At 51.2% G+C, this 115343-nt stretch carries 109 protein-coding genes and 2 tRNA genes (2 of these 111 cut by a window edge); 60 read left to right on the forward strand and 51 right to left on the reverse strand.

The genetic code is table 11. The annotated features are described in order from the left end of the window. From M975_RS08640 to M975_RS08670, 7 genes are all read right to left on the reverse strand, one after another. Positions 1-279 carry the beginning of a LuxR C-terminal-related transcriptional regulator gene (locus tag M975_RS08640; protein ID WP_064558817.1) on the reverse strand. Its footprint begins 348 nt before the window's first position, so 279 of the gene's 627 nt are visible here — the first part of the coding sequence; it begins with the start codon at positions 277-279; its stop codon lies beyond the left edge, outside the window. A 45-nt stretch (positions 280-324) separates the two neighbouring features. Then, positions 325-831 carry a fimbrial protein gene (locus M975_RS08645; RefSeq protein WP_064558818.1) on the reverse strand — a complete coding sequence of 169 codons (507 nt, stop codon included), beginning with the start codon at positions 829-831 and terminating at the stop codon, positions 325-327. Positions 832-869: 38 nt separating this feature from the next. Continuing rightward, positions 870-1400 carry a fimbrial protein gene (locus tag M975_RS08650; RefSeq protein WP_064558819.1) on the reverse strand — a complete coding sequence of 177 codons (531 nt, stop codon included), beginning with the start codon at positions 1398-1400 and terminating at the stop codon, positions 870-872. Positions 1401-1451: 51 nt separating this feature from the next. Next, on the reverse strand, positions 1452-2375 hold the full coding sequence (locus M975_RS08655; RefSeq protein ID WP_064558820.1) for a fimbrial protein: 924 nt from the start codon (positions 2373-2375) through the stop codon (positions 1452-1454). A gap of 12 nt (positions 2376-2387) precedes the next feature. Further along, positions 2388-4925 carry a fimbria/pilus outer membrane usher protein gene (locus tag M975_RS08660; protein ID WP_157093357.1) on the reverse strand — a complete coding sequence of 846 codons (2538 nt, stop codon included), beginning with the start codon at positions 4923-4925 and terminating at the stop codon, positions 2388-2390. Between the two features lie 80 nt (positions 4926-5005). Further along, positions 5006-5686: a fimbrial biogenesis chaperone gene (locus M975_RS08665; protein WP_064558821.1), complete on the reverse strand. Its 681-nt coding sequence runs from the start codon at positions 5684-5686 to the stop codon at positions 5006-5008. A 72-nt stretch (positions 5687-5758) separates the two neighbouring features. Next, entirely contained in the window at positions 5759-6280 is a 522-nt protein-coding gene (locus tag M975_RS08670; RefSeq protein ID WP_064558822.1) for a fimbrial protein, read from the reverse strand. Between the two features lie 409 nt (positions 6281-6689). On the opposite strand from M975_RS08670, the gene M975_RS08675 reads away from it, so the two are divergent. Further along, entirely contained in the window at positions 6690-7355 is a 666-nt protein-coding gene (locus tag M975_RS08675) for a winged helix-turn-helix transcriptional regulator (RefSeq protein WP_064558823.1), read from the forward strand. Positions 7356-7633: 278 nt separating this feature from the next. Beyond that, positions 7634-8134, forward strand: a complete 501-nt coding sequence (locus tag M975_RS08680; RefSeq protein WP_167350533.1) for a winged helix-turn-helix transcriptional regulator — start codon at positions 7634-7636, stop codon at positions 8132-8134. A 31-nt stretch (positions 8135-8165) separates the two neighbouring features. Here M975_RS08680 and dcp read toward each other — a convergent pair whose 3' ends face one another. Genes dcp through guaD form a run of 5 tightly spaced genes read right to left on the reverse strand, consistent with a single transcriptional unit; the run spans position 8166 to position 16137 of the window. Then, positions 8166-10211 carry a peptidyl-dipeptidase Dcp gene (gene dcp / locus M975_RS08685; RefSeq protein WP_064558824.1) on the reverse strand — a complete coding sequence of 682 codons (2046 nt, stop codon included), beginning with the start codon at positions 10209-10211 and terminating at the stop codon, positions 8166-8168. 38 nt (positions 10212-10249) lie between these two features. Then, a complete protein-coding gene (gene xdhC / locus M975_RS08690; RefSeq protein ID WP_064558825.1) occupies positions 10250-11020 on the reverse strand; it encodes a xanthine dehydrogenase accessory protein XdhC in 771 nt (256 codons plus the stop codon). Beyond that, a complete protein-coding gene (gene xdhB / locus M975_RS08695; RefSeq protein WP_064558826.1) occupies positions 11017-13362 on the reverse strand; it encodes a xanthine dehydrogenase molybdopterin binding subunit in 2346 nt (781 codons plus the stop codon). Before xdhB ends, xdhC begins: the two co-directional genes overlap by 4 nt. Then, positions 13352-14809: a xanthine dehydrogenase small subunit gene (gene xdhA / locus M975_RS08700; protein WP_064558827.1), complete on the reverse strand. Its 1458-nt coding sequence runs from the start codon at positions 14807-14809 to the stop codon at positions 13352-13354. Before xdhA ends, xdhB begins: the two co-directional genes overlap by 11 nt. Continuing rightward, on the reverse strand, positions 14806-16137 hold the full coding sequence (gene guaD / locus M975_RS08705; protein ID WP_064558828.1) for a guanine deaminase: 1332 nt from the start codon (positions 16135-16137) through the stop codon (positions 14806-14808). The genes xdhA and guaD overlap by 4 nt, the downstream gene beginning before the upstream one ends. A gap of 357 nt (positions 16138-16494) precedes the next feature. Between guaD and ydfG the strand changes: the two genes are divergently transcribed. Both ydfG and M975_RS08715 read left to right on the forward strand, forming a co-directional pair. Further along, positions 16495-17244, forward strand: a complete 750-nt coding sequence (gene ydfG / locus M975_RS08710) for a bifunctional NADP-dependent 3-hydroxy acid dehydrogenase/3-hydroxypropionate dehydrogenase YdfG (RefSeq protein ID WP_064558829.1) — start codon at positions 16495-16497, stop codon at positions 17242-17244. A 93-nt stretch (positions 17245-17337) separates the two neighbouring features. Next, positions 17338-18024 carry a GntR family transcriptional regulator gene (locus M975_RS08715; RefSeq protein ID WP_064558830.1) on the forward strand — a complete coding sequence of 229 codons (687 nt, stop codon included), beginning with the start codon at positions 17338-17340 and terminating at the stop codon, positions 18022-18024. A 38-nt stretch (positions 18025-18062) separates the two neighbouring features. Here the strand turns inward: M975_RS08715 and M975_RS08720 are convergent, their stop codons facing one another. The 5 genes from M975_RS08720 to M975_RS08740 form a co-directional block, all read right to left on the reverse strand. Further along, entirely contained in the window at positions 18063-19514 is a 1452-nt protein-coding gene (locus tag M975_RS08720; RefSeq protein WP_064558831.1) for a mannitol dehydrogenase family protein, read from the reverse strand. 157 nt (positions 19515-19671) lie between these two features. Then, positions 19672-21225 carry an MFS transporter gene (locus tag M975_RS08725; protein ID WP_064558832.1) on the reverse strand — a complete coding sequence of 518 codons (1554 nt, stop codon included), beginning with the start codon at positions 21223-21225 and terminating at the stop codon, positions 19672-19674. Positions 21226-21250: 25 nt separating this feature from the next. Beyond that, entirely contained in the window at positions 21251-22657 is a 1407-nt protein-coding gene (gene uxaC / locus M975_RS08730; RefSeq protein WP_064558833.1) for a glucuronate isomerase, read from the reverse strand. A gap of 57 nt (positions 22658-22714) precedes the next feature. Further along, positions 22715-23929: a starvation-sensing protein RspA gene (rspA, locus tag M975_RS08735; RefSeq protein ID WP_064558834.1), complete on the reverse strand. Its 1215-nt coding sequence runs from the start codon at positions 23927-23929 to the stop codon at positions 22715-22717. Positions 23930-24110: 181 nt separating this feature from the next. After that, entirely contained in the window at positions 24111-24437 is a 327-nt protein-coding gene (locus M975_RS08740; protein ID WP_064558835.1) for a YnfA family protein, read from the reverse strand. A gap of 111 nt (positions 24438-24548) precedes the next feature. On the opposite strand from M975_RS08740, the gene M975_RS08745 reads away from it, so the two are divergent. Then, the gene (locus tag M975_RS08745; protein WP_064558836.1) at positions 24549-24899 is read left to right on the forward strand and encodes a DUF1283 family protein; all 351 of its coding nucleotides are present in this window, start codon (positions 24549-24551) and stop codon (positions 24897-24899) included. A gap of 59 nt (positions 24900-24958) precedes the next feature. Next, positions 24959-25516, forward strand: coding sequence for a spermidine N1-acetyltransferase (speG, locus tag M975_RS08750; protein ID WP_064558837.1), 558 nt, complete (start codon positions 24959-24961; stop codon positions 25514-25516). Between the two features lie 47 nt (positions 25517-25563). On the opposite strand, the gene M975_RS08755 is transcribed toward speG, so the two are convergent. Beyond that, complete coding sequence (locus M975_RS08755) at positions 25564-26604, reverse strand: oxidoreductase (protein WP_064558838.1); 1041 nt, start codon at positions 26602-26604, stop codon at positions 25564-25566. Between the two features lie 280 nt (positions 26605-26884). Here M975_RS08755 and ydgT point away from each other — a divergent pair, with 280 nt between their 5' ends. From ydgT to gstA, 11 genes are all read left to right on the forward strand, one after another. After that, entirely contained in the window at positions 26885-27100 is a 216-nt protein-coding gene (gene ydgT / locus M975_RS08760; RefSeq protein WP_064558839.1) for a transcription modulator YdgT, read from the forward strand. Between the two features lie 92 nt (positions 27101-27192). Beyond that, the gene (locus tag M975_RS08765; RefSeq protein ID WP_064558840.1) at positions 27193-27645 is read left to right on the forward strand and encodes a DUF2569 domain-containing protein; all 453 of its coding nucleotides are present in this window, start codon (positions 27193-27195) and stop codon (positions 27643-27645) included. Positions 27646-27723: 78 nt separating this feature from the next. Continuing rightward, positions 27724-28305: an electron transport complex subunit RsxA gene (rsxA, locus tag M975_RS08770; RefSeq protein WP_034455395.1), complete on the forward strand. Its 582-nt coding sequence runs from the start codon at positions 27724-27726 to the stop codon at positions 28303-28305. After that, positions 28305-28883, forward strand: a complete 579-nt coding sequence (gene rsxB / locus M975_RS08775; RefSeq protein ID WP_064558841.1) for an electron transport complex subunit RsxB — start codon at positions 28305-28307, stop codon at positions 28881-28883. Before rsxA ends, rsxB begins: the two co-directional genes overlap by 1 nt. After that, on the forward strand, positions 28876-30945 hold the full coding sequence (gene rsxC / locus M975_RS08780) for an electron transport complex subunit RsxC (RefSeq protein ID WP_064558842.1): 2070 nt from the start codon (positions 28876-28878) through the stop codon (positions 30943-30945). Before rsxB ends, rsxC begins: the two co-directional genes overlap by 8 nt. Then, positions 30946-31995 (forward strand): electron transport complex subunit RsxD, encoded by a 1050-nt coding sequence (rsxD, locus tag M975_RS08785; protein WP_064558843.1) that lies wholly within the window; start codon positions 30946-30948, stop codon positions 31993-31995. It begins immediately after the preceding gene. A gap of 9 nt (positions 31996-32004) precedes the next feature. Further along, positions 32005-32631, forward strand: a complete 627-nt coding sequence (gene rsxG, locus M975_RS08790) for an electron transport complex subunit RsxG (RefSeq protein WP_064558844.1) — start codon at positions 32005-32007, stop codon at positions 32629-32631. Beyond that, positions 32628-33314, forward strand: coding sequence for an electron transport complex subunit E (locus M975_RS08795; protein WP_064558845.1), 687 nt, complete (start codon positions 32628-32630; stop codon positions 33312-33314). Before rsxG ends, M975_RS08795 begins: the two co-directional genes overlap by 4 nt. After that, positions 33314-33949, forward strand: coding sequence for an endonuclease III (nth, locus tag M975_RS08800; RefSeq protein ID WP_064558846.1), 636 nt, complete (start codon positions 33314-33316; stop codon positions 33947-33949). The genes M975_RS08795 and nth overlap by 1 nt, the downstream gene beginning before the upstream one ends. Before the next feature lie 618 nt (positions 33950-34567). Next, the gene (dtpA, locus tag M975_RS08805) at positions 34568-36076 is read left to right on the forward strand and encodes a dipeptide/tripeptide permease DtpA (RefSeq protein ID WP_064559186.1); all 1509 of its coding nucleotides are present in this window, start codon (positions 34568-34570) and stop codon (positions 36074-36076) included. 109 nt (positions 36077-36185) lie between these two features. Beyond that, entirely contained in the window at positions 36186-36788 is a 603-nt protein-coding gene (gene gstA / locus M975_RS08810; protein ID WP_064558847.1) for a glutathione transferase GstA, read from the forward strand. A gap of 46 nt (positions 36789-36834) precedes the next feature. On the opposite strand, the gene pdxY is transcribed toward gstA, so the two are convergent. From pdxY to anmK, 5 genes are all read right to left on the reverse strand, one after another. Then, positions 36835-37695: a pyridoxal kinase PdxY gene (gene pdxY / locus M975_RS08815; RefSeq protein ID WP_064558848.1), complete on the reverse strand. Its 861-nt coding sequence runs from the start codon at positions 37693-37695 to the stop codon at positions 36835-36837. A 97-nt stretch (positions 37696-37792) separates the two neighbouring features. After that, a complete protein-coding gene (gene tyrS, locus M975_RS08820; RefSeq protein WP_064558849.1) occupies positions 37793-39067 on the reverse strand; it encodes a tyrosine--tRNA ligase in 1275 nt (424 codons plus the stop codon). A gap of 267 nt (positions 39068-39334) precedes the next feature. Continuing rightward, a complete protein-coding gene (pdxH, locus tag M975_RS08825; protein WP_064558850.1) occupies positions 39335-39991 on the reverse strand; it encodes a pyridoxamine 5'-phosphate oxidase in 657 nt (218 codons plus the stop codon). 116 nt (positions 39992-40107) lie between these two features. Next, the gene (gene mliC / locus M975_RS08830) at positions 40108-40431 is read right to left on the reverse strand and encodes a C-type lysozyme inhibitor (RefSeq protein ID WP_064558851.1); all 324 of its coding nucleotides are present in this window, start codon (positions 40429-40431) and stop codon (positions 40108-40110) included. A 168-nt stretch (positions 40432-40599) separates the two neighbouring features. Continuing rightward, positions 40600-41721 (reverse strand): anhydro-N-acetylmuramic acid kinase, encoded by a 1122-nt coding sequence (gene anmK / locus M975_RS08835; RefSeq protein ID WP_064558852.1) that lies wholly within the window; start codon positions 41719-41721, stop codon positions 40600-40602. 286 nt (positions 41722-42007) lie between these two features. Between anmK and slyB the strand changes: the two genes are divergently transcribed. Next, entirely contained in the window at positions 42008-42475 is a 468-nt protein-coding gene (gene slyB / locus M975_RS08840) for an outer membrane lipoprotein SlyB (RefSeq protein ID WP_064558853.1), read from the forward strand. Between the two features lie 100 nt (positions 42476-42575). On the opposite strand, the gene slyA is transcribed toward slyB, so the two are convergent. Continuing rightward, positions 42576-43016: a transcriptional regulator SlyA gene (slyA, locus tag M975_RS08845; RefSeq protein ID WP_064558854.1), complete on the reverse strand. Its 441-nt coding sequence runs from the start codon at positions 43014-43016 to the stop codon at positions 42576-42578. Between the two features lie 175 nt (positions 43017-43191). Between slyA and M975_RS08850 the strand changes: the two genes are divergently transcribed. From M975_RS08850 to M975_RS08860, 3 genes are read left to right on the forward strand one after another with little or no spacing between them, the layout of a single operon-like run. Then, positions 43192-43428, forward strand: a complete 237-nt coding sequence (locus tag M975_RS08850; RefSeq protein WP_064558855.1) for a DUF1656 domain-containing protein — start codon at positions 43192-43194, stop codon at positions 43426-43428. A gap of 3 nt (positions 43429-43431) precedes the next feature. Further along, entirely contained in the window at positions 43432-44289 is an 858-nt protein-coding gene (locus M975_RS08855; RefSeq protein ID WP_064558856.1) for an efflux RND transporter periplasmic adaptor subunit, read from the forward strand. 8 nt (positions 44290-44297) lie between these two features. Then, entirely contained in the window at positions 44298-46319 is a 2022-nt protein-coding gene (locus M975_RS08860) for an FUSC family protein (RefSeq protein WP_064558857.1), read from the forward strand. A gap of 2 nt (positions 46320-46321) precedes the next feature. Here the strand turns inward: M975_RS08860 and sodC are convergent, their stop codons facing one another. The 3 genes from sodC to M975_RS08875 all read right to left on the reverse strand — a co-directional run bounded on the left by sodC (position 46322) and on the right by M975_RS08875 (position 48118). Then, the gene (sodC, locus tag M975_RS08865; protein WP_064558858.1) at positions 46322-46843 is read right to left on the reverse strand and encodes a superoxide dismutase [Cu-Zn] SodC; all 522 of its coding nucleotides are present in this window, start codon (positions 46841-46843) and stop codon (positions 46322-46324) included. A gap of 81 nt (positions 46844-46924) precedes the next feature. Then, positions 46925-47821, reverse strand: coding sequence for an aldo/keto reductase (locus M975_RS08870; protein WP_064558859.1), 897 nt, complete (start codon positions 47819-47821; stop codon positions 46925-46927). Between the two features lie 57 nt (positions 47822-47878). Next, positions 47879-48118 carry a DUF1289 domain-containing protein gene (locus M975_RS08875; protein ID WP_064558860.1) on the reverse strand — a complete coding sequence of 80 codons (240 nt, stop codon included), beginning with the start codon at positions 48116-48118 and terminating at the stop codon, positions 47879-47881. A 165-nt stretch (positions 48119-48283) separates the two neighbouring features. On the opposite strand from M975_RS08875, the gene M975_RS08880 reads away from it, so the two are divergent. The 5 genes from M975_RS08880 to rnt all read left to right on the forward strand — a co-directional run bounded on the left by M975_RS08880 (position 48284) and on the right by rnt (position 51967). Further along, entirely contained in the window at positions 48284-48895 is a 612-nt protein-coding gene (locus tag M975_RS08880) for a phosphoethanolamine transferase domain-containing protein (RefSeq protein WP_064558861.1), read from the forward strand. Next, on the forward strand, positions 48892-49491 hold the full coding sequence (locus tag M975_RS08885; RefSeq protein WP_064558862.1) for a TetR/AcrR family transcriptional regulator: 600 nt from the start codon (positions 48892-48894) through the stop codon (positions 49489-49491). Before M975_RS08880 ends, M975_RS08885 begins: the two co-directional genes overlap by 4 nt. 53 nt (positions 49492-49544) lie before the next feature. Beyond that, positions 49545-50642: an alkene reductase gene (gene nemA / locus M975_RS08890; RefSeq protein WP_064558863.1), complete on the forward strand. Its 1098-nt coding sequence runs from the start codon at positions 49545-49547 to the stop codon at positions 50640-50642. Between the two features lie 162 nt (positions 50643-50804). Continuing rightward, positions 50805-51212 (forward strand): lactoylglutathione lyase, encoded by a 408-nt coding sequence (gene gloA, locus M975_RS08895; protein WP_064558864.1) that lies wholly within the window; start codon positions 50805-50807, stop codon positions 51210-51212. Positions 51213-51307: 95 nt separating this feature from the next. Further along, complete coding sequence (gene rnt, locus M975_RS08900; protein WP_064558865.1) at positions 51308-51967, forward strand: ribonuclease T; 660 nt, start codon at positions 51308-51310, stop codon at positions 51965-51967. A gap of 59 nt (positions 51968-52026) precedes the next feature. On the opposite strand, the gene M975_RS08905 is transcribed toward rnt, so the two are convergent. Continuing rightward, a complete protein-coding gene (locus M975_RS08905; RefSeq protein WP_064511765.1) occupies positions 52027-52371 on the reverse strand; it encodes a Grx4 family monothiol glutaredoxin in 345 nt (114 codons plus the stop codon). A 362-nt stretch (positions 52372-52733) separates the two neighbouring features. On the opposite strand from M975_RS08905, the gene M975_RS08910 reads away from it, so the two are divergent. Then, entirely contained in the window at positions 52734-53582 is an 849-nt protein-coding gene (locus M975_RS08910; RefSeq protein WP_064558866.1) for a C40 family peptidase, read from the forward strand. A gap of 192 nt (positions 53583-53774) precedes the next feature. Continuing rightward, positions 53775-54356 (forward strand): superoxide dismutase [Fe], encoded by a 582-nt coding sequence (sodB, locus tag M975_RS08915; protein ID WP_064558867.1) that lies wholly within the window; start codon positions 53775-53777, stop codon positions 54354-54356. A 74-nt stretch (positions 54357-54430) separates the two neighbouring features. Here the strand turns inward: sodB and cydH are convergent, their stop codons facing one another. After that, positions 54431-54520 (reverse strand): cytochrome bd-I oxidase subunit CydH, encoded by a 90-nt coding sequence (gene cydH, locus M975_RS22915; protein ID WP_034495793.1) that lies wholly within the window; start codon positions 54518-54520, stop codon positions 54431-54433. 295 nt (positions 54521-54815) lie between these two features. Between cydH and purR the strand changes: the two genes are divergently transcribed. Further along, positions 54816-55841, forward strand: a complete 1026-nt coding sequence (gene purR / locus M975_RS08920) for an HTH-type transcriptional repressor PurR (RefSeq protein WP_064558868.1) — start codon at positions 54816-54818, stop codon at positions 55839-55841. A 20-nt stretch (positions 55842-55861) separates the two neighbouring features. On the opposite strand, the gene punR is transcribed toward purR, so the two are convergent. Continuing rightward, on the reverse strand, positions 55862-56773 hold the full coding sequence (gene punR, locus M975_RS08925; protein WP_064558869.1) for a DNA-binding transcriptional activator PunR: 912 nt from the start codon (positions 56771-56773) through the stop codon (positions 55862-55864). A 115-nt stretch (positions 56774-56888) separates the two neighbouring features. Here punR and punC point away from each other — a divergent pair, with 115 nt between their 5' ends. The 5 genes from punC (at position 56889) to M975_RS08950 (ending at position 63471) form a co-directional block, all read left to right on the forward strand. Further along, on the forward strand, positions 56889-58082 hold the full coding sequence (gene punC / locus M975_RS08930) for a purine nucleoside transporter PunC (protein WP_064558870.1): 1194 nt from the start codon (positions 56889-56891) through the stop codon (positions 58080-58082). A gap of 295 nt (positions 58083-58377) precedes the next feature. Continuing rightward, positions 58378-59526, forward strand: coding sequence for a cyclopropane fatty acyl phospholipid synthase (cfa, locus tag M975_RS08935; RefSeq protein WP_064558871.1), 1149 nt, complete (start codon positions 58378-58380; stop codon positions 59524-59526). A gap of 205 nt (positions 59527-59731) precedes the next feature. After that, positions 59732-61051, forward strand: coding sequence for a PTS sugar transporter subunit IIC (locus M975_RS08940; RefSeq protein WP_064558872.1), 1320 nt, complete (start codon positions 59732-59734; stop codon positions 61049-61051). Between the two features lie 51 nt (positions 61052-61102). Continuing rightward, complete coding sequence (locus M975_RS08945; RefSeq protein WP_064558873.1) at positions 61103-62494, forward strand: glycoside hydrolase family 1 protein; 1392 nt, start codon at positions 61103-61105, stop codon at positions 62492-62494. Positions 62495-62547: 53 nt separating this feature from the next. Continuing rightward, positions 62548-63471: a LacI family DNA-binding transcriptional regulator gene (locus M975_RS08950; protein ID WP_064558874.1), complete on the forward strand. Its 924-nt coding sequence runs from the start codon at positions 62548-62550 to the stop codon at positions 63469-63471. Positions 63472-63524: 53 nt separating this feature from the next. Here M975_RS08950 and M975_RS08955 read toward each other — a convergent pair whose 3' ends face one another. Beyond that, positions 63525-64166, reverse strand: coding sequence for a riboflavin synthase (locus tag M975_RS08955; protein ID WP_064558875.1), 642 nt, complete (start codon positions 64164-64166; stop codon positions 63525-63527). Between the two features lie 351 nt (positions 64167-64517). On the opposite strand from M975_RS08955, the gene mdtK reads away from it, so the two are divergent. The 3 genes from mdtK to M975_RS08970 all read left to right on the forward strand — a co-directional run bounded on the left by mdtK (position 64518) and on the right by M975_RS08970 (position 66240). Then, the gene (mdtK, locus tag M975_RS08960) at positions 64518-65891 is read left to right on the forward strand and encodes an MdtK family multidrug efflux MATE transporter (RefSeq protein ID WP_064558876.1); all 1374 of its coding nucleotides are present in this window, start codon (positions 64518-64520) and stop codon (positions 65889-65891) included. Between the two features lie 153 nt (positions 65892-66044). Next, a tRNA-Val gene (locus M975_RS08965) sits at positions 66045-66121 on the forward strand. A 42-nt stretch (positions 66122-66163) separates the two neighbouring features. Beyond that, a tRNA-Val gene (locus tag M975_RS08970) sits at positions 66164-66240 on the forward strand. 166 nt (positions 66241-66406) lie between these two features. Here M975_RS08970 and M975_RS08975 read toward each other — a convergent pair. From M975_RS08975 to M975_RS08995, 5 genes are all read right to left on the reverse strand, one after another. Then, positions 66407-68371, reverse strand: a complete 1965-nt coding sequence (locus M975_RS08975; protein ID WP_064558877.1) for a PhoX family protein — start codon at positions 68369-68371, stop codon at positions 66407-66409. A gap of 175 nt (positions 68372-68546) precedes the next feature. Then, positions 68547-69533, reverse strand: a complete 987-nt coding sequence (locus M975_RS08980) for an aminoimidazole riboside kinase (RefSeq protein WP_064558878.1) — start codon at positions 69531-69533, stop codon at positions 68547-68549. Positions 69534-69562: 29 nt separating this feature from the next. Continuing rightward, on the reverse strand, positions 69563-70900 hold the full coding sequence (locus tag M975_RS08985) for a carbohydrate porin (RefSeq protein ID WP_064558879.1): 1338 nt from the start codon (positions 70898-70900) through the stop codon (positions 69563-69565). Between the two features lie 85 nt (positions 70901-70985). Next, positions 70986-72413, reverse strand: coding sequence for a glycoside hydrolase family 32 protein (locus M975_RS08990; protein ID WP_064558880.1), 1428 nt, complete (start codon positions 72411-72413; stop codon positions 70986-70988). Positions 72414-72434: 21 nt separating this feature from the next. After that, on the reverse strand, positions 72435-73676 hold the full coding sequence (locus M975_RS08995; RefSeq protein WP_064558881.1) for an MFS transporter: 1242 nt from the start codon (positions 73674-73676) through the stop codon (positions 72435-72437). A 272-nt stretch (positions 73677-73948) separates the two neighbouring features. Here M975_RS08995 and M975_RS09000 point away from each other — a divergent pair, with 272 nt between their 5' ends. Beyond that, positions 73949-74944 (forward strand): LacI family DNA-binding transcriptional regulator, encoded by a 996-nt coding sequence (locus M975_RS09000; RefSeq protein WP_064558882.1) that lies wholly within the window; start codon positions 73949-73951, stop codon positions 74942-74944. Positions 74945-75055: 111 nt separating this feature from the next. On the opposite strand, the gene melB is transcribed toward M975_RS09000, so the two are convergent. Beyond that, positions 75056-76483 carry a melibiose:sodium transporter MelB gene (gene melB / locus M975_RS09005; RefSeq protein ID WP_064558883.1) on the reverse strand — a complete coding sequence of 476 codons (1428 nt, stop codon included), beginning with the start codon at positions 76481-76483 and terminating at the stop codon, positions 75056-75058. A gap of 84 nt (positions 76484-76567) precedes the next feature. After that, on the reverse strand, positions 76568-77923 hold the full coding sequence (gene melA, locus M975_RS09010) for an alpha-glucosidase/alpha-galactosidase (protein ID WP_064558884.1): 1356 nt from the start codon (positions 77921-77923) through the stop codon (positions 76568-76570). Between the two features lie 272 nt (positions 77924-78195). Between melA and melR the strand changes: the two genes are divergently transcribed. The 4 genes from melR (at position 78196) to paoC (ending at position 83227) form a co-directional block, all read left to right on the forward strand. Beyond that, positions 78196-79125: a transcriptional regulator MelR gene (gene melR / locus M975_RS09015; RefSeq protein ID WP_245164380.1), complete on the forward strand. Its 930-nt coding sequence runs from the start codon at positions 78196-78198 to the stop codon at positions 79123-79125. Between the two features lie 304 nt (positions 79126-79429). Further along, entirely contained in the window at positions 79430-80053 is a 624-nt protein-coding gene (gene paoA, locus M975_RS09020; protein ID WP_425339002.1) for an aldehyde dehydrogenase iron-sulfur subunit PaoA, read from the forward strand. Further along, positions 80050-81000: an FAD binding domain-containing protein gene (locus tag M975_RS09025; RefSeq protein ID WP_064558886.1), complete on the forward strand. Its 951-nt coding sequence runs from the start codon at positions 80050-80052 to the stop codon at positions 80998-81000. Before paoA ends, M975_RS09025 begins: the two co-directional genes overlap by 4 nt. Before the next feature lie 4 nt (positions 81001-81004). Then, the gene (gene paoC / locus M975_RS09030; protein ID WP_064558887.1) at positions 81005-83227 is read left to right on the forward strand and encodes an aldehyde oxidoreductase molybdenum-binding subunit PaoC; all 2223 of its coding nucleotides are present in this window, start codon (positions 81005-81007) and stop codon (positions 83225-83227) included. On the opposite strand, the gene M975_RS09035 is transcribed toward paoC, so the two are convergent. Next, positions 83224-83904, reverse strand: coding sequence for a hypothetical protein (locus tag M975_RS09035; RefSeq protein WP_064558888.1), 681 nt, complete (start codon positions 83902-83904; stop codon positions 83224-83226). The two genes, paoC and M975_RS09035, sit on opposite strands and share 4 nt — an antisense overlap. A gap of 126 nt (positions 83905-84030) precedes the next feature. On the opposite strand from M975_RS09035, the gene M975_RS09040 reads away from it, so the two are divergent. Continuing rightward, positions 84031-84279 carry a CsbD family protein gene (locus tag M975_RS09040; RefSeq protein ID WP_064558889.1) on the forward strand — a complete coding sequence of 83 codons (249 nt, stop codon included), beginning with the start codon at positions 84031-84033 and terminating at the stop codon, positions 84277-84279. 86 nt (positions 84280-84365) lie between these two features. On the opposite strand, the gene nlpA is transcribed toward M975_RS09040, so the two are convergent. The 8 genes from nlpA to arnB all read right to left on the reverse strand — a co-directional run bounded on the left by nlpA (position 84366) and on the right by arnB (position 92713). Further along, on the reverse strand, positions 84366-85181 hold the full coding sequence (nlpA, locus tag M975_RS09045; RefSeq protein ID WP_064558890.1) for a lipoprotein NlpA: 816 nt from the start codon (positions 85179-85181) through the stop codon (positions 84366-84368). A 168-nt stretch (positions 85182-85349) separates the two neighbouring features. Beyond that, complete coding sequence (gene arnF, locus M975_RS09050; RefSeq protein ID WP_064559188.1) at positions 85350-85733, reverse strand: 4-amino-4-deoxy-L-arabinose-phosphoundecaprenol flippase subunit ArnF; 384 nt, start codon at positions 85731-85733, stop codon at positions 85350-85352. After that, positions 85730-86053, reverse strand: coding sequence for a 4-amino-4-deoxy-L-arabinose-phosphoundecaprenol flippase subunit ArnE (arnE, locus tag M975_RS09055; protein WP_064558891.1), 324 nt, complete (start codon positions 86051-86053; stop codon positions 85730-85732). Before arnE ends, arnF begins: the two co-directional genes overlap by 4 nt. Then, entirely contained in the window at positions 86050-87711 is a 1662-nt protein-coding gene (gene arnT / locus M975_RS09060; RefSeq protein ID WP_064558892.1) for a lipid IV(A) 4-amino-4-deoxy-L-arabinosyltransferase, read from the reverse strand. Before arnT ends, arnE begins: the two co-directional genes overlap by 4 nt. Positions 87712-87722: 11 nt before the next feature. Further along, complete coding sequence (gene arnD / locus M975_RS09065) at positions 87723-88613, reverse strand: 4-deoxy-4-formamido-L-arabinose-phosphoundecaprenol deformylase (RefSeq protein ID WP_064558893.1); 891 nt, start codon at positions 88611-88613, stop codon at positions 87723-87725. Then, positions 88610-90592: a bifunctional UDP-4-amino-4-deoxy-L-arabinose formyltransferase/UDP-glucuronic acid oxidase ArnA gene (arnA, locus tag M975_RS09070; protein WP_064558894.1), complete on the reverse strand. Its 1983-nt coding sequence runs from the start codon at positions 90590-90592 to the stop codon at positions 88610-88612. Before arnA ends, arnD begins: the two co-directional genes overlap by 4 nt. Beyond that, on the reverse strand, positions 90589-91572 hold the full coding sequence (arnC, locus tag M975_RS09075; protein WP_064558895.1) for an undecaprenyl-phosphate 4-deoxy-4-formamido-L-arabinose transferase: 984 nt from the start codon (positions 91570-91572) through the stop codon (positions 90589-90591). The genes arnA and arnC overlap by 4 nt, the downstream gene beginning before the upstream one ends. A 1-nt stretch (position 91573) precedes the next feature. Then, positions 91574-92713 (reverse strand): UDP-4-amino-4-deoxy-L-arabinose aminotransferase, encoded by a 1140-nt coding sequence (gene arnB / locus M975_RS09080; RefSeq protein WP_064558896.1) that lies wholly within the window; start codon positions 92711-92713, stop codon positions 91574-91576. Positions 92714-93123: 410 nt separating this feature from the next. On the opposite strand from arnB, the gene M975_RS09085 reads away from it, so the two are divergent. Continuing rightward, entirely contained in the window at positions 93124-94743 is a 1620-nt protein-coding gene (locus M975_RS09085; RefSeq protein WP_064558897.1) for a phosphoethanolamine transferase, read from the forward strand. A gap of 81 nt (positions 94744-94824) precedes the next feature. Next, entirely contained in the window at positions 94825-95301 is a 477-nt protein-coding gene (locus M975_RS09090; RefSeq protein WP_064558898.1) for a WbuC family cupin fold metalloprotein, read from the forward strand. Here M975_RS09090 and M975_RS09095 read toward each other — a convergent pair. Then, positions 95291-96238 carry a helix-turn-helix transcriptional regulator gene (locus M975_RS09095; RefSeq protein ID WP_064558899.1) on the reverse strand — a complete coding sequence of 316 codons (948 nt, stop codon included), beginning with the start codon at positions 96236-96238 and terminating at the stop codon, positions 95291-95293. The two genes, M975_RS09090 and M975_RS09095, sit on opposite strands and share 11 nt — an antisense overlap. 341 nt (positions 96239-96579) lie before the next feature. On the opposite strand from M975_RS09095, the gene M975_RS09100 reads away from it, so the two are divergent. The 15 genes from M975_RS09100 to M975_RS09170 are packed head-to-tail and all read left to right on the forward strand — an operon-like array spanning position 96580 to position 112619. Continuing rightward, the gene (locus tag M975_RS09100) at positions 96580-99030 is read left to right on the forward strand and encodes a beta-glucosidase (RefSeq protein WP_064558900.1); all 2451 of its coding nucleotides are present in this window, start codon (positions 96580-96582) and stop codon (positions 99028-99030) included. A 53-nt stretch (positions 99031-99083) separates the two neighbouring features. Beyond that, positions 99084-99869 (forward strand): type II secretion system protein GspC, encoded by a 786-nt coding sequence (gspC, locus tag M975_RS09105; protein ID WP_064558901.1) that lies wholly within the window; start codon positions 99084-99086, stop codon positions 99867-99869. Positions 99870-99922: 53 nt separating this feature from the next. Then, positions 99923-101839, forward strand: a complete 1917-nt coding sequence (gene gspD, locus M975_RS09110; protein WP_280643800.1) for a type II secretion system secretin GspD — start codon at positions 99923-99925, stop codon at positions 101837-101839. Further along, positions 101832-103310 (forward strand): type II secretion system ATPase GspE, encoded by a 1479-nt coding sequence (gene gspE, locus M975_RS09115; RefSeq protein ID WP_064558903.1) that lies wholly within the window; start codon positions 101832-101834, stop codon positions 103308-103310. Before gspD ends, gspE begins: the two co-directional genes overlap by 8 nt. Positions 103311-103312: 2 nt before the next feature. Continuing rightward, positions 103313-104533, forward strand: coding sequence for a type II secretion system inner membrane protein GspF (gspF, locus tag M975_RS09120; protein WP_064558904.1), 1221 nt, complete (start codon positions 103313-103315; stop codon positions 104531-104533). Positions 104534-104545: 12 nt separating this feature from the next. Further along, on the forward strand, positions 104546-104983 hold the full coding sequence (gspG, locus tag M975_RS09125; RefSeq protein ID WP_064558905.1) for a type II secretion system major pseudopilin GspG: 438 nt from the start codon (positions 104546-104548) through the stop codon (positions 104981-104983). Between the two features lie 2 nt (positions 104984-104985). Further along, the gene (gene gspH / locus M975_RS09130; RefSeq protein ID WP_064558906.1) at positions 104986-105492 is read left to right on the forward strand and encodes a type II secretion system minor pseudopilin GspH; all 507 of its coding nucleotides are present in this window, start codon (positions 104986-104988) and stop codon (positions 105490-105492) included. After that, positions 105489-105851, forward strand: a complete 363-nt coding sequence (gene gspI / locus M975_RS09135; RefSeq protein ID WP_064558907.1) for a type II secretion system minor pseudopilin GspI — start codon at positions 105489-105491, stop codon at positions 105849-105851. The genes gspH and gspI overlap by 4 nt, the downstream gene beginning before the upstream one ends. Continuing rightward, positions 105848-106459, forward strand: coding sequence for a type II secretion system minor pseudopilin GspJ (gene gspJ, locus M975_RS09140; protein ID WP_064558908.1), 612 nt, complete (start codon positions 105848-105850; stop codon positions 106457-106459). Before gspI ends, gspJ begins: the two co-directional genes overlap by 4 nt. After that, positions 106456-107433: a type II secretion system minor pseudopilin GspK gene (gspK, locus tag M975_RS09145; RefSeq protein WP_083967871.1), complete on the forward strand. Its 978-nt coding sequence runs from the start codon at positions 106456-106458 to the stop codon at positions 107431-107433. Before gspJ ends, gspK begins: the two co-directional genes overlap by 4 nt. Further along, positions 107430-108866: a type II secretion system protein GspL gene (gene gspL / locus M975_RS09150; protein ID WP_064558909.1), complete on the forward strand. Its 1437-nt coding sequence runs from the start codon at positions 107430-107432 to the stop codon at positions 108864-108866. The genes gspK and gspL overlap by 4 nt, the downstream gene beginning before the upstream one ends. Further along, entirely contained in the window at positions 108863-109603 is a 741-nt protein-coding gene (locus tag M975_RS09155; protein WP_064558910.1) for a type II secretion system protein N, read from the forward strand. Before gspL ends, M975_RS09155 begins: the two co-directional genes overlap by 4 nt. 24 nt (positions 109604-109627) lie before the next feature. Next, positions 109628-111205 carry an ExeA family protein gene (locus M975_RS09160; RefSeq protein WP_064558911.1) on the forward strand — a complete coding sequence of 526 codons (1578 nt, stop codon included), beginning with the start codon at positions 109628-109630 and terminating at the stop codon, positions 111203-111205. Further along, positions 111202-111783 (forward strand): general secretion pathway protein GspB, encoded by a 582-nt coding sequence (locus M975_RS09165; protein WP_064558912.1) that lies wholly within the window; start codon positions 111202-111204, stop codon positions 111781-111783. The genes M975_RS09160 and M975_RS09165 overlap by 4 nt, the downstream gene beginning before the upstream one ends. A gap of 5 nt (positions 111784-111788) precedes the next feature. After that, positions 111789-112619 (forward strand): prepilin peptidase, encoded by an 831-nt coding sequence (locus M975_RS09170; protein ID WP_064558913.1) that lies wholly within the window; start codon positions 111789-111791, stop codon positions 112617-112619. 24 nt (positions 112620-112643) lie between these two features. Here M975_RS09170 and M975_RS09175 read toward each other — a convergent pair whose 3' ends face one another. The 3 genes from M975_RS09175 to M975_RS09185 form a co-directional block, all read right to left on the reverse strand. Further along, positions 112644-113528 carry a transporter substrate-binding domain-containing protein gene (locus tag M975_RS09175; RefSeq protein WP_064558914.1) on the reverse strand — a complete coding sequence of 295 codons (885 nt, stop codon included), beginning with the start codon at positions 113526-113528 and terminating at the stop codon, positions 112644-112646. Positions 113529-113794: 266 nt separating this feature from the next. Beyond that, the gene (locus M975_RS09180; protein ID WP_064558915.1) at positions 113795-114979 is read right to left on the reverse strand and encodes a cytochrome c; all 1185 of its coding nucleotides are present in this window, start codon (positions 114977-114979) and stop codon (positions 113795-113797) included. A 6-nt stretch (positions 114980-114985) separates the two neighbouring features. Then, positions 114986-115343, reverse strand: the 3' end of a protein-coding gene (locus M975_RS09185; protein ID WP_064558916.1) for an NAD(P)-binding protein. It continues 1535 nt past the right edge of the window; the window shows 358 of its 1893 coding nt (coding positions 1536-1893); its start codon lies off the right edge, out of view — the gene reads right to left on this strand; it ends in the stop codon at positions 114986-114988.

Below are 115343 nucleotides of genomic sequence, written 5' to 3' on the forward strand. Positions count from 1 at the left end.
GATACAGAGCGGCAGTTCTGTATGCCACGGTGATTTGTTACCCTCATATAAGCCGATAAGCAACCCAGGTTTGACACGAAACTTCAGCATTGGGTGACAGATAAATGCTTCACCTGCAACAAAGTTTTTTACAATAACATCTGCCTTGGTTGCATTTGCCATCGATAACGCTTCAAAGATAACAGGTTCGTCATTCCCCAGAGAAAAGACATGTTCGAGGAGTTTTTCCAATCCATAACGATAGAAAGTGTTTGAATCATCGATGGCAATATTCAGCATTGAAAACCTTCAAAAATCATTAAATTACAGGTCAAGGAAAATCATTTACTGATAAGTAAAGCTAACATTCACTACGGCTCTGAATGTTCCGGCCCCAGCTATCTGTAATGGACTAATAATCCGGGCAGACATTGGAAACACCGCTTTATGAGTGACTCCATCAACAGGCACGGTCATTTGACTTTCATTCTGGTAAATAACCGAATGATCGGTATTGGTCAGACGTAACGCAACATTTATCGCATTACCTCGATTTTTAAATGCCGTTGGATCAATAATGTCAGGAGTTCCACTCAATGTTGCCGTTGCCTGTTGCAGATAAGCTGCACAATTTAATAGCACCAGTTCAAAGTTATTCCAGCGGCTTCCTTGATTTGGTGGAGAAAGTGTCGAATTAGCCACCCTTCCAAAATTAATCAGCTTATCTTGCGTATCGACATCCACAGAACAAGGCGTGCTGACAATACGCCCTTCTATGCTGATATCTTCTGCATTTGACGGCCCAACCAGCAACACTAACGGCAGAATAAACAGACTCCCGTATTCCCGCATAAATCCTCCTGATGGGCACGTCATTAATAATTTATCGCTTACTGATAAATAAACGAGGCAAGTACAGTCGTGCTGATATCGCCCGGTGTAACGGCACCCAGTTTGGTATAGGCAGCCGTTTTTAATTTAAACGTTGCTTTGTTAGAAGAAACAGGCGCGGTTAACGTACTACCATTGCTTATCATCACATTCGTGGCTTTATCTTTAAGCTCAACGGAAGTATTAGCCGCTTTGGTCGTCGCCATGTTTAACCAGCGCGTGTTATCAGCGGTATCTGGGGTTCCGGTAAACGTCGCTTTTACGTTGATCGTACCTGCCGGGCAGTTAGTCAGATCGATATTAAATTCAACCCAATCTGAGTTGGCACCGGCATTTTGCATAGTCCCGGCACCAATATTGTCACCTAGTGGTACGGTTAATGGGCTAATACCGTTATTTACCGTGGTGCAAGGTGATGCAATAATACGCCCTGAAATCTGAATCGGTATGTTATCTGCCGCGGCATAAATATTCCCTGCGAACAGTGTTGCCAATACCAATGCTGGTAATACTTTCTTTGCACTATTCATATCCTTATTTCCTTATGTTTTCCGCTATCATGTTTATAAATTTATTGCTAACTACTGGTAGGTCAGCGTAAGCGTTGCGGAGCTATTGGCATCACCCGTTGTGACCGTTGATTTGGTCTGATAATAACGGGCTATAAGTGGCAATGATGTTGCCGCGATGGTGGCTTTCTTCAAAAAAATGGTTGAATTTAAAGTTAATGGAGTCGAGCCATAAACTAATTGCACACCAATTCCCGTTGCCACACCGGCACTTCCCTGATTAGTTAATTTCAGCACACTGGTATTTGTGGTGTCTGGGTTTTGTGTCCCACTCATCGTGACATTAACATTCGCGTTAACATCACAAGTTAATCCCAGGTTTTGAGTGTTTTGTTTCGGATTAATAAAACCGACCGTACTGCTAAAAGTATTTACATTCACTTCACCGATCGGGAATGTCAGCGATGTGGTGTTTATTGAGCAAGCTACCGTAGTAATACTGCCGCCAGTTAACTGAACGTTCATACCCGTCATGGTTGTCGGGCTAACGACCCTCGCCTGTTGAACATAACCCGTCGTTAATGGCCCACTTCCGGTCGCATCATATTTAATGAAATATAAAGTCCGTCCGGTGGGCCAATAGCCATAATGGTTAGCCGTCATCGCGACCGGGCTTTGCTGACCAAATGAAACACCTACACCGGCAATATTAGTTTTCCAGACCGGTTCACTGTTAGAAATCGGGGCTGCCACGTTGAATATCATCGGAAACCACTTATAACTCCATGCTGTAGTACAACCAAAACCTGAGGAAGTTCCGGCACTGACAATCGTCGCAAATGTTGTTCCCACTGGTAAATCACGTTGAATAACGATACTTCCCGCATTCATCGTTAATGTCACCAGCGAAGTGCCACCAAAATCACAAACTGCAAAGGCTTTACCTCCAGCGAATAATAACGGCAACATCAATAAGGCTTTTAATTGGGACTTCATGTCATTATTTCCTTACAAACAGTTTGCCGACATTTGTATTACTGACTCGTCTGCTTTAGGCGCAGGCAAATCAGTTTTTACGCGACACAAATCTTCGGGAGTTTCACCCCACTTGACCAACATATCGATGCGCTCAGTTAAGCCTGTCAGATAAACCTGACCGACATCACCCACAATAAACCCTTGTTCTTTAACATCGGTATTTACCGGCGTGGCAATGGCACCGAACGGCACCATTTTGCCATTAGCGCGATTAAGCGTGAGTAATACCCGCAAACCGACGCTGGCAATATATTCTGCCCTCACCACCGCACCCCGAGTTGGCACCACCGTTTTACTGGTCAGTTCCATTTCTACGTCATCCGGCATCGCTTCAGGATCAAGCGTGATGTCATTTTTACGATATGGCGACAGGTTGCTCACCACGGTATAACCCCGGAAATCGGTTTTTACTCCATCCTGGTTTGAGACACCTACGCCTTTAGCTCCTGGTGCTTTAACCAAACCCAGTGTTTCACCAAATGGTTGTGCCAGAGTGATGCCATCGGCATGAGCCAAAATACCGCCCGAAACGCCGTAACTCAGGCGGTCACTGTTTTTGTCATAACCGTATCCGGCCTGCACTTCGCCGTAAGTACCGCGATAGTCACCGTTCAGGTTGCCGGTGTAGCCCACGCCGTCGGTGCCGTAACCTTGTTGCACGCTCCAGTTCAGCGCATTGCCTTGCAGGGCGTTACCGCTCATGCCCACGCTATGAGTAGTGTTGCCATTTTTACTGCTATTTAAACTGTAATTAGCCCAGGTAGTACTCAGGAAACGCTCAAGCGGCACACTTACCGATAATGAAAATTGTTGATCGTTATCGTAAAGTTTCCCGCCATTACTCCCATCCGCAGTCGAGTTTTTATTCCATGAATAGCCCAGGTTGAAACTCACACCATTCCACGAGTTGTTATAGCTGGCACCGTAAGACTCCATGGTCTTATTGATGCTCCAGTAATCCTCGCGGATTGCCGTAAACGTTAATGCACCAAAATATTGCCCCAGCGTCTGGCTTAAGGTGGTTTCAGCGCGGTTGCGGCGTCTGTCAGGGTTCACCGACTGATCGCTATAAGAGTCGAGAATTTCCTGCATGCTGTAAAAACCGGATGTCGAGTAGCGATATCCGGCAATCGCAAAGTTGGTGCCGGTGTCAGCAAAGTTTTTGCTGTAACGAATACGCCAAGATTCGCCATTGCTCTTTTCACCTTCTTTCGGTCTTGACCAACCCTGCGTCACATCCACCGAAATCGCGCCAATATCGCCAAGGTTTTTTCCCAGACCGACGGCCAGCGATTGATATTTGCTGGACTCCTGCACGCCGCCATAAAGAGTAAATCCGCGCGGCAAGCCATAAATCGCGGTGCCCTGTGCCAGCGGAGTATTTTCAACGCTGCTGCTGTAGGAGCGATATTGCCCCCCCGTCAGGCTGTATTTTAAGCGTCCTTCACGTTGCAAAACGGGCAACGAAGCAAAAGGGATCACCAGATATTGTTCACTGCCATCGGCTTCTTTAATGGTGACGTACAAATCACCTGATCCACCCGTTGGATACATATCGGTAATTTCAAATGCCCCAGGGGCTACGTAATTTTCATAAATGACATAGCCGTTCTGGCGAATAATAATTCGTGCATTAGTGCGAGCAATTCCGCGAACTACCGGCGCATAGCCTTTCATGCTGTCCGGGATCATCTCTTCATCAGACGCAATCTGGCCGCCACGGAATGGGATGCTGTCGAACACGTCTGAGGGCGTTGAACTGTCACCCAATGTCATCTGGCTTTTCAGCGCAATGATGTCGCGCTGCACGTAGGTATAAACAGAATCCCACTGACTGCGCCCGTTATTGTCCCGGTTCCAGGTCGAATAATTACGTAAACGCCACGGTCCGAGGTTGGCACCTGGGCGCAGGTTGATATATTGGCTGTTATCATTTTTCGCTGAATTATTACGCGCCTGCGTGTTGCTGCCGGTGGCGCTATAATTGAGTAATAAAGCGCTAATACCTTCATCCCATAATTCCGGGGCAACATAACCGCGAGCCTGCGCAGTCATTGCCGCTTGTGGAATACTGAGTAATAACTTCTGCGTTGTGAATAAAAACTCAGCCGATGCTTGCGGTATTGCGGCAAGATTAACGCATTCATCTTCATTTTTTATTTCAGGAAATAGCGATGTTTTAATTCCATAGCTTTGTAATACACTGACCGACAAGCAAGGTTGGAGATTTGCTTCCTGACTCCCCTCTTTAACCTGCCTGAAGGTGATATCGCGGGTGTCAACCATTTGACCGTTAACAATAACATCAACACGATATACACCTGCTGCCTGTTCACCATTTTCAAATGCTGAAAGATCGACACCTTGTGATGATGGATTGTCAATTTCCAGTAACGCCGGATTAAAAAAATCCCGCGCCTGCACTATTTCACTCATTCCTGAACAGGCCAGAGCAACCCACCAGGCAAGATAAGCCTGACGTGACGGGAAACATTTCATTGTTATCATTGTCAGCTTCCTGCTAGTTTTTAGAGACTCTACTCTCATATTCCGTATTTCCCTTTAGCAAGGGAAGTGATAATTATAAATCACAAAGTGGTAGTGTGGATTTCTCCAATGCCGCCGTAGTCACTAATAATTTTAAATGTCAGCGTTCCCGAAGAAATACCGGAAGGCAAATTAAAACGTGCTGTACCACCAGGCGCAACAAATGAGACGTCGGGTAACGCCCGGCCATTTAGTGATATCTGGTTAAAGTTCATATAAACCCTGGTAGGATTACTGACTTCAACCTGCGAGCCAACAGTATGCCAGGTTAACTGTCCAGCCAGATCTTCTGGAACAATTTTTTTCAATGCTGCCGGGCGATATATTAATTTAATCCGCGTTTTCACCGCCACCTGTAGAGTATTTTCTTTCTTAGGTGCAGACGGAATAGATTTAATGTTCAGCCAGAACAACGATTCTTTATCTTCTGGCAACTTGTTGCCCGCCAGCACGATACGCATTAAGTTTTGCTGCCCCTGATCTAAACGGTATAGAGGCGGCGTGATAATAAAGGGAGCTTTCTCAACGCCACCCGCCTGGGTATCAATCCACGACTGAATTAAGTACGGCACAGTATCAGGATTATTGACGCTCAGTGAAACTTCCTTTTTACTTCCATCATAAATAACCCGAGTACCACCAATGATCACACCAGCATTGACCGTAGCAGAATACGCAATCGCTAAAGCACCTAATAAAATGGCTTTATGGAATAATTTCATATATGCCCCATGTAACGTAAACACGGGCCGAGTAATATCGGCCCGAAAATTCTTTTATTAGAAAGAATCGAATCAGTTGTAGTTCACAGTGAACGTAGCAACAGAGTTTGCAGGACCAGCAGTTACATCACTCGCCATTTGAATATAACGTGCATAGAATGGCAGTTCGTTAACGCCAGGCACCAGGGTGTAAGATGTAGATGCTGTATAGAGCGGCAATTTTGCGGCAATATCAGACAGTTCAATTGCAACACCTGTAGCGACCTGTGAGCCTTCGGACAATTTCAATACTGAATCATCACCATTGTAAGCCGCACCATCAAATTTAAAACGCGCAGTGACCATTTGAATTGGGCAATCTTTCAGGCGCAAAATAAATTTGGTTGCAGTCGCTCGGGAACCAACCCCTTTAAATGAAGTGATACCTACTTTACCCAGATCAACCGTCATTGTGTCGTTTGCTCCGATATCAACCACACACGGGTTTGGAATAATTTCCCCTGTAAAGTTAACAGTACCATCTTCAGCAAATACAGATGCAGCAGACAAAATAGAGGTAGCGGCGATAGCCATAGCGATCAAATTACGTTTCATTGCGTTTTCCTTTATATAATTATATGACGGCGAGAATTTGGATAAAATCCCCTCTACTCATTACCTAGTATAATGAGTAAATAAACCTGTCAAGTTATCCATGCATTATCATTTTATAATAGCAGTGAAATAGTTGCAGTTCACATGAAATTGACTACCGCATTAATATAAGCAATTGCTTAGTGAGTATTTACTGGGCAAAATCATGCCTATATTAATTATCAATCCTTGAACAACCCCATCATTCCCTGTTCGAATCAATTCTCACTAATTCACGCTTTCAACTCAAGGTCTTTTTCGGTGTAATTTTACACCGTAACATTTATTCACATAACAATTCTTCTTAACCATAATGCAGCCATAAAATAACCATCCAGGATTATTCCTGGTGCTGATTCAGAGACTATAAATGACTGTATTTCAACAACAAAATAATTTCTTCACTGATGATGCCAACATCATAAACAAGAAACCGATTGCTGGAATTGAGACACTGATTACACATTTGAGTCCTGCCTCTAACAAATTAAAAACAAAATCCAGACAAAACATTAACTACATTGATAACCAGCAAAGAAGATGCTTTTTATTGCACAAAGGCAGTGTCTCGCTTTATCGGAGCATTGATGGAATGGTGATTAATACAGAATCAGCCCCTTATGTGTTCGGCATGAGCACACAATTAACTGAACCAGACTACCTGTATATTCGTACTCATGATGCATCAGAAGTCAGTGCATTACCGCTGAACATTGCTAATGAAATCATTTCCGAGAATGATTTATGGCAAGAATTATCACAATTGTTAATTTATACTGTCACGCGGGTTTATGATCACTGCACGAAAATATCCTCACTTTCTTCTTATGATATTATTCGCTATCAATTATATGAATTAATGAGTGAGAGCGATGCTATTCGCAGCAGTGTGACTATCGCAAATTACATCCAAAGCAGAACTTTTCTTTCCCGGAGTAGTATTATGAAAATCCTCGCGCAGTTAAAAACGGGGGGGTACATTGTGACGGAAAGAGGTTTATTGCAGGCGATTAATAATATCCCACTGAAATACTGAGCGATAACAGCGACCATTTGGCAAAATCTTACTCGCTATAAATCAATTGAAACAAATAGTTAAGCAGAGTACTAATTTAGGGGAATTATGCTAAATTTAACTCAATAATGGCCACTCTGATATGCATGATTATGAAGCCCCAAAATGAAACAGACAAAAATGCTCTGATTTATCTACACCAATCCACGATTGATTTAGTCGAATTACTTAGGCCATTGGTCACGTTCGAAATAATACCTGCCCATAAGCGCCTGTACTTTTACGACAATGGCGAGAACATGTGCTACATCATCCACTCTGGCCTACTTCAGGCACGACGAGATACCGATGAAGTGGTCATCAGCAGGCTTGGTGTTCCCAACATCATGGGTATCACCAATTTACTGCCAAAATCGGACACCGGGCTTTTCCTGGAAACACTGAGCGAATGTGAGATTGCCATTACCACGGCTGAGCAGGCACAAAAATGGATTGGTGAGCTTAATGCATGGGAGTTGCTCGCCAACCATATATCCCGACTCGCGACTAACCTTTTTATCAACAACGTGATGCTCACGGCCCCTACTGCTTATGAAGTGATGCGTTTTCAATTGATTTCACTGATGCGTGAACCAGAACATGTCAGAGCAAAAATTTCGGCGGTGAAATACATTCAGGAAAGAACCCGCCTGTCGCGCAGCACGATCATGAAAATCCTCGCGCAGCTCAGACAGGGCGGTTATATCGAATTAGATGATGGGGTTTTAAAGGCGTTGAACCATTTGCCTGCGAAATATTAACCCGCGAGAACCGCGGGTTAATATGGGTTTGTTAACTTTCTAAACCCCGGTATTCCAGCATCGGCTCGCTGTATGGCGCATGTCCGCGCCATTCGTTATACAACGCTTTCAGTTCCTGACTATTCCCACGCGACAAAATCGCCTCGCGGAAACGCTGACCATTTTGTGGCGTTAGCCCGCCCTGCTCAACAAACCACTGATAGCCGTCATCGGCCAGCATTTGCGTCCAGATATAAGCGTAATAACCCGCAGCGTAACCACCACCGAAGATATGCGCGAAATAGCTGCTGCGATAACGCGGGGGGACTTCCGCCAGATTGATTCGTTCTTTTTCGAGCGCGTTCGCTTCAAACTGCGCCACATCATCAACCACACTACCCGCCGGTAAACTGTGCCAGTTCATATCCAGCAATGCCGCAGAAAGCAGTTCCGTCATGTCGTAGCCTTTATTAAAACGCGCGGCACGGAATAGCTTCTCTTTCAGCGCCTCCGGCATAGGTTCGCCGGTTTGATAATGGCGGGCATAGTTGGCGAACACTTGTGGCTCACGCGCCCAGTGTTCATTGATTTGCGACGGGAATTCGACAAAATCTCGTGGGGTATTGGTGCCAGAAAGTGTCGCGTAGCGCTGGGTAGCAAACAGCCCGTGTAACGTGTGCCCAAATTCATGGAACAGCGTCACGACATCGTCCCAGGAAATGAGTGCCGCTTCGCCAACTGCTGGCTTGCTGTAGTTGCAGACGTTGTAAATTACCGGCGCGTCTTCCAGTAACGTAGATTGTTCAACAAAGTTGCCCATCCACGCCCCGCCGCCTTTGCTGTCGCGGGCAAAGAAGTCGCCATAGAACAGCGCCATTCCACGACCGTCTTTATCGAATATTTCCCACACGCGGACATCATCGTGGTAGACCGGAATATCGAAACGTTCAACAAATTTTAGCCCGAAGAGCTGGCTGGCCGCCCAAAAGACACCATCGGTTAGTACTCGATTTAATTCAAAGTACGGTTTGATTTGCGCTTCATCGAGGTCGTATTTCGCCAGACGCACTTGCTCGGCATAAAACGCCCAATCCCAGGCCTCGGCTTTAAACCCGCCCTGTTGCTCGTCAATCACTTGCTGGATATCAGCCATCTCGCGTTTGGCACGTGCGGTGGCGGCAGGCACGATATCACGCATAAATTGCAACGCGGCCTGCGGCGTTTCTGCCATTTGATCGGCAATTTTCCAGGCGGCATAGTTCTCAAACCCAAGCAGTTGCGCTTGTTCCGCACGCAGTGTTGCAAGGCGCGCCACTATCGTTCGGGTATCGTTGCTGTCGTTGTGTTGAGTGCGTTCCCAGCCAGCTTTGAACAGTTTTTCACGCGTCTGGCGGTTCTGTAGCGATTGCAACGCGGGCTGCTGGGTGAAGTTAAGCAGTGGAATGACATATTTCCCGTCCTGCCCTTTGCTATTTGCCTGTTGCGCCGTGGCTGCAATTTCACCCGGCGTTAATCCAGCCAGGTGAGTAATGTCGTCAACCACCAACGCGGCGGCTTTATCGGCGGCATGCAGACGATTGTTAAACTGGCTGTTAAGCTGTGCAGCTTCTTTGTTCAGCACTTTCAGGCGCGTTTTTTTATCTTCGCTTAATGTTGCCCCTGCAAGCGTAAAACTTTTCCAGATGACTTCAACTAAACGCCGCGATTCGTCATCAAGACTCAGCGTGTGGCGGCGTTGATAGACGCTATCTAAACGGGCAAACAGCACCGCATTAAGGCGCATTTCATCGGCAAGCTCGGCCAGTTCAGTGGCAAATTCCTCATCGAGCTGTTGCAAGTAGTCATTGGTGTGCGCCGAGGTCATAGCGAAAAAGACGTTGGTGACACGGCCTAACATTTGCCCGGATTTTTCCAGCGCCAGGCAGGTGTTTTCAAACGTTGGGGCCGCAGCTTCGTTAGCAATTGCCGCGATCTCTTCGCGCTTAATACGTTTGGCTTCGTCAAAAGCCGGGCGATAGTGGCTGTCGCGAATATCGTCAAAATGGGGTGCCTGATACGGCAATAAACTGATGTGGTAGAACGGATTTTCTATCTGCATTCTGTTAATTCCTGCTGACCGCAAAGCTAATTTATAGCTCAACTCGCCGCCTGATACACAGCAATTATCTCTGCCGCAATCGCTACAGCAATTTCGGCGGGCAGTTTACCTTTCACATCCGGTAACCCTACCGGGCAGCGCAAGGTGTTGAGTTGTTCAGCGCTAATGCCTTTACCTGCCAGGCGATATTCAAAGCGCTGGCGTTTGGTTTGCGAACCAATCAGCCCCAGGTAACGGTAATCACCACGTTTCAGTATCGCCTCGGTTAATTCCAGGTCGCGCGGGTGATGATGCGTCATCACAATAAAGTAGCTTTGCGCGGGCGCTGATTTAACCGCATCCAGCGGGTCTTCTGGCTGCCAGGTTTTCACCGCTGGCGGTGCGCCAGCGAACATATCAGGCCGTTCGTCCACCCAGGTTATGTGACAGGGTAACGTCGACAATAAAGCCACCAGCGCTTGCCCGACGTGGCCTGCCCCAAAAACTACGATTTGCGGCTGCGGCTGAATCAAAGGCTCAAACAATACCGTCGTCATTCCCCCACAGCACTGCCCAAGCCGTGCGCCCAGATTAAAATGCTCGGTATGCGGGGATGTGGTTTGCACCGCCAGCATCTCCCGCGCCATCGCGATGCACTGATATTCAAGGTGGCCGCCGCCAATCGTCAGGTAAGTTTGCTCACGCCCGACAACCATTTTGGTGCCGCAGTTTCTCGGCACCGAACCTTTGTCTGCCAGCAACGTCAACAACACGCAGGGTTCGCGCCTTTCACGTAATTGCATCAGTACACTAATCCAGTCTTCGTTCATGGCGCCTCCTGGCAGCCCCAGAACACACGCTCAGGTGTCGCCGGGGCATCAAGCAGCGGATGTTTCTGGTAATTCGTGACGCTTGCCACCGCATCCTGCAAGGCGCACCACACTGAAATGCCCAGCATAAATGGCGGTTCGCCCACCGCTTTGGAGCGGTAAACGGTGTGCTGCGGGTTGGCGTGGTTTTCCAGCAGGCTAACGCGCAGATCGGCGGGTGCGTCGCTGATGGCCGGGATTTTGTAACTCATCGGGCTGTCGGTCAGCAGCCGCCCTTTGTCATCCCACACCAGCTCTTCACAGGTCAGCCAGCCCGCGCCCTGTACAAATCCGCCTTCGATTTGCCCGATATCCAGTGCCGGGTTTAGCGAATTACCCACATCATGCAAAATGTCGGTGCGCAACTGGCGATACTCCCCGGTTAGCGTGTCGATAACTACTTCCGAACATGCCGCACCATATGAGAAGTAATAGAACGGCTGCCCGCGCCCGGCCACGCGATCGTAGTGAATGCCCGGTACTTTGTAGAACCCGGTGGCCGAAAGTGGGACCTGGTTTAACCAGGCGAGATTAGCGATTTCATTAAAACTAAAGTGCCTGCCGGGGACTTTCACCACGCCGTTACTAAACTCAACCTGGTGAGCCTCGCAGTGGTGCAGCCGACAAAGCATCTCCACCAGCCGTTCTTTAATGGTGAGCGCAGCAATTTCGGCAGCTTTACCATTGAGATCGGCACCCGACGAAGCCGCCGTGGGCGAAGTGTTCGGGACTTTCCCGGTATGGGTCGCGGTGACCTGAATTTGCTCGACGGGTATTTGCAGCACTTCGGCTACGACCTGCGCCACTTTGGTGTTCAGGCCTTGCCCCATCTCCGTACCGCCATGGTTTAGCTGCACGGTGCCATCGGTATAAATCAGGATCAGTGCCCCGGCCTGGTTGAGAAAGCTGGAAGTAAATGAGATACCAAATTTAACCGGCGTTAGCGCCAGCCCCCGTTTAAGTACCGGGCTGTGGCGATTGAACTCGCTGATTTCAGCACGCCGCCTGTGGTAATCAGCACTCGCCTCAAGCTGGCTGGTGATTTCCGGCATGGTATTGTGTTCAACAGTCTGGTGGTAATGGGTAATGTTGCGCTCGGTGTCGCCATAGTAATTGCGCTTGCGCACCTCGAGTGGGTCGAGTCCGAGTTCACGCGCAATGTGGTCCATAATCTGTTCAATGGCGACCATGCCCTGCGGCCCGCCAAACCCACGGTATGCCGTGTTGGAGGCCAGATTAGTACGGCAGCGGTAACCCGTAATGCAGGCATCACCAAGGTAGTAAGCGTTATCGGCATGGAACATCGCGCGATCGCAGATCGATCCCGAGAGATCCAGCGAGTAACCGCAGTTAGCGGCAAGATCGATCACCACGCCGTTTAGCATCCCTTCGTCAGTGAAACCGACGTCGTAACGAACAAAAAACGGGTGGCGTTTGCCTGTGATGCGCATGTCGTCACGTCGAGAGAGGCGCATTTTCGCGGGTCGCCCGGTCAGTGCAGCGACCAGTGCGGCATGGCAGGCAATCCCCGCAGCCTGCGTTTCTTTACCGCCAAAGCCACCACCCATGCGCCGCATATCAACAGTGACTTTATTCATCGTCACGCCTAATACCGAGGCCACCAGCTTTTGGACTTCGGTTGGGTGTTGGGTTGACGACCAGACCGTCACGTTGCCGTCTTCCCCCGGCTGCACCACGGCAATTTGCCCTTCGAGGTAAAAGTGTTCCTGCCCGCCAATGTGAAATTGCCCCTGAACGCGATGTGGCGCAGTGGCAAGCGCGCTTTGCGCATCGCCGCGCTGGTGAACATGCGGCTCCTGAACATACAACTCGCGCCGTAAAGCCTCTTCAACGTCAAGCACCGGCTCGAGTATCTCATATTCGATAACCGCCTTCAGTGCCGCCGCCCGCGCCGCTTCGGGTGTTTGTGCGGCAACCGTCAGCACAACCTGGCCGTGATATTCCACGATATCGCGGGCAAACAACGGGTCGCCGGGCGCAAGCGGGCCAATATCCAGTTCACCGGGAACGTCACGCCAGCTGAACACGCGCTCCACGCCAGGAACCCTGTAGCACGGGGTTGTGTCGATATTTATGATTCGCGCATGCGCATGCTGGCTCAGCACCGGGCAGAGATACAACATGCCCGGCAACGTCAGTTTGTCGTCGATGTATTCCGCTTTGCCGCTCACGTGTTTATCGGCACTTTCGTGTTTACGGCTCTGACCCGCGCCACCTTTCATCTGCTGCGCAAACTGTTCAATCAATGCCTGTTCAGACAGTCGCACCGGGTTAGTTGACATGGGGTTGTTCCTCCATTGAATAGTTCTGCACCTCCAGCGCATGAGGTTGTTCGGTAAGTTGTAACGCTAATCGGCGCAATAAATTCTGTGCGACTTTCAGACGGTAGCGGCCAGAACCCCGGAAATCGGTTAACGGCTGGAAGTCAGCTGCCAGCGCCTCGCAGGCCCGCAACACGGTTTGATGTGTTAATGGTGAACCCATCAACGCTTGCTCGGCGCTTTTTGCCCGCACAGGGGTCGCCGCCATGCCTCCGAATGCCAGTCGGGCGCCGGTTACCACATCGCCGTTAAATTCGAGGTTAAACGCGCCAAATACCGTCGAAATATCATCATCCATGCGTTTGGATATTTTCCATGCGCAGAACGTCGGGGAGATATCATTTCTGTTGATGATCACCGCGCTAATAAACTCACCCCGCTGCAACGCAGTTTTACGGTAGCTCAGGAAGAATTCATCAAGCGGCAAGCGGCGGAGCGCATCGCCACGCCGCAATTCAAGTTCGGCACCGAGCGCCAGTAGCATGGGGGCACCATCACCAATCGGCGAGGCATTTGCCAGGTTTCCGGCAAGCGTCGCGTGGTGGCGAATTTGCGGTGATGCAAAGCGGTCAAGAACCCGGGCAAAGGCAGGGATAACCGGCAGCAGAGTCTCATGGCACGCCTGTAACGCTGCCATTGCGCCAATCCGAATCTGGCTTTCAGAAACGGTAATGGTCTTTAACTCATCTATCTGATTCATGCCAATTATCAGCGGCAGCGTCTGGTATTGCTGAGTGATGGTTAATGCCAGGTCGGTTCCACCCGCCAGTAAACGCGCCTGCGGATTTTCCAGGTAAAGCACCGCCAGTTGGGAAACGCTTTTCGGCAACAGGCAACGGTTGGACTTTTTCAGCTCTGAAGTGTCCGGGCGTTGCAGGGCCTGTAAACGCGATACCGTTTCAGGCTCGGCGTGGCTAAATTTATCTGTCGCCGGAACGCAGCTTTTCTGCATCGCATCAATAATTGGGTGATAGCCGGTGCAACGACACAGATTACCTGCGAGGCCCTTTTCAATTTCATGGCGATCCCTGCCGCTGTTGGCTTTTTGCAATGCAAAACCTGACATCACAAAACCCGGCGTGCAAAAACCACATTGTGAAGCGTGGCAATCTGCCATTGCCTGCTGCACCGGATGCAATTCTTCCCCTGCGGATAAATCTTCGACGGTGAGTAGCTGTTTACCGTCAAGCTGGCTGATAAGCGTGATGCAACTGTTGGCGGTGTCATAACGCATTTTTTCGCCGTCAACCTGGCCCAGCACTATGGTACATGCGCCGCAATCGCCTGATGCGCACCCTTCTTTGCTGCCACAGCGATGCTCACTGCCGCGCAGCCAGTTCAGCACGGTGGTATTTGGGTCAACGTCATCAAGCGTTTTTAAGTTTTGATTGAGTAAAAATTGAATCATGCCGCGACCTCCAGCGTGTCACGTTGCCATACGCATTGACCATTGACCCACGTGTGCCAGATGTTGCGGTCATCACCGAGGGTCATTAGCACGAACAGTTTTTCGTAAATATCCCGACTATTGGCGTAGCGCAGTTTCTGAAGCGGCGTTACGGCTAAATCCAGCACCACAAAATCAGCCTCTTTGCCGGGCAAGAAATTGCCAATTTTGTCATCAAGATCCAGGGCATGAGCCCCGCCGAGTGTGGCGTGATAAAACGCTTCGCTGGCGCATAAGCGGTAGCCTTGCAACTGGGCAACTTTGTATGCTTCCGCCAGCGTTTGCAGCATATTGAAGGTGGTACCTGCTCCCACATCGGTGCCAATACCCATACGGATCCCTCGTTCGTGGCACTGCTTTAAGTTAAACAGGCCGCTGCCGAGAAACAGGTTTGATGTCGGGCAAAAGGCAATGGAAGATTGGGTGTGCTGCAGGCAATCCCATTCGCATTCCTGCAAATGGATGGCATGGGCAAAGACGCTACGTTTGCCGGTCAGTTGATACTGATGGTAGACGCCAAGATAGCTTTCCGAAGCCGGCCACAGGCTTTTCACCCATGCCACTTCGTCACTGTTTTCACTTAAATGGGTATGAACCCAGGTATCAGGAAACTCCTCGCGCAGTGTTTGTACCGCAGCCAGTAACTCCGGTGATGAAGTCGGTGCAAAACGTGGCGTCAGAGCATAGTTCAGGCGGCCTTTTTTGTGCCAGCGTTGAATAAGTTCGCGGGTTTGCAGGTAACTTTGCTCAGGCGTTTCGGTCAGGTAATCTGGCGCGTTGCGGTCCATCATCACTTTACCCGCGATAAGCCGCATAGAAAGGTGTTCGGCCGCGCTGAACAGGGCATCAACTGATTGCGGATGAACGGTGCCAAACACCAGGGCCGTGGTGGTGCCATTGCTCAACAGTTGGCTAAGGAAGAACGCCGACATTTTCGCCGCGTGTGAGCTGTCCTGATACTGACTCTCCACCGGGAAGGTATAAGTCTGTAGCCATTCGAGAAGTTGCTCACCGTAAGCGCCGATCATTTCTGTTTGCGGATAATGCAAATGGGTATCAACAAAGCCAGGTACGATCAGTTTTCCGCGATAGTCGACATAATCAGTTTCGGTGTGCAAATACGTGCGCCCTTCATCCCAGGGTAACAGCGCAACAATCGTGCCCTCGTCAATAAACAACAGTGCATCTTCGTGATGACGAGCATTCGCCCGCAGCTCATCATGGCTGGTACCCGTTTGGGTGATATCGAAAAACTGGCCGCGTAGCGCTTGCGTGTAATTAACTGTCATCGCCGTACCTGTAATGGGTTTGTGAAGAATGAGTTAACTGTTGCAATGTTGATGCCATGTTGGGATTTAGATTTAAACGCATTGATAACAGCAGCTTAGATTACATTTTTCACCGCTGCGCAACATTTGCGCAACTTTTCAGTTAGCAAACGGTTGCTACGCATCGCAATCGGTTGCTTTTTGGTATCATTGGCCGGGAGATGAAAAAACGAAGGGAAAGATGCACCACGATATTGCATCGCAACAATCCGCCTGCACCAGTAATGCGCAGGGTGCTGCCATACTAAACTTCAATTATCGCAAACAGCCTTAGCGTGCTAAGGTATTACGACACAAAAAGCGTTGAGGAACAGTGAGATGATTATTCTGGTAACCGGCGCCACTGCCGGATTTGGTGAGAGTATTACGCGTCGATTCGTCCAACAGGGCCATAAAGTGATTGCCACTGGCCGTCGTCAGGAACGCCTGCAAGAGCTTAAAGATGAGCTGGGTGATAGCGTTATAACGCTGCAACTTGATGTGCGTAACCGCGCGGCGATTGAACAAGCGATGGAACAGCTCCCTCCTGAGTGGCGCAATATTGACATTCTGGTCAATAACGCAGGTCTCGCGCTGGGCATGGAACCGGCGCACAAAGCTGACCCGGATGACTGGGAAACGATGATCGATACCAACAACAAAGGCCTGGTATATATGACCCGTGCCGTGTTGCCGGGTATGGTCGAGCGTAACCGCGGCCATATTATCAACATCGGTTCTACCGCAGGAAGCTGGCCATATGCGGGCGGTAACGTGTACGGTGCAACTAAAGCGTTCGTGCGCCAGTTCAGCCTGAACCTTCGTGCAGACCTGCACAAAACGGCTATCCGTGTGACGGATATTGAGCCAGGTTTAGTGGGCGGCACTGAGTTTTCAAATGTGCGTTTCAAAGGCGATGACGGTAAAGTCGAAAAAACCTACGAAAATGCCAATGCATTGACCGCTGAAGATGTGACTGAAGCCGTCTGGTGGGTTGCGACCTTACCAAAACACGTCAATATCAACACCCTCGAAATGATGCCGGTTAGCCAGTCGTTTGCGGGGCTTAGCGTCCACCGCGAAGGTTAATCGCCTTGCCCATATCTGGAGGGTTTCAGGTATGGGCGGCCGGGCAAATAAATGTTAAATTTGCCCGGTTCTTTCACGATAAGAAAAAAATGAATGCTACCGTCAACTTTGCTTAATCCTACCCAGCCTGTTAACCAACAAATCTATCGCATTTTGCGCCGTGATATTGTTCGTTGCCTCATTCCGCCTGGTACCCCGCTTTCTGAAAAAGAAGTCTCGTTACGTTTTGAAGTTTCGCGCCAGCCTGTGCGTGAAGCCTTTATTAAACTGGCGGAAACCGGGCTGGTGCAGATTCGCCCCCAGCGTGGCACTTACGTTAATAAGATTTCTGTAAGCCAAGTGAAGAATGGCTGTTTTGTTCGTGAAGCAATCGAGCGCGCAGTAGCAAAACGGGCCGCCAGTATGGCAACAGATGAACATCTGTATGCGCTTGAGCAGTTACTCAACCAACAACGCATGGCGATGGACCGTAACCAGCTGGATGATTTCTTCCAGTTAGACGATGAGTTTCACCAACAGCTGGCGCTGGTTGCCGATTGCAGTCTTGCGTGGGATACCGTTGAGAATATTAAAGCGACGATGGATCGGGTGCGTTATATGAGCCTTGATCATGTCTCGCCGCCTGAGATGTTGTTGGCTCAGCATTACGATATTTTTGAAGCGCTAAAACGCCATGATGAAGACGGTGTTGATGAGGCGATGCATCGCCATCTGCATGAGATAAGCCAGTCAATATTATTGATTCGTAAAGAGAAGCGCGACTGGTTTAGTGAAGAGTAATGACTCGCCCGTTACCGGGCGAGTATTCAGCTAAGAATTCAGAACTTCGCAACTGTGGCTTTCGCGCCATTTTCACGCAATGCCAGGTAAGACTCGGTCACTTGCTTAACGAATTTTTCGTTAGCTGGCAGGTCTGTACCAAAGATAGTGCTCAGCCCAAGCAGTGCTTTAACGCGAGCTTCACCTTCCTGGCTGGCTGCTACCGCTTGTTGGATCTCAGCCAGTAACGGGTCGCTCACTTCGATTGCTTCGCCCTGCTCATCCACGCCACCGACGTAACGCATCCAGCCTGCAACGCCCAGCGCCAACAGAGTAAACTGGCTACCGTTTGCCAGGTGCCAGCGAATGGAGTCTAACCAACGCTGTGGCAGTTTCTGGCTACCATCCATAGCGATTTGCCAGGTGCGGTGGCGCAGTGCCGGGTTGGTGTAACGCGCAATCAGTGAATCAGCATATTTTGCCAGATCAACGCCCTGCACTTTCAGGGTTGGCGCTTGTTCCTGCAGCATTAAGGCGTGTGCGGTACGACGATAGTTCTCATCCTGCATGCATTCGGAAATGTGCTGATAACCCGCCAGATAGCCAAGGTAGGCCAGGAATGAGTGGCTGCCGTTAAGCATGCGCAGTTTCATCTCTTCATACGGCAGAACATCGTTAACCAGTTCCGCACCCGCTTTTTCCCACTCAGGGCGACCCGCAACGAAGTTATCTTCGATAACCCACTGACGGAACGGTTCACATGCGATAGCCACTGGGTCAACGACACCGGTCGCTTTTGCAACTTGCTCAAGGGTTTCTGCGGTCGCAGCCGGAACGATACGGTCAACCATGGTGGATGGGAACGTAACGTGAGTTTCAATCCATGCAGCCAGTTCTGAGTCAATCGCCTGTGCGTAAGCGGTGATAACGTTACGGGTTACATGGCCGTTTTCTGGCATGTTGTCGCAAGACATGACGCTAAATGCTGGCAGACCTGCCGCTTTGCGGCGAGCCAGTGCTTCAACAATCACACCTGGCGCTGATTTAGGCTGCTGCGGGTTGGCGAGATCGTGCGCAATTAACGGGTGATCCAGCAAAATAGTGCCGGTTGCCGGAGCATGACAGTAACCTTTTTCAGTCACTGTTAAAGAAACAATGGCAACTTCAGGCTGAGTCATGGCGGTGAATACCGCTTCCAGGCCATCAACCTGCGCGTGAATGGCATTTTTTACCACACCCACAACGCGGCAATGCCATGCGTCAGCAGACATTTCTGCCACGCTATAAAGGTTGTCTTGCTGTTTCAAATCAGCAATTTGCTGCTCTCCGCCAATCAAGTTGACTTCGCAGTAACCCCAGTCGCTACCCTGTTCGTTGGCCAGGATATCGGTGAATACCGCCTGATGTGCACGGTGGAACGCGCCGAAACCAAGGTGAACGATGCGTGATACCAGTTTGTTACGGTCATATGTTGGGAGAATAGCTTTTGCAGATAAGAGCTTGTTTTCCATTTTGAAACTCGCTGTGTAGTGACTTGGGGACAGCTACAGACTACCTGACATGGTAGTCTGCATATTGATTTGCATTAAACTTTTGTACGTTTGGTATGACACGAAAAACAAAGTTGTATAACAACTCACATAATTTACCTATCACGCCAACTTATGCTTACCCCTTACGGTTGGCATAAGGCACTGCACCCAGAATTGCCTCTTTATGAGTGTCTTTATCACGCCATAAGTTTTCGTAACGATACCCGGTTAAATCCTCAACAATTGCGCGAGTTTCTGGCGATACATCTTTCTTCGCCCCATGGTTCTTCAGGCGCTCAACTTCGTCGACAAAAATCCGATGAGTACGTTTATTCAGGCGGAAAGTCAGTGCCTGCCATAAAGCCAGCACCAGTAACCCAGCCGTGCCCGCAAACAACATGATCGCAATGGTATTTACTGCGCTATCGGGTTGAACCAGACTGCCTTTAACAAAGCCACCGACCTGCAACAACACGCCGACACAAAAAGTGGCAATTGCGACGGTTGTTTTGCGAGAGAACGTCATCACTGCTGCAAACAAACCTTCACGACGCTGGCGAGTGATCATTTCATCAATGTCCGGAATAAACGGGAACACATTCCACGGCGTAAACTCCAGCACACAACGTCCAACCTGATAGACCGCCGCAAGGACGACTAACAGTGCAATTTTGTACTCCGAAGGGAACTGATAAACTACAAATAGTCCGGCAAGGCACAACAGCATCACACTATAAGCAAAGACATAAAGCCGTGAAGGACCATACTTAATGATTGCCAATCCGGCGATGAGAGTCACAGGTAAACCAACAATACTCATTGAAAGTAATGTGCCCGCTAAAGAGGAAGACACATTCAAGCAATAGACACAAAAGAAGACAAATACCGTGTTATAGATATCCTTGGCCGTGAACGAGAGTAGATATATTGCAAGGTGCTTTCTAAAGGCCCTGACTTTAAATGTTGAGGCGTATTCTTTAAATAATTTAATAATCGCACTAATTTTGGCCGTGAATGTTGTTGCCCCCGTGGGACGCTCAAGTTCAGCTAACATTTCTGGCGTGAGTTCTCGTTCCCAGGTCACCTTCCATGAAATAGAAACACAAACGGTGAACAGTACAGCAAAGACCACGCCATTTATTAAGTAAGCATTGGCGTTACCCTCACCAAAGTGACTAATCAGTAGCCCCGGAATAAAGGTTGCGAGAAACGTTCCTGATGCAGAAAAAAACATCCGACAGGTTGATAATTTTGTGCGCGAGTTAAAATCCTTCGTCATTTCTGACGGTAATGTTTCCCATGGTATCAAAACCATTGCAGCAATAACTTCAAAGGCAAGATACACCGCCAGATAGAACCAGTATCCCATGCCATCTACCCACAGCAAAGAATACACGAGCATCAATGGAGCACCAATAAGCAGAAAGAAACGACGGCGACCGAACTTCTTGCCCAAATAATGCTTGTAGAAGTGATCGGTAAAGCTGCCCATAAATAAACTAACAATAGCATCAATAATTCTTGCAAATGCAACTATCGATGCTGCCTCAACGGGAGATAAGCCGACAAAAGTCGTGTAGAAAAATAATAACCAAGCGCCAATAACAGTAAAGGCACCTCCACCCATAATATCTGTTATGCCGTAGCCGATACTGACAGGGATGGTAATTTTTTTATTGGTACGAGACATGTTCTATCCTCACAGTTAATGGATATTAAAATCCAAAATACTTGCTGGCATTTTCATGGCAAATGTTAGTTATTATTGTGGAAAGTAATTCTTTGTTATCTGGTATATCCCCATCCGCAACCCACTTTCCAATAATATTGCAAAGTATGCGCCGGAAATAATCATGCCGCGTGTAGGAAATGAAACTGCGGGAGTCCGTTAACATGCCGATAAAATTGGCCAACAGCCCTTGTTCTGCAAGACAAATTAATTGATTCTCCATCCCCCTTCGGGTGTCGTTAAACCACCAACCAGAACCGAACTGTATCGGTGATTTGACTCCTGCTTCGCCCGACTGGAAATTAGCAATTGTCGTGGCAACAATGTCGTTGTAGCTGGCATTGAGGTTATAAACGATTGTTTTTGGTAACGCGCCAATTTTTGCCATGGCATCCAGTAACCCATTAAGGCCCGAGGCTAAATTGCACTGGTCACTAATAGAATCAAAACCGACATTAATACCCAGTTTGCTTTTCATTACTGAATTATTATTACGAATCGCACCAAAATGAAGTTGCATAGCCCAGTTGCGTGCTTTGTAATGGCGCGCAAGCATGAGAAAAATTGCACTATTCAATATATTTTGCTCAGCCTTGCTGGTTTGCTCCCCATTTAGATTTTTAATAAATATCACTTCTAATTCTTGTTCCGTTGCCGCCTGATACGTTATTTCAATGGGTCCGTGATCTGATATCCTGCACCCTACTTCATGGAAAAAATCAATTCGCTTGCCAATTGCGAGATTAAAATCAAAAAGGCTTTTAACCTCAACGCTGGTCAATTCAGAGAGTTTATCTATAAAAGCCGTGAAAGATTGAGCGTCTTCATCAAAGATTTCATCAGGCCGGAATGTAGGTAACACTTTCGTAGTAAAATTAGAATCTTGTTGTAATAATTGGTGATACTCTAATGAGTCGAGTGGAGAATCTGTCGTGCATATCACTTCCACATTTGAGCGAGAGATTAGTGATCGGGGCGTAAACTCTTTCTGCAACAATGACTCATTGCAGATATTCATTACTTTCCGCCAGTTATGGGAACCAAGAACTTCTTCAATCCCAAAATAATACTGTAATTCAAGATGAGTCCAATGATAAAGTGGATTCCCAATGCTTAATTCAACTGTTTCTGCCCACGCATGAAATTTTTCTTCATGCGTGGCACTCCCCGTAATTTTCTCTTCACTTATACCATTGGCGCGCATTGCCCTCCATTTATAATGATCGCCAGATAACCAGAGGTGATTGATATTTTCAAAAGACTTGTTTTCATAAATTTCTTTCGCGTTAAGATGGCAATGGTAGTCAATAATCGGTAACGATTTTGCCACTTCACAATATAACTTGCGGCCCTGTTCATTATTAATCATAAAATGATCATTAATAAAGGTCATGATGCATCTCCATCATTATTATTAAATGTATGACTGATGAAATTGTTTTTTAATGTATTACCAGTTCCACAAGGTGCCGTCTTCGAGGCGAGCTACCGGCAAATAAGCAGGCTCATAGGGATATTTCGCGGCCAGTTTTTCATCGAACTCAATGCCAATTCCGGGCTTATCGCCTGGGTGCATATATCCGTTATCAAACGTCCAGTTGTGCGGGAAGACCTCGAGCATTTGCTCGGAATAACCCATGTATTCCTGCACACCAAAATTCGGCACCCATAAATCAAAGTGCAGTGCGGCGGCCATGCAGACAGGTGAAAGGTCAGATGGCCCGTGTGAACCGGTACGCACCTGGTAGAGCGAGGCGAAATCAGCAATTCGGCGCATACCAGTAATGCCACCGGCATGGGTAATCGTGGTGCGGATATAATCGATGAGCTGCTCTTCGATAAGCTGTTTGCAGTCCCAGATACTGTTGAACACTTCACCCACCGCAATCGGCGTAACCGTATGCTGGCGAATCAGACGGAAGCACTCCTGGTTTTCAGCTGGAGTCGGGTCTTCCATCCAGAACAGTCGGTAATCTTCAATGCTTTTACCAAAGCGCGCAGCCTCGATGGGCGTCAGGCGGTGGTGCATGTCATGCAGCAAGTGCTCGTCAAAACCAAATTTGTTACGCACGGCTTCAAACAACTTTGGCGTGAAATCAAGGTACTTTTCGGTGGACCACAACTGCTCTTCTGGCCAGTCGCCTTTAGTCGCAGGTTCGTATGCCTGGCCTTTTCCCTTTGCCATGCCGTAGGTGGTTTTCATACCCGGAACGCCACACTGCACGCGTATTGCTTTGAAGCCCATTTCTTTATGGCGGGCGTAATCTTCCAGCACATCATCAATGGAATGCCCGGTGGTGTGGCAATAGACCATGACGCCTTCACGCGATGCCCCACCGAGCAACTGATATAACGGCATGCCTGCGGCTTTGGCTTTGATATCCCACAGCGCCACGTCGACTGCTGAAATGGCAGACATGGTTACCGGCCCACGACGCCAGTAAGCCCCTTTGTAGAAAAACTGCCAGATATCTTCAATGCGATGTGCATCACGGCCAATTAACTGCGGGCAAACGTGATCTTTTAGATACGATGCGACGGAGAGTTCACGGCCATTTAAAGTGGCATCCCCAAGGCCCGTGAGCCCGTCATCAGTGGTGATTTTTAGCGTTACAAAGTTGCGCCCTGGACAGGTGACAAATACTTCTGCTTTTACAATCTTCATTCGGACTCCCTGACAGCAAATTAGCCATGCGGCTTTCTATAGGGGCCGAAATTACATGTGATACAACTACCATACAAGTATGTTTATTGTATTTTGACGGCAGGAGTCACAATTATTTTGTGAATTTTGCAATGTGTTGCACGCGGGATTTGATAAAACGCGTAATGAAATGATGAATGAATCAGGCTCTGCCCCAGCCTGCCACGATAATTAGCATGCCGCAGAAAGCAACGGCTGCGCCAACCCAGTCATATGCACTTAATTTTACGCCGTCGACGAACCGTAGCCACAACAACGCAGTGACGACATAGACGCCGCCGTAAGCGGCATAGACCCGCCCGCTTGCTGCCGGGTGCAGCGTGAGCAACCAGACAAACAATGCCAGGGAAAATGCGGCTGGAACCAGCAACAGCGGCGAACCGTCGCGCTTTAGCCAAAGCCAGGGCAAGAAGCAGCCGATGATTTCAGCAAGGGCGGTAGCAAAAAAAAGTAAGGTTGTTTTGATCATATTGAACGTTGTCTGGGATAATGGGGTCAATCAAGGGGCCGTCTTAAGGACGTCCCTCATCATGGTATAGTTATTTTAACAAATGGTGCTCCACCCTAAAAGGAAACTGCAATGAACACAATCCTTCGCAAACGTCTGTCTATGGCGACACTGCCATTGGCGCTGTTGCTGAGTGCTTTTGCGTTTGTTCAACCAGCGAATGCGCAAACAAACAAACTGATTGTTGAATCGGGTGATAATGCGCAGACTCGCCAGGATGCGGCGATGGACAAAGAGCAATGGAACGACACCCGCTCTTTACGCCAGAAAGTGAACAAACGAACTGAAAAAGAGTGGGACAAAGCCGATACTGCTTTTGATGCCCGCGATAACTGCCAGCAAAGTGCCAACGTTAATGCCTATTGGGAACCCAATACTTTACGCTGCCTTGACCGTCGGACTGGCCGGACTGTCGCACCGTAAACTGCGTAGTTACTGATAAGGCTTCTTCGGAAGTCTTATTCACTTTGAAAGGAACTCACATGACTCACCCTCTACAAATCAAACTTCGCCCGCTAGAACGCGAAGATCTCCGCTTCGTCCATCAACTGGACAACAACGCAAGCGTGATGCGCTACTGGTTTGAAGAACCCTATGAGGCGTTTGTCGAGCTTTCAGATCTGTATGACAAACATATTCATGATCAAAGTGAGCGCCGTTTTGTTATCGAGTGTAATGGCGAGAAAGCCGGACTGGTCGAACTGGTCGAAATTAACCATGTCCACCGTCGCGCTGAATTTCAGATAATTATCTCACCGGATTATCAGGGCAAAGGGCTGGCGACTCGCGCCGCTAAACTCGCCATGGATTACGGTTTTATGGTGTTGAACCTGTACAAGCTGTATTTGATTGTTGATAAAGAAAATGAAAAAGCCGTGCATATCTATAAGAAGCTGGGCTTTATGGTGGAAGGTGAATTAATCCATGAATTCTTTATTAATGGCGAGTACCGCAACACTATTCGAATGTGTATTTTCCAGCATCAGTATCTGGCCGAACACAAAAGTAGTGGCACTATTTTAAAACCGACTGCGCAGTAATCAATGTGGTGGATGTCGCTTACGCTAATCCACCCTACAAATCCCTGTTACGCCAGATTCAACGTTGCACGGTGTTTTGCAGATTCCATACCCAATTCAATCATTTCCATGACTTGAATCGCCTGCGCCGCCGGAACAGGGTTTTCGCCATGTCCGGTCAAAGCGTCACGAATCGCCGCATAATACGCCGGATAGTTCCCCGGAACCGTCAGCAGTGTTTGCTCAGCCATGATATCGCCCTGCGCCAGGGTCAATACGCCATCACGCATATCGTAGCCCCAGTCTTCCTGCGGTAAACGCTCACCCGCTTTCAGGCGGTCTTCCTGCGGATCAAGGCCATATTTGATGTAGCTACCCCGCGCACCATGCACGATATAGCGTGCGGTTTCTGCCGCTGCCAGCAACGTGCCGTGCAAAACGACGCGACGTTGCGGATATGCCAGTACCGCGTGGAAATAGTCGGTGGCTTGTGCGCCAGGGCGCAGCTGGCCTAAATCAACGGTCAGGCTAACGGGCAAGCCAAACAAATTCAGCGCCTGATCGATAAGATGTGGGCCTAAATCGAACCAAATGCCACTGCCAACTCCAGCCTGTTCACGCCAGCGGTTGCGAACCTGCGGGCGGTAACGGTCAAAATGCGATTCGAAATAGGCCACTTCGCCGAGCGTGCCGTCTGCCAGCAATGCTTTGAGCGTTAAGAAATCACTGTCCCAACGGCGGTTGTGGAACACCGAAAGCAGCAGACCGCAGCTTTTCGCCAGTGCATCCAGTTCACGCGCCTGTGACAGTGTCACGGTAAAAGGTTTATCGACAACCACGTGTTTACCCGCTTCCAGTGCGGCTTTAGCCAGCGGGAAGTGAGTATCATTGGGGGTTGGGATAACAATCAGATCGATATTGGGGTCATTGAATAGATGATGAGGATCAGAGACCACTGGCATATTTGGCCAGTCAGCATGAACTTTCGTGGCATCACTGCTGGAAACGCCAGCCAGCACCATTCCCGGCGTACCCACGATTAAAGGAGCATGAAAGGTCTTGCTGGCATAACCGTAACCGATTAGCCCGACACGAATGTTATCACTCATTTGTTTTCCTCATAATTTTGGACAACCTATTGGATACTATCCTGCCGATCGTAACAACAGGTAATTATATTGTTGCGAGTTAGTTGCATACTCGCCAGGCGACCGTCTGTCTTGCCGCTGACGAAAACCGGCATTAATGATGATTAATTGATGAAAATTCCTAAAAACTCATTTCAGCCAGGTTTGTTAATAAATAAAGGCAAAATTCCGTTTATTATTTATCCAGAAAATAACGCGTGATTCGCAAAAAAACCTTTAACTGCATGGATAACTACCTCTCATGACGGCTCTCGATTATTTAATGAAGTTTCGTAAAATCAGCTCATCTGACAGCCTTGAAAAACTGTTTGATCACCTTAATTACACCCTGACCGATAATAACGATCTGATGAATATGTATCGGGCAGCCGATCACCGCCGTGCGGAGTTAGTCTCGGGTGGGCGTCTTTTTGATTTAGGTTGCGTGCCTAAATCCGTCTGGCGCTATGTGGTATAGTGTCGCAGCGGTAGCAAAGCGCTGAAAAAACCTTATAATCCTCCCGCCTTATGATTCGCATAAGGAATGTCTTATTCTTCCCGGGAGGTAACATGACGACGACGCAAGTATCCGCGCGAGCTCCACGCATTGCAGGCTGGCTTCTTGCCCCTCTCGCATGGCTGCTGATGACGTTACTCAGCAGCAGTATCGCTCTTGCCATTTATCTTATGATGCTCATCTCCCCAGAAAGCCATCGACTTATGAGCGCTCAAGGCCCCAAAATGGTGCTGCTTTGGTACACCTCAATCGCATGTGCCATTGCCATGTGGGGTTATACCGTGTGGTTGACTATCGCCTTCTTCAAACGCCGTAAGAATGTGGTACGTCATTATATTCTATGGTTATTGTTATCAGTGTTGCTTGCGGTTAAAACCTTCGCGTTTTCCCCGGTCAGTGACGACCTGGCGTTGCGTCAACTGATGTTTCCTTTGTTGGCAACCGCCTTGTTGGTCCCTTATCTGAAGCGCTCAAAGCGTGTGAAGCACACTTTTATTCAGCCGTAATAACCCTATGATCACTCCGTTGTCGTTATCGGCTTATTAGCCGATAATAGGTGGCTTTTTTTGTTTCAGGTCTTATTCATGACAGATTATTTACTGCTCTTTGTTGGTACGGTGCTGGTCAATAACTTCGTATTAGTGAAGTTTCTTGGCCTGTGTCCGTTTATGGGAGTTTCCAAAAAACTGGAAACTGCCATCGGCATGGGGCTTGCCACCACTTTTGTACTGACTCTGGCATCTATTTGCGCGTGGCTGGTCAATGAGCTGATCCTTATTCCGCTCGACCTGGTCTATTTACGCACGCTGGCGTTTATCCTGGTGATTGCCGTTGTGGTGCAATTTACCGAAATGGTGGTACGCAAAACCAGCCCGGCACTCTATCGCCTGCTGGGTATTTTTTTACCGCTCATTACCACTAACTGCGCGGTGCTTGGTGTTGCCTTGCTGAACATCAACTTAGGTCATAACTTCCTGCAATCAGCACTTTATGGTTTTTCAGCCGCCGTAGGTTTTTCCTTGGTGATGGTGCTATTTGCCGCAATCCGCGAGCGTCTGGCTGTAGCCGATGTACCGGCACCCTTTCGCGGCAATGCTATCGCACTTATCACCGCAGGTTTGATGTCCCTGGCATTTATGGGCTTTAGCGGTCTGGTGAAGTTCTGATGAGTACGATTTGGATTGCAGTGATTTCGCTGGGCTTGTTAGGTCTGGTATTCGGGTTGATCCTCGGTTATGCCTCACGACGCTTTCGCGTCGAAGAAGACCCGATTGTCGATAAACTCGATGAGCTGCTGCCGCAAAGCCAGTGCGGGCAATGCGGCTACCCTGGCTGTCGCCCATATGCAGAAGCAGTTGGGAACCAGGGGGCGAAAATCAATCTGTGTGCCCCAGGCGGCGAAGCTGTCATGCATAAAATTGCCACCTTACTTAACGTCGACCCGCAGCCTATTGAAGGCGATGAGCACGCGCAGGAACCTGTGCGCATGCTGGCGGTGATTGATGAAGCCAACTGTATTGGCTGCACGAAATGTATTCAGGCATGCCCGGTAGACGCCATCGTTGGTGCAACCCGTGCGATGCATACTGTCATTAGTGATCTTTGCACCGGATGCAATTTATGTGTCGACCCGTGCCCTACGCGCTGTATTGATTTGCGCCCGGTCGAAACCACCACAGAAAGCTGGAAGTGGGACCTACAAACCATCCCGGTTCGTATCATTCCGGTGGAGCAACATGCTTAAGTTCTTTACCCGTTTCAATAAAGATAAAATTTGGGATTTCGACGGTGGCATTCACCCACCGGAAATGAAAACTCAGTCAAATGGCACGCCTTTACGCCAGGTTCCATTGCCAAAACAACTGGTTATTCCGTTGAAGCAGCACATCGGTGCTGAAGGCGAGCTGTGCGTTAAACCCGGCGATTATGTGCTGCGCGGTCAGCCCTTGACCCGTGGGCGTGGTCGCATGCTGCCCGTTCATGCGCCAACTTCCGGCACCGTGACCGCCATTGCCCCCCACTCCACGGCCCACCCTTCTGCACTGGCAGAATTGAGCGTGATTATTGACGCCGATGGCGAAGATAAGTGGATTGAACGCGATGGCTGGCAGGACTATACCTCCCGTAGCCGCGATGAATTGATTACCCGTATTCACCAGTTCGGTGTTGCAGGTCTGGGTGGCGCAGGCTTCCCGACAGGGAATAAGTTACAAGGCGGTGGCGATAAAATCGACACGCTGATTATCAATGCGGCCGAGTGTGAACCCTATATCACTGCCGATGACCGTCTGATGCAGGACTGCGCCGCGCAAATCATCGATGGCGTGCGGATCCTTGCGCATATTCTGCAACCGAAGCGCGTCTTAATCGGTATCGAAGATAATAAGCCGCAGGCGATTTCAATGCTGCGGGCAGTACTTTGCAATACACAGGGTATTGAACTGCGGGTGATCCCGACCAAATACCCGTCCGGTGGTGCCAAGCAGTTGACGCAAATTCTGACTGGCAAGCAGGTTCCGCAAGGCGGGCGTTCTTCCGATATCGGCGTATTAATGCAAAACGTCGGAACGGCGTTTGCAGTGAAACGCGCCATTATGGACGGTGAACCCTTAACCGAACGTGTCGTGACCTTAACCGGCGGTGCGGTTCAGCAACCGGGAAACGTCTGGGCACGTTTAGGCTCGCCCGTGAGCCATCTTCTGGATTTTGCCGGGTTCCGCTCAGGGCACGATCAGCAAGTGATAATGGGAGGCCCATTGATGGGCTTTAGCCTGCCGTGGCTGGATGTTCCGGTAGTCAAAATCACCAACTGTTTGCTTGCGCCATCCGCCAGTGAAATGGGTGAACAGCAAGAAGAACAAGGTTGTATTCGTTGTAGCGCCTGTGCTGACTCTTGCCCGGCAGATCTCTTGCCGCAGCAGCTTTACTGGTTCAGCCGTGGGCAGCAGCATGATAAAGCGCAGGCTCATAACCTGAAAGACTGTATCGAATGCGGAGCTTGTGCCTACGTCTGCCCGAGCAGTATTCCACTGGTGCAATATTTCCGTCAGGAAAAAGCACAGATTCGTGAAATTGAGCTGGAAGCCAAACGTACCGCTGAAGCGAAAGTGCGCTTCGAGGCTCGTCAGGCACGTCTTGAACGCGAAAAAGCTGCGCGACTGGAAAAACATAAGCAGGCTGCGGTGCAGCCCACTGCTAAAGATAATGATGCGATTCAGGCCGCTCTCGCCCGTGTGAAAAGTAAGAATGCACAAGGTAGTGAGCCGATTGTGATTCAGGCCGGTAGCTTGCCAGATAACCAGCAAGTGATTGCTGCGCGTGAAGCCCGTAAAGCCCAGGCTCGTGCGCGCCAGGCACAGAAAGAGTCACAAGAAACCACGACGGAAACGGCGGCGGCAGACCCGCGCAAAGCCGCTGTCGAAGCCGCGATTGCTCGCGCTAAAGCTCGTAAAGCGGCACAAGCGGGTGATACCCAGCCCGTTGTAGAAACAACACCAGCTGAAGCGGTTGACCCGCGCAAAGCCGCTGTCGAAGCCGCGATTGCCCGTGCTAAAGCACGTAAAGCGGCACAAGCAGGTGACACCCAGCCCGTTGCAGAAACAGCACCTGCTGAAGCGGTCGACCCGCGCAAAGCCGCTGTCGAGGCCGCGATTGCTCGTGCTAAAGCTCGTAAAGCAGCACTTGCTGACCAGGCACCTGGTGAAGAAAACACTGAAGAACAAGACCCGCGTAAAGCCGCCGTTGCTGCAGCCATCGCCCGTGTACAGGCGCGAAAAGCAGCGCTACAAATGGCATCAGAGGAATAAATGGTTTTTAAGATAGCAAGCTCCCCTTATACCCATAACCAGCGCAGCACATCACGGATTATGCTGCTGGTGACTTATGCCACTTTGCCGGGAATGGCAATGCTGTGGTACTGGTTCGGCTGGGGCAGTCTGGTGCAAATCGCATTGGGTATATTTGCGGCGGTGGCCGCAGAACTGCTGGTTCTCACCTTACGCAAACAGCCGCTGCGCATTCTGAGTGATAATTCTGCTGCATTAACCGGCTTGCTATTAGGGATGAGTATTCCACCGTTTGCCCCATGGTGGATGGTGATCCTCGGTACTGTTTTTGCGGTCATTATCGCCAAACAATTATACGGCGGATTGGGCCATAACCCTTTTAACCCGGCGATGGTCGGCTACGTGGTGTTGCTGATTGCCTTCCCAGTTCAGATGACCTCCTGGTTACCTCCGCAATCACTTGCTGCCACCGTACCCGGCTTTGCCGACTCACTGCATGTCATTTTCTCGGGAACAACCGTTACCGGTGATTCCATGACGCAACTGCGTATGGGTATTGATGGCATAAGCCAGGCGACGCCGCTGGACACGTTTAAAACCGGTATGCGTGCCGGACATTCCGCATCCGATCTGCTGCAAGCGCCAATTTACAATGGTGTTCTGGCGGGTATCGGCTGGCAATGGGTTAACCTCGCCTTCCTGGCAGGCGGCCTGTTTATGTTAATCAAAGGCGCTATTCGCTGGCATATTCCGGTCAGTTTCCTGCTGGCGTTAGCCGTGTGTTCAACACTTGGTTGGATGTTTGCCCCGGAAAAATGTGCATCCCCGCTGATTCACTTGTTCTCTGGCGCAACCATGCTGGGTGCGTTTTTCATTCTCACCGACCCGGTCACCGCGTCGACCACCAATCGTGGGCGCTTGATTTTCGGTGCTCTGGCCGGATTACTGGTCTGGTTGATTCGCACATTCGGTGGTTACCCTGATGGTGTCGCATTTGCCGTTTTGCTGGCAAACATCACCGTGCCGCTGATTGATTATTACACCCGCCCTCGTGCTTACGGGCATCGTTAAGGAAATGTCATGCTGAAAACAATGCAAAAACATGGCGTAACCCTGGCGCTGTTTGCCTCACTGGCAACCGGGTTGACTGCGGTTGTTAACGCGCTAACAAAAGGCACCATCGAACAACAAGCGGTTGCTCAACAGAAGCTATTGTTCGATCAGGTTATCTCGCCGGATAGCTACGACAATAATATCCAGGGCAGTTGTTTCGTTATCAATGAGCCACAGCTGGGTAAAGGTGCACGCCATATTTACGTTGCGCGCAAAGGCCAGCAGCCCATTGCAGTGGTAATGGAAGCCACGGCACCTGACGGTTATTCTGGTGCTATCCAGTTACTCGTCGCCGCAGATTTTAACGGCAAGATTCTGGGTTCTCGCGTCACGGAACACCATGAAACTCCAGGACTCGGTGACAAAATCGAAACCCGCCTAAGCGACTGGATTACCCATTTTGCAGGTAAAACCATTCAAGGCAGTGATGACACAAGCTGGGCGGTGAAGAAAGACGGCGGTCAGTTCGATCAGTTTACCGGGGCGACGATTACGCCGCGAGCGGTGGTCAATGCGGTAAAACGTGCGGGACTTTTCGCTAAAACATTACCATCGCAAATTGATAATTTGCCTGTTTGTGGAGCACAACCATGAGCGAAGTAAAAGATATTGTCGTTCAGGGGCTATGGAAAAATAACTCCGCGCTAGTGCAGTTGCTGGGCCTGTGCCCACTGCTGGCGGTAACCTCCACAGCAACAAACGCATTGGGGCTTGGACTTGCCACCACGCTGGTATTGGTGCTGACCAATAGCGCCGTTTCCGCATTGCGCCGCTGGGTGCCTGCGGAAATACGTATTCCGATTTATGTCATGATCATTGCCTCGGTGGTGAGCACAGTACAGATGCTTATCAACGCTTACGCCTACGGTTTGTACCAGTCTCTGGGGATTTTCATTCCGTTGATTGTGACCAACTGTATCGTCATTGGCCGCGCCGAAGCCTTTGCCGCCAAAAGCACAGTTCCGCTCGCCGCACTTGATGGCCTGGCCATTGGTATGGGTGCCACCAGTGCGATGTTTGTTTTAGGCTCGCTACGCGAGATCATCGGTAACGGCACGTTGTTTGATGGTGCTGATGCACTGCTGGGCAGTTGGGCCAAAGTGTTACGCATCGAAGTGTTTCACACCGACACCCCTTTCCTGTTGGCGATGTTGCCACCGGGTGCCTTTATTGGCCTGGGTTTAATGCTGGCGGTTAAGTATCTTATTGATGAGAAAATGAAAGCGCGCCGGGCCGCGAGAGCGGTAGTCACGGAAGGCAATCCAGGGAAAGCGTAATGAATAAGACCAAGCGGCTTGAGATCCTCACGCGCCTGCGTGACAACAACCCTCATCCTACGACTGAGCTACAATTCAGCTCCCCGTTTGAATTGCTGATAGCAGTACTGCTGTCAGCACAGGCAACCGATGTCAGCGTTAATAAAGCCACGGCTAAACTCTACCCGATAGCAAATACGCCGCAGGCGATGCTGGAGCTGGGTGTTGATGGCATAAAGTCATATATCAAAACCATCGGCCTGTTTAACAGCAAAGCGGAAAACGTCATCAAGACCTGCCGCATGTTGATTGAGTTGCATAATGGCGAAGTGCCGGAAGACAGAGCAGCCCTTGAAGCTTTGCCGGGCGTGGGTCGCAAAACGGCAAACGTGGTGCTCAACACTGCCTTTGGCTGGCCAACCATCGCGGTAGATACGCATATCTTCCGCGTCTGCAACCGCACTCACTTTGCGCCCGGTAAAAACGTTGAGCAGGTGGAAGAAAAGCTACTGAAAGTGGTTCCTGCAGAATTTAAAGTTGATTGCCACCACTGGCTGATTCTACATGGCCGTTATACCTGTATCGCCCGCAAACCGCGCTGTGGCTCATGTATCATTGAAGATCTTTGTGAATACAAAGAGAAAGTCGATATTTAAGCGCCTTCAACCTGCTGTTTAAACGGCAGGTTACACCCCTACTCCGCACATCCACACCTGAAAGCACCGCTTAATCCATTGATTTATTCTGCGAATCATTAACGTTTCGGTTAAATCATGTGGCGAATAATCACCCCAACAGGTTAATCGTTTTTTTACGATAAGAATTTTCCATAACTATGTGACACAGATCACACTGATAACACAGTGTTAAATTTTGGTCATCAAAATGAAACAAATAACCTCGCATAACGCAGTGATTAATCAATTCAGGCAGGACAATAGGCTGGACAAATCTTTACACCCCGCCCATATCACTACACATTCGACCATAAAGCAGAATATATAACTAAAACGATCTGTTTTTGATGTTCCAGCAGAGAATAAATTGGTAAAGCGCATTTTGATAAAATTTAACGCTGAATAACAATTTGCTTTGCGGAGCTTTATCCCGCCCCGGATATATGTAACAGAGTATTACAAACCTATTGCCTGAAACCGCAGGATAGTGAACATTACCCGCCGTTTCCCCTTTCTTATAACTAAAAAAGCGAATGCCGGACTGGCATGACGCTTAGAAAATTCCTGTTAAATTGGGATGTAAAAAAAGAGGTATATGTGTCGACTGCAAACAAAAAACCAGCAGAAAGCATTAGTCTGAATGCTTTCAAACAACCTAAATCGTTCTACCTGATTTTCTCTATCGAATTGTGGGAGCGTTTTGGCTACTACGGTCTGCAAGGTATTATGGCCGTTTACCTGGTCAAAATGCTGGGTATGTCCGAAGCTGACTCCATCACCCTGTTCTCATCCTTCAGCGCACTGGTCTACGGAATGGTGGCTATCGGTGGTTGGTTGGGCGATAAAGTTCTCGGCACCAAGCGTGTCATTGTGCTCGGTACTATCGTACTGGCTATCGGTTATGCGCTGGTAGCTTACTCCGGTCACGACGTTGCTATTGTGTATATGGGTATGGCGACTATCGCTGTGGGTAACGGTCTGTTTAAGGCTAACCCATCCTCCCTGCTTTCTACTTGCTATGACAAGGATGACCCACGTCTGGACGGTGCATTTACTATGTACTACATGTCCATCAACATCGGTTCATTCTTCTCTATGTTGGCCACTCCTTGGCTTGCAGCGAAGTATGGCTGGAGCGTTGCGTTCTCCCTGAGCTTCGTGGGTATGCTGATCACTCTCGTGAACTTCATGTTCTGTAAGAAGTGGGTCAAAAACCACGGTTCCAAACCTGACTTCCAGCCTGTGCATTTCGGCAAACTGGCCACCACTATTGTGGGTGTTCTGGTACTGGTGACTGCGGCAACCTGGCTGCTGCACAACCAGGGCATCGCGCGTATGGTTCTGGGCGTAGTGGCTCTGGGCATCGTGGTTGTCTTTGCTAAAGAAGCTTTCGCCATGCAGGGTGCTGCTCGTCGTAAGATGATTGTTGCCTTCATTCTGATGGTTGAAGCAATTGTGTTCTTCGTGCTGTATAGCCAAATGCCAACCTCTCTGAACTTCTTTGCGATTCGTAACGTTGAGCACTCCATTCTGGGTGTGATGTTCGAACCTGAGCAGTTCCAGGCACTGAACCCATTCTGGATCATGATTGGTAGCCCGATTCTGGCTGCTATCTACAACAAGATGGGCGACCGCATGCCAATGCCGCACAAATTTGCGTTCGGTATGATTCTGTGTTCACTGGCCTTCCTGGTGCTGCCACTGGGCGCGAAGTTCGCATCTGATGCAGGTATCGTGTCTGTTAGCTGGTTGATTCTGAGCTATGCGCTGCAGAGTATCGGTGAGCTGATGATTTCCGGTCTGGGTCTGGCAATGGTTGCACAGTTGGTTCCACAGCGTCTGATGGGCTTCATCATGGGTAGCTGGTTCCTGACTACCGCGGGTGCAGCAATCATCGCAGGTAAAGTTGCAAACCTGATGGCTGTTCCAGAAAACGTAACCGATCCACTGCAATCACTGGCTGTGTATGGTCACGTATTCATGCAGATTGGTATTGCTACCGCTGTTATCGCGATTCTGATGATGCTTACCGCACCGAAGCTGAACCGCATGGCTCAGCAGAGTGACAACGAAGCTGAAACCGTAAAGGAATCAGCTACCGCGTAATGTAGCGGGAAACATGATATTTTCAGCCGTTAGCTTTTCGCTAACGGCTTTTTTTTTGCCCGTTTGCGCACTAACATAGGCTATCTTAGCGCCCCATAGGAGTTCAGTAATGAAACTGTATTATAAAGCTGGTGCCTGTTCCCTCTCCCCTCATATCATCCTGCGTGAAACTGGCGTTGATTTCTCCCTGGTTAAAGTCGATTTAGCGGCGAAGAAAACCGAAGCGGGTGACGACTACCTTGAGATCAATGCCAAAGGACAAGTCCCGGCGCTGCTGCTTGATGACGGCTCGCTGTTGACTGAAGGTGTAGCGATTGTGCAGTATCTGGCAGATAAAGTTCCGGACCGCCAGTTACTCGCGCCAGCAGGTAGCATGACGCGCTACCACACGCTTGAGTGGCTCAACTACATCGCAACTGAGCTACACAAAGGTTTCTCTCCGCTGTTCAATCCAGCCACGCCTGACGAATACAAAACCATCGCGCGTGCTGCTCTCGAGAAGAAATTCAAATATGTCGACGAAGAGCTCAATGATAAACAGTGGCTGATGGGCCTGCGCTTTAGCGTGGCAGATGCGTATCTGTTCACTGTGCTGCGCTGGGCTAATGCCGTGAAGCTGGATCTGGCCGGTCTGGATAACATCGACGCATTTATGGAGCGTATGAAAGCGCGTCCGGCGGTTGCGGCGGCGTTAACGGCTGAAGGGATTTAACACAAGTCGATGATTGAAAACGCCCTCTGCTGAGGGCGTTTGTATTTTACAGTTTCACCGCGGTGAAATAGTGCTCTGGTTTCGCAATGCCTTCTTGCGCCGCAACCAGTTGCAGTTCGTACTCTTCCATTTTTTTCGTCACGACCATAATGTCGTACACCGCAGCGGTAACATGCTCCAGGGCTTCACGAAGTGATGCACCCTGCAACAATTTCACCAGCAGCAAACCACTTGTGACATCACCCACGCCAACTGGTTGGCGATCGCCAAAGTCCACTAACGGGCGGTGGATATGCCAGGCTTCATCTGCCGTGACCAGTAGCATTTCAAAACGATCCTGCTGATAAGCCGCACGCGCCAGGTGTTTCACCAGCACGATTTGTGGGCCTTGAGCGATTAACTCACGGGCAGTCGTGACTGCCTCATCCACCGTGTTAACCGCATGACCACTGAGAATTTCAAGCTCAATCAGGTTAGGCGCAATAATATCACTGGCAGGCATCGCGTAACGCGTATGGAACTCAGCAACACCCGGCGCAACGATACAACCCTTTTCAGGGTGCCCCATGACCGGGTCACAGAAGAATTTTGCCTGCGGATTGGCTTCTTTCACTTTGCGAACAATAGAAAGAATATGCTCACCCTGCTCAGCAGAGCCAAGGTAACCGCTCAGCACTGCGTCACAACGCTTAAGCTGATCAATATCGGCAATGCCTTGCACAATCTCGCTGAGATGGCTGGCAGGCATAACGCTGCCTGTCCATTTTCCGTATTGAGTGTGGTTGGAGAACTGCACTGTGTTCAACGACCATACGTTGGCGCCCAGACGGCGCATCGGGAATTCGGCGGCACTATTGCCTGCGTGACCGAAAACCACATGGGACTGGATGGCAAGAATGTTTTTCATTTCTCTACTCGGATGGAACAGTATCGGTTGAGGTTGTGTGTACACATCATGCAAAAATAAAGGGCGTGGTTTCCCACGCCCTTCTGGTCTTTCTTAATTACTTCCAGCAAACGAGGCAGTAATTTTTCTTACCCCGGCGCAGCAAGGTGTAGCGATTGAACAGAATATCGCTATCCACAAAAGTATATTCCGGGTCAGCCTGCTTCTCACCGTTGATGGTAATCGCATTCTGCGCAATGGTTTTGCGCGCCTGGCCACGTGATGGTTGCAGTTCGGAGTCCACGAGTGCCTGTTGTAAATCAGCGCCGCGTTCCATCTCAACCATCGGTACGCCATCCTGAGCCAGTTGCTCAAGGTCGGCTTCAGTCAAATCGCTCAGGTTGCCGTTAAACAGGCTGGCGGTAATACGTTTAGCCGCTTCAAGACCTTCTTCGCCGTGAACCAGGCGAGTCACCTGCTCTGCCAGTACGTATTGTGCACGTGGTGCAGTGCCGCTATTTTTATCTTCTTCTTCCAGCGCGTCGATTTCTTCGAGGCTCATGAATGTGAAGAATTTCAGGAAGCGATACACATCAGAGTCAGCGGTGTTGATCCAGAACTGGTAGAACTTGTACGGGCTGGTTTTCTTCGGATCAAGCCACACTGCGCCACCTTCGGTTTTACCGAATTTGGTGCCGTCAGATTTGGTGATAAGAGGAACAGTCAGACCGAACGCCTGCTGCTGGTGCAGACGGCGAGTTAAGTCGATACCGGAGGTGATGTTACCCCACTGATCAGAACCACCAATTTGCAGCACCACGCCATGCAGTTTGTTCAGACATGCGAAGTCATAACCCTGCAACAGGTTGTAAGAAAACTCGGTGAAAGAGATACCCACGTCGTCACGGTTCAGACGCTGCTTCACGGCTTCTTTGTTAATCATCTGGTTAACAGAGAAGTGCTTACCGATATCACGCAGGAAGGTCAGCACGCTCATGCCGCCAAACCAGTCGTAGTTATTGGCAGCCACGGCTGAGTTTTCACCGCATTTGAAATCGAGGAACGGTGCAACCTGGCGGCGGATTTTTTCCACCCACTCTTGCACGGTATCTTCGGTGTTGAGTTTACGCTCAACCGCTTTAAAACTTGGATCGCCAATCAGACCTGTTGCACCACCTACCAGCGCGACAGGTTTGTGACCCGCTTCCTGGAAGCGTTTCAGGCACAGCAGTGGAACCAGATGGCCCAAATGCAAGCTGTCAGCGGTAGGATCAAAGCCGCAATACAGAGCAATTGGCCCTTGCGCCAGTCGCTGTGCTAACGCTTCTTCATCCGTTACCTGGGCGACTAAGCCCCGCTCTTGCAATTGTTTTATCAAATTGATGCCTGCCATCAAATTCTCCATCTATATACGACTGCACCTTTACCGGTACACGGCTTTTCGCCTGGTGGCGAAAGAAGTTAATTTCTTAGGGGATACATACCCTAAATAATTCGAGTTGCGGGACGGCGACGACGCAATGAATCCCCGGGAGCTTACGTGAGTAAGTGACCGCGGTGAACGAGGAAAGCCAACACACATGCAACTTGAAATATGACGGGTATAGAATAAAGCGCCAATAGCAGGAGTACCAGCGCTTAAAACAACAAATTCCGTCTGTTATGGGGCAAGACGGTCTATTTTCCAGGCATCACCTTCACGCTGGTATAAAAAACGGTCGTGCAGACGGTGTTCGCCACCCTGCCAAAATTCCATTTGATCAATTGTTACGCGATAACCGCCCCAGAAGCTCGGCAGTGGAATGTCGCCTTGCTGGAATTTCTGTTTCAGCTCTAAGAATTTACTTTCCAGAATGCCACGCGCAGAAATTCGGCTGGACTGTTTTGAAACCCAGGCACCAATCTGGCTGTCACGCGGGCGGCTATGGAAGTATTTCACCACTTCGATAGTCGATAAACGTTCTGCTGTACCTTGCACCATCACCTGGCGGTCAAGCATGTGCCACGGGAAATGCAGGCTGATACGCGGATTATTTTCCAGATGATGGGCTTTGCGTGAACCGAGATTGGTATAAAACACCAGGCCGCGCTCATCGAAGTGTTTAAGCAGGACAATGCGCTGATATGGCTGGCCGTTTTCATCAACCGTCGCCACAACCATGGCGGTTGGGTCAGCAAGTTTTGCCTCACACGCCTGAGCAAGCCAGCGCTCAAACAATGGCAAAGGTTGTTCGGTAAGATCTGTGCGGCGCAAACCACCTTTGGTGTATTCGCGGCGCAGATGTGCGATTTGTTGCAAAGAGTCGTTATCAGACATGGCGTTACATCAGGCTATCCACAGGTGGAGCTATTGTGCGCTCCACCCTCAAAAATCTCTACTCAAAATAATTCAAGTTGCAGCCAACGCTCCTGCGATTTGAAGTATGAAGAGTATCAACGCTTAGGATTTTGTAGCTGGCAGTTATCCAGCACGACGGTGTCTTTACGATACACCGTGGCGGTATCGCCTTTCGACCAGAACACGTAAACACCATCGGTATAGCGCGTGCCTGATGCGGACAAACCTTGAGTCAGTGACAAATACTCGTTGTCATACACAAAGTTCACCATCTGCTTTTGGTTATTCAATTTAACAGTGAGTGGTTTTTCATCACACTGATATTGCAGAGTGTCTGTCTGCATCTTCTCAACAAAGGTGTTGTAGTAGCTACATCCTGAAAGCATAAGGGGAATGGCGGCAATAAGTAGTTTTTTCATCTGCATGTCCTGAAGTTCTTTTTTTTATAGCGGGAGATAATAGCCTCCCCCATTGCCTTCAGTTTAGAGATTTAGTGCGGTACTGAATTTCAGTTAACTCTGATTTATGCCCGTTATCGTTCAAGTTGCCTCGTTGCAGGCTACGCTCAACGAAGCAACTCGAATAATTTAGAGTCTATGCAGCGGATTGGCAGGGAAAATAGCGCCAATCACGCTGGCGGCAGAAGCACCGGTTACCGACGGCAAGTTACCGGGTAAACCCGACATAGTACGGTAAGCCAGCCAGGCGAAGGCCAGCGCTTCCATATCATCGCCGCTAATTCCTGCTTCATCGGTTGTCGTCACTTCGATACCTGGCAACAGCGCGCCTAAACGCGCCATCAGTAACGGGTTACGCCCACCGCCACCGCACACCATCAGGCGCTCACAGCCACCACTGAGCAATACTTGCTCAGAAATAGTGACCGCAGTCAGCTCCGTCAGGGTAGCCTGAACATCTTCACCAGCAAGTCCTGGGAATGCCGCCAGTTGCCGCTCAAGCCAGCCATAGTTGAAATACTCACGCCCGGTGCTTTTTGGCGCAGGTAACGCAAAATAGGGATCACTCAACATTTGCTGCAACAGAGGAATAATGACCTTGCCGCTACTCCCCCATTCGGCGTCTTTATCATAGGCTTTGCCGCGCTGGCGCCAGATCCACGCATCAATCAGCATATTTCCCGGCCCGGTATCAAACCCGCGCACCGGTTGTTCCGGAATGAGCAACGAAAGGTTAGCGATACCGCCGATATTCAGCACCATGCGGTGCTCCGTAGGGTGTGCCAGTAAAGCATGATGGAATGCCGGCACCAGTGGCGCACCTTGCCCGCCAAGCGCCATATCACGGCGGCGAAAATCGCCAACGACTGTCACACCGGTCCGCGCAACGATTTGATTGTTATCGCCAATTTGCATGGTATGCGCCGTCTCACCTTGTGGCTCATGCCAGACAGTTTGCCCATGGCAACCAATCGCGGTGATATCGGTATAGGTCAGTCCCTGGTTGGTCATCAGAGTCTGAACTGCATCAGCAAATAACTTGCCCAAACGATTATCCAGTTGGCCCAACTGAGAAAGCGTTAATTGCTGACCCTGACAGATAGCCAGGATATCTTTCTTGATGTCTAAAGGAATGGGATGGCTGTAACTGGCCTGCTGTGCAACAAGATGTTCATCAATCGCTGCCAGAACGACATCAATCCCGTCCAGACTGGTACCTGACATCACGCCGATATAACGCCCTGATTTCATCTGTTACTCCTTTAAACGCGCCAAATTTTGGGGGTTAGTCCACCATAAAATAACACTCAATACGATGGTTAATTAATAATTTTTAACAACAAAATTCCTTATAGCGATATTAGAGACGCTGTAGCGTTAAATATACGAATGGTTTAATTACCGTTATAAGTGCCTTTTTTAGTATCAATGCCATAATGCGTCTGAACTAATCTTAAATTCAGAACCTAAATACCATATAATTTAGTCATGAAGGATGCTCAGGTTGAGCGTTTCACATATTCAGGAGAGTCACAAAATGATGTCACGCGTACTGGTAGTCTCGTTAGTTGGGTTAACTCTGGCTGGTTGTGCTAACACCAGTACACTTTCAGGCGATGTGTATAGTGCTTCTGATGCCAAACAAGTACAAAGCGTCACCTACGGTACATTAGTCTCCACTCGCCCGGTCCAGATTCAGGCAGGTAATGACTCAAATGTAATGGGTGCGATTGGTGGTGCAGTACTGGGTGGTTTCCTGGGTAATACTGTCGGCGGTGGTACTGGCCGTTCACTGGCAACGGCTGCGGGCGCAGTAGCGGGTGGTGTTGCCGGTCAGAGCGTTCAGGGTGCGATGAACAAAACTCAGGGTGTGGAACTGGAAATCCGTAAGGACGATGGCAACACAATTCTGGTCGTTCAGAAACAAGGTGAGACTAAGTTCTCTGCGGGCCAACGTGTGCGAATCGCAAGCAACGGCAGCCAGACTACCGTATCGCCAAATTAATCAGCTGTAGTAGCTTGTTAACAGGCCACTGCACTTAAATCTGTTTTGCCCTTCCCCATAAAACAGAAAGCCTCGCCGAAAGGTGAGGCTTACACTGAAATCAATCTTTCGATTGCAAATCAATAATATTATGTTCCAGGCGGCTTATCAGGTCGATCAACAGCGTTTGTTCTTCGTTGCTGATGCCAGATAAAATCTCTGTGCGCGTTTTCTTGATAACCGTTTCCATCTCATCGATGATGGGTTCAGCGCGCTCAGTGAGTTTAATGCGTTTCGCACGGCGATCGTTTGCACAAGTTTGACGAGAAATAAGCCCTTTCTCTTCAAGTTGATCAAGCGTTCTGACTAACGATGGCTGCTCAATGCCAATCGCTTTGGCCAACTGAATCTGTGACTGCTCGGGTGGTAGCTGGTGAATATTATGCAGCGTTACCCAGTGAGTCTGTGTCAACTCCAGAGGTTTTAGGCGATGGTCAATCAGAGCACGCCAAATGCGCACTAACCTTGCCAGATCTGATCCTAATGGCGATTCCAATTTCATCTCCTTATAATTAGCTTGCTAACTTATTATACTGATTTTAAACTATTGTGCAGGCTTTAATTGAAAAAACAAAATCCTTATTTTTGCTGATGTTATGCAAACAGCTATACTTTTAGTTTACATCTAAGTCAGGGGAAACGGCAGTCATCCCCGGTATTTTAAAGGATTATCTGACGTGAGCTTTCATTTTATAACATCAGGCCTACCTCTTCAGGACCTGGTGTTTGGTGCTTCTATCTACTTCCCTCCTCTTTTTAAAGCGGTTATCGTCGGCTTTTTTATCTGGCTCATACTGCATCATCTGCTGCGTGACTGGATGTATTCCGGCGAAATCTGGCATCCAACATTAATGGATTTGTCATTATTCTCGCTGTCAGTGAGTGCAGCGCTTGTGATTCTGGTGGTGTGGTAAAGCATGAATATGAAAACAATTAAGTACTTTTCCACGCTGGTGATTTTCGCGGCAGCCGTAATTGTTGGCTGGCTGTTATGGAATTATTACATGCAATCACCCTGGACGCGAGACGGGAAAGTTCGTGCTGAGCAAGTCAGCATCACACCGCAGGTGTCCGGAACGATAACTCAACTGAATATTGAGGATAACCAGTTCGTTAAGGCCGGAACGGTTCTGTTCACTATTGATGCTACGCCTTATCACATCGCGCAGCTTAATGCCGAGGCGCAACTCGCTCAGTCTCAGTCCGAACTGTCAAAAGCCAGCAATGAGGCAAATCGCCGCAAGAATTTGCCACGCAACTACATTTCTGCCGAAGACATGGACACGGCAAATATTAATGTCAAAGCCGCGCAAGCTGCGGTAAAAGCTGCTGAAGCCACCGTTGAACAGGCGAAATGGCAGATTTCACAAACGACTGTTGCCGCGCCTGTTGATGGCTGGGTGACCAATCTGTCTACGCGTACGGGGAATTACGCGACTTCCGGCCAGCCTGTATTTGCCCTGGTCGACAGCAACTCCTTTTATGTCGTCGGGTATTTTGAAGAGACGAAGCTGCGCCATATCCAACCGGGTGATCTCGCTGAAATTGTTCTTTATAGCGGGCATGTGCCGTTATCAGGCAAAGTGCAAAGCATTGGCCGCGCCATTTACGACCAAAGCGTTGAAAGTGACAGCAATTTAGTCCCGGATATCAAACCCAATGTGCCCTGGGTGCGCCTTGCCCAACGCGTGCCGGTGCGGATTCGGCTAAACCAAATTCCGCAAGGTGTGACGCTGGTGTCTGGTACCACCTGCACTGTTTCAATTAAACACTGAATCCAGCGATGAAACTTTCGTCATTGGCATGGAAAAACACACCCTGGGGCAAAACCAACGCCGGGCAATGGCGCTATGCCCTGCGCAACGCTATTGCGATGTGCCTCGCATTAACCATCGCCTATTATCTGAACTTAGATGAGCCCTACTGGGCGATGACATCGGCGGCGGTGGTCAGCTTCCCAACCGTTGGCGGCGTGGTCAGTAAAAGCCTCGGGCGTGTGATCGGAAGCCTTATAGGTGCAATGGCGTCGCTTATTATTGCGGGCAATACACTTAACGACCCCTGGCTATTTACCATTGCCATGGCCTCCTGGCTTGCGCTTTGCACCTGGAGTTCCAGCCATTTCCAGAATAACGTCGCGTATGCTTTTATGCTTGCGGGCTACACCGCCGCAATCATTGCCTTCCCAATGGTTAATACCGTTGAAACCACACAGTTATGGGATATCACCCAGGCACGGGTATGTGAGGTGATCGTCGGGATTTTGTGTGGCGGTTTTATGATGATGGTGCTGCCCAGCACATCTGACGGCACCACTTTGCTGACCGCACTGCGCAACATGCACGCACGGTTATTAGAACATGCCGCCATGCTGTGGAAACCCGAAACCACTGACGCGATTCGTACCGCGCATGAAGGTGTTATCGGCCAGATCCTGACCATGAATCTGTTAAGAATCCAGGCTTTCTGGAGTCATTATCATTTTCGCCGCCAGAACAACCTGCTCAATTATCTGATTCATCAACAGCTACGCATGACCAGTGTCATCTCCGGTTTGCGCCGAATGCTAATGAACTGGCCAAATCCTCCTGAAAATTTATGGACTGTTCTGGAAGCTGTCATTAACGAACTGGCGCGTGAAGGCACCCACAAATACACCGTCGCCCGCCTGTTACAACAAATTGCTCCGGGCCCAGATGACGATTACCGCCATCGCGCATTCTGGCTTCGCTTGCGCTACTTTTGCTGGCTGTATCTCAACAGCAGCCGCTGGTTACGCGAGTTAGAAAATGCCACGCCAGTGTCAGAACTTACACCGCCCAAAACACCACCGCTTGCGCGCCATACGGATAATACCGAAGCGCTCTGGAGCGCACTGCGCACCTTCTGCGTGATAACCGTGACAGGTGCATGGTGTATCAGCACCCAGTGGGATGCCGGAAGTGGCGCTTTATCGCTGGCGGCCATTAGTTGTGTACTCTATTCGTCAGTTGCTTCACCGCTCAATTCGCTCACGCTATTGATGCGCACTTTGCTGTGGCTGTCGCTGTTTAGCTTCCTGGTTAAATTTGGCCTGATGGTTCAAATTACCGATCTGTGGCAATTTCTGATTTTCTTGCTGCCACTGTTGGCGACGATGCAACTGCTGAAATTGCAACAACCCAAACTTGCCGGGCTTTGGGGGCAACTGATTGTTTTCATGGGCTCGTTCATCGCCGTCACCAACCCACCCGTTTATGACCTTGCTGACTTCCTCAATGACAACCTGGCAAAAGTCCTTGGTGTCGGGCTTTCCTGGGTGGCATTTTCTGTGCTGCGTCCGGGGTCCGACAAGCGCAAAAGTCGTCGCCATATTCGTGCCTTACGGCGTGGTTTCGTCGATCAGTTAAGCCGTAAACCGCAGCATTCTGAAAACCAGTTCGAATCTCTGGTTTATCACCACATCAGTCAATTGAGTAACAGCAAAGATGACGTTGCGCGCCGCTGGCTACTGCGCTGGGGCGTGGTGTTGCTCAACTGCTCGCATGTGGTGTGGCAATTACGCGGCTGGGAAACACGTTCAGACCCGCTTTCGCAAGTGCGTGATGTCTGTATTCATACTCTGAGGGATGTGATGAGTGAACGTGGTGTTCAGCAACGTTCTTTAGCGACGACATTAGAGGAATTGCAACGGATGTCAGAAACGCTCGCGCATCATCACAACCCGGCAGCTCGTGAGCTGGCAGGAATTATCTGGCGGCTTTATTGTTCGCTTTCACAACTGGAACAAGCGCCACCTGCCGGAACGTTGGCAGGCAGCCACTGAGTTTATTGGATCACACCGCAAGCGTACCGTGCTCCGCCACCACCAAGTGGTTTCGGTTGATCGGACATATTATCGCCATCAACATGCACCATCAGTGCTTTGCCTTTTACTTCAGCAAGTGTTTTCAGGCGCGGTGCGGTAACGGGTTCGGTGGCACTGCCGTCGTTATCGACCACCAGCACGGGTAAATCACCCAAATGGCCGACGCCCATCGGCCCCATGTGTTTGCCTGTTTTATCAGGATCAAGGTGCCCGCCAGCCGCTTCAGCAGCTGAAGGTTTCCCCTCTTTTAATCCAGGTTCACAACTGCCTTTGGCATGAACATGAAAACCATGTTCGCCAGGCGGAAGTGTGCGCAGATCGGGTGCAAAGACCAGACCTTTATCGGTTTCGGTGATTTTGACGGTACCCAGAGAGTGGCCGACGCCCTTTGGCGTGACGAGATTCATTTGGACTTCGGTGCTGGCAGCCTGAACAGCAGCGCAGCTAAATAGCGTAAGAAAAGCCAGACTGATTCGCTTCATATTACCTCCCGGATTCACTTTTAACCTGTTAAGCATAGGCCAGCCAGGTCAAATCCTCCGGGAGATAACTGTTTTTGTGGCTTACGGCACGTCGTAACCCAATGCAGCTTTACGAATACGGAACCACTGTTGGCGGCTCATATCGAGGCTCAGAGAGTGAATTGCGGAACGCACACGTTCGATTTTACCGGAGCCAATAATTGGCAAAGGTTTAGACGGCAAACGCATCACCCACGCATACACAACCTGCTCGATAGTCTCTGCACCGATTTCATTCGCCACAGCTTGCAGCTCATCGCGCAGTGGCTGGAACGCTTCGTCATTAAACAAGCTGCCGCCACCCAAGCATGACCACGCCATTGGATGAATGCGCAACTGCTGGCATTGATCCAGCGTACCATCAAGAATGGTTGGCTGATGAACCGGAGAGATTTCGACCTGGTTGGTCGCCAGCGTGAACGGCAGGCGAGATTGCAGCAAGGCAAACTGGGCAGGGGTGAAGTTCGACACACCAAAGTGGCGCACTTTGCCGCTCTGATGCAGCGAGGTGAACGCTTCTGCAACTTCGTCAGCATCCATCAAAGGATCAGGGCGGTGAATCAGCAGCAGATCGAGATAATCAGTTGCCAGGTTCTGGAGCGATTTTTCTGTCTGGCTGATGATGTGTGATTTATCGGTAATGTAATGACCTAGTGCGTGCTCCGGATTTGCAGTGGTGGCAATACCACACTTGGTCACAATTTCCATTTTCTGACGCAGGTGTGGCGCCAGGCGCATCGCTTCGCCAAATGCTGCTTCGCACTGATAACCACCATAAATATCGGCGTGATCGGCGGTGGTAATCCCCAGGTCGACATGCTCTTCAATAAAGCTGGCCAGTTGACGAGCGGGCATGTTCCACTCCATCAAACGCCAATATCCCATGACCAGGCGTGAAAACTCAGGTCCCTGCGGGGAAATCGTAATGCGCTGTACCATAAAGCCTGTCCTCAGTATTAAACGAATTCTGGGACTGAGTATAATGGCATCAGGGAATTAAAAAAGTGAAGGTTGTTGCGGTTCTTCAGGGGAATCAGGCTTGTTTGCGCGTAATTTGCGCATCAATCTCTGGCGACATAACCTTAGCACGTCTTGTTTTTGCCCATCGGTCAGTTGCTGCCACTGAAAACGCTCATCGCGACTGCGCATACAACCACGGCAAAAACCGCGTTCATCTGACTGGCAGATCCCACGGCACGGGCTTTGTATCGGGAAAAACTCTAACTGTTCAGACACCCTCGCACCTCTTTCGCAACGTTATTTCAATTGAAGCCCGACATATAAAATGTTGCAAGCGGTACGGTAAATATTCTTAACACTTCTCCCGATAGCCATAATAAGAGCGCATGTTTGAAATTAAGGTTCGCCTAATCTTCTTTCTTTAATCTGTCTGCATTCTTTATGATTACAATGGCTGTTATGGAAACCCTTAAAAAGTTACAATGTAACGATTCTAAATTTAATCTTTGTTGTGCTTTTTTCTTCACTTTAATCAATAGCCTGTTTATTAAACGCACCTGGGAAATTATTGCCCCGGACTCCCTTCACAGTTGGTTTTTCGCGCTATCCGTGCCGGTCGTATTATTTAGCGCGTGGCTGGCTATTTTCAGCCTGATTAACCTGCCGTGGTTGCGTAAACCCTTACTGGTGATTTTGGTGATTGGCTGCGCGGTCTGTAACTATTTTATGTACACCTGTGGCGCAGTTATCGACAAAAACATGATGACCAACGTCGTGACTTTGGTTACACCACAATTACTGACGTGGACTGGGCTCGCCGGTATTGTATCCGCAGTGTTTTTGGCCACGATTAAAATCAAACCTTCGCGTTGGTGGTACACTCTGCTGTCTCGCACCGTTGGCGTACTGGCGGGTCTGCTAATCATTATTCTGGTGGCTTCTGTATTTTATAAAGACTACGCCTCGCTATTCCGTAGCCACAAAAACATCGTAAAAATTCTGCCGCTGGACACTTGCATTAGACCGACTGGTCTATTAGAGTCTTCCCCATGAACAGAAATCCAGACCATGACACTCGTGAACATCTCCTTGCTACCGGTGAGCAGCTTTGCCTGCAACGCGGGTTTACTGGCATGGGGTTAAGCGAACTATTGAGTACCGCTGAAGTGCCGAAAGGTTCTTTCTACCACTACTTTCGCTCCAAAGAAGCGTTCGGTGTGGCGATGCTGGAACGGTATTACACCGCGTATAACCTGCGGCTCCAGCAGCATTTCTCGCAGGGCTGCGGGACTTACCGTGAAAAATTACTGGCCTGGTATCAGGAAACCGTCACCTGGTTTTCCCAACACAGCAGCCTGATAAACTGCCTGACCGTTAAGCTTTCAGCTGAAGTATGTGACCTTTCAGAAGATATGCGGACGGCATTGAATAAAGGTTCAGCACAAATCGTTTCCCAGCTTGCCGATGCGCTGGAGAAAGGAAATGCCGAAAAAAGTCTGCAGTTACCGGACTCGGCAAAAAGTCAGGCCGAAGTGATTTACGCCCTGTGGCTGGGAGCAAGTTTACAGGCGAAGATTTCACGTAGTGCGATACCGCTGGAATGCGCCTTCGCTCACGTCACTCAATTATTAGCGGAGCCTGTCTCCTGACAGGTTTTTTTATTTAATCAAATAGTAGACGACCGGTCTACTTGAGGCGTTTTATGACAGCAGATAAATTATTTACTCCATTAAAAGTCGGTGCGATCACGACTCCAAACCGCATTTTCATGGCGCCATTGACTCGCCTGCGCAGCATCGTGCCGGGTGATATTCCGACACCATTAATGGGCGAATACTACCGCCAGCGTGCAAGTTCTGGTCTTATCATTAGTGAAGCGACTCAGATCTCTGCACAGGCCAAAGGTTATGAAGGCGCGCCAGGCTTGCATAGCGATGAACAAATTGCCGCGTGGAAGAAAATCACCGCAGGCGTTCACGCTGCAGATGGCCGCATTGCTGTGCAGCTATGGCATACCGGTCGTATCTCTCATAACAGCCTTCAGCCGGGCCAACAGGCACCGGTTGCGCCATCAGCAATTTCTGCCGGAACACGTACTTCATTGCGGGATGAGAATGGCCTCGCCACTCGTGTTGATACGTCAATGCCGCGTGCGCTTGAACTCAATGAAATCCCAGGCATCGTGAACGATTTCCGCCAGGCTGTAGGCAATGCCCGTGATGCAGGTTTTGATATGGTCGAACTGCACTCAGCACACGGTTATTTACTGCACCAGTTCCTTTCGCCAACATCTAACCATCGTACCGACGAATACGGCGGCAGCCGCGAAAACCGTGCACGTCTGGTGCTGGAAGTGGTTGATGCGGTAAGCCACGAATGGAGTGCCGATCGCATTGGTATTCGTGTCTCACCAATCGGCTCTTTCCAGAACGTTGATAACGGTCCGGACGAAGAAGCAGATGCACTGTATCTGATTGAAGAGTTGAACAAGCGCGGCATTGCTTATCTGCATATGTCAGAGCCTGACTGGGCTGGCGGCAAGCCATACACTGAAGAATTCCGCCAGAAAGTGCGTGAGCGTTTCAACGGCGCAATCATTGGTGCGGGTGCTTATACCCCAGAGAAAGCCGAAGCGTTAATCGAGAAAGGTTTGATTGATGCAGTAGCCTTTGGCCGTGACTACATCGCGAACCCGGACCTGGTTGAACGCCTGCATCACAATGCAGAGCTTAACGCTCAACGCCCGGAAAGCTTCTATGGTGGTGGCGCGGAAGGTTACACCGATTACCCGACTTTATAATTAATAGATAGCGGCGTGTCTTCGCTGCCGCTATCTATACCCTTCTGATTTCAGGTGGCAGGTACAATGACTGTATCTGCCCACCTTCTTCAACCCGGATAATTTTGGGTATATACTTACTCTCACCTTTAGAAATTAACCCTTTAATTCTTCGAGGAATTTATGCGCTTACTTCATACCATGCTGCGTGTCGGCGATCTGCAACGCTCCATCAATTTTTACACCAACGTCCTGGGCATGACCCTGCTGCGCACCAGTGAAAACCCAGAGTACAAATACTCTCTGGCCTTCGTTGGCTACGGCCCGGAAACCGAAGAAGCGGTGATCGAACTGACCTACAACTGGGGCACAGATAGCTACGATTTAGGCAATGCTTACGGCCATATCGCACTGAGTGTTGATGATGCAGCTGATGCCTGCGAGCGTATTCGCAAAAATGGTGGCAATGTCACTCGTGAAGCGGGTCCGGTAAAAGGCGGTTCTACCGTTATCGCATTCGTTGAAGATCCAGACGGCTACAAAATTGAGCTGATCGAAAGTAAAGATGCGGGTAAAGGCCTGGGTAATTAATATCCGGTTATACGGGTGCTCTCTGCGCCCGTTAGCTTCCCTTGTTAAAATTTGCCATAATGCGCGCTGCTTTTTCCCCGTATTAAGAGATCCTGATGTCTGACAACACGCAACTGCATGGCCTGTGCGACCGCTTTCGCGGTTTTTATCCGGTAGTGATTGACGTTGAAACCGCCGGGTTTAACGCTAAAACCGATGCTTTACTCGAAGTCGCAGCCATCACTTTAAAGATGGATCAAGACGGCTGGTTATCGCCGTATGAAACGCTGCATTTCCACGTCGAACCTTTTGAAGGCGCAATCCTTCAGCCTGAAGCGCTGGCTTTTAATGGTATCGACCCGCATAACCCGTTGCGTGGTGCCGTCAGTGAATATGATGCGCTGCATGCGATTTTTAAAATGGTGCGTAAAGGCATCAAAGACAGCGGTTGTAACCGCGCGATCATGGTCGCCCATAATGCGACATTCGATCACAGCTTTATGATGGCGGCGGCAGAACGAGCCTCGTTAAAACGTAACCCGTTCCATCCGTTTGTCACCTTTGACACCGCCGCATTGAGCGGGCTGGCATTAGGCCAGACGGTGCTCGCCAAAGCGTGTATTGCCGCAGGCATGCCGTTTGACAGCAGCCAGGCGCACTCGGCGCTGTATGACACTGAGCAAACAGCCGAGCTGTTTTGTGAAATCGTCAACCGCTGGAAGCGCTTAGGTGGCTGGCCTCTTCCCTTGCCGGTTGAGCCAGAATCAGAAGCATAAAAAAAGCGACCTTAACAGGTCGCTTTTTTATTTCTACCGAGTCTGACTCCAGTCACAAATTACTCTGCGTCTGGCTCTTCAGATTTGTGCTTAGCCGCTGACTCTTTAATCAGTGCCTGCAATTCACCACGCTGGTACATCTCAATAATAATGTCGCAGCCACCAACCAGTTCGCCATCAACCCACAGCTGTGGGAAAGTTGGCCAGTTAGCATATTTTGGCAGCTCAGCACGGATGTCTGGGTTCTGTAAAATATCAACGTACGCGAAACGCTCACCACAAGCGGACAGCGCCTGCACAGCCTGGGCAGAGAAGCCACAGCTAGGCAGTTTAGGAGAACCTTTCATATAAAGAAGAATTGGGTTCTCAGTAATCTGTTGTTGGATTTTTTCAATAGTGCTCATTGCTTGCTTCCTCAAACCAGGTCCTGGCATTAGCTTGCCATTGTAACGATTGACACCCTCTCCAGAAAACACCATTTTTTACAGGGTCTTTCTGTCATGCGCGATGGAGGGACAACATGCATTAAGAATAACACTTTTCACACGGCTGCAAATCAGCAAATGACGTTAACCCTGATCAATAAATAGCCTTACAACCATTAGTTTGGTCATTTTTTTTGCGCCCGGTAACGAAACTGCAAGACGAAGAGTAAAAGGTTATTAACTTTATTGTGTTTAATAGATTAGAATCGGCGGGTTTCGCAAATTCATACGCGGGCATGATGGTTTTTCTCATGCATTCATTTTAACCAGGGGATTGTCGAGTGGCGCGGATAACAAAAATTTCTATCACGCTCTGTGCTCTGCTATTTACCTTGCCATATACACCATTGACGCACGCGTCCGAGCACGCTCGTCCAGTGGCTGCGCAAAAAGCGCACGTTGTGAAAAGCACAACGAAGAGCACAGAAAAGAGCAGTAAGAGTAAAACCACTACCGCCAGCAAAAAAAGCACTGCTTCAACCAAAACAACCAGCAAGAAAAAAGAAACAACTGCCGCAAAAAGCAAAACTGCCAAAAACGCCAGCAGTGCCAAAACAAAGAATCTTGCAAAAAACTCCCGCAATAAAACCTCCCAGCTTGCAAAAGTCCAGCCTGTTACTTTCACCGAAAAATGCAGCAAGCCACGTAAAGGCTATAAAGTGCATTGTGTAAAAGTTAAATCAGCGCAACCGACGACGATAGCTGCGGCGCATAAAGTCCGTGTGCAAAAAGCACAAAAAACGGCGATGAACAAATTGATGGGCCAGATTGGCAAACCATATCGTTGGGGTGGCACCTCTCCGATGACCGGTTTCGATTGCAGCGGTCTGGTTTACTATGCGTATAAAGATTTGGTGAAATTCCGCATTCCTCGTACCGCTAATGAGATGTATCACCTGCGTGATGCCTCATCTGTCGATCGTGGAGAATTAGAAACGGGCGATCTGGTCTTCTTCCGCACACAAGGCCGTGGCACCGCAGACCATGTTGGCGTGTATGTCGGTAACGGTAAATTTATTCAGTCACCGCGAAGCGGTCAGGATATCCAGATCACTTCATTGAGCGAAGACTATTGGCAACGCCACTACGTGGGTGCCAAGCGCGTCATGACTCCTAAAACCATTCGTTAAACGCGATTTGTTGAAAAACTGCACCTGCCCTTCCCTGGGCAGGTGAGTTCCCTCTTTTGCTTATCCTTTCAATTTGTTACCCTAAAACCGCACTAAAAGTGATGTTTAACAATAGATACCCTGAATAATTTGAGTTGCATCGCAGTCAACCACTATGCAGCTCGAAGCATGACGGGTAATAAGGAGTCAGCAATGTCGTTCGAACTACCTGCACTACCATATGCAAAAGATGCTTTAGTACCGCATATCTCCGCCGAAACGCTGGAATACCATTACGGTAAACACCATCAAACCTATGTCACTAACCTGAATAATCTGGTTAAGGGCACTGCGTTTGAAGGCAAAACTCTGGAAGAGATCGTTCGTACTTCTGAAGGCGGCGTGTTCAACAACGCAGCTCAGGTATGGAACCACACCTTCTACTGGAACTGTCTGGCACCCAATGCGGGCGGCGAGCCGACTGGCGAACTGCTGGAAGCCATCAATAAATCTTTTGGTAGCTTCGCTGAATTCAAACAACAGTTTACTGATGCCGCTATCAAGAACTTTGGTGCGGGCTGGACGTGGCTGGTTAAAAATGAAGATGGTGCGTTGGCAATTGTGTCTACGTCTAACGCTGGCACACCGTTGACGACTGCGGCGACTGCGTTACTGACTGTAGATGTGTGGGAACATGCGTACTACATCGACTACCGCAATGCTCGTCCTAACTACCTTGAGCACTTCTGGGCGTTGGTGAACTGGGCGTTTGTTGCGAAAAACCTGGCCGCTTAACCGCCAGTTCCTTGCAAGGGGATAAATAAAATGGGCCGCAATCGCGGCCCATTTTATTCAGTGCAAAAGATTAATCAGTGCAGTACGGCGGTTAATGCGCCACAGACAATCAGTGCCAGAACAATAACCGTGGTCGTGATTGAAAATTTCAGGTCTGTACTCATCAGCAAACTCCTTTTATTACCTTACAAACGGTGCGTCAGATTGATTTTCCCACAACCAGAGAGAAAAATCCTCCTGGTTTTAACCGGATATTGCTTTTGCCTCTTCCACTTTCCGCCAGGATAGGCCAAAATCCCTCGCTAATTTATTGCGTACTATCAATTCAATGCCCTCCTCTCGTTTTATGTCGCATCCCCGGCATACCCGCAACCACCATGTTGCCTCAGGAGTGAGCATACGCAATCGTTTACCACTTTAGTTATCAGGGGCTTACGATATGGCCTGGAGTGACATTTAATGGCAACAATCAAGGACGTGGCGAAACGCGCAAACGTTTCCACTACAACCGTATCACATGTAATTAACAAGACCCGTTTTGTGGCGGAAGAAACACGCAACGCGGTGTGGGCGGCAATCAAAGAATTACATTATTCGCCAAGTGCGGTAGCCCGCAGCCTGAAAGTTAATCACACCAAAACGATTGGTCTGTTAGCCACTTCCAGCGAAGCACCATATTTCGCCGAAATCATCGAGGCCGTTGAAAATAGCTGCTTTGAAAAAGGCTATACCCTGATTCTGGGTAACGCGCACAACAACTTTGAAAAACAGCGTGCCTACTTGTCAATGATGGCGCAAAAGCGCGTCGATGGCCTGCTGGTGATGTGTTCAGAATATCCGGAATCGTTACTGACCATGCTGGAAGAGTACCGCCACATCCCAATGGTTGTGATGGACTGGGGCGAAGCCCGTGCTGATTTCACCGACTCCGTTGTCGATAACGCTTTCCACGGTGGTTATCTGGCCGGGCGTTATTTGATTGAACGCGGTCACCGTGAAATTGGTGCCATTCCCGGGCAAATGGAACGTAACACCGGCGGTGGCCGTCATGCTGGCTTTATGAAAGCACTGGTGGAAGCCGGTATTGCCATTCCAGACAACTGGATTGTTCAGGGTGACTTTGAGCCAGAGTCAGGTTACCGCGCAATGCAGCAGATCCTCGGCCAGGCACATCGCCCTACTGCCGTGTTCTGCGGCGGCGATATCATGGCGATGGGCGCGATTTGTGCGGCTGATGAAATGGGTCTGCGTGTACCGCAGGATATTTCTATCATCGGTTACGACAACGTGCGTAATGCGCGTTTCTTCTCGCCTGCATTGACCACCATTCACCAGCCGAAAGACTCGCTGGGTGAAACGGCATTTAATATGCTGCTGGACAGAATCGTCAACAAACGCGAAGAAACGCAATCAATTGAAGTGCATCCGCGTCTGATTGAACGCCGTTCTGTGGCTGATGGTCCGTTCCGCGATTACCGCCGCTAGAAATAGTCAATGGAGCCTGCCTACACAGGCTCCTGCAACCACTCCTGATTCATCGTTTCACTATCTCCCAAATACTCCAGCAGCCAGGCCAAAGCTGGCGAAGCGTCATTTTGCTTCCACGTCAGGCAACAAGCAGCATCCGGGAAAGGGTTATCCAGCGTCAGCTCGCACCATTTACCTGAATCCACCCATGGCCTGGCGATATGCAATGGCACCATACCGATACACAAACCCGCGCTGAGGCAATCGGAACCCGACTCCCAATCTGGCACTACCACGCGCCGCTGGTTATCCAGAAGCCAGGTAATTCGTTTCGGCAGTGAGCGTGAGGTATCTTCGAGCACCAGTGACGGCCAGGCACGTAAGTCGTCATCACTCAATGTCCCGCCTTGTATCGCCAGGGGATGATGGGACGCCACCACGCAACGCCAGCTTAAGGTGCCCATATCGCGGAAAGCAAAACGGCCACCGACCGGGATCGCCTGAGTTGCCCCAATCGCCACTTCAACACGTCCATCCGCCAGGGCGTCCCACACACCGTTAAACACTTCCTGGAAAATACGCAGTTCGATATCAGGAAAGTGGCGATAAAAATCCACCACCAGTTGCCGTGTTCGCTCGGGTTTTACAATGTTATCAACCGCTATAGCCAGGTGCCCACGCCATCCATTTGCGATCTGTTGGCACTGTTGCCGTGTCGTCATCATTTTTTTGATAACAGAGCGGCCTTCCTTGAGAAAAAAGACGCCCGCGGGGGTTAATTCGACATCCCGATGACGGCGTTCGAACAGGGGAACGGCTAACCATTCTTCAAGTTGCCGTACCGTATAGCTTATGGCAGACGGAACGCGGTGCAACTCCTGTGCCGCACCACTAAAGCTGCCATTGCGCGCAACCGCATCTATCACTTCCAGCGAATATTCTGACCACATTTTTCTGCTCACAAAATTTTTGAACGCAACCTACAAATATTAGCGTTTCACAAGCGTAATTGCACTCCGTACACTCTCGCGGCAATCAACCTGCAAAATAAATCAAGAGAAGATCATGCAACCATCAAAAGGATTTCTAATCTGGCTGGCCGGATTAAGCGTGCTGGGGTTCCTCGCCACAGACATGTATCTGCCTGCTTTCGCTGCCATTCAGCAAGATTTAGGCACTGATGCCTCAGCCGTCAGTGCCAGCCTGAGTCTGTTCCTCGCGGGCTTTGCGTTTGCCCAGTTAATGTGGGGGCCGCTGTCTGACCATTTGGGGCGTAAACCGGTATTATTGGCGGGTCTGAGTCTGTTTGCTATCGGCTGTATTGGCATGCTGTGGGTAGAAAGTGCTACCGCCTTGCTGGTGCTGCGTTTTGTGCAGGCTATCGGCGTCTGTTCTGCCGCCGTTAGCTGGCAGGCACTGGTCACCGATTATTATCCGGCAAACCGCGCGAATCGCATTTTCGCGACCATTATGCCGCTGGTTGGGCTGTCTCCGGCACTGGCCCCGCTGCTGGGTAGCTGGATTTTGGTCCACTTTGACTGGCAGGCGATTTTCGCTACGCTGTTTGTCATCACACTGCTGCTGATGATCCCGACACTGCGCCTGAAACCACGTACTCAGCATCACCCACAAACTGAAGATAACAAAGTCAGCTTTACCTCACTGCTGCGCTCACGTGTGTATAGCGGTAACGTTTTGATTTACGCCGCCTGTTCGGCAAGTTTCTTTGCCTGGTTGACGGGTTCCCCTTTCATTCTCAATGACATGGGTTATAGCCCTTCAGCGATTGGCCTGAGTTATGTTCCACAAACCATTGCCTTCCTGATTGGGGGTTATGGTTGCCGTAGCGCACTGCAAAAATGGCAGGGCAAGCAAATGCTGCCATGGTTGCTGGCTCTGTACACGCTGAGCATTTTCGGCACCTGGGCGGTTGCGGTAAGCGGTCATGCCAGCCTGACATTGTTGCTGATTCCCTTCTGCGTGATGGCGATTGCTAACGGTGCGATTTACCCGATTGTTGTGGCGTCAGCTCTGCTCCCATTCCCACAAGCCACAGGTAAAGCCGCTGCGCTGCAAAACACACTGCAATTAGGGCTGTGTTTCCTCGCAAGCCTGATGGTGTCATGGCTGGTCGCCACGCCGCTGCTGACCACCACCAGCGTAATGCTGGTCACCATTGTGCTGGCGATGTTGGGCTACCTGCTGCAACGCCGCAAAAACGTTGAGGTCTGGCAACCTGCTGAATCCGATGCGCATTAATCTGCCAGTCGGCGTGAGATCAATGTAGTTAGCTTGCTAAGAATATTTCATTGAATCAACGCGTAGGCGAGCCTATACTGATTAACGGCTCGATTGTCAGTACATAATAATGAAGTTATGACGGGAGCCCTTGTGCTCCCGTTTGTTGTTTTTAGTCTTAATTTAGTGGGCATTCGCCCCTTTCTCTGTTCTACGTCGGAATCAGGCTCGCGGAAATTTCCGTGACATTTCTCACATGCCCAAAATAGCGTCTACGCTGTTTTAAGGTTCCTCACACATTGGTGATGGAGAAGCTATGAGTTCATCGTGTATAGAAGAAGTCAGCATAAGAAATAACCCGTGGTATCGGATTGTGAATGAAATGCTCACACAGGCCGGTGTGGAAATAAATGGTCCGCGCCCTTTCGATATACAGGTTAAACATCCCGATTTTTTTAAGCGTGTCCTGCAAGAGGGTTCACTGGGTCTTGGTGAGAGTTATATGGACGGCTGGTGGGATTGCGAACGCCTGGATATCTTTTTCAATAATGCCATTCGCGCAGGGCTTGAAAGCAAACTCCCCCGGCATATAAAAGACACACTGCGCATTGCTGCTGCCCGATTTTTTAATCTGCAAACCCAAAAACGCGCCTGGATTGTTGGCAAAGAGCATTACGATCTGGGTAATGATCTCTTTACCCTGATGCTCGACGAGCATATGCAATATTCATGTGGTTACTGGAAAGATGCCGCAACCTTGAGTGACGCGCAGAATGCCAAACTGAAAATGATCTGCGATAAGCTCCATCTTGAGCCTGGTATGACGCTGCTGGATATTGGTTGTGGCTGGGGCGGGCTTGCCGAATTTGCCGCGCGCAATTATGGCGTGGCAGTGCATGGCGTCACTATTTCTGCCGAACAGCAAAAAATGGCGCAGCAACGATGTGCAGGGCTTAACGTTAATATTTTGCTGCAAGATTATCGCGAACTGGATATGCAGTTTGACCGCATTGTTTCCGTCGGCATGTTTGAACACGTCGGGCCGAAAAACTACGCCACTTATTTTAATGTTGCCGACCGCAATCTGAAACCAGACGGTATTTTCCTGCTGCACACCATCGGCTCGAACAGAACCCATAACCACGTCGACCCATGGATAGACAAATACATTTTCCCTAACGGGTGTCTGCCGTCAATTTGCCAGATTGCTCAGGCAAGCGAAGGCCGTTTTGTTATGGAGGACTGGCATAATTTTGGCGCCGACTACGACAAAACATTAATGGCATGGCATGAGCGCTTCCAGAATTACTGGCCACAGATTGCTGATAACTATTCAGAGCGCTTCAAACGAATGTTCAGTTATTATCTTAACGCCTGTGCCGGCGCGTTCCGTGCTCGCGATATCCAGCTTTGGCAAGTCGTCTTTACCCGTGGCGTCGAAAACGGTTTACGCGTTCCGCATTGATTTTTGCCCCGGCGTTGCCGGGGCTACCTGCCTCTTCTCAAGCATGTAGCATTTTCTTAACAAAATGTGAGTTTCTTCACGTTTCCTGCGCTCCTTTGTTCACGAGTTTGATCCCGTTAACACTTATCTATTTATTCATTGGAAACCGGTTTCCATGTTGTTTCACAATTAGTCACTTCCAAAAAACAATAGCAAGGATACCGCCATGAGCATGTACCAAAAAATGGTCAATGTGATTGAGCAAAAAGTCACGCCAATGGCCGGAGCAATGGGCTCTCAGCGCCATGTCATCGCCATCCGCGACGGTTTTATCTCCGCCCTGCCGTTTATGATCATCGGTTCTTTCTTGTTAGTGTTTATCTTCCCGCCGTTCTCGCCAGACAGCAGCTGGGGTTTCGCGCGTTCATGGCTGAATTTTTCACTCACCTACCGTGAACAGCTGATGTTGCCGTTTAACCTCAGCATGGGCGTGATGACGTTCTTTATTTCCGTCGGTATTGGCGCAAGTCTTGGCAAACACTATAAGCTCGACCCGATAATGACGGGTTTGCTGGCGTTCATGGCCTTTTTACTGGTCGCCGCGCCCTATAAAGATGGGCAAATCTCAACGCAGTATTTCTCTGGCCAGGGCATTTTCACCGCGCTGATTACAGCGATTTACGCCAGCGAAATGTACGCGTTCTTAAAACGCCACAACATCACTATCCGCCTGCCAAAAGAAGTCCCGACGGGTGTTGCACGTTCATTTGAAATTCTGATTCCGGTGGTGGTGATTGTTGCCACTCTGCACCCGCTGAACTTGTTTATTGAGTCGACCACCGGGATGATTATTCCGGAAGCCATCATGCACTTGCTGGCGCCGCTGGTCTCCGCATCCGATTCCCTGCCTGCGATACTGATTTCCGTCTTTATCTGCCAGATTTTGTGGTTTGCCGGTATTCATGGTGCGCTTATCGTCACCGGGATCATGAATCCGTTCTGGATGGCTAACCTTTCTGCTAACCAGACGGCACTTGCGGCGGGTAATGTTCTGCCACATATCTATCTGCAGGGTTTCTGGGACCACTATTTGCTGATTGGCGGTGTGGGATCAACGCTGCCACTGGCGTTCTTGCTGTTACGTAGCCGTGCGATTCACCTGCGCACCATCGGCAAAATGGGCGTGGTGCCAAGCTTCTTTAACATCAACGAGCCGATTCTGTTCGGTACGCCAATCATCATGAACCCGATGTTCTTCCTGCCGTTTACTTTAGTGCCGATGATTAACGCCACGCTGGCTTATATCGCCACCAAATTAGGTTGGGTTGCACAGGTTGTATCGCTGACACCTTGGACTACACCGGCACCGATTGGTGCTTCCTGGGCCGCAAACTGGGCGGTAAGTCCCGTAATCATGTGCCTGATTTGTATGGTCATGTCGGCTGTGATGTATTACCCATTCCTGAAGGCTTATGAGCGCACTCTGCTGAAACAGGATGAAGAACGTAATGCGCAGGAAACTAACAGCCCGATTACAGCAAACTGATATTTTTTTATTGCCTGCCCGGATGGCAGGCACGTCAAACGAGGAACGAAAATGAAATACGTATTTCCTGATAATTTTTGGTGGGGCAGCGCCAGTTCAGCACCGCAAACTGAAGGTGAAACGCTCTCTTTTGGCAAGTCAGCCACCATTTGGGATCAGTGGTTTAAAGAACAACCGACCCGTTTCCATAACGGCGTAGGCCCGGCAGACACCTCCACGTTCTACAAGAACTGGAAGCAAGATATCGCGCTACTGAAAGAATTGAATCACAACACCTTCCGCACCTCCATTTCATGGGCGCGGCTGCTCCCTGAAGGGCGCGGTGCGGTCAACCAGCAAGCGGTGACTTTCTACAATCAGGTCATCGACGAATTACTGGCGCAAGGCATCAAACCCTTTATCAACCTGTTCCACTTTGATATGCCAATGGCAATGCAACAGGAAGGCGGCTGGGAAAATCGTGACGTTGTCACGGCTTATGCTGAATTTGCGAATGTTTGCTTCGAGCTGTTTGGCGACCGCGTGAAGCATTGGTTCACATTCAACGAGCCGGTTGTACCCGTCGAAGGCGGCTATCTGTACGACTTCCATTACCCGAACGTGGTGGATTTCAAACGTGCAGCCACCGTTGCCTACCACACCATGATCGCCCACTCGCTGGCGGTAAAGGCTTATCACGAGCGTAATGACGGCGGCGAAATCGGTATTATTCTCAACCTCACCCCTTCTTACCCACGTTCGCAAAACCCTGCGGACGTGAAAGCGGCAAACATCGCTGACCTGATGTTTAACCGCAGCTTCCTCGACCCGGCTTTGCGTGGTGAATATCCGCAAGAGTTAGTGGAACTGTTGAAAGAGCATGGCCAGTTGCCTGCGTGTCAGCCTGGTGACAAAGAGTTGCTGGCGGCGGGTGTTGTTGATTTGCTGGGGATTAACTATTACCAGCCACGCCGCATCAAATGCCGCGATTCACTGGTGAACCCTGACAGCCCGTTCATGCCGGAATGGTTCTTTGAAGCCTATGAAATGCCTGGCCGCAAAATGAACCCATACCGCGGCTGGGAAATCTACGAGCAAGGGATTTACGATATTCTCACCAACCTGCGTGAAAATTACGGCAACCCAAATTGCTATATTTCCGAGAATGGCATGGGCGTTGAAAACGAACAGCGCTTCGACGAGAACGGCCAGATTCAGGATGATTACCGCATTGATTTCGTGAGCGATCACCTGAAGTGGCTGCATAAAGGCATCAGCGAAGGCAGCAATTGCCTCGGCTATCACATGTGGACGTTTATTGATAACTGGTCCTGGTGCAACGCCTATAAAAACCGTTACGGTTTTGTCTCGTTAAATCTCGAGACACAGCAACGCTCCATCAAGAAAAGTGGCGAATGGTACAAAGCTACCGCCGCAGAAAATGGCTTTAACGATCGTACGTAATCTCAGCATACGGGCCGCAAGGCCCGTTTCTGGCTGAGGAGCGGGAACACACCATGTCGAATATTAATGATGTAGCACGCCTTGCTCAGGTTTCCAAAGCAACCGTTTCGCGTGTTTTAAGCGGCAGTCGCGGCGTGAAAGAAGAGAGCCGCCAGGCAGTTTTACGCGCCGCCGAGATCCTCAATTACAAACCCAACGCTATCGCTCAATCACTCAGTAGCCAGTCCACTCATTGCATTGGTGTGATCTGCGCGACAGAACATATTCAGCAGTCTACCGGTTACCTGCAAGCGCTTGAAAAGCAGCTTAACCAGCATCAAAAACATTTGTTGCTACGCTTTGCCAATGACCATGACAGCGTGGCTCAGGCTGCACAGGAGCTTTCCAACGGGTTGTGTGACGCGCTGGTTGTAGTAGGGGCTCGTTTCCCTCTGCCGGAACTCGACGACGATATTATGTTGATTGATTGTCTGAGTGGTTCGCACAACTTCAGTATTCAGTGTGATCATGTTTTTGCCGCAGAAACTGCCGTGCACTATTTATGTAACCAGAAGCGGCGGCAAATCGCGCTCATCAATTTTGCCAGCGGTGAAGCGGCATCATTAACGCTTGAGGGTTATCACCAGGCCTTGCACAACCATGTGGTGCCTTTTAACCGCCAGCTGGTCATTGACGATGAATCATCGGTACGCATTGCGCTGCAGCGCCTGATTAACCGCGGTGTGAAGTTTTCAGCGCTTTTAGTCACCGACGACACTCAAGCGCAAGAAGCCGTGATGATGCTCAACCAGTACCAGTTACAGGTTCCTGAACAAGTGATGGTTTTCAGTCTGGATGGTTCAACCCGAATGCCTGGGGTAAACGCAATTCCAGCGATTAAATACCCGTTAGAGAGCATTGCCCGTCGGGCGGTGGAGTTGTTGTTGGGGGAACGGCACAGCAGTGATTTGGTGCGCGGAAGTTTATTGATTGCCTGATAATAATGTCGGATGTCGCCGACGCTAATCCGACATCCGACAAAACTCGTTGATCACGCCTTCGGCAACAGCGCTTCCAGCGTCGTTTCACGCTGTGCAAGCACACGCTCTACGGTATCAACAATCGCCTGGGTCTGCGGGTCGATCTCAATATTAATGCGGTTGCCTAATTTCTTGCTGCCAAGCGTGGTTCGCTCCAGCGTTTCAGGAATTAAATGCACGCAGAAACGCGATGAAGTCACTTCACCTACCGTCAGGCTAATACCATCAATGCCGATATATCCTTTATGCAGAATATATTTCATCAAGGTTGTATCGCGCATTTTAAACCAGATCTGGCGGTTATTTTCTGAGGTCAGAATTTTTGCCACTTCAGCGGTCGTCATAATATGACCGGACATAAGATGCCCGCCGATTTCATCATTAAATTTAGCCGCGCGTTCGACGTTAACACTGTCGCCCACCACTAACTCGCCGAGGTTGGTGATGCGCAGCGTCTCTTTCATAAGATCAAAGCTGACGTGGTTACCATTGATTTCCGTGACCGTCAGGCAACAGCCGTTATGCGCAACCGACGCCCCTGTCTCAAGGCCGGGTAACATCGCATCTGGCATGGCGATAACGTGCGTGCGGAAGTTAGGTTTCTCGTCAATGGAGACCAGGGTCGCAGTGCCCTGCACAATACCTGTAAACATCGTAAAGCTCCTGGTAATTAAATGGTATTGAACATACCCGTTAGCATTCGAGTTACAGGTAGGCGGCCAGGGAGCAAATCCCCAGGAGCTTACTTGAGTAAGTGACTGGGGTTTGTGACTGCAGCCAACACCCCTGTAGCTCGAAGGATGACGGGTATAATAGATAATGCAGCACTTTAACAGTTGGAAAAAATGCTTGCCAGCTATCCGCGCCAACCCACCATTATTTGGCTGGCATATTCGTTTTCTGCCGCTACAATAGTCAGGCTAATTCCCCTGCAATTCCTATTTTCCTGCCACTTCTGGCGGTCTTGTTGTCTTTCTAATAACTAAAAATATTCAGGTGTTAACATGCAGAAGTACTTTGTTGAAGCCCGCCAACTGCTCGCGTTGGCGATACCCGTGATCCTCGCGCAAATCGCACAAACCTCGATGGGCTTTGTCGATACCGTGATGGCCGGTGGCTACAGCGCAACCGATATGGCCGCAGTGGCAATCGGTACCTCTATCTGGCTGCCCGCCATTCTCTTCGGCCACGGTTTATTGATGGCGCTAACGCCCACCGTCGCACAACTCAACGGCTCTGGCCGTCGTGAGCGTATCGCTCACCAAATTCGTCAAGGTTTCTGGCTGGCGGGGATTGTCTCCGTGCTTATCATGGTTGTCCTGTGGAACGCAGGCCATATTATTCATGCCATGAAAGATATTGATCCGCAGCTTGCTGATAAAGCCGTGGGCTATTTGCGCGCGCTGCTGTGGGGCGTCCCGGGCTACTTATTCTTCCAGGTGGCACGTAACCAGTGTGAAGGTCTGGCAAAAACCAAACCCGGTATGGTGATGGGCTTTATCGGCCTGCTGGTCAACATTCCGGTCAACTACATCTTTATTTACGGCCACTTTGGTATGCCAGAACTCGGCGGTGTGGGTTGCGGTGTAGCAACAGCAGCAGTGTATTGGGTGATGTTTTTCTTCATGATTTCTTATGTACGAAAAGCACGCTCAATGCGCGATTTGAAACTGCCAAAAGGCTTTATCAAACCTGACTGGAAAGTGATGTATCGCCTGACCCAGCTGGGCATGCCGATTGCGCTGGCGCTGTTCTTTGAAGTGACGCTTTTCGCGGTCGTGGCACTGCTAGTCGCACCACTGGGGATTGTGAACGTGGCAGGCCACCAGATTGCCCTGAACTTCAGCTCGCTGATGTTCGTCTTGCCAATGTCACTTTCAGCAGCAGTCACTATTCGCGTAGGCTTCCGTCTGGGCCAGGGCTCAACACTTGATGCGCAAACCGCAGCCTGGACCGGTATTGGGGTTGGTATGTGTATGGCGACGCTGACTGCCATCTTCACGATTGTGATGCGCGAACACATCGCCCTGCTCTACAACAGCAACCCAGAAGTTGTCGCGCTGGCGGCTCACCTGATGCTACTGGCGGCGGTTTACCAGCTTTCCGATTCCGTGCAGGTTATCGGCAGCGGTGTACTGCGTGGTTATAAAGACACTCGCTCAATTTTCTTTATCACTTTTATCGCCTACTGGGTGCTGGGATTACCAAGCGGATACATTCTGGCGCTGACCGATTGGATTGTTGAACCGATGGGCCCAGCTGGTTTCTGGACTGGCTTTATTATCGGTTTGACGTCGGCTGCGATTATGATGATGTTCAGAATGCGCTGGTTACAACGCCAGCCTTCGATGACGATTTTGCATCGCGCTGCGCGATAAACGTGAATAGCCGCCATAATGGCGGCTATTTTTCCATCGACTTGCGCAGTTGCGCAGCAAACGAGTGAAATATGGAAGAAAATTACCGTTTAACCCTTGCAAGGTTTGAGGGCTGCCGCTAATATTCGTCCCCGTTGTCTCAGACAACACAGTGCGTCCGTAGCTCAGTTGGTTAGAGCACTACCTTGACATGGTAGGGGTCGGTGGTTCGAGTCCACTCGGACGCACCATTTTCTCGTTTTACCGCAGTACGTAATACCGCAACAAACAGTGCGTCCGTAGCTCAGTTGGTTAGAGCACTACCTTGACATGGTAGGGGTCGGTGGTTCGAGTCCACTCGGACGCACCATTTATAAAGAAACATTCCAGAACCATCCCTTCTGTTTTAAAACCCAATCCTTCGATAAAAATTCCAATACATTCATATTTTAGCTTTCTGACTTCTGTGCAACAGGTTTGCTGCTTAGTGTTTTCAGACAGGCGTGTACCAGCCTCCTTGCGAAGGCTGCGAATAATTAGCTACCGATGACGCCGCCATCCGCCTTTATAATCACCACCGTGGAAGAACGCGGGCGACCATTTTTGTCACCGTCAGGCCAGCTGGAAACAGCAGTCGGGTTTGCCGGGTCGCTGATATCATCGCCGGGCTCACCTGGGTGCTGAATATTAATAAACAGCGTGCGGTTATCTGGTGTAAAGGCAATGCCAGTTATCTCGCAACCGCGTGGTCCGGTGAGGAAGCGGCGATATTCGTTGGTGCCAGGGATGGTGGCAAGCATCTGGTTATTGCCCATTCCCTCGTAGGCTTTTTTGTTGATGGTACTGGATGAGACATCCGTCTGAAGCCACAACACGCCGCGATGGTCGAACGACAACCCATCTGCGCTGCCAAATTCGTCCCCCTTCATTGAGCCTTTGGTTGTTTCATCCGCCCCATCCGGCTTGCCGCCTAACACCAGAATATCCCACTTAAAAGTGGTTGATGCTGGATCACTGTTCTCCTCGCGCCAGTGCATAATGTGCCCATAAACATTATTGGCGCGTGGGTTGGCGGCATCTATCGGGGCTTTGCCCTCTTTACCGCGATCGCTGTTATTGGTTAAGGTGCAATAAACGCTACCCGCCGTATGGGTATCGACAGCTATCCACTCCGGTCGGTCCATTTTCGTTGCGCCTACCACATCGGCCGCCAGACGTGTTTTTATCAGCAACTCAGCCTGGCTTGCGAAACCGTTACTCTCATCAAGACCCGCTTGCCCGTGAACCAGTGGCAACCAGTTACCGCTGCCATCGTCATTAAATTTTGCGACATACAGCGTGCCATCAGAGAGCAGGTCCATAGCCGATGCGCGGTTGCTGGCATCGTATTTATTCGCTGAGACAAATTTATAGATGTATTCGAATTTCTGATCATCCCCCATATAAGCAACAACACGGTTATCGGCGGCCAAAGTCACAGCCGCACCTTCATGCTTAAAGCGCCCTAAAGCCGTGTGTTTACGTGGGGTTGATGCCGGATTATAAGGGTCGATTTCCACCACCCAGCCGAATCGGTTAGGTTCATTAGGTGTGGCATCAACGCTAAAGCGCGGATCAGCTTCGCTCCAGCGGTAGGAGTCGTCGCTGCTGCTGATGCCATAGCGTTTTTCGAGCGCGTTCGGCGCGGCTTTCTTAACGAAAATATCCGACCAGTTCTCTTCGCAAGTCAGATAAGTGCCCCATGGCGTATGCCCATTGGCACAGTTTTGCATGGTACCAAGCACCGTTTCACCCTGCGGGTCGGCTGCGGTTTTCATCAGGTCGTGATGTCTGGCGGGCCCGGTCAACGTCATCGGGGTATTCACGGTGATGCGACATGCAAATTCAGAGGGCCGGACGACCGTCCAACCTCCCCCCTCTTTTTTCACCTCGATAACCGAAATCCCCATCGCATTTTGCCCTTTGCGGACTTTATCCAGACTCCAGTTCGCCACACCGTCTTTAAACAGCAAACCGTTGTCGATATATTCATGGTTCATCGCCAGTAATCCGTGATGAGGGTCGTCGCTGCCCTGCGGCAGACCAAACCACGCCATACCGTCATGGTGCATTCCCGCCTGAGCCGCCTGCTCATCAGTGGTGTTACTGCCATCTGTTTTAAACTCCGGCATATTGCCTTTTAAACCCACCGCGTCGCCCCAGCGGTAAAACGGCCGAGCCACGTAACCTTCCGGTACGCGCACGGTATCGTCCGTCGAAACGGCAATGCTGGCAAAACCAAGTGAAGCAGGTCGCACCATGGCAGACTCGACGGCCCAGGCCGCCGGAGATTTCAACAGTGCGGGGAATGCCACCGCAGTTCCGGCAACCATACCGAGTTGCAGGAATCTGCGGCGACTGACAAAAGCGTTGGCAACATCAGAGAAAACGGGGTTGGCGCTGCAATTGCTGATTTCGTCGTTATGTTCTTGTTTAAACAGCGGCTTAAGAGGTCTGCTCATCATGGCTTCCTGTCGATATTGTTATCAGAAGTCAGCAGTGTAAGAAGGATTTGTTACAGATTTATAACAACAGGCGATTGAAAAGGATGGATTACCGGGCGGAAATAGCCCGGCAACAAAGAGCTTTCTGATGAATGCCCTTTCGATAATGGGTGCAATTCACCCACACAGCAACTTATCCGTGGCCGTTTAAAACAGCCAGAGAAGCTTCGCATTCAGTTTTAATTTCGCAATGAAGCAACGGTGCGCGAGCAATAAACTTCCGCACTGTTTCCCGGTCCGGCGTGGCAGCTAATGCCCCTTTTTGCGTGGTGACCAGTGCACCGCACGCGCTAGCCTGCGCGAGGGTTTGCTGGAGTTGAGTCAGCGTTTGCGGCATTTGCCCTTCAGCAATACTCGCCAGCAACCCGGCAACAAAGCCATCTCCAGCACCCGTGGTATCGACACTTTCGACTATATAGCCGCCAAATTCGATAACCTGATCGCGCCATAAAACCAGTGCGCCTTTCGCACCGAAAGTAATGACTTTCAGGCTGGCGGGTAGCATTTTCAGAGCCTTTATTGCCTGCGAATATTCACGGGTTCCCACCAGCCAGTACCACTCTTCTTCCGATAATTTCAGAATATCGGCCTGCAGGGCAAAATGGCGAACGGTGGTCAGCATCGTCTTGCGGTCGGGCCACATCTGTTCGCGTAAATTCACATCAAAACTGAGCAGGCCACCCGCTTGCTTAATCTTCCCGATTGCACAAGCAAGTGTCTGGCGGCACTGTGTTGCCACCAGCGCCAGCGAACAAAAATGCAGAATATCGGCGCTAAATTCCGGCAACGCTTCCGGGGTGACAAACTGATCGGCAGACGGGTTCACTAAAAATGTAAATTCACGCTCGCCATCTTGCCCCAGTGATACTAAAACCGTGCTGGTGCGATGCTGGCTGTCCATCTGAAGATGTTGTGTCGTCACGCCATATTCATTGAGCGTGCGTTGCAAGAAATGGCCAAAAGCGTCGTCACCTACCCGGCCAATAAAACCGCTTTGATAGCCAAGCCGCGCACATCCCACCGCGACATTAAACGGTGCGCCACCCGCACAGGCACGATATTGCATGTCCGCAAGCGGTAATAAATCCACCACTGCATCACCAAACGTCCAGATATTCATTACAGATCCTCGCAAATAGTGGTCACTTTTTAGAACAGATATTTAAAACGCAGACGCGCACCGTATCGTGGTTGATGGTCCGCATGATCTTCTGCTGATGAATCAAGCCAGGAGGCATAAGCCCCAAGGTAAATATTGAAATTGGGCATATCCATAATATTGGGTAATTGCCAGGAGGTGTGAAGAGTGTGAATATCGTAATTACCCGGTGCGAGAATGGCGCAATCACTGTCGCATTCACCACTGACGCCTGCGATATTAAAATCAGATATTTTGTTATGCGCATAAATATAGCCAAGCTCTACGCGATGCCAGAGCGCATTAATCCCGGCACTGAAATCCTGTTCTTCTTGCGCATCCATATAGGCCGTATTCAGATTAACAACCACGCCATCTTGTGGATTGTTTTTTAGCGTATTCCAGCTCATCGTCAGGCCGTAACCTGTACGCCCGGATTGGTCGTGCCAGTTTCCGGCCTCATCGTGATAACCGTAAGCATTGTTGACCAGGTTGGTTTCCATCGCGGCTGCAACAGAGTAGTCACCCGAGCGCCAGGCAATAACCGGGCGAACGTAAACTACATTTTTCTGGTTATCAAGTTCGGTGCCATGGTAACGCTGGTCGACGTACAGTGAACTGCCGTCTTCTATCAGGGTGTTGAGTTCCAGATACCAGTTATCCAGCGTCTGGCTAAACAACAGGTTCCCACCGCTGTTACTGCGCCCGCGCGCTTCTTTCATCATATAGATGTAGCCATAACCATCGCTGTAAAGGTCGTTGGCGGTATTCCCGGAGTACTCGATAAAAGTGTCTTGATTAAGCGGGAACATGTCATAGGCTTCAAAACGCCCGACCTTCACCAGCCAGTCTTTCTGTTGCCCAAAGTAAAATGCAGCATCATCAAGGTTCATTTTTCCGTTCATATCCGCCAGCGGTTGTACGGTAAACCCGGCGTATTGGCCGTTGGTCGAATGCTGTACGCCGTCGATGCCTAATAATATTCGCCCGTTAATATCCCAGCGTTCTTTATCTCCCGGTGCCCAGTTTTTATTTGCACTGGTTTTAACGGATGTCAGGCTGCCGGTGCGGCTGGCACCATCGAGGTTAAATTCAACGTCACCATAAAACTTTAATTGCGCGTCGTTATTTAAAGCGACCACAGGCACAATCGTTTTATTCTCTTTTACAATTACGGGCGTTTGTTTTAGTTGGGTAATTTCAGACTCAGCTTTATCCGCCCGTTTTTCTGCATCCTGCAAACGCTGCTCAAGTAATGCAAACCGTTGTTCTGTTGTTAAAGAAGACTGAGAAAAACCCGAGGCAGAGTAAAAACTGGCGCACAGCACCAGTCCGATTTTTATTTTCATCGAATTAACCTTTGCTTATTATTATAAAATAATACTGCCGAGTGACGCCCGCCCCCATTTCACTGCGGGCGTCATTTTTATTAAATTACTCTAAATGCCATGCGCCGCATTTTTTAAGCACCGCCTCTCCGCTCCAGGCAAATATATCCAGCTTGCGTGATTCCGGATAAATACGGCTGCTGAGACAGGCTTCACCATCATTCACAAAAACTTCTACCGAAGAACTGTCGAAGAAGACCCGCAGGCTTAGCGTGGTGCTTTGCGGTAACGGAACGCTGCGCTGCCCGCAAAGCCCCAACTGCGGGTAATGCCGTTCCAGCACCAGGCGTTGCGCCTGGGCGTCAACATACAGTCGCATCCCCTCTTCCAGCGCGATACCAAACTGCTCAGCGTTGCTGGCCGATAAATCCCACTCGAGGATAACTTCTGTTGTTTCACACTCATCCATCACCCGCAACGCCTTATTTTTGAGTGTGTTCACAGGCCAGTTTTGCCAGCTGCGCCGCAGACTCTCAAGTTCCCTTGCCGGGCGCATTTGCAGGCGATTGTCGGCCGTGAGTGTCAGTTCACGCGGTAAAGTGAGCATGCCAGCCCAACCGTCTTGTTGCTCTGGCAGCGGCGATTCCCACATTGCCATCCAGCCGATGACGATGCGGCGACCATCCGGCGTCAGGAAACTTTGCGGCGCATAAAAATCGTGGCCGTGATCCATCTCCTGAAATGCACTTTGCTGGCTGAACGCTTCGCCAGGTTGCCACTGCCCCACCAGATAACCGCTCTGGAACAGATTGCGGTTGTCGTAGCCACGCGCCTCCATTCCCTGCGGGGAAAACATCAGGACTTGTTTACCGTTAAGGGTAAAGAAATCCGGGCACTCCCACATAAAGCCCATCCCTTCCTGAGCCTCAGCCAACAGCCCGGCATCTTCCCAGTGGTGCAAATCGTCCGAGCGATAGAGTCGTACCTGGCCGGTGTCACCCACACGAGCGCCCACCACCATGTACCATGTCTCTCCTTCACGCCACACCTTCGGGTCACGGAAGTGGTGCAACCCGGCTGGCGTATCAATAACTTGCCCGTGGCGCGTAAACCCGATGCCGTCTTTGCTGGTAGCCAGGCATTGAACCTGGTAGAGGTTATCGTCGCTTGCCGGGTCGCCATGATATTTATGTCCGGTGTAGACAAGCGCCAGTTCGTCGCCATTGACCACGGCTGAACCGGAGAAGCAGCCATCTTTATCTTCCGGCCCTTCCGGTGCCAGGGCGACGGGTAAATGTTCCCAGTGCAACAGGTCTCGGCTTCGGGCGTGCCCCCAGTGCATCGGCCCCCATTGTGTGGAATAGGGGTGATGCTGGTAAAACGCGTGAAACCAGCCATCGAACCACACCAGCCCGTTAGGGTCATTCATCCAGCCTGCTCGCGCCGCCAGATGGTAATGCGGATACCAGCGCATGTTCATCCGCTCGCGTTTTGCGTTCAGTTCCTGCTCGGCATTGGCAATTAATAACGTCATAACAATTCACTCTTTTTTCATTCAGACGGCAGAGGGTTGCGACAGCAAACCTTCTGAAGTGGGCTTATTGCTGCGCAAAAGGAATATCGAGATAAAGGTGGTACAGAACACCATCAGCCCCATGATTAAGTAGGACTGGGCGAACCCGTATTTTTCATAGCTGTACCCCGCCAGTGGCGACAACACCGCAGCAATGACGGAACTGGTACAGGCAAAGCCCACCAGGTAAAGCGTTGAAGAGAGGCGTTTGTCGAAGTTTAGGCTGTTATATTTGAAGATGGATACCAGCAAAATGGGCAGCTCCACCGCATGTAACAGTTTAGTGATTGAGATAAGCACCGACCCTTCGACCAGGCCTGACGCCACCATGCGCAGCGCCATCACCATTCCGGCGAAGATAAGCCCGTTTTTCGCACCGATGCGGTTCACAAGCCATGGGGCGCAGAACATGCCTGCGGCTTCCAGGAAAACCTGGAATGAATTGAGGTAACCAAACATCGCGTTCCCTTCGCGCAGCGTGGCAAATTGCGAGGCGAAATACACCGGGAATTGCTGGTCGTAAACGCCATAAATGCAGGTGCCGACAACAAAGAAGATCAGCGCCCGAAAGCGTGGCAGTGTTAGCAGGCGCAATGCGTCCGAAAGCGTGACTTTTTGCGCACCCAGCTCAACGGTCTCAAGGCTTGCCGCCGTCACCACTTTCAATTGCATCAACAAGGCGAAGAAGACAACGCCTGAGCATGAGGCGACAAGGAAGTTAAGTTTAGGGTTGATGTTAAACAGCAAACCGGCAAAAAAGGTCGCAACCGCCCAACCGAGCGAGCCCCACATGCGGGCTTTGCCAAATTCGAAAGTACTCTGGCGAGCCACACGCTCCGTGTACGACTCCAGCACCCCTATCCCACCGTTAAATGTCAAACCGATGAACAGGCCACCGAAGATACTGCCCAGCAGAATATTAATGCTCAGCAGATAACCAAAAAGCAGGTACGCCGGGCCGGATAAAATCAGCAGCGCGGTGATGTACCACAGCAGGTTTTTTCTCAACCCCAGGCGGTCCTGAATAAAGCCATAACAGACCTGCGCACAGAGTGCCGAAACCGACAGCACCGAGAAAATGATGCCGGTGTCCGTGGCCTTTAACCCCACTTCCTGATGAAGCCAGATTGAAAGTAGTGAGCTGGAAGAGGACCAACTGACGAAAAAGAAGAACAACAGCGCACTCAACAACGGGTAACTGCGGAAATGATGTCTTTTCATCAAAGCAATCTCATGTAGGGGCAATGACGAAATGATAACGTTAACATATTCGATTTTTCACAGGCTTTCGTGATGAGACATGATGTTAATCACAAAGGTTAACGTTAACATAATGCATTTGAGATCATGATCAAGTTTTAATGTCGATCTGAAGGATGCATTACATTGACTCACCGGACAAAATATCGCGCCAGGCTTTTACATCAGAATCTGAGTTGTATAGCCTGTGGCATACAGGACACGGGTTGGATTTCCCCTTACCAGGACAAGTACTTATGGCGTCATTAAAAGATGTGGCAAAACTGGCGAATGTGTCGTTGATGACGGTATCGCGGGCATTGAACAACCCGGAGCGGCTTAAACCCGACACACTCACCCATGTTCAGGCCGCAATCAGCCAGTTGAATTACGTACCCGATCTGTCCGCCAAAAAGATCCGTGGCGCGCGTGCCACAGCGAATACCATTGGCGTACTGGCGCTCGATACCGTCACCACCCCTTTCTCGGTTGAAATAACGTTATCCATTGAAGAAACCGCCCGCGCTCACGGCTGGAACAGTTTTGTGGTGAATATGTTCTCCGATGACAGCCCGGAAACCATGGTGGATTTACTGCTTTCGCATCGCCCCGGCGGAATTATCTATACCACCATGGGGCTGCGCCAGGTGCCCGTTCCTGCGAAATTACTGACACTTCCTTGCGTGCTGGCGAACTGTGAAAGCCTACACGACCCTGTTGCCAGCTATATTCCTGATGATGAACAAGGGCAGTATGAAGGCGTAAAAGCGCTGCTTGCTGCGGGTTACCGCCACCCACTTTGCCTGCACTTACCTTCTCAGCATCTGGCTACGGTTCGCCGCCGTAAGGGGCTGGCGCGAGCCTGTCTGGAATCGGGTATTGACCCGGATTCATTGCTGCACCATTACATGGAATTTGGCGACGAACATTACCGGGATATTCCGGCGATGGTGGAATCCCATATGCCAGGCGGTAAACCGCACTTCGACTCCGTGGTCTGCGGCAACGACCGCATCGCGTTTATGGTGTATCAGGTGCTGCTTTCCCACGGGGTGCGCATTCCCGAAGATGTCGCCGTGCTGGGCTATGACAATATGGTGGGGATTGGTGACTTGTTCCTGCCGCCGCTGTCGACCGTGCAGCTTCCGCATTACGACATTGGCCGCCTGAGCGCGTTACATATCATTAATGGCGACAGCCACCGCGAGACTGTTCGCGTAAACAGCCCGTGGCTGCAACGCGACTCTATATGAGCAAAAAGGGCATCCGTGCCCTTTTCTTTGTTAGCCCACCCGGTAGTTCATCACTTAAATAGGCATGGCAAACAGCACAGGCTTGCCGCTATATAGCCAATAGCCGACATGTTACGCCTTCACCTTAGCGGTATCCGTTATGCTGATGCTTAACGGTGCCTGCTCGACCAGCGCCTCGCGTTTGCGGTATTTATCCAACAGATGAATCTGGACTTTTCTCAGCATATCGCCGTTGAGTTTGTAGAGGCGGAAGTAAAACACCAGCGTGATAAGGAAGAAGAGCGCAGGCAGCGCAATCATGATGAACTGCATCCCCGCGACGGTGCTTTCGTTTTGCGCCACATTCGGTACATAACCAATCATGCCAAGCACCAGTGCGATAAAGAAAGCGGCGAATGCAGAGCCACCTTTCACCACCAGCGTTTGCACCGAGTAAGCAATACTCTCGCAGCGCACGTTGAGTTTGTACTCGCCGTAATCGACGGTATCCGCCACCATAATGACCTGCAACACCCAGAACAGTGCGGTGCCTACGTTCAGCAAAATCCCGGCGAGGGAAATAAGCCAGACATTATGATACCCGGCAAGCGCAATCCACAGCAGCACCCCACCGCCCAGAATCGGCAACACCGAAGCGCCGGCCCAGAGTAAACGCCGTGACAACGCTTTCACCAGTCGAGGGAAGAAGATCAGCGTCAGCAGGTTTGCCGCACCCGCATAAGACATGTAATACGGGAAGAGACTGGCATCACCAATCACATAGGTGAAGTAATAAATCGCGAAGCCGGCAATGATATTCGACGCAATGTTATAAGCCAGCGCCATGCCCAGCAGGCAGGAGAGCTGATCGTTTTTGTAGATTAACGCCACGATGGCTTTTAACGTCAGGCGGCTGCTGTCGGCGGTGACATCGCTGTCTGACGAGTAAACCTCTTTCACATTACGCAGCGTGATGATTGTCGAGGCGATGAAAAAGGCAATCAGCACCAGGGTAAACATCTGGAAGCCGAATCCACGGTCCGCACCGCCAACATAATTGACGAACGGCAACGTTACCCCTGCGGTGATAAACCCTGAAAGGCTGGCAAAAAAGCGCGGAAATGGCACCAGTTGCTCGCGTTCACGTTTATCCAGCGTAATGGTCGGCACCATCGACCAGAACGGAATATCCATAATGGTGTAGGTCATTCCCCACAAGATATAGGTGACGCAAACAAACACCACCTGGGTTGTGCCTTCGAACAGGTGAGCGCTGAACAGCAGAAACAGCACGATGGAGTTAGCAAGGGTGCCCACCAGAATCCAGGGTTTGAACTTCCCCCACCTTGAGCGCGTGCTGTTAACTATCCAGCCCATTATCGGGTCGTTGATGGCATCCCAAATCCTTGCGACCAGGAACAGCGTGCCGACCACACCGACCGATAAACCCACGACATCGGTGTAGTAATACATCAGGTACATGTAGACGATACCGATAGCGAAATCTTTCCCAAACGCCCCAAATCCATAACTGAGTTTTGTTGTAATTGATATGCTCATATAGGGTACAGGGTCACTGTTACCAGTGCCCTCCTTCTGTTATTAGATACGTCAGGTGCCGGGCAACATCCCCGGCGTTCGCTATTATGCGCGGTGCAACCACGCCGGGAGCCAGTTGCCGTGAGAGGCAATCAGATCGTCAACCAGGGCATAAATTTCTTCAATGCCCAGCACCGTGGAAGTGTGGGGATCAAGCATTGTGGCGTGATAAACGCGGTCGCGATTCTCGGTTAAAATCGCTTCGGTCAGCAATGTCTGCACGTTGATATTGGTTTGCATCAGTGCCGCGAGATGCGAAGGCAGCGTGCCAATGCGCGTCGGTTGAATGCCATTGGCATCTACCAGGCAGGGTACTTCAACACAGCACCCCTGCGGCAAGTTGTCGATAAGGTTATCGTTACGCACGTTGCCATAAATAACGCTCGGCTCTCCGGTCCATAGCGCATTCATAATGGTGCTGGCATATTCCCGCGACGGTTTGATATCGATGCGTTCAGCCGTTTTGTACTCTTCAAGCTCTTTGCGCCAGGTCGCTAACTGCTCCACACAGCGTTTCGGATATTCATCCAGCGGCACTTTATAGCGTTCAATTAAATCCTCGCGCCCCGGCTTAATAAACCACGGTGTATATTCAGCAAAGTGCTCGGAAGACTCCGTCACGAAATAGCCCAGTTTTTTGAACATCTCATAGCGAACGATATTTTCACAACGCGCATTGCCGTGAAGATTAGGTTTCGGTGCCTGCCCGGACTCAAAAGCTTGCAACATATCAGGGTAAATACTGACGTACTCGCCCTGCTCATTTTTCTTCTCCAGCGACAGATAAAAGGCCATATGGTTGATGCCTGCACTGCGGTAACGCAGCGTGGCCGGGTCGATATCCAGATCTCGCGCCAGTTCTTCCGCCGTTCCTTGCACCGAGTGGCACAGCCCCACCTGTTTAATATGCGGATACCGCGCATACATCGCCCAGGTGTTCATCGCCATTGGGTTCACGTAGTTCAGCATCGTGGCATCCGGGCAAACTTGCGTCATGTCTTCACATATCTGCCATAAATGCGGGATGGTACGCAGCGCACGCATAATGCCGCCTGGGCCTAAAGTATCGGCAATAGTTTGCTCGAGGCCATGGCGTTTACACACTGCAAAATCGGTGACGGTACACGGCTCATATCCACCAATCTGGAAAGCCACCACCACGAAATCCGCCCCGTGAAGTGCGGTCTTTTGGTCGGTATGGCAGGTAATTTTCCCGCAGGCACCCGCAGAGTCCATCAGCTTACGCACCACAATATGCGACTCTTCCAGCCGCCTTTCATCAATATCCATCAGGGCAATGTGGGCAGATTTCAGCGCCGAACGATGGAAAACATCCCCAAGAATGTTTTTGACAAAAATCGTGGAGCCTGCGCCGATAAAGGTAATTTTGGGTGCTGACATTTTCTTTCTCCGAGTGATAAGTGGACCATCTCAGAGTGGCATGCAGGCTGGCGCTTCTCTTCCCTCTTCCTGACTGAGCATTCCTGAAAGCTCAGATTTTTTCCATTAGCCGAAGAAATATGAGCTTTCAGGAGTTTTTAGCCAGGAAACAAGAGAATACAGGCCAATGAGCAGGATTTACTACAGATACCAATGCAAAGGCATGGGGACTTCACATTCGTCCTTCCTGATGTGTGCCACAATTTCTGATAATTCAGGAACCGGAGATAATGATGGATATCAGCCAGACCCGTCGGACACCCGACCCGCATATGTGCAGTAGCACTGACAGCAAAACGCGCAGCCCGATGTCGCTCTATTCCGAATATCAGCGAATGGATATTGAGCTACGGTCGCCGCGCTTTATGGAATCTTGCCACTGGCATGGTCAAGTTGAGGTGAATGTCCCGTTCGACGGCGACGTAGAGTATTTGATTAACAACGAAGTGGTGCAGATAAAACAGGGGCATATCACCCTGTTCTGGGCCTGTACCCCTCATCAACTCACTCGGCCAGGCGAGTGCCAGAATATGGCGATTTTTAACTTGCCCATGCACCTGTTTCTTTCGTGGCCGCTCGACAGGCAACTCATCAACCATGTGACCCACGGCATGGTTATCAAATCGCTGGCAGCTCAGCAGCTTAGCCCCTTTGAAGTCCAGCGCTGGCAGCAGGAAATAAACAGCCCCAATGAACAAATCCGCCAGCTGGCGATAGATGAAATTGGGCTGATGCTTAAGCGCTTTAGTTTGTCGGGCTGGCAGCCGATTCTGGTGAACAAAACTGCGCGGACACGCAGCGTCGGCAATAACGTGTCGCGCCATGCGCAGTTTTATGTCAGCCAAATGCTGGAATTTATTGGTGCCAATTTTGACCAGGCATTGACCATCGAGCAGGTCGCGGAACATGTGAAACTGAACCCGAATTACGCCATGGGCATTTTCCAGCGCGTGATGCAGTTAACCATGAAGCAATACATCACCGCGATGCGGGTTAACCATGTGCGCGCCCTGTTAAGCGACACCGACAAGTCCATTCTCGATATCGCCCTGACGGCGGGGTTCCATTCCAGCAGCAGTTTCTACAGCACGTTTAACAAATATGTCGGTATGTCGCCGCAAAACTACCGCAAGCTGCGCCAGTTAAGAGGCGCTGGCAACTAACGCAAACGCTCAATTTAGGGCACTAACACAACGTGCCCGCCTCTCGCCCGCCCCCCTATTTATGCACCCCGCTCATCAGCGTATTCAGATTTCAGGACTAATCCCACCCGCAGTGCCGACTATGATTAAGAGTTCGATATAAAAAATGATGCTTTGCAGACGCAAACGTAGCCACTTTTCCTCGTTCAACATTCAGAACACTGGAGGCGGTATGAGCAACCATGACAATGAAGCTGGAAAAGGACACCAGCGTGAAGCAGGCAGTCATCCCTGGGCCAACAATATTGAGTTTTATGGCTTTAGCCTGACAAGACGAACCCTTCTGAAAGTGGGCGCGGCGTCCGCGGCCACTGCGGCTATCACTCCCCCGCACGTCTTTGCCGCAAGCGAGTCGGCGGTCACACCACCACCTGAAATGATGCAAGTTTCATTGAAAGTGAACGGTAAAAACCAACAGCTGGAAGTCGATACACGCACCACATTACTTGATGCACTGCGTGAACATCTGCACCTCACCGGCACCAAGAAAGGCTGCGATCACGGCCAGTGCGGCGCGTGTACCGTGATAGTGAACGGCCGCCGCATCAACGCCTGCCTCACCCTTGCAGTGATGCAACAGGATGCTGAAATCACCACCATTGAAGGCCTTGGCACACCGCAAAATTTACACCCGATGCAGGCGGCGTTCGTCAAACATGACGGTTACCAGTGCGGTTACTGTACGCCGGGGCAAATCTGCTCATCCGTAGCGGTACTCAAAGAAATTGAGATGGGGATCCCAAGCCATGTCACCCTGGATTTGGTTTCTCCAGTCCAGGCTACACAAGATGAGATCCGCGAGCGAATGAGCGGCAACATCTGCCGCTGCGGGGCATATTCCAACATTCTTGCGGCCATTGAAGACGTCGCCGGAGGGCAGAAATCATGAAGGCTTTTACTTATGAGCGCGTGAAAACACCTGCTGAAGCGGCAGCCAGTGCCCGGAATAAACCCGGTGCGAAATTTATTGCCGGTGGCACCAACCTTCTCGATTTAATGAAACTTGAGATAGAAACCCCTCCTCACCTGATTGACGTCAACGGGCTGGCGCTGGACAAAATTGAGCCCACAAATGACGGTGGCCTGCGAATTGGCGCACTTGTGCGCAACACCGACCTCGCGGCAGATGCCACCGTTCGCCGTGATTATGGCGTGCTTTCCCGGGCCCTGGTTGCCGGGGCGTCAGGCCAGCTACGCAACCAGGCGACCACCGCCGGGAATCTGCTCCAGCGCACACGCTGCCCCTACTTTTACGACACAAACCAGCCCTGCAACAAACGACTGCCCGGCAGTGGTTGCGCGGCCCTTGAGGGTTTTAGCCGCCAGCATGCGGTCGTCGGCGCGAGCAAAGCCTGCATTGCGACCCACCCGAGCGACATGGCCGTTGCGATGCGCCTGCTTGACGCCGTCGTCGAAACCGTCAGCCCCGGCGGTGAGGAACGCAAAATTCCGCTGGCAGATTTCTATCGCGCACCGGGTAACACGCCTCATCTGGAAACGGTTCTGAAAACCGGCGAGCTGATTACCGCAGTGACGCTGCCTGCGCCTTTGGGTGGCACCCATATCTATCGTAAAGTCCGCGACCGCGCTTCCTATGCCTTTGCGCTGGTTTCGGTGGCGGCCATCGTGCAAAGCAACGGTACAGGCCGTGTGGCACTGGGCGGCGTGGCGCATAAGCCGTGGCGAATTGACGCCGCTGACGCGCAATTAACTGACGGCAGCCAGAGCCTTTACCAACAGCTGTTTGCCGATGCCCAGCCAACGCCTGAAAACGAGTTCAAACTGATACTGGCGAAGCGCACGCTCGCCTCTGTGCTGACCGAAGCGAGGGGATAAACTGATGAAATTTGACCACCCTGCCAAAGCTAACCCCATCGACCGGATGAAGGTCGTCGGCCAGCCGCACGATCGTATTGATGGCCCGATGAAAACCACAGGAACCGCGCATTATGCCTACGAGTGGCATAACGAGGTGCCCGATGTCGCGTATGGCTATGTAGTGGCCGCCGCCATCGCCAAAGGGAAAATTAACTCGCTTGACCTTAAAGCCGCCCGCAACGCGCCCGGTGTGCTCGCCATTGTCACCGCTGATAACGCAGGCCCGCTCGGTAAAGGCGATAAGAACCCGGCGTTGTTGCTGGGCGGCCCTGACATTGCGCATTACCACCAGGCCATTGCCGTGGTGGTTGCAGAAACATTCGAACAAGCGCGGGCTGCCGCAGAACTGATTCAGGTAGATTATCGCCGCGAAAGTGGAAACTATGATCTCGCCGCACAAAAGCCGTCCGTCACCACTGCACCAAAAAGTGAGCCAGACAAATCGCTCGGTGATTTTGCCAGCGCTTTTTCTGCCTCTGATGTGCAGCTTGATGCCACTTACACCACGCCGGATCAAAGCCATATGGCCATGGAGCCGCACGCCACCATGGCTGCATGGGAGGGAGACAAGCTCACCGTCTGGACCTCTAACCAGATGATTGACTGGTGCCGGGGTGACCTTGCCAAAACGCTTAAGCTGGCTCCTGAAAACATCCGCGTATTTTCGCCTTATATCGGAGGCGGTTTTGGTGGCAAATTGTTTTTGCGCAGTGACACCTTGCTGGCCGCTCTCGGCGCACGGGAAGCGAAACGCCCGGTAAAAATCACCCTGCAAAGACCGTTGATTGCCAACAACACCACGCACCGCCCGGCGACAATCCAGCACATCCGCATTGGCACGGATAAAACCGGGCGAATCAGCGCCATATCCCATGAAAGCTGGTCAGGCAACCTGGCTAACGGGCCGCCAGAAACCGCGGTTCAACAAACTGAACTGCTTTATGCCGGGAGCAACCGCCAGACCGGGCTGCGGCTGGCAAAACTGGACCTGCCGGAAGGTAACGCCATGCGCGCACCGGGTGAAGCGCCTGGGCTGATGGCACTGGAAATTGCCATTGATGAAATCGCAGAAAAAGTCGGCCTGGACCCGGTAGAGTTTCGAATCCTGAACGATACCCAGGTTGATCCTGCCAACCCCGAGCGCCATTTTTCCCGTCGCCAGCTCATCGAATGCCTGCGGACCGGTGTAGAACGTTTTGGCTGGAGTCACCGCAACGCTAAGCCAGCGCAAGTGCGTGATGGTCGCTGGTTAATTGGAATGGGCGTCGGTGCAGGTTTTCGCAATAACCTGGTGATGAAGTCCGCCGCGCGAGTTCATCTTGATGCCGAAGGTATCGTGACCGTTGAAACCGACATGACGGATATCGGCACTGGCAGTTACACCATTATTGCCCAGACCGTCGCCGAAATGATGGGCGTTCCACTGGAGCAGGTAGTCGTGCGCCTCGGCGATTCCGACTTCCCTGTTTCCGCCGGTTCTGGCGGGCAATGGGGAGCCAACAGTTCAACGGCTGGCGTGTATGCCGCCTGCGTGAAATTACGTGAAGCCGTGGCGCAAAAGCTCGGTTTTGATGCGGGTACGGCGCTATTTTCCGACGGGAAAATTCACGCAGGTGAACACAGCGCCCTGATCAAAGAGGCCGCCGCTGGCGGGAGATTGACGGTTGAAGACGCCATCGAATTTGGCGACCTTGAGAAGAAATTCCAGCAATCTACTTTTGCCGCGCATTTCGTGGAAGTGGCGGTCGACATGGCAACCGGCGAGACACATGTGCAGCGCATGCTGGCCGTGTGCGCAGCGGGCAGAATACTGAACCCTAAAACGGCCAGAAGCCAGGTTATCGGCGCAATGACCATGGGCGTTGGCGCGGCGTTGATGGAGGAGTTAACCGTCGACACGCGGTTGGGCTATTTTGTGAACCACGATCTGGCGGGTTACGAAGTGCCGGTACATGCCGATATCCCCGAACAAGAAGTCATTTTCCTTGACGACACCGACCCAATTTCCTCACCGATGAAAGCCAAAGGTGTGGGTGAATTGGGTTTGTGCGGGGTGAGTGCGGCCATTGCCAATGCTGTTTATAACGCCACGGGCGTGCGGGTCCGCGATTACCCGGTGAAACTTGATAAGTTGCTTAAGGGGTTGCCGGAACTGAATTATGTTGTCGGCAAAAAAGCACCTTAACAGCCGTAGACTTTGGTCCAGTTATAATTTGTGAAGGCCAGCTGAACAGGTGCTGAAACATCACCAAAATGGTGCGTCTGGCGGGTTTTAAAATAATCCCGGAAGCGCGTGGGGAGAAATTCGGCCTGGTAGCGCAGCAGTGTGCTGTGCCAGAACGGAGGGGGTAAGGGAATATCACCGTGTCGTTCACGCAGCTTTTCGCGCCAGGGGGTTTTCACCAGTGCGCCTGCAAATGCTTCTTTTGCCGCCTGCCCGGCTTCATCGGGTGTGCCGGCTATCAGCAGTTGATTTGGCAGTGCCACCAGCCGCAAATTGCTGATGGTGACGGGCAAATCCTTTGCCTGTTGCGCGAAGATGGCGAAAAGCTCCGGGTCAACAGTGGCAATGTCCTCACTGTGGTAGAGCGGCATCGTGATGGCTAAAAAAGTAAAATGCAGCCCGGTAAAGGGCATGACATCAGCCTTTGTGTCGGTTACAGCCAACTGGTGCAGTTCATGCAACAGCCCATGCAGCGGATCCGATAACGCAGGCTGAATGCCCGACGTGATCGCGAGTTTATACGGGTCGTAATAAGCCGCTTCCCGTACCCGCCCGCACCCCGGGTTCACAGACCAGGTCGCGAGTGTTTTCTCGTTTGCGCGGCTGTATAGCTGTTGTAGTTGTTCAGCATTAAGCAATGGTCACCTCCGTCCTGGCCGTGATACTTCTGGATACCTTCACATTATCCGAATTCTCGGTTTGGCGCATTCCAACGGTTTAGCTCAACTATACTTAATGACTCAACGGCACTTAAGGAGTGAAGTATGTTTGATAAAACAACCGACAAACTTAATGAAGCAGCAGGTACAGCCAGAGAATTGTATGGCAGACACTCCAACAGGCCCGATGAAGAATTAAAAGGTGTGGCGAAGAAGTATGCATCGCAGGCGAGTTACGCGGTCAGAGATGCGACCGATAATGTCCGTGATCAGGTTTCCAGCAACCCGATTGCCGGTCTGGCAGTTGCTGCCGCAGTGGGTGTGGTGTTTGGTTTCTTGCTGGGTCGTAAATAAAGCACATTCATGCATTAATGAATGAACGCCCAGTGATGGGTTTATGGCAGCCAGGCGGCTGCCATCATTATTTTTAGAGGACCCGATTACCAGCCAGGTACAGCGCCACCGTTAAAGATGGTTTCTGCGGCTTTTGCCACTTCCGGTGACTGATACGATTGCAGGAACTCTTTCACATTTTGTGCATCTTTATTGTCTTCACGCGCCACCAGAATGTTCACATACGGCGAGTTTTTATCTTCGATAAATACGCTGTCATGAACGGGTGATAAACCAGTTTGCTGAATATAGGTGGTGCTGATAATTGCCACATCCACTTTGGCGTCATCCAGCACGCGCGGTAGTTGCGCCCCTTCCAGCTCCATAATGTTCAGATGGTGCGGGTTTTCAGCAATATCCAGCGAGGTTGGCAGCAGCCCTTTCCCCTCTTTCAGGGTAATCAGCTGCTCTTTTTGCAGCAGTAAAAGTGCGCGCCCAAGGTTAGTCGGGTCGTTTGGAATGGCGACTGTGGCGCCATCTTTGAGTTGGTCAACGGTCTTAATTTTTTTCGAGTAGCCCGCCATTGGGAACACAAACGTGTTGCCCACTGCCACGAGTTTATAGCCGTGCGCTTTGTTGTCTTGCTCAAGGAACGGGCGATGCTGGAAAACGTTAGCATCCAGTTCGCCATGGTTAGTCGCATCATTGGGCAATAAGGAGCCGCTAAAACCCACCAGCTCCACATCCAGGCCGTATTTCTCTTTCGCGACCTTTTTCGCGACTTCTGCCACATCCTGTTCTGCGCCGTTAATTACGCCGACTTTGATATGTTTTGCATCACTGCTTTTTTGGTCACAGCCTGCCAGCAACAAACCCGCCAGCACCACTGCCCCAATCCGTAAATGAGGTATCGTCAATCGCACGCTTTTTTCCTTAAAAAATAACAGCCAAATGATATTAAGATGACTATAGCAGCAGGACTCACGGGCCTTAAAAAACGAAAAGGTATCAACAAGAAGAAAAAAGCATATACCCGGATCATTCACGCAGTTGACGTATCAGCAGCCTGAAATCGGCCGGGTAAAGACGCATTATGATTTTCTGTCAGGCAGGCAAACCAGCAACAAACCCATGAAAATCACGCTGACCCCGACAAGTTTTCCGGCGCTGAAATGCTCATGCAGCCAGGGCAGCCAGATAGCCGCCCCCCACACCAGCACATAGCTTAAGCTCAGTAGTGGATACGCTTTACTCAGCGCAATGCGCCGCAACGCCATGAACCAGCAGCCCATCGAAAAGACGTAAGCGAACAAGCCAATAACCAGCACCACGGCACCGGGACTGACGCTCACAAACGCAGAAATAAATGCGTCGCGCTGACCAACCGGTGGGAGTGTCACCATCGCCCATTTCATCATCAGCTGAGCGCAACTGACTAACAGCACGCTCATTAATGCCCAGAAGTAGCCCATCAGGCAGCGCCTCCCAGGATGGTAATACCGACGATGATAAGCAACACGCCCAACCAATGGCGCAGCGAAACAGGCTCATGCCAGATAAAACGCGCAGCGAGCGTAATAAAGATAAAGTTCAGGCTGAGCATCGGGTACGCAACGCTGACCGGCACACGCTGAAGCACCAACAGCCACAGCAACATTGCACAACCCAGCAGGAGCAGGCTCAGCGCCAGCCAGCTAAACAAATGCCGACGCCCGCGTTGGTCGGAGGCCTGCTTTTGGCACAGCTGACCACCACAACTCAACAGACTCGCCAGCACAATGAACAAATAACTCATGGCGTTTTTTCATAGAAGAAGAGGACAAAACGCCCTTTGCGATAAAGATGGTCAGGGGCTGGCACATCTTTGTCTTCCGGCACTTTATCTTTCGACAGCAACACCACCAGCGAAACGTTGCCTTCTTTACGATGTAGCGCCAGCCAGCTGGCGAAATCTTCGCGAGAAACCAGGTTATCTTTCGCGTCAGCAAAGTTTGTCAGGCCGTAGTTAAGCTCGCCGGGTTTGGCATAAAGCGTAATATCGCTACGCTTTAATTCCCAGGCGATACCCGCACCTACTCCGACGCTGTCGGCCAGAATGTAGCGGCTGCTCTCAAGTTGCGGGCGCACTACATCAACGAACGCCTGCGGGTGTTTTGAGTCGACAACTTTGTCGGGGATAACACCACCGACTAACAGCGCAATGCCCAATGGACACAACGAGGCCCACTGCCAGAGACGGGCATGATTGCGCGTGGTTAAGTACCCCGCCAACGCCCACACCAGGAAGGCAATGCTCACCTGAACCACTTTCAGCACTTCATTGCTGGCATAAACCGGGTGTTTCGCCAGCCCCCACGGGGCCAGTACCAGCAGCACAACCAGGGTGCAAACTGTGCCAAATGCGGTGTTGATCCAGCCATTCACTTTTAGGGTGCGTGATGACGCAACCAACTGTGTCCCGTGGCGGGCCAGCAAAATAGCCAGCGGCGCGAAGCACGGCAGAATATAGGTCGGGAGCTTACCTTTGGCGATGCTAAAGAACAGTAGCGGCATCACCACCCAACCCAACAGGTAAAGTGTTCCGCTTTCGAGATGACGCTCTTTCCAGCTACGTTTAAGCGCACCGGGGAGTAACGCAACCCACGGCAGACAGCCCGCAATCAGGAACGGAATGTAATACCAGAATGGCGCTTTATGCTGGGCGTCTTTCTCAGCAAAACGCTGAATATGCTCAACCCAGAAGAAATAGTGCCAGAACGTCGGTTCCGCTTTCGCAATCGCCAGCGCCCACGGCAACGTAATCAGCGTGGCACTGATCACCGCCAGCAGCCCAAACAGCAACACTTCTTTCCAGCGTTTTTGCGCGATTACCCACGGCAACACGCCCAGCACCGGAACGGCTAACGCGAGAAAACCTTTGGTCATCACACCCATGCCGCAGGCCAGGCCCAGCAGAATGTAGCCACCTGCTTTTCCAGCGCGGGTTTTCGCATTGGCGGCCAACCAGAAACTGCACATTGCCGCGACCAGCCAGAGGGTAATCATCGGGTCAAGAACGGCATAGGTTCCCACGCCATACACCAACAGGCAGGTCAGGAAAATCACCCCGGACAGGACCGCGACGTTCTTATCACGCCACAGGCGGAAAGCCAGCCACACCACCATCAGCGCGCTTAAGATAATCGAAAATACCGAACCAAACCTGACCGCGAAATTGTTATGGCCGAAAATCAACTGGCTAAGGTTGTTAATCCAGTAGCCCGCCACCGGTTTTTCAAAGTAACGCACATCCAGAAAGTGCGGAACTATCCAGTTTCCGGCTGACAGCATCTCACGGCTGATTTCCGCATAGCGGGTTTCATCCGGCTGCCAAAGCGCCCGAAACTCAAGGGGAAGCAGGTACAGCACAGCAAAACCTAATAACAGAACCAGCGAATACTTTGACGATTTCATTCGTTCAACACTCAAATAAGTTGTTCGCTACCTAGCCAGCCTTCGCGGCCAGCAATAACACCGCGCACCACTTTGCCCAACGGCAATGTGGATAAATCCTCCGGCAACAGCTCGCTCAAGGGGCAAAACTGAATCCCTTCTTGTGCCGCCATGGTCAGCAATTCGCTAAAATCTTTGCGCATTACCATCCCTTCCACTTCGGCGTGGATGGTGTACACCGGGGTGCCGGTGTCTTGCTTGATGCGGTCAAGGATAAAACGGTTGTAGTTTTCACGGCTGACGCCATCGCCAATCACTTCATCCCAGGTGGGCAGCGTGACCGGAATTTGCACGGTTCCGGTGCTCCCGTCAGCCAGAAGTGGGCGAAACGGCGTGGTTCCCCGGCAATCACTGTTGTAGCTGAAACCGAAAGCCTCTTTCGCTTTCACAACACGCTGGTCAGCACGCCACCCGGCGACAGCTGAGCATGTCACCGGCTGTTCAATAATGCGGGTCAACGTATCAAGCCCAAGACGAATTTGCTTATCAAGATGATTGCTGTCCCAGACACCCGCCCAGGTTTGCCAGGCAAAGTGGTCCCATGCGTGCAGGCCGACTTCATGGTGATCCGCAACAGCTGCGATAATTTCAGCATTACCGGCACCAATCTGGCGGCCCGGCCATGCCGTACCCGCCAGCAAAATATCCCAGCCGTAGAGCGATGCGGCTTTTGAACGCAGCATCTTCCACAAGAATTGCGGTTTCACCAGCCGCCATAAATGGCGGCCCATGTTATCCGGGCCGACGCTGACAAAAAAAGTGGCCTGAATACCGTGCAAACTTAAGATCTCAAGAAGATGCGGAACCCCTTGCTGGGTGCCCCGCCATGTATCTACATCAATGCGCAGGCCAACTTTTCTCATGCCTGAGGTTCCGTCAGTTCAACAGTTTTAAGGAAGAAATCCAGGGTTTCGTCGATGGTTTTTTCCATCTCAACCGTTGGCGTCCAGCTCAGTAAGCGGTGAGCGTTACGGATGCTCGGCTTACGGTGTTCCACGTCCTGATAACCCTTGCCGTAATAGGTGCTGCTTTCCACTTCGCGGAAACCGGCAAACGGAGGGAAATGGTTACGCAGCGGGTGTTTTTCAAAGCTCGCCAGCAGCATTTCAGCAAGCTCCTTGATGCTCGCTTCGTTATCCGGGTTACCAATGTTAATGATCTGCCCGTCACAGTTGCTGTTTTTGTTCTCAATGATGCGGAACAGCGCTTCGATGCCATCGCTGATATCCGTAAAGCAACGTTTTTGACGCCCGCCGTCAATCAGCTTAATCGGTGAGCCTTCCACCAGGTTGAGAATCAGCTGGGTGATTGCACGTGAAGAACCGATACGCGCCGCATTGAGGTTATCCAGACGTGGCCCCATCCAGTTAAACGGACGGAACAGCGTAAAGCGCAGCCCTTCCTTTTCGCCATAAGCCCAGATAACGCGGTCGAGCAACTGCTTGGAAACCGAGTAAATCCAGCGCTGTTTGTTGATAGGCCCAACAATCAGGTTCGAGTTATCTTCATCGAACACTTTATCGGTACACATACCATACACTTCGGAAGTTGACGGGAAGATAATGCGTTTTTGGTATTTCACGCAGTCACGAATAATCTTCAGGTTTTCTTCGAAATCCAGCTCAAACACGCGCAGTGGGTTGCGGGTGTATTCGATTGGCGTGGCAATTGCCACCAGCGGCAGAACCACGTCACATTTTTTGATGTGGTATTCAATCCACTCGGAGTGAATGCTGATATCCCCTTCCACAAAGTGGAAGCGCGAGTTGCCGATGAAACGGCTAATCGCATCGGAACCGATATCCAGCCCGTACACTTCAAAGTTGTCGTCTTGCAGTAAACGTTCGGTCAGATGGTTACCGATAAAACCGTTCACGCCGAGAATCAACACGCGAGTGCGGCGCTTAATGGCAGAAACCGGCTGGCTGCTGATAATCGCACCGGCAACCAAGCCCAGGTTTTGTGCCAGTTGCGAGCCTTGCATGTAGACGCCGCTTTCGGTTTGCCCGGTCAGGATTTCCAGTGCACCGCCGCCGGTCGCAATGACCAGCGGGCTGACAGATAACACGGTTCCCGCTTTAGCGGCCTGCAAACCTTCCAGCACACGGGCTTTCCAGACAATAAATTTACTGCCGCCCACATAACCAAATGCACCCGGCCACGGATCAGTCACCGCACGCACCAGGTTGTTAATTTCATGAGCCGTAGATTGCCAGTTAATGCAGCCATCTTGCGCAGTACGACGGCAAAAAATGCTGGCCTGGCTGTGGTCTTGCTCAACCTGCGGGAAATGCCCGGTTTTGATCACCGGCAGAATATCTTCCAGCAGCTCAGATGCCGCTTCCGTCAATTTATGATGCAGCGTTAAAGCCGTGTCCGTCGGGGCGATCGCCACTCGATGCTGCGCCACAATAGCGCCGGCATCGGCACGGCTCACCATGCGGTGTAGCGTAACGCCCGTTTCAGTTTCGCCTTTCACCAGCACCCAGTTCAGCGGTGCGCGGCCACGGTAGTGCGGCAACAGCGAACCATGCAGGTTGAATGCACCCACCGTTGCACTATTCAGAATCTCATCGCACAGCAAATTGCGATAATAGAACGAGAAAATCACATCCGGCTGAGCGGATTTAATGCGGTCAACCCACAGCGGGTGGTTCACATCGTCCGGCGCATAAACCGGAATACCATGCTCCGCAGCAGTTCGTGCCACTGACCCGAAGAAATGGTTTTCAGAAGGTGCATCAGGATGGGTATAAATTGCCGTGATGTCATAACCGGCGGCTACCAGTGCGTTAACGCCCGCACACCCAATGTCGTGATAAGCAAATACGACAGCTTTCATTGATGATTTTCCTCTGAAGTTGAAACTGAGTCGCGGCTAACTACGCGCTGAATAAAATAACGAGGGCGGGCGCGGACATCGGTGTAGATTCGGCCGATGTATTCACCCAACAGTCCCATGCCGACAAACTGCGCGCCGATAAACATAAACAGCACTGCAAACAGCATGAACACCCCTTCCGCCGCCCATTGCGGCCCGAAGGCAATACGTAAAACAACCAGCAGAACTGAAAGCGTAAAGCCCAGCACTGCGATGATGCTGCCGAACACGCTGAGCATACGCAGCGGCGTAGTGGTCAGGCAGGTCACCAGGTCATACATCAGGTTAATCAGGCGCATAAAGCTGTATTTCGACTCACCAAACTCACGCTCGGCGTGATGCACAGGGATTTCGACAGCTTTACGCGCAAAGGTATTGGCAAGAATCGGTATAAAGGTGCTGCGCTCGTGGCAATGCAGCATCGCGTCGATAATATGGCGGCGATAGGCACGCAACATGCAGCCGTAATCGCCCATCGCTTTCCCGGTGGTGCTCTGGATTAAGCGGTTAATCAGGCGCGAAGCACGCTTGCGAAACCAGGTATCCTGGCGGTTCTGGCGCACCGTACCGACCACGTCATAACCTTCATCAGCTTTGGCGACCAGGCGTGGGATCTCTTCTGGCGGGTTTTGTAAATCGGCATCCAGCGTGACGATTAAATCCCCGGTCACATGGCTAAAACCGGCCATAATCGCGTTGTGCTGCCCATAATTTCGGTTGAGTAACACCGCAACAATGTGGCTACCGGGTTCTTCCGCGGCATCGCTTAACATGCTGGCGGATTCGTCGCTACTGCCATCATCGACCAGCAGAATTTCGTAATCTTTGCCGAGCGTTTCGCAAGCGGCAGTCGTGCGCCGGATAAGCTCAGGCAAACTTTCCTGCTCGTTGTAAACCGGGATCACCACGGACACTTTGTGGATGGCTTCTATTCGGGTCATGTTATTTTCCTGCAACTTCACGCAATGCGGTGATGACGCGGGTGACATCGTCGTCAGTCATCGTCGGGAATAGCGGAATAGAACAAATGCGATCGCTGTTCCATTCGGTATCGGGTAAAGCGAGTGCCGGATAGCGCTCACGGTAATATTTCTGGGTATGGGCGGCTCTGAAATGCAAACCGGTGCCAATTCCTTTTACTTTCAAAGCATCCATAAGGTCATTGCGGGAAATACCACATGAAGACTCATCAACCCGAATAATAAATAAATGCCAGGCGTGTTGATGCGCCCAGGTCGGGTGGATCAACGGTAAATAAGGGGTATTTACCAACTCTGCAAGGTAACGCTCGGCAATTTCTGCACGACGCGCATTATTTTGTTCCAGTTTCGTTAACTGGACCAAAGCAATGGCGGCATTAATATCGGCGAGATTGTATTTATACCCTGGGGAAATGACTTCCGCCTGCGGTGCACGCCCGAGTGTGTGCCGGTCAAAGGCATCCACTCCCAGCCCGTGAAACTTCAGGCTCCGCATCCGGTTAGCCAGTTGCTCATCATCGGTGACGATTAACCCGCCTTCGGCGCAGGTCATGTTTTTAATCGCATGGAATGAAAAGATTGCCGTGCCGCGATGACCAACATGCTTGCCTTTGTAATAGGTTCCGGCAGCGTGGGCGGCATCTTCAATCACCGGAATACCATGGCGCTCGGCAACCGCACGGATGGCATCAATATCGACAGGCGCACCCGCGTAATGAACCGGGATTATCGCCTTAGTCCGTGGCGTGATAGCGGCTTCAATCGCTTGCGGCGTCACCATCAGCGTGTCGCGGTCAACGTCGATCATCACCGGTTCAGCACCCAGTAACACAATCATATTCAGGGTAGACACCCAGGTCAGCGAAGGGGTAATCACCTCATCACCAGCCTGAATACCTAACGCCATCAAAGCGACATGCATCCCCGCTGTCGCAGAGCTGACGGCAATCGCATGCTGGTTGCCTGTTAACTCGCAAAACGCCTGCTCAAGCGCCTGATTTTTTGGCCCCGTTGTTATCCAACCAGACTGCAAAACCTCACTCACCGCAGCGAGTTCTTCTGGCCCCATAGCAGGGCGCGAGAAAGGAAGAAATTCATTCATTGAATAATCCCATAATTAGCCAGATACGCATGACGTTCGTGCAGATGCATTTATCATGGCGCAGATAAATTAAATAAAAGCACAACATGAATCATTCACAGCGCGGTTATTTAAACCGTCATTAAATTAAAACCAACTTAACAGAGATTCCTTAGCTCAATATTAAGAACAGCAGAATTTGAAAAAATAAAGCCAAAACAAAAAAGTTCCGTTATTCTTTCATTTATATGCAGTGATTGAGCAACCGTTTACTTTTCCGATCGCGTAATACATTAAGGTTAAATTAAGGTTGGTCATTAATAATCACATCCTCACAAACCCCGCAGGGGGTTTACGGCAGACAAGCGATGGCAAACCATTCTGTTTACCGTGCACCAAATAGATGACAAATGAACCAGTTGGAGATGTGAATGCCCGTACTTTTCAGGATGAAGGTTGTCCCACTGATTTTACTTTTGGCAGTGGTTTTTGCCTTCTTACTTAACTGGCCCGTATTACTGCATTTTTACGATATTTTGACTCATCTCGAACGCGTTAAAATGGGTTTCGTGATCTCAATTCCGTTCGTGTTAGTCGCGGCACTCAACTTCGTCTTCATGCCCTTTTCGATTCGTTATCTGTTAAAGCCCTTCTTCGCCTTGTTGCTCGTCACAGGCTCGATGGTCAGTTACTCGACGCTGAAATACAAAGTGATGTTTGATCAGTCGATGATCGAAAACATCATTGAAACGAACCCGCAAGAAGCGCATTCCTACCTGAATGGCTCAATCATTTTATGGATTTTATTAACCGGCGTGCTTCCGGCTATCTTGCTGTTTTTGATAAAAATTGAATATCCGGCAAAATGGTACAAAGGCATTGCTTACCGTTTGCTGTCGATGGTGGCCTCGCTGGTGTTAATCGCCGGCATCGCCGCACTCTATTACCAGGACTACGCCTCTGTCGGGCGCAATAACTCGACGCTGAACAAAGAGATTATCCCGGCGAACTACGTCTACAGCACCGCTCGTTACGTTCAAAGCGCGTACTTTACGACCAAAGAACCGTTCCAGTCGCTGGGTGATGACGCTAAACGCGTCGCCAATAAAGAAAAACCCACGCTGATGTTCCTGGTGATTGGCGAAACGGCCCGCAGCCAGAATTTTTCAATGAACGGTTATTCTCGCGACACCAACGCCTTTACCAGTAAATCGGGCGGCGTGATCTCGTTTAAAGATTTCCATTCCTGCGGCACTGCCACCGCTGTTTCCGTACCCTGCATGTTCTCGGATATGAACCGCACCGAGTACAAGGAGAAAAAAGCGTATAACAGCGATAATTTCCTCGATATCGTGCAGAAAACCGGCGTTTCACTGCTGTGGAAAGAGAACGATGGCGGGTGTAAAGGCGTGTGTAGCCGCATCCCGACTATCGAAATCAAGCCAACCGATAACCCGAAACTGTGTGACGGTGAAACCTGCTATGACGACGTGATGCTGGAAAGCCTCGATGATGAAGTCGCCAAAATGGCAGGCGACAAGCTGGTTGCCTTCCATATGATTGGCAGCCACGGGCCGACCTATTACCAGCGTTACCCCGCTGAGCATCGCCACTTCATGCCAGAATGTGCGCGCAGCGATATCGAAAACTGTACCCAGGAACAGCTAGTTAATACTTACGACAACACCCTTCGCCACACCGACTATGTGTTAGCGCAGATGATTGAAAAACTGAAAAAATACAGCGACCAGTACAACACCGTGCTGCTGTATGTTTCCGATCACGGTGAGTCATTGGGTGAAAGCGGCCTGTATCTGCACGGTACGCCATACAAACTGGCCCCGGATCAGCAAACGCATATCCCGATGCAGGTCTGGATGTCACCGGGCTTTATCGCTGAGAAGCACATCAATATCTCTTGCCTGCAAGATAATGCGGCGAAAAAACCCTATTCCCACGACAACCTGTTCTCGTCAGTGCTGGGACTTTGGGACATCAGCACCAGCGTCTATAACCCGGACAGCGATTTGTTCCGCGAATGCCGTGGCTAATCGTCTGTTGAGAACCACATAAAGCCTTGCGGCAACCGGATTACGGGTTGCCGCAAGCTGCCCGAAATCACAAAGGCTTATATGAAACAAATTACCTTCAGTGACCTACAACAACAAAGCGAGCAGGCCGCCCATTCCCCTCGCTTACGAGCTCATCGTAATTTCCACCCTGAATTGAGCGACCCGGTGCAGCGCCTGGCTATCGCGATGGAACCCGGTACCTACGTTCGCCCTCACCGCCATCCGCACACTTTTGAGCTGCTGACATCTCTGAGCGGCCGTTTTCTGGTGCTCAATTTTGATGAACACGGCAACGTGACCCACCGCGTAGTATTAGGCGAAGACTGCAAGGTGCTGGAGATGGATGCAGGAACCTGGCATGCGGTGTTATCGCTGGATAACGGCGGCGTGATTTTTGAAGTCAAACACGGCAGTTACCAGCCCATTGCTGAGCAAGATGCCGCCCCATGGGCTCCCGCCGAAGGCGAGCCGGGAACCGCTAAGCTGATGAAATGGTACGCGCTGGCGCAAGTGGGTGACGGCGGTTTTACTTTATAACCTGCCCCCGGCCTTTATCCCGATACTGCAACGGAGAGAGCTGGACGTGGTTTTTAAAAAAACGCGAATAAACAGAATGCGAGGAAAACCCCAGGCAGTCGCTGATCTCCTGAATAGAGAGCGTTGATTCACGCAGCATGCGCATCGACAACATCAGCTGTTGCTGGTTAAGCAGTTGCGTGAAGGTCACAGACTCCTGTTGCAGGCGGCGGTTCAGCGTCCAGCGGCTGATTCGCAGCTCCTGGCACACCTTTTCCAGTATCGAATTGACCGATGTTTCCTGCCCTGACAAATAACACTGCTCAATCAGCGTATTTACTGCCGTGGTCAGCGGTGGTTCGGCGAAGATTTGTTTTTTAAGCGCGCTGACATGGCTCTTTTGTAAGCGATTTAATAGCGGGTTAAACGACGCGTTGTCGCAATCCAGATAGCGATTTTCCAGAATAATGGCGTCATGCTCCTGGCGCAGCAAACAGTTTTTATTGAACAGATCATTCACCAGCGACTGGTGAGGAACCGCTGAGTCCGTCAACGCTATTTGCATACTCATTGCGGGGGAATAACTCTTCAATATGCTGCCCAGTAACACCAGGTTAAAGATAGCTGAAGGGTTATTAACGGTGTGCGGTGCCCGGTTTTTATATCTTATCCGGGTATGCAGCTCCCCTTTGTCTATAAAAAGATCGTCACAATTCCCAATCAGAAAGCGGTTATCCGAAAAACTCCATAATGCTGATTCCAGTGTTTTTTCATTCAGACACAGGCCAATTAGCTCGGGAAAAATAGCGTGGGAATGTTCAACACTATTAATGTAAATACTTTCCGGAATAGTACTTCCATAGAGTGTTTTGTTAAGCCCACTAATTTTTGCCATTAATTGATAATGGTTGTGTTCAGTAATACGACCATAAGGTTTGTCTATTTCATGCGTTGACAAACCAAGGCCCCCTAACAAGCTATTTGTGTCAATTCCTTTTTGACGTAAATTATTAAGACTTGTCCTATATATTGAATTAGATACGCTTCTGCTAAGCATGTGGACCTTGCACAAAGTTGAACGTTAATATTGTTTTTGTAATGTTAATGTATTGTAGCATCCTGCATTATTTTGAGATACCACTCACAAAAAAACGCCCTGCTCCCAGGAGCACAGAATTAGCTTTCCATTGCAAAGTGGCCCGCCGTTTATCTGGTTATTATTCCGCTGTTGTTGATTTTCTTACCTTTGCGATACCTGGCTTCGGCCGGTAATACCCTACATAAATAAGGCCAATAACAATGGAACCTTTAAACGTTAAACCAAAATTGAATACCCTGACTATCTGTCTTACCCTGGCATTAGCCGGAATGCTTTCGGGCTGTAATGACGATGATGACGACGATAAACAGGAAGAGCCGCCTGTTTCTCAAGTCAAAGACGCTGCTTATTACCAAAAAATGGCCAAAGAAGCCGCAGGTAAAATGAGCGTTGAAGAAAAACTTAATATGGTGGTGGGTCCAGGCATGGATTTTGGCAATGGCGAATATCCAGCAACCAATAGTAAAAATGATGTTTCCGGCGTTGCGGGTTATATCAACGGTGTCAAAAACGACAAGCTGGATATTCCTGCGGCAAAATTAGCCGATGGCCCAGCAGGTTTGCGTATTAATAGTACGCGTAATGGCAGTTCGGAAACCTTCTATGCCACCGCCTGGCCAATTGGCTCGTTGCTGGCTTCTTCCTGGGACACCAAATTAGTGGGTCAGGTCGGTAAAGCGATGGGCGAAGAAATTAAAGAATATGGCGTCGACTTTATTCTCGCACCGGGCATGAATATTCAACGTAACCCACTGAACGGGCGTAATTTTGAATATTACTCTGAAGACCCACTGCTGAGCGGGAAAATTGCCGCCGCTATCGTCGACGGTGTGGAGTCCAACAATGTCGGCACCACCATTAAACACTTTGTCGCCAACAACTCAGAAACCAACCGTAACGCCATCGATACCATCGTTTCACCACGTGCCATGCGTGAGATTTATCTGCGCGGTTTCCAGATAGCCGTGGAAGAAGCGCAGCCGTGGGCAGTGATGTCGTCGTATAACAAACTCAACGGCACTTACACCAACGAGCGCCGCGACCTGCTGACCGATATCCTGCGTAATGAGTGGGATTTTAAAGGCCTGGTGATGTCCGACTGGCTGGCAGGAACCCCGCAATTAACGGGCTGGAAGCAGTTAAAAGCCGGTAACGATCTCATTGAACCTGGCGGCTTTACCGACCCGGTAACCGGCGCGTTCAACAATACCGGCGTACTGGCCGCGCTGAAAGAATCGTATAACAAAGGCGATATTAACGAAGCGGATGTCACGGTTAACGTGGAACACATTCTCTCGCAGGTATTCCAGTCGCCTTCATATAACAATTATGCTGCAACCAACAAACCCGATCTCGCACAGCACCGCGTCCTGGCACGCCAGGCCGCGGCAGAAAGTATGGTGCTGTTAAAGAATGACAACCAGGCGCTGCCACTCACACCGCGTTTGAAACTGGCAAGTTTTGGGGTCAGCCAGATTGAAACCATCAAAGGCGGCACCGGCAGCGGCCAGGTGAATAACGAAGCCACCGTGATGTTGTCAGAAGGCCTGCAACAGCAGTACACCGTTGATGAATCGCTGACCTCGTTCTACCGCGACTATTACGCGCAGAATAAAGTCGAGCATCCAGGCTTTGTGGCGTCTATCGGGACTTACTTCACCTGTGATGACCCAGCTATTGACCCGGCGGTCATTGAAAGTGCGGCACAGAATAATGACGCGGCACTGATCACCATCGGGCGTATTGCGGGCGAAGGGGTTGACCGCACCTATACCCGTGGCGACTACCTGCTGACCGAAAATGAACTCAGCTTGATTAAGAATGCATCTGATGCGTTCCATGCCGCAGGCAAGAAAGTGGTGGTGGTGCTGGATGTTTCCGCCATCGTGGACACCACGGAATGGGCAGATAAAGTCGATGCCATTTTGCTGTCGTATCTGCCAGGCCAGGAAGCAGGCTTTGCTATCACCGATGTCCTTTCAGGCGTAGTTAACCCGGCAGGCAAACTGGCACAAACCATTCCACAACAGTATGCCGATGTCCCTTCCGCAACCACCTTCCCGGGCAAGGACACCAACGGCGACGGCACACCGGATGAAATCGTTTATAACGACGACATTTACGTGGGCTACCGCTACTACACCACCTTCAGCAAACCGGTGGCGTGGCCGTTTGGTTACGGACTGTCCTACACCACGTTTGGCTATGACGCGGCCAGTGTCGAGGCCAATACATTAAGTAATGGCGCGAAAGGCAGTGTCACGCTGAGCGTGTCGGTAACCAACACCGGTAACGTTGCCGGTAAAGAAGCCGCGCAGGTCTATATCAACGCTCCGCAAGTGAAGCTGAAAAAACCGACCTTAGAGCTTAAGTCCTTCAGCAAAACCGACGTGCTGCAACCGGGCGCCAACCAGAAACTGACCTTCACTATCCCTGCGAAAACGCTGGCCAGTTTCGACCCACAAAAGAACCAGTGGATTGTCGAACCTGGCACCTACAAAGCCTGGGTTTCCCCATCGTCTGACGTGACGGGCCGCGAACCTGTGACCTTCGACGTTAGCCAGGAAATTGTGGTCAGCAACACCACACCGGATGCACTTGCACTTCCGGCGGGTGTGAATGCCGCTGATTTTGTCACCGTGAGTCAATAAGCAAAACCGGGGCGGGTTTCAGCTCGCCCCGGCCTAAAAGGCAGCAAGTGTTGATGCAAAAAGCGGTATTCCGGCTGAGTTTATCTCCGCCATTTTTAGCGCACATGGTGACGATAGTGTTGCTCTGTGGGCTGGGTTATCAGCTCGCGGGGCTGACCTGGCGCATGGGTGAGTTTCTGTTTCCAGACGCGCCACCGCGTGTTGTGGCTATGAGCAAGAAACCGGCCGCGCCGGCTGAAATCAAATTCAACACGCTATTCCCCAACCGGAATAAACAGGAAATACCCGCAGCCACGCTCTCCTCGCTAAAAGTGCGGCTGACCGGTGTGATTGTCAGCAGCGTCGCGGAGGATTCGCTGGTGATTATTGAACAAGGCGGGCAACAGAATAGCTACGGTATTCATGATGTTATCAACGGCACCACCGCCAGCATTGTGGCGATTAAAGAAGACCATGTGGAACTGCTTAACGGCGGGCAACACGAGATGCTCAGACTGTATGACGATGCCATTGCAGGCTCGTCTGATGGGCTTTCTGACACGCGAGCGCAATTACTGAAAGAGCCGAAGAAGTTACTGGAAATGGTCTCGATAACGCCGGTGAACAAAGACGGAGCCATTCAGGGTTACCGGCTGAACCCCGGCAAAGAGGCAACGCTGTTCCAGCAAAGTGGATTACAGCCCAATGATTTGGCGATTGCCATCAACGGCTTTGACCTGCGCATTCCCGAAGATGCGGCAAAGTTTATGGCGCAGCTCAGCGAGTTGACACAGCTGGATATCACCGTTTTGCGTGACGATGCTGAGAAAAACATTTTTGTAGATTTATCAATAAAGTAAGGTTGGGTATGTCATTACAAATAACAAAAATTGCCCAGAGCCTCACTCTGCTGATGGCCCTCTTGCCTGCTGCCTGGGGAGCCAATTACAGCGCCAGTTTTAAAAGCACCGATATCCAGGAATTTATTAATATCGTCAGCAAAAACCTGCATAAAACGATCATTATCGACCCTGCGGTGCGCGGGGTGGTGAATGTGCGCAGTTATGACTCGCTTAATGACGAGCAGTATTACCAGTTCTTCCTGAGCGTGCTGGATGTCTACGGTTTTGCCGTGGTGCCAGGTGCCAGTGGCGTGCTCAAAGTGGTGAAATCCGCCAACGCTAAAACGGGCGCCATTCCGCTGGCCGACGATTACCACGCCGGAACCGGCGACGAAGTCGTCACGCGCGTGATCCCGGTGGCCAACGTTGATGTGAAAGAACTTGCCCCGCTGTTGCGCCAGCTTAACGACAACGCAGGCGCAGGCAATGTGGTGCATTACGAATCAGCCAACGTTTTGCTGGTGACCGGACGGGCGGCGGTGGTTAACCGGCTGGCTGAGATTGTCCGGCGGGTGGACTCCGCCGGTAATCAGCAATCCGACATCATTAAATTAAAGTATGCCGCCTCGCGTGAGATGGTGTTAATTCTTAATGGCTTAAATAAAAACGACCGCAAAGGCGGCGGCCTGGCACCTAATGTGGTGGCCGATGAGCGCACCAACAGCGTGGTGATTTCCGGCAGCGCCCAGGCTCGCCAGCGGTTAATCACCATTGCCCGCCAGCTCGATCGCGAAGAACAAAACCAGGGAAACACGCGAGTTTTTTATCTTAAATATGCCCAGGCCAAAAACCTCGTTGCGGTGCTCAGCGGTGCCAACACCTCCCAGCCGCAACAAACCAAAGGTGAAGCGCCGCAAACTGCTACAGGCGCGGGGGCCAGCAACACCACCTTTAATGGCAAAGAAGTCAGCATCGTTGCCGATGAACAAACCAACTCGCTGGTGATCACTACACAGCCCGACGCCATGCAAGCGCTGGAACAAATCATCAACCGTCTGGATATTCGCCGCGCCCAGGTGCTGATTGAAGCCGTGATTGTGGAAATGCAGGATGGCGACGCGCTGAATTTCGGCGTGCAGTGGTTTAACGAAAACGGCGGTGCCACCCAATTTACCAGCACCGGGCTACCGATAAGCGCCGTGGTCGCCGCTGAAAACAGAAAAAATGGCTCGTCGGGCAGTGCCGCGCTACTCAGCAGTTTTAACGGTATTGCCGCCGGTTTTTATAACGGCAACTGGGGCGGGCTGGTTACCGCACTGGCTAATAACTCACGCAGCAATATTCTCGCCACGCCAAGCATTGTCACGCTCGATAACAAAGAAGCGGCGATTAACGTCGGTCAGGAAGTGCCGGTGATTACCGGTAGTCAGGCCAGCACCACCGGCAGCGTGTACAACACCGTCGAGCGCAAAACTGTCGGCACCAAACTGAAAGTCATCCCGCAAATTAATGACGGCGAAAGCGTGTTGCTGAACATTGAGCAGGAAGTTTCCAGCGTGGCTTCTGCCAGTTCGGTTGACTCTTCCTCCGCCGGGAGCGACCTGGGTGCCACCTTTAACACCCGCACCATTAATAACGCCGTGATGGTGAGGAGCGGTGAAACCGTGGTGCTCGGCGGCCTGCTGAACAACCAGACGACCGAGAGCGTCAGCAAAGTGCCGATCCTTGGTGACATTCCGCTGCTCGGTTATCTGTTCCGCTACAACAGCACCAGCACCAGCAAACAAAACCTGATGGTGTTTATCCACCCGGTGATTCTGCGCGATGGCGCAACCTACAACAGCGTTTCAAACGAGAAATATCACCAGTTCCGTGACGAGCAAAAAACCGACCGTTTGAACCGCGACCCGCTCGCCCTGCCCACGCCTGATCTGACGCTACCGGCAACGCCAGGCGCTCGTCCGCGCGGAGGGTTCTTCAATGAGTGATGCTGGAAAATGGCAAAAACTGCCGTTTAGTTTTGCCCGCGATCACGGCGTACTGGTGCAGTGGCAGGACTCGACGCCCACGCTGGTTCACCACGGCGAACTCCGGCCCCCGATCCTGTTGGAGATCCGGCGGGTGTTACGCCAGCCGTTTGCCGTCAGCCACGTGGAAACGGCACAGTTTGCCGCGCAACTGCAAAAAGAGTATCAGCGCGATGCCAGCGAAGCGCAGCAGTTGATGGAAGACCTGGGCAATGACGTGAGCTTTACCGATCTTGCCGGGCAACTCCCCGGTCAGGAAGATTTACTGGATATGGAAGACGACGCGCCGATTATCCGCCTGATCAACGCCATGCTCGGCGAAGCCATCAAGCTGGGTGCGTCAGATATTCATATCGAAACCTACGAGTCGCGCCTCGCGATTCGCTTCCGTATTGATGGCGTGTTGCGCGAAGTTCTCCAGCCGCAGCGCCAGCTGGCAGCAGTATTTATCTCGCGCATAAAGATCATGGCGCGGCTGGATATTGCTGAAAAACGCATTCCACAGGACGGGCGCATCAGCCTGCGGATGGGTGGACGGGCGGTGGACGTGCGTGTTTCAACACTGCCTTCCAGCCATGGCGAGCGCGTGGTGCTGCGCCTGCTGGATAAAAACACCGTGCATCTGGCGCTGTCACATTTGGGTATGTCGGCCGGGTTGCAGCAAACCATGGCAACACTGGTGCGCAAGCCGTACGGCATTATCCTCGTCACCGGGCCAACCGGCTCCGGCAAGTCCACCACGCTGTATGCCGCATTATCGGAAATCAATAACCACGAACGCAATATTCTGACGGTGGAAGACCCCATCGAATACGATCTGGACGGTATTGGCCAGACGCAGGTGAATAACAAAGTCGATATGACCTTTGCCCGCGGGCTGCGCGCCATTCTGCGCCAGGACCCCGACGTGGTGATGATTGGTGAAATTCGCGATACCGAAACGGCAAAGATTGCGGTGCAGGCCTCGCTGACCGGGCATTTGGTTTTCTCGACGCTGCATACCAATAGCGCAATTGGCGCCATCGCCCGTCTGCGGGATATGGGTGTAGAGCCGTTTTTGCTCGCCTCCTCGCTCACCGCGGTGCTTGCTCAACGGCTGGTGCGCACGCTCTGCCCGCAGTGCAAAACTCCGCATGCCGTCGATGAACAGCAACGCCAGCGCTACCACTTCCCCGCTGAAGTCACCCATTTATGGAAAGCCGTAGGCGGCGACTGCTGCAACCAAAGCGGCTATCGGGGGCGCACCGCGCTGCACGAACTGGTGGTGATTGATGAGGCCGTGCGCAAAGCGCTCAACAGTGATGCCAGCGAAGATGAACTCGAAGCGCTTATTCGCACCACAACCCCTGCTTTACGCGACGACGGCCTGGACAAAGTGCTGCAAGGCGTGACCTCGCTCGAAGAAGTGTTACGCGTGAGCCGGGAGGAGTAACCATGGCTGACTTTCGCTGGCAGGCACTCGACAGCAACGGCAAGTCAAAACAGGGTTTGCTGGAAGCCGACTCGCTGCGCCATGCCCGCCAACAGCTGCGCGAACGGCAATTACTGCCGGTGACTATCGCGGAGGTTGATACCTCGACCCGCACGGCGCATCGTTTTTTGCCCCGTCGGGCACCGGGTATGCGCAGAAGCGAATTAACGCTGTTTACCCGCCAGCTGGCGACGCTTTTAGCCTCGGGTATTCCGCTGGAAGAAGCGCTGAATGTGGTGTCGCAGCAAACCGAAAAAGCACGGTTGCGCACCGTGATAAACGCGGTGCGCAGCCGTGTGCTTGAAGGGCAAACGCTGGCAAAAAGCCTGGCAGAAAACCCGGCGGCATTCGATGAGCTTTACTGCGCGATGGTGGCTGCCGGGGAGAAATCTTCCCATCTCGACCAGGTGCTGATACGCCTTGCGGACTACACCGAGCAGCGCCAGCAGATGCAAAACAAACTGCGCCAGGCCATGGTTTATCCGCTGGTGCTCACCCTGGTGGCGGTGGGAGTGATCGCCATTTTACTGGTGACGGTGGTGCCCAACGTGGTGGAACAGTTTGTCCATATGAAACAGCAGTTGCCGCTCAGCACTCGCCTGCTGATGGGCATCAGCGCCGTGTTGCAACAATACGGTCTGGCATTTCTGGCTGTGGTCACGGCAGCCGCCCTCTACTGGCAACGCTGGTTAAAAACCCCCGCTAACCGCCTGCGCTACCACAACCTTATTTTGCGCCTGCCGATCGCCGGGCGACTCAGCCGTGCGACCAACACCGCCCGTTTCGCCAGCACGCTCAGCATTCTGAACGCCAGCAGCGTGCCGTTGCTGGATGCGATGCAGATAAGCGGCGAGGTGCTGCAAAATGCGCAAGCCCGCCTGCGCATCACCCTCGCCCAGCAACGCGTGCGCGAGGGCAGCACCTTGCGCGCGGCCCTCACCCAGACGCGCCTTTTCCCGCCGATGATGCTGCACATGATTGCCTCCGGCGAGCGCAGCGGCACGCTGGACAGCATGTTATCCCGCGCCGCGGATAACCAGGATAACGCGTTGCAGCAGGAAATGACTCTCGCACTCAGTCTCTTTGAGCCGCTTCTGGTGGTCAGCATGGCAAGCGTCGTGCTGTTCATCGTGCTGGCGATCCTCGAGCCCATCCTTCAGCTAAATAACATGATCAGTCATTAAAAAGGAGTCGTTATGGATAAGCGTCAACAGCAGGGTTTTACCTTGCTGGAAATCATGGTGGTGATCGTCATTCTTGGGATTCTGGCGAGTATCGTCGTCCCCAATCTGATGGGTAACAAAAAGCAGGCCGACCGGCAAAAAGCCGTGACCGACATTGTGGCGCTGGAAAACGCGCTGGATATGTACACCCTCGACAATGGCCGCTACCCGACGACCGAACAGGGGTTAGATGCGCTACTCACCAAACCGGAAGCCGCACCACAGCCAAAAAATTATAAGCAGGACGGCTATATCAAACGCCTGCCGGAAGACCCGTGGCAGAACGCCTATCAGCTGACAAGCCCTGGCGAGCACGGTGCGATCGATGTCTTTTCCGCAGGCCCGGACGGGGAAGCGGGTAACGATGACGATGTCGGCAACTGGGATTTGAACGGCGCGAAAGGATCGTGATTGTGGCGCGTTGCAACCGGGGTTTTACGCTCATCGAAATGATGCTGGTGGTGGTGATTATCGCCGCCACATCAAGCCTGGTGGTGATGGCGATGCCGTCGCATTCGCCGGAAAAGCAAAGCCGCGAAATGCTGGCGCTGCTGGCTGATGCCATCCCGATGCAGCGCATGGAAGCCATGGCTCAGGGGTCGTTATTTGGCCTGCTGATCACCCCGCGTGGCTATCAGTTTATGCTGCAGGACGCCACCGCGCCGCAGGGCTGGCAGCCGCTTGCCACCTCTGAGCGTACCTTCCCGGAAAACGTCACCTTGCAACTGGCACAACAGGATCTGCTGCTCGATGAAATGCCTGCGGGTGAACAAGAAGGTAAACCGCAGCTTTTGTTCTTTCCGGGCGGCGAAGTCACCCCTTTTGAACTTACTGCGCTTGAGCAAAAAAAGGCAGTGGCGACGTTAAGCGTCAGCGAATCAGGTGAAACGCAATTGCGTGATGCGCAGGCGGCACCATGAAGCAGCGTGGCATGACATTACTGGAAGTGATGGTGGCGATGGTGATTTTTGCCGGAGCAAGCCTTGCGTTAATGAACAGCCTCACCAGCCAGATAATGGCGCTGCAATCCATGGAAGAAAGCCTGTTTAGCAGTTGGGTGGCGGAAAACCAAATGGTTGATATTCGCCTTGCAGGCGGGTGGCCGGCACTGGAGAAAACATCCGGCAAAGAGCAGCTGGCCGGGCGCACCTGGTACTGGCAGCGGCAAGGTGAAACAACGCGTGATCCACTGCTGCGTGCGGCTGAAGTCCAGGTGCGGAGTATGCCGAATGGCGACCCGCGTATTGAGCTACGCAGTTATTTCTTCCACCAGCCATGAGCCGAAAACAACGCGGTTTTACGCTGCTGGAAGTACTGGTCGCGTTAGTGATTTTTGCCCTGCTGAGCCTGACCGCGCAGGCGGTATTTCAGGGCGTGTTACGCAATAACGCGGCGACAAAGGCGAAGATTTCGCGCCTGACTGAACTGGGTTTCGCCATGCAGCAACTGGAAAACGACTTCGTACAAGGGCTGCCACGCCCGGTGCGCGAAGCCGGGGAAACGAGCCTCGTGGTGTTTAACGGTAAAGACGGGCTGCTCGAAAGTGAAGGTGATGGCGTGCTGTTTACCCGCAGCGGCTGGTTCAACCCCGACGCCCGCCTGCGCCGCAGCGAGCTTCAACGCCTTGGCTGGCGTCTGAAGGGCAAACAGCTGGAGCGCGTGACCTGGCTTTATCCGGATAACGTGCCCGGCACCGAACCGGGGCACGCCGTCATATTGAAGTCTGTTCAGCAATTCCGTGTGCGCTACTACCGCAACGGGCGCTGGCTCACGCAATGGACGGCGGTACGCGAGCTGCCTGACGCCGTTGAAGTCACGTTGGATCTGCCGGATTACGGCCCTGTTACGCGGCGCTTTTTACTGGCGGCACAGGGGAATAGCCGATGAAACATCAACGAGGAATGGCTTTGCTGGTCGTTTTACTGTTGCTTGCTGCCATGACGCTGATTGCCTCGCAAATGACGGTGCGCTACCGGCAAATGTGGCAACGCAGCCATACGATCCTGACCCAGCTACAGATGCGCGAGTATTTGCTGGGCGGTGAAGCATTTGCCGCCCGCGTATTGTATCAGGACATGATAGACAGCCCGCAGAAAACCTCGCGCGCGCAGTACTGGGCCTCACAAAACGATGTCTGGCCGATTAGCGAAGTTGCGGTGCGGGCTGAAATTCGTGATGAACAGGCCTGCTTTAACCTCAACAGCCTGCAAAACCATGACGAGAAAAACCCGGACAGCCTCGCCCAGTATAGGGAGCAGGTTTTTGTCTCCGTTCTACAAGGGCTTGAGATCGACATGCTGCGTGCCCGCCAGCTTGCGGCAGCACTCGAAGACTGGCTGGATGCCAATCAGGACCCGCAATTATCCGGGGCCGAAGACAATGAATATATGGCGCTAAACCCGCCGTATTTACCGGCCAATCAGCCCATGCGCCACCTGAGCGAATTACGCGCCGTGAAGGGCATGGACGGCACGCTGTATCAGGCTTTGCGCCCTTTCGTTTGCGCCCTGCCTGACCGCGATCTGGCGGTGAATATCAACACCCTTCAGGAAGACCAGGCGCCGTTACTGTCAGCGCTGTTTCTGAACACCCTCCCCGTTCAGACCGCGGTTTCACTCATCCGCCACCGACCGGCTGAGGGCTGGAGAAGTGTCGACGAATTTTTGGCGCAGGCACCCGCGATGGATGAGCGGCTTGCCGGGCCAGATGTCGCCCGTTCACTGACGGTCAACAGTGATTATTTTGTCGCGGATATCGCCATCGAAAACCAACAACAGCACAGCCGAATGACGAGCCATTTCTATCGCACCAGCGATCGAAAAGTCGTGGTTCGTGGGCGTGAAGCGGGAGTGTGGCCATGAATGAAACGTTATTAATCCGTCTGGCAAGCCATGCGCAGCAGACCATCTACTGGTGGCTGTTCACCGCTGACGACCAGTTACTGTTTTCGGGCGAACTGGCTGATGCCGCAAGCCTTGTGAACCTGCAATCGTATGCGGCCAGTCGCCAGGTGATTGCACTGGTTCCCGCCTGCGATGTGGTGCTCAAATCAGTGAGCCTGCCAGGAAAACTGACGCGCAAAACGCAAAATGCGCTGCCTTTTTTACTGGAAGATGAGGTCGTCGAGGATCCGATAAAACTGCATGTGGCGGTGCTGGCACATGAATCTCCATTGGTTCACCTGGCGGCGATTGAACATTCCGTGATGCAGCAGTGGCTGAAGTGGCTCGAGGACGCGGGCCTGACTATTAACCGAATGCTGCCGGACGTATTCGCGCTACCCGATTATGACACCGGGTGCTGTGTGTGCTTTGGCGAGCAATATCTGATTCGCGAATCACGCTGGCGAGGCATGGTGCTGGAACAGGAGCTGATGGCATGTTTGCCTGAAGACAACATTGCCCGCTGGCAACCCGCGCCACAAACCTTACCGCTGCGGGTATCGCACCTGCCAGCGGGTACTCTTTTGCAAGGGGCATATCAGCCCCGGAAATATAAAAACGGGCAGTTAGCCATATGGCGAGTGCCTGCCTGGTTGCTGGCGGCGAGTCTGGTCATCACCCTTGCCAGCACCGCGCTGGAAAACTTCACGGACAGCCGCGAACAAGCGCAGTTGAACCAGCAAATGATTGCGATTTATCGCCAGACGTTTCCGGGTAACAAACGGGTGAGCGACCCATGGAATGAATTTCAAAAGAAAATGGAGGCGCATAGCAGCCATTTTCTGCCGTTGGTGCGCACGCTCGACAGCGTTCTTCCCTCTTCTGTTCAGGTACAGTCATTGCAGTTTGATGCCCCGGGGCGCGAGCTGCAGGCGCAATTATCCGGCGCCACAGCCATCGCACTGAAAGCCATGGAACAGCAGCTTCCGGCGAATTTTGCTTTGCGGGTGAATGAAAAAGACGGCGCGACAATCTACCTGCGCATGCAGACGACGCGCCCGAAAGTGGCACATTCAGAGCTGACGCGCGTGCAGCAAATGAAGCAGAAGCTCACACGAATGCAAATTCTGGCCGCGCAAAAACCGCTGCTCCCGGCACCGGATGCCGATATTGCAGCACTTATCGAGCAGGCCAGCCTGAAAGCCCATCTGCCTGTCTCGCCCCCGGCGCAACAAGGCAACCAGCTTGAGTTCAGATACCCAGGGGCACTGCGTTTTTCTGACTTCGCAAACTGGCTGCAAACCCTTGAGTTGCAGTACGGCATTGTTACGCAGGAGGTGCAGCTGACCGGTAAAGGGCAAGGGACGGTGGAAGTGAAACGGTTAGTGCTCAGCAGAGGTTCTCGCTCGTGAAACCATTGCACCTGCTGCTCCCGTTATTGCTGAGCTACCTCATTGGCCTGCTGGTGATGCTGCCCGCGCGTTTTGCCATCGGCTGGTTGCCGCTTCCTCCCGGCGCAAATTTGCAGGGCGTCAGTGGCACGCTGTGGCAGGGCCAGGCACAGACTTTGCGCATCGATAATCAGCAACTTGGGCCATTCAACTGGGACTGGAAAGGTGCCGCCTTGCTGCAAGGGCAAATTGCCGCACAGGTTGCCCTTAGCGATCCACGCGGGATTATCGGCAAGGGTAGCGTGGGCTGGAATGGCGAGTGGAACGTTGATGACGCCACGCTGCATTTTCCCGCCGCTGTTTTACACGACGCCCTGGCACTTTCAGCCGAATTTAGCGGTGATGTCAGCGCTCAGTTGTCGCATCTGCGCTTTACCCCGCAAGGCTGTGTGGCAGCGCGAGCCACTCTCAACTGGAAGAATGGCGGCGTGACCGATGCTGCTGGTGCGCTCAATACCGGCGATACCCGCATACAAGTCAAATGCGCCAATAAACAATGGCGTGCTGAGATAACCCAGGCTTCCGAACAACTTAAAAGCCACGGGCAGGTTTCATTATCGGCCCGCAAGGATTACCGCCTGCAAGGTGAGATAACACCCGGCCCGACGTTTCCCCCGGCATTGCTGATGCTGCTGACTCAAGGCGCCCGTCAAGAAAAGAGCGGCCAATTTACTTTTGAAACATCAGGGCGTTGGTAATCGCCTGTAAAAGGAACATCGACCATGTACCAGGATTTTTTCGCGCTTAACGCCGCACCCTTTACGATCTCACCCGATCCGCACTATCTCTATTTAAGCCCGGCACACCGCGAAGCCCTGAACCAAATGCAGCGTGCTATTTCATCAGGGGGTTTTATGGTGCTCGCGGGCGCACCCGGCACCGGGAAAACCACGCTGGCTCGCCATGTCTGCCTTAATGCGGGTGTCGAAACGGAAACCGCGTATTTGATTGCGCCGTTAACTTCACCCACGCCGCTGATGACGCAAATTTGCCGTGCGTTTCATTTGCCCGATGACACGCACCTGGAGGCGTTTTTGCGCCACAATTTGCGGGCGCGTAAACAGGCCGTTTTGCTGATTGATGAGGCGCAGCACCTGAGTCTGCCGCAACTTGAAGCGCTGTGTGCGCTGACCAATATTGAAACCGACGAGCGCAAATTACTGTCGATTATCCTGATGGGGCAGCCGGAACTCGAACAGCGCCTGCACGACGCCAGACTCGCCCAGCTACGCCAGCGCATTACTGCTCACCACTTCCTTACGCCGCTTAACGCCGAAGAAGTCGATGCCACGGTGCGGTTTCGCCTGCAAAAAGCGGGCTGCTTGCACCCGATTTTTTCACGGGGAGCCATCAGCGTGATTACCCGTGCCAGTAAAGGCATTCCGCGCGTTATTAACCGCCTGTGCGAACAGATGCTGGTGGATGCCGCCTGTGATCGGCGGTGGAAAATTACCGCCGCCCATGCCAAAGAGTCAGCGCTTAAAGTGACGGGCCGGGTGGATATTGGCGGGGTTTCCGGTGCCCTCGCCTTTAGCACCGCATGCATGCTGCTGTTTGCTGCCAGCTGGTTTGGCTGGCAACAATGGGGGTGGCTGCCCGAACCCGAGGTGAGAACGGTAAAAGTCCCGGTCAGCGTGGCACCCGATCCACAGCTGCAAAAACTATTTGAAGCCGCAGTGCAAAAGTCTCGCAGCCAGAGCGATGCGTTTACTTTATTGACCGCCGCCTGGGGTTATGACAGCGGCGATGAAGCGTCTCCGTGCGGGGTGTTGTCGCCTGCTGGGCTGCGCTGTTTTCGCAGTTTTGGCGATCTGAATGAGGTCATCGCTCTTAATTACCCGGCAGTCGTACACCTGAAAGATAAGGCATCAGGGCACTGGTTCGCGGTTTTAAGCCACGTGAGTAATGGCAAGGCGTCGCTGCTTTTTGATAACCAGGAGTGGGAAGTTTCCCTCGACTGGCTCAACCAACGCTGGCAGAAAGACGCCACGCTTATCTGGCACCTGCCCGACAGCGGAGCGACGAAAGTCACCAACCACAGCCCTGAGGAAGATATTCAATGGGTGGCGCAGCGGCTCACGACGGCACTCAAAACCCCGGTTGGGGAAAAGAACTCAAAAATTCAGGCAGGCATTCTCGCTTATCAAAAACAACAGCATTTACCGGCTGACGGCATCGCCGGGGAACAAACGCTGCTTCGCCTGAGCAACCAGCCTGACCAAAACCTTCCCACCCTGGATGGCACACTTCCTGCCCGTGAACTGGCAGCGGACACCACAGCAACGCCGGAGAAACCATGACTATTTCCCTTTCCCTCCCCCTGAAACCCCATGCGAAATTGTCCGCAAAAGGGTATCTGGTTCTCACCTGGTGTTGCGGCTTAGCCATTGCCGCCCTTGCCGGTACCGGTATCTGTTATGGCTGGCACAGTTTGTATAACCCGCCGGTCATCAAACGGGTAGAAGTTCCGCACCAGGCCCCTCTCCCGTGGCGCAACATCAGCAGTTCGCTCACCTTTAATACTCAGCCGTTGCCTGCCGAGCCCGTGGAAGAGACTGAGCCCGCAGCGGAGGAAGAATCGAGTGACGTGGCTGAGCCCGCCACGGAAGTGTCGGAGGAAAAAATGGCCGATGACGGCACCTATCCGCGCCTTGAGCAGTTATCTCAGGATGTGCTGCGACGGATGCCGTCGGTCAAATACAACGCCCATGTTTATTCCAGTGAAACCGGGAAAAGCGTTATCAACCTCAACGGCAATGATTACCACGAAGGCGCCGCGGTGGGTGCTGGCGTGAAGCTGATGAAAATCGAACCCGACGACAGTATTTTCTCTTTTGAGGGGCAAACTTTCCGCGTGACTGCCCTTTCTGACTGGTGAGTCTGATGATGTTAATGGCGTTTGCGCATACCTGGCCCGCAGCCTGGTGTGCGATGTTGGGCATTCTGGGGTTGCTGATCGGCAGTTTTCTGAATGTTGTTATCTGGCGCTTGCCTAAAATGCTGGCCGAACAATGGCGCGACGAGGCTCGCCAGACGCTCGATTTGCCGCATCCGCCCCGGCAAACTTATAACCTGTGCTGGCCGCCTTCGGCATGCAGTACCTGCCAACAACCAATTTTGCGCCGTGATTTGCTGCCCGTATTAAGCTGGTGCTGGCTGCGCGGCGAAAGCCGTTGCTGCAAGAGATCTATCTCGCTGCGCTACCCGCTGGTTGAGTCCGCCTGTTGTTTTTTATTTGTCGTTGCAGGGCTGCTGTGGCCGCCCGGTCTGCAGCTTGCAGCGAGTTTAGTGTTCATCTGCATTTTGCTTACGCTTGCGGTCATTGATGCGCAGACCATGCTATTGCCCGATGTGCTCACGCTGCCATTAATTTGGCTTGGCTTGCTGGTTAATTTTGTCGGGTGTTATGTGCCGTTACCCAGCGCGCTAATCGGTGCCATCAGTGGTTATCTGGCGTTGGCTCTGTTGTCGCTTATTTTTACCCGGCTGACGGGGAAAGCGGGTCTGGGAGGCGGTGATGCGAAGTTACTTGCGGCACTCGGGGCATGGCTGGGTTGGGAAGTGTTGCCACAACTGGTGACTGTGGCGGCGGTCGGCGGCTTGCTGGGTGCGGTAATAATGCACCGGTTACGCCGCCATCCGTTAAACCAGCCCGTCGCTTTCGGGCCGTGGTTAATTCTTTCTGCGGGATATTTCCTGTTTCTGACGCCATGAACCACGAAAGTCGCAGGAAGATAATCAGGATGCTGCGACCGGTTTGTAACTATTAATATAAGTCTTCAATGCTTTACTCATTGGCATATTCAAGTTTTTCTGGGCTGGCGGGATGGGTGACATAAACCATTTCTTATACAATACGTTATATTCACCGCTGGTGATGATTTGCGCCAATGCGCTATTCACCTGGCTGGTCAAGGGTAACGACTCTTTTGCCAGCATCAGGCCATAAACATCGGTATCAACAAAATCGATATGGCTAATACTGTAGTTTTTCGGCTCTTTAGCCAGGAATGCGGCAAGCAGCACTTCATCGGTAGCCAGCATTTTTACCCCGCCAGATTTGAACAGTTCGAGCGCCGAAGAATAATCGGCCGTGGGGACCATCAGGAGGGAAAAATTCAATTTATGGTTGAGCTTGTTGATACGTCCAATCGTTGAGTCACCTGAAATGACCGCAATGGTTTTACCGTGCAAGTCTTTATCTTCATGAATAGCATCATTTTTCTTCGACAGAAATGCTGTGGTGGTCACGAAGTACGGTTTTGAGAAGTTATAGCTTTTCAGCCTGGCGTCGTTTCGGGTAATCGCCGAGCAGGTCATATCAACGCGATGTTCTTTGACTCTGTTGAACGTCTCGACCTGTTTCCCACCGACCCAATGAATATCGATATGCGCAATATCTAATTGTTTTTCGAGCTGGTGAACGAGATCCTGGCATAAATCAATTGCCATACCGACAGGCTTTTCATTCTGTATAAAAGAAAAGGGATAATCATTATAAGAGTAACTTAATGTTATTTCGTGAGTTTTCTTTATATTATCCAGACTGTCATTTGCCTGTGCGTGAAATATAGAGAAAGCACTAATAAGAAATAACAACGATAAATAGTTTTTCATAGTCATGCCAAATGTAACCTGTCTGCCCAATATATTGTGTGCTGTCATCACCGGGATGAGGCACACAACCCTGCCGGGGCCGAAGATGACACACAAACAACAGACATTAAAGCACTATCCTTAAATAAAATTCGCCGTGGTAGAGATGTCAATTTAGCTGTTGTGGTTGGTTAATCTGCAGCAGTTTAACTGTTAAATTTTGATTGCTACTCTGATCGCTGCGTTGTCTGGCGGCGTATGTTGGGCACAGCCACCAGACAAAACCACCGCGTTTATTTCCCTGTGTTATTTTCTGCGTTATTTCCCCACGAGCCTCTGACGTAATTCACGACGTTATTCATCTCTTCTTTCGACATCACGTTTTTATAGGCGGGCATTTTAAAGGAAATATTCCCGTGCGTTTGCGGCGTTTCGGCTCCCTGCGAAATGACCGAGATTAATGATGAAGGATCTTTGGCCGTTACTAAGGCGTTATTCACAAGCGTTGGAACCGTGAAATCTTTGCCTTTTCCGTCATCACCGTGGCAGGTCGAGCAATACATGGAGTAAAGCGTTTTGCCGTCTGTCGGTTTATATGTCAGTGAACCGTCAGCGGCGACGGGTGTCGCAGCTGCTGCCGCTGCCACTTTGTGATTAAAGCTCAGCAAATAAAACGAAATGGCGTCCATATCGTTATCAGTCAGATATTGCGTACTCTGGGTAATAACCTCGCTCATTGGCCCGGATATCGCATTATGCTGGCTGCGGCCCATGCGCAGTAAATCCTTTAATTCATCCTGCGACATCGAGATATTTCGCAACGAGGGTGCGTACCAGCCGTCAATCGTCGCGCCACTGAGGTAAATATCACTGCTGGCGTCATAGGCTTTTTCCTGCATGGTTACGCCTCTTGGCGTATGGCAGGCCCCGCAATGCCCAGGCCCTTCGACCAGATAAGCGCCACGCGCCAGTAACGCGTCATTTTTATCGACGTGTGTTACCGGCTTAGCCGCCTGGACTTCATCGACAAATAACCAGTTCCAGACGTGCAACGGCCATCTGGCAGACAGTAACCACGGAATGTCACTCTCTTTGTTTTTCGCAGCTGAAGCAGGCACTTCATGCATGAAATAGTCGTACAGCGCGTGAATGTCTTTATCGGTCATTTTTGCATACGACGGATACGGCATGGCCGGATAAAGCGCATGGCCATCTTTTGCAATGCCCTGCCTGACGGCTTTTTCGAAATCGTCGTAACTGTAATTGCCGATGCCCGAGGTTTTATCCGGCGTAATATTGGTGGCGTAAATATCGCCGACCGGCGTGGGGAATTTTTTCCCGCCCGCCATCGGTTGGCCGCCTTCGGCAGTATGGCAAGCCACACAGTCCGAAACCTTTGCCATATATTCGCCTTCAGAGGCCGCTGCCGCGCTCCCCACGTACAATAAGCAGCCGATAGCCATTAAGATCTGTTTCATTTGCGCTTATCCCATCGCCTTAAGTTCGTTGACTGCCCGCCATGCCTGGTCAATTGCCGTATGCGCATAGGCATCCCAGTCGGAATCAGAATTGGCAATTGCGATTCGGCCAATCGGCTGACGTGCCCGCTTGATGACATTCGGAATTTCATCCATGTCATCGAACAATGCGCTGGCGTAATACGCGTAACCGTGCGCCCAGCGGTTGACGGTGATGGCCGTAATATCCCGCTCGTGGTCAAAGCCGGTTTGCCCAAGCATTTCCTGAAGTTGTTCACGAATCATTTTTTCGTGCACGTCAAAAGGCGTACCGAGCAGATACGCACGCCCCTGGCGGAACTGTTCGCGGGCGCTGAGTTTGCTG

Source organism: Buttiauxella brennerae ATCC 51605, from assembly GCF_001654925.1.
In the GTDB taxonomy this organism is placed as follows: Bacteria; Pseudomonadota; Gammaproteobacteria; order Enterobacterales; family Enterobacteriaceae; genus Buttiauxella; species Buttiauxella brennerae.

Bases quoted from the DNA above. Each gene is read 5' to 3' on its own strand.
- M975_RS08645 (WP_064558818.1), bottom strand. From the start codon at position 831: ATGCGGGAATACGGGAGTCTGTTTATTCTGCCGTTAGTGTTGCTGGTT.
- M975_RS08650 (WP_064558819.1), bottom strand. From the start codon at position 1,400: ATGAATAGTGCAAAGAAAGTATTACCAGCATTGGTATTGGCAACACTG.
- M975_RS08655 (WP_064558820.1), bottom strand. From the start codon at position 2,375: ATGAAGTCCCAATTAAAAGCCTTATTGATGTTGCCGTTATTATTCGCT.
- M975_RS08660 (WP_157093357.1), bottom strand. From the start codon at position 4,925: ATGATAACAATGAAATGTTTCCCGTCACGTCAGGCTTATCTTGCCTGG.
- M975_RS08665 (WP_064558821.1), bottom strand. From the start codon at position 5,686: ATGAAATTATTCCATAAAGCCATTTTATTAGGTGCTTTAGCGATTGCG.
- M975_RS08670 (WP_064558822.1), bottom strand. From the start codon at position 6,280: ATGAAACGTAATTTGATCGCTATGGCTATCGCCGCTACCTCTATTTTG.
- M975_RS08675 (WP_064558823.1), top strand. From the start codon at position 6,690: ATGACTGTATTTCAACAACAAAATAATTTCTTCACTGATGATGCCAAC.
- M975_RS08680 (WP_167350533.1), top strand. From the start codon at position 7,634: ATGTGCTACATCATCCACTCTGGCCTACTTCAGGCACGACGAGATACC.
- dcp (WP_064558824.1), bottom strand. From the start codon at position 10,211: ATGCAGATAGAAAATCCGTTCTACCACATCAGTTTATTGCCGTATCAG.
- xdhC (WP_064558825.1), bottom strand. From the start codon at position 11,020: ATGAACGAAGACTGGATTAGTGTACTGATGCAATTACGTGAAAGGCGC.
- xdhB (WP_064558826.1), bottom strand. From the start codon at position 13,362: ATGTCAACTAACCCGGTGCGACTGTCTGAACAGGCATTGATTGAACAG.
- xdhA (WP_064558827.1), bottom strand. From the start codon at position 14,809: ATGATTCAATTTTTACTCAATCAAAACTTAAAAACGCTTGATGACGTT.
- guaD (WP_064558828.1), bottom strand. From the start codon at position 16,137: ATGACAGTTAATTACACGCAAGCGCTACGCGGCCAGTTTTTCGATATC.
- ydfG (WP_064558829.1), top strand. From the start codon at position 16,495: ATGATTATTCTGGTAACCGGCGCCACTGCCGGATTTGGTGAGAGTATT.
- M975_RS08715 (WP_064558830.1), top strand. From the start codon at position 17,338: ATGCTACCGTCAACTTTGCTTAATCCTACCCAGCCTGTTAACCAACAA.
- M975_RS08720 (WP_064558831.1), bottom strand. From the start codon at position 19,514: ATGGAAAACAAGCTCTTATCTGCAAAAGCTATTCTCCCAACATATGAC.
- M975_RS08725 (WP_064558832.1), bottom strand. From the start codon at position 21,225: ATGTCTCGTACCAATAAAAAAATTACCATCCCTGTCAGTATCGGCTAC.
- uxaC (WP_064558833.1), bottom strand. From the start codon at position 22,657: ATGACCTTTATTAATGATCATTTTATGATTAATAATGAACAGGGCCGC.
- rspA (WP_064558834.1), bottom strand. From the start codon at position 23,929: ATGAAGATTGTAAAAGCAGAAGTATTTGTCACCTGTCCAGGGCGCAAC.
- M975_RS08740 (WP_064558835.1), bottom strand. From the start codon at position 24,437: ATGATCAAAACAACCTTACTTTTTTTTGCTACCGCCCTTGCTGAAATC.
- M975_RS08745 (WP_064558836.1), top strand. From the start codon at position 24,549: ATGAACACAATCCTTCGCAAACGTCTGTCTATGGCGACACTGCCATTG.
- speG (WP_064558837.1), top strand. From the start codon at position 24,959: ATGACTCACCCTCTACAAATCAAACTTCGCCCGCTAGAACGCGAAGAT.
- M975_RS08755 (WP_064558838.1), bottom strand. From the start codon at position 26,604: ATGAGTGATAACATTCGTGTCGGGCTAATCGGTTACGGTTATGCCAGC.
- ydgT (WP_064558839.1), top strand. From the start codon at position 26,885: ATGACGGCTCTCGATTATTTAATGAAGTTTCGTAAAATCAGCTCATCT.
- M975_RS08765 (WP_064558840.1), top strand. From the start codon at position 27,193: ATGACGACGACGCAAGTATCCGCGCGAGCTCCACGCATTGCAGGCTGG.
- rsxA (WP_034455395.1), top strand. From the start codon at position 27,724: ATGACAGATTATTTACTGCTCTTTGTTGGTACGGTGCTGGTCAATAAC.
- rsxB (WP_064558841.1), top strand. From the start codon at position 28,305: ATGAGTACGATTTGGATTGCAGTGATTTCGCTGGGCTTGTTAGGTCTG.
- rsxC (WP_064558842.1), top strand. From the start codon at position 28,876: ATGCTTAAGTTCTTTACCCGTTTCAATAAAGATAAAATTTGGGATTTC.
- rsxD (WP_064558843.1), top strand. From the start codon at position 30,946: ATGGTTTTTAAGATAGCAAGCTCCCCTTATACCCATAACCAGCGCAGC.
- rsxG (WP_064558844.1), top strand. From the start codon at position 32,005: ATGCTGAAAACAATGCAAAAACATGGCGTAACCCTGGCGCTGTTTGCC.
- M975_RS08795 (WP_064558845.1), top strand. From the start codon at position 32,628: ATGAGCGAAGTAAAAGATATTGTCGTTCAGGGGCTATGGAAAAATAAC.
- nth (WP_064558846.1), top strand. From the start codon at position 33,314: ATGAATAAGACCAAGCGGCTTGAGATCCTCACGCGCCTGCGTGACAAC.
- gstA (WP_064558847.1), top strand. From the start codon at position 36,186: ATGAAACTGTATTATAAAGCTGGTGCCTGTTCCCTCTCCCCTCATATC.
- pdxY (WP_064558848.1), bottom strand. From the start codon at position 37,695: ATGAAAAACATTCTTGCCATCCAGTCCCATGTGGTTTTCGGTCACGCA.
- tyrS (WP_064558849.1), bottom strand. From the start codon at position 39,067: ATGGCAGGCATCAATTTGATAAAACAATTGCAAGAGCGGGGCTTAGTC.
- pdxH (WP_064558850.1), bottom strand. From the start codon at position 39,991: ATGTCTGATAACGACTCTTTGCAACAAATCGCACATCTGCGCCGCGAA.
- mliC (WP_064558851.1), bottom strand. From the start codon at position 40,431: ATGAAAAAACTACTTATTGCCGCCATTCCCCTTATGCTTTCAGGATGT.
- anmK (WP_064558852.1), bottom strand. From the start codon at position 41,721: ATGAAATCAGGGCGTTATATCGGCGTGATGTCAGGTACCAGTCTGGAC.
- slyB (WP_064558853.1), top strand. From the start codon at position 42,008: ATGATGTCACGCGTACTGGTAGTCTCGTTAGTTGGGTTAACTCTGGCT.
- slyA (WP_064558854.1), bottom strand. From the start codon at position 43,016: ATGAAATTGGAATCGCCATTAGGATCAGATCTGGCAAGGTTAGTGCGC.
- M975_RS08855 (WP_064558856.1), top strand. From the start codon at position 43,432: ATGAATATGAAAACAATTAAGTACTTTTCCACGCTGGTGATTTTCGCG.
- M975_RS08860 (WP_064558857.1), top strand. From the start codon at position 44,298: ATGAAACTTTCGTCATTGGCATGGAAAAACACACCCTGGGGCAAAACC.
- sodC (WP_064558858.1), bottom strand. From the start codon at position 46,843: ATGAAGCGAATCAGTCTGGCTTTTCTTACGCTATTTAGCTGCGCTGCT.
- M975_RS08870 (WP_064558859.1), bottom strand. From the start codon at position 47,821: ATGGTACAGCGCATTACGATTTCCCCGCAGGGACCTGAGTTTTCACGC.
- M975_RS08880 (WP_064558861.1), top strand. From the start codon at position 48,284: ATGATTACAATGGCTGTTATGGAAACCCTTAAAAAGTTACAATGTAAC.
- M975_RS08885 (WP_064558862.1), top strand. From the start codon at position 48,892: ATGAACAGAAATCCAGACCATGACACTCGTGAACATCTCCTTGCTACC.
- nemA (WP_064558863.1), top strand. From the start codon at position 49,545: ATGACAGCAGATAAATTATTTACTCCATTAAAAGTCGGTGCGATCACG.
- gloA (WP_064558864.1), top strand. From the start codon at position 50,805: ATGCGCTTACTTCATACCATGCTGCGTGTCGGCGATCTGCAACGCTCC.
- rnt (WP_064558865.1), top strand. From the start codon at position 51,308: ATGTCTGACAACACGCAACTGCATGGCCTGTGCGACCGCTTTCGCGGT.
- M975_RS08905 (WP_064511765.1), bottom strand. From the start codon at position 52,371: ATGAGCACTATTGAAAAAATCCAACAACAGATTACTGAGAACCCAATT.
- sodB (WP_064558867.1), top strand. From the start codon at position 53,775: ATGTCGTTCGAACTACCTGCACTACCATATGCAAAAGATGCTTTAGTA.
- cydH (WP_034495793.1), bottom strand. From the start codon at position 54,520: ATGAGTACAGACCTGAAATTTTCAATCACGACCACGGTTATTGTTCTG.
- purR (WP_064558868.1), top strand. From the start codon at position 54,816: ATGGCAACAATCAAGGACGTGGCGAAACGCGCAAACGTTTCCACTACA.
- punR (WP_064558869.1), bottom strand. From the start codon at position 56,773: ATGTGGTCAGAATATTCGCTGGAAGTGATAGATGCGGTTGCGCGCAAT.
- punC (WP_064558870.1), top strand. From the start codon at position 56,889: ATGCAACCATCAAAAGGATTTCTAATCTGGCTGGCCGGATTAAGCGTG.
- cfa (WP_064558871.1), top strand. From the start codon at position 58,378: ATGAGTTCATCGTGTATAGAAGAAGTCAGCATAAGAAATAACCCGTGG.
- M975_RS08940 (WP_064558872.1), top strand. From the start codon at position 59,732: ATGAGCATGTACCAAAAAATGGTCAATGTGATTGAGCAAAAAGTCACG.
- M975_RS08945 (WP_064558873.1), top strand. From the start codon at position 61,103: ATGAAATACGTATTTCCTGATAATTTTTGGTGGGGCAGCGCCAGTTCA.
- M975_RS08950 (WP_064558874.1), top strand. From the start codon at position 62,548: ATGTCGAATATTAATGATGTAGCACGCCTTGCTCAGGTTTCCAAAGCA.
- M975_RS08955 (WP_064558875.1), bottom strand. From the start codon at position 64,166: ATGTTTACAGGTATTGTGCAGGGCACTGCGACCCTGGTCTCCATTGAC.
- mdtK (WP_064558876.1), top strand. From the start codon at position 64,518: ATGCAGAAGTACTTTGTTGAAGCCCGCCAACTGCTCGCGTTGGCGATA.
- M975_RS08975 (WP_064558877.1), bottom strand. From the start codon at position 68,371: ATGAGCAGACCTCTTAAGCCGCTGTTTAAACAAGAACATAACGACGAA.
- M975_RS08980 (WP_064558878.1), bottom strand. From the start codon at position 69,533: ATGAATATCTGGACGTTTGGTGATGCAGTGGTGGATTTATTACCGCTT.
- M975_RS08985 (WP_064558879.1), bottom strand. From the start codon at position 70,900: ATGAAAATAAAAATCGGACTGGTGCTGTGCGCCAGTTTTTACTCTGCC.
- M975_RS08990 (WP_064558880.1), bottom strand. From the start codon at position 72,413: ATGACGTTATTAATTGCCAATGCCGAGCAGGAACTGAACGCAAAACGC.
- M975_RS09000 (WP_064558882.1), top strand. From the start codon at position 73,949: ATGGCGTCATTAAAAGATGTGGCAAAACTGGCGAATGTGTCGTTGATG.
- melB (WP_064558883.1), bottom strand. From the start codon at position 76,483: ATGAGCATATCAATTACAACAAAACTCAGTTATGGATTTGGGGCGTTT.
- melA (WP_064558884.1), bottom strand. From the start codon at position 77,923: ATGTCAGCACCCAAAATTACCTTTATCGGCGCAGGCTCCACGATTTTT.
- melR (WP_245164380.1), top strand. From the start codon at position 78,196: ATGGATATCAGCCAGACCCGTCGGACACCCGACCCGCATATGTGCAGT.
- M975_RS09025 (WP_064558886.1), top strand. From the start codon at position 80,050: ATGAAGGCTTTTACTTATGAGCGCGTGAAAACACCTGCTGAAGCGGCA.
- paoC (WP_064558887.1), top strand. From the start codon at position 81,005: ATGAAATTTGACCACCCTGCCAAAGCTAACCCCATCGACCGGATGAAG.
- M975_RS09040 (WP_064558889.1), top strand. From the start codon at position 84,031: ATGTTTGATAAAACAACCGACAAACTTAATGAAGCAGCAGGTACAGCC.
- arnE (WP_064558891.1), bottom strand. From the start codon at position 86,053: ATGAGTTATTTGTTCATTGTGCTGGCGAGTCTGTTGAGTTGTGGTGGT.
- arnT (WP_064558892.1), bottom strand. From the start codon at position 87,711: ATGAAATCGTCAAAGTATTCGCTGGTTCTGTTATTAGGTTTTGCTGTG.
- arnD (WP_064558893.1), bottom strand. From the start codon at position 88,613: ATGAGAAAAGTTGGCCTGCGCATTGATGTAGATACATGGCGGGGCACC.
- arnA (WP_064558894.1), bottom strand. From the start codon at position 90,592: ATGAAAGCTGTCGTATTTGCTTATCACGACATTGGGTGTGCGGGCGTT.
- arnC (WP_064558895.1), bottom strand. From the start codon at position 91,572: ATGACCCGAATAGAAGCCATCCACAAAGTGTCCGTGGTGATCCCGGTT.
- arnB (WP_064558896.1), bottom strand. From the start codon at position 92,713: ATGAATGAATTTCTTCCTTTCTCGCGCCCTGCTATGGGGCCAGAAGAA.
- M975_RS09085 (WP_064558897.1), top strand. From the start codon at position 93,124: ATGCCCGTACTTTTCAGGATGAAGGTTGTCCCACTGATTTTACTTTTG.
- M975_RS09090 (WP_064558898.1), top strand. From the start codon at position 94,825: ATGAAACAAATTACCTTCAGTGACCTACAACAACAAAGCGAGCAGGCC.
- M975_RS09100 (WP_064558900.1), top strand. From the start codon at position 96,580: ATGGAACCTTTAAACGTTAAACCAAAATTGAATACCCTGACTATCTGT.
- gspC (WP_064558901.1), top strand. From the start codon at position 99,084: ATGCAAAAAGCGGTATTCCGGCTGAGTTTATCTCCGCCATTTTTAGCG.
- gspD (WP_280643800.1), top strand. From the start codon at position 99,923: ATGGCCCTCTTGCCTGCTGCCTGGGGAGCCAATTACAGCGCCAGTTTT.
- gspE (WP_064558903.1), top strand. From the start codon at position 101,832: ATGAGTGATGCTGGAAAATGGCAAAAACTGCCGTTTAGTTTTGCCCGC.
- gspF (WP_064558904.1), top strand. From the start codon at position 103,313: ATGGCTGACTTTCGCTGGCAGGCACTCGACAGCAACGGCAAGTCAAAA.
- gspG (WP_064558905.1), top strand. From the start codon at position 104,546: ATGGATAAGCGTCAACAGCAGGGTTTTACCTTGCTGGAAATCATGGTG.
- gspI (WP_064558907.1), top strand. From the start codon at position 105,489: ATGAAGCAGCGTGGCATGACATTACTGGAAGTGATGGTGGCGATGGTG.
- gspJ (WP_064558908.1), top strand. From the start codon at position 105,848: ATGAGCCGAAAACAACGCGGTTTTACGCTGCTGGAAGTACTGGTCGCG.
- gspK (WP_083967871.1), top strand. From the start codon at position 106,456: ATGAAACATCAACGAGGAATGGCTTTGCTGGTCGTTTTACTGTTGCTT.
- gspL (WP_064558909.1), top strand. From the start codon at position 107,430: ATGAATGAAACGTTATTAATCCGTCTGGCAAGCCATGCGCAGCAGACC.
- M975_RS09160 (WP_064558911.1), top strand. From the start codon at position 109,628: ATGTACCAGGATTTTTTCGCGCTTAACGCCGCACCCTTTACGATCTCA.
- M975_RS09165 (WP_064558912.1), top strand. From the start codon at position 111,202: ATGACTATTTCCCTTTCCCTCCCCCTGAAACCCCATGCGAAATTGTCC.
- M975_RS09170 (WP_064558913.1), top strand. From the start codon at position 111,789: ATGATGTTAATGGCGTTTGCGCATACCTGGCCCGCAGCCTGGTGTGCG.
- M975_RS09175 (WP_064558914.1), bottom strand. From the start codon at position 113,528: ATGACTATGAAAAACTATTTATCGTTGTTATTTCTTATTAGTGCTTTC.
- M975_RS09180 (WP_064558915.1), bottom strand. From the start codon at position 114,979: ATGAAACAGATCTTAATGGCTATCGGCTGCTTATTGTACGTGGGGAGC.